The organism is Streptomyces sp. BL1 (assembly GCF_057628045.1).
This window is the reverse complement of record NZ_JBXYWZ010000002.1, coordinates 3,104,286-3,218,371: the sequence shown is the minus strand read 5'-3', so window position 1 is coordinate 3,218,371 and position 114,086 is coordinate 3,104,286. Positions and strand designations below refer to the sequence as shown.

The 114,086-nt window shown below is 71.1% G+C and carries 101 protein-coding genes and 1 pseudogene (1 of these 102 only partly in view); 63 read left to right on the top strand and 39 right to left on the bottom strand.

Going from position 1 to position 114,086, the window contains the following annotated elements:
• The 3 genes from hutH to AC3AGO_RS14105 all read right to left on the bottom strand — a co-directional run.
• Positions 1–76, bottom strand: the beginning of a protein-coding gene (gene hutH, locus AC3AGO_RS14115) for a histidine ammonia-lyase (protein ID WP_487820540.1). Its footprint begins 1,475 nt before the window's first position; only the first 76 of its 1,551 coding nucleotides appear in the window; it begins with the start codon at positions 74–76; the stop codon falls past the left edge of the window.
• A gap of 172 nt (positions 77–248) precedes the next feature.
• A complete protein-coding gene (locus AC3AGO_RS14110) occupies positions 249–1,475 on the bottom strand; it encodes a GGDEF domain-containing protein (protein WP_487820539.1) in 1,227 nt (408 codons plus the stop codon).
• 126 nt (positions 1,476–1,601) lie between these two features.
• The gene (locus tag AC3AGO_RS14105) at positions 1,602–1,925 is read right to left on the bottom strand and encodes an LPXTG cell wall anchor domain-containing protein (RefSeq protein WP_487820538.1); all 324 of its coding nucleotides are present in this window, start codon (positions 1,923–1,925) and stop codon (positions 1,602–1,604) included.
• A gap of 355 nt (positions 1,926–2,280) precedes the next feature.
• On the opposite strand from AC3AGO_RS14105, the gene AC3AGO_RS14100 reads away from it, so the two are divergent.
• The gene (locus AC3AGO_RS14100) at positions 2,281–3,525 is read left to right on the top strand and encodes a L,D-transpeptidase (protein ID WP_487820537.1); all 1,245 of its coding nucleotides are present in this window, start codon (positions 2,281–2,283) and stop codon (positions 3,523–3,525) included.
• A gap of 154 nt (positions 3,526–3,679) precedes the next feature.
• On the opposite strand, the gene AC3AGO_RS14095 is transcribed toward AC3AGO_RS14100, so the two are convergent.
• The gene (locus AC3AGO_RS14095) at positions 3,680–4,213 is read right to left on the bottom strand and encodes a type 1 glutamine amidotransferase domain-containing protein (RefSeq protein WP_487820536.1); all 534 of its coding nucleotides are present in this window, start codon (positions 4,211–4,213) and stop codon (positions 3,680–3,682) included.
• A gap of 216 nt (positions 4,214–4,429) precedes the next feature.
• On the opposite strand from AC3AGO_RS14095, the gene AC3AGO_RS14090 reads away from it, so the two are divergent.
• On the top strand, positions 4,430–4,780 hold the full coding sequence (locus AC3AGO_RS14090) for a DUF1330 domain-containing protein (protein WP_487820535.1): 351 nt from the start codon (positions 4,430–4,432) through the stop codon (positions 4,778–4,780).
• 63 nt (positions 4,781–4,843) lie between these two features.
• Here AC3AGO_RS14090 and AC3AGO_RS14085 read toward each other — a convergent pair whose 3' ends face one another.
• The 4 genes from AC3AGO_RS14085 to mca all read right to left on the bottom strand — a co-directional run bounded on the left by AC3AGO_RS14085 (position 4,844) and on the right by mca (position 7,364).
• A complete protein-coding gene (locus AC3AGO_RS14085; protein WP_487820534.1) occupies positions 4,844–5,245 on the bottom strand; it encodes a DUF4234 domain-containing protein in 402 nt (133 codons plus the stop codon).
• Between the two features lie 283 nt (positions 5,246–5,528).
• Positions 5,529–6,191: a peptide-methionine (S)-S-oxide reductase MsrA gene (gene msrA, locus AC3AGO_RS14080; protein ID WP_487820533.1), complete on the bottom strand. Its 663-nt coding sequence runs from the start codon at positions 6,189–6,191 to the stop codon at positions 5,529–5,531.
• 29 nt (positions 6,192–6,220) lie between these two features.
• On the bottom strand, positions 6,221–6,481 hold the full coding sequence (locus tag AC3AGO_RS14075) for a hypothetical protein (RefSeq protein ID WP_487820532.1): 261 nt from the start codon (positions 6,479–6,481) through the stop codon (positions 6,221–6,223).
• Between the two features lie 4 nt (positions 6,482–6,485).
• Positions 6,486–7,364, bottom strand: coding sequence for a mycothiol conjugate amidase Mca (gene mca / locus AC3AGO_RS14070; protein WP_487820531.1), 879 nt, complete (start codon positions 7,362–7,364; stop codon positions 6,486–6,488).
• A 143-nt stretch (positions 7,365–7,507) separates the two neighbouring features.
• Between mca and AC3AGO_RS14065 the strand changes: the two genes are divergently transcribed.
• Positions 7,508–7,918 (top strand): DUF4307 domain-containing protein, encoded by a 411-nt coding sequence (locus tag AC3AGO_RS14065; protein ID WP_487820530.1) that lies wholly within the window; start codon positions 7,508–7,510, stop codon positions 7,916–7,918.
• A gap of 241 nt (positions 7,919–8,159) precedes the next feature.
• The gene (gene greA, locus AC3AGO_RS14060; protein WP_487820529.1) at positions 8,160–8,657 is read left to right on the top strand and encodes a transcription elongation factor GreA; all 498 of its coding nucleotides are present in this window, start codon (positions 8,160–8,162) and stop codon (positions 8,655–8,657) included.
• Between the two features lie 133 nt (positions 8,658–8,790).
• On the opposite strand, the gene AC3AGO_RS14055 is transcribed toward greA, so the two are convergent.
• From AC3AGO_RS14055 to ilvA, 3 genes are all read right to left on the bottom strand, one after another.
• Positions 8,791–9,645: an ABC transporter permease gene (locus AC3AGO_RS14055; RefSeq protein WP_487820528.1), complete on the bottom strand. Its 855-nt coding sequence runs from the start codon at positions 9,643–9,645 to the stop codon at positions 8,791–8,793.
• A complete protein-coding gene (locus tag AC3AGO_RS14050; protein ID WP_487820527.1) occupies positions 9,642–10,703 on the bottom strand; it encodes an ATP-binding cassette domain-containing protein in 1,062 nt (353 codons plus the stop codon). The genes AC3AGO_RS14055 and AC3AGO_RS14050 overlap by 4 nt, the downstream gene beginning before the upstream one ends.
• A 316-nt stretch (positions 10,704–11,019) precedes the next feature.
• Positions 11,020–12,228: a threonine ammonia-lyase gene (gene ilvA, locus AC3AGO_RS14045; RefSeq protein WP_487820526.1), complete on the bottom strand. Its 1,209-nt coding sequence runs from the start codon at positions 12,226–12,228 to the stop codon at positions 11,020–11,022.
• A 175-nt stretch (positions 12,229–12,403) separates the two neighbouring features.
• Here ilvA and AC3AGO_RS14040 point away from each other — a divergent pair, with 175 nt between their 5' ends.
• The 4 genes from AC3AGO_RS14040 to AC3AGO_RS14025 all read left to right on the top strand — a co-directional run bounded on the left by AC3AGO_RS14040 (position 12,404) and on the right by AC3AGO_RS14025 (position 17,313).
• Positions 12,404–12,976: a MarR family winged helix-turn-helix transcriptional regulator gene (locus AC3AGO_RS14040; protein WP_487820525.1), complete on the top strand. Its 573-nt coding sequence runs from the start codon at positions 12,404–12,406 to the stop codon at positions 12,974–12,976.
• 46 nt (positions 12,977–13,022) lie between these two features.
• Positions 13,023–13,556, top strand: a complete 534-nt coding sequence (locus tag AC3AGO_RS14035; protein ID WP_487820524.1) for a sigma factor-like helix-turn-helix DNA-binding protein — start codon at positions 13,023–13,025, stop codon at positions 13,554–13,556.
• Positions 13,553–13,804, top strand: coding sequence for a hypothetical protein (locus AC3AGO_RS14030; RefSeq protein ID WP_487820523.1), 252 nt, complete (start codon positions 13,553–13,555; stop codon positions 13,802–13,804). The genes AC3AGO_RS14035 and AC3AGO_RS14030 overlap by 4 nt, the downstream gene beginning before the upstream one ends.
• 275 nt (positions 13,805–14,079) lie before the next feature.
• On the top strand, positions 14,080–17,313 hold the full coding sequence (locus AC3AGO_RS14025) for an amidohydrolase family protein (RefSeq protein ID WP_487820522.1): 3,234 nt from the start codon (positions 14,080–14,082) through the stop codon (positions 17,311–17,313).
• Between the two features lie 394 nt (positions 17,314–17,707).
• Here the strand turns inward: AC3AGO_RS14025 and AC3AGO_RS14020 are convergent, their stop codons facing one another.
• Complete coding sequence (locus AC3AGO_RS14020) at positions 17,708–18,892, bottom strand: cystathionine gamma-synthase (RefSeq protein ID WP_487820521.1); 1,185 nt, start codon at positions 18,890–18,892, stop codon at positions 17,708–17,710.
• Positions 18,893–19,016: 124 nt separating this feature from the next.
• Between AC3AGO_RS14020 and AC3AGO_RS14015 the strand changes: the two genes are divergently transcribed.
• The 4 genes from AC3AGO_RS14015 (at position 19,017) to AC3AGO_RS14000 (ending at position 26,625) form a co-directional block, all read left to right on the top strand.
• Positions 19,017–20,207 carry a hypothetical protein gene (locus AC3AGO_RS14015; protein ID WP_487820520.1) on the top strand — a complete coding sequence of 397 codons (1,191 nt, stop codon included), beginning with the start codon at positions 19,017–19,019 and terminating at the stop codon, positions 20,205–20,207.
• Between the two features lie 614 nt (positions 20,208–20,821).
• Complete coding sequence (locus AC3AGO_RS14010) at positions 20,822–21,454, top strand: hypothetical protein (protein ID WP_487820519.1); 633 nt, start codon at positions 20,822–20,824, stop codon at positions 21,452–21,454.
• A 149-nt stretch (positions 21,455–21,603) separates the two neighbouring features.
• Positions 21,604–21,930: a hypothetical protein gene (locus AC3AGO_RS14005; RefSeq protein ID WP_487820518.1), complete on the top strand. Its 327-nt coding sequence runs from the start codon at positions 21,604–21,606 to the stop codon at positions 21,928–21,930.
• A 120-nt stretch (positions 21,931–22,050) separates the two neighbouring features.
• A complete protein-coding gene (locus AC3AGO_RS14000; protein ID WP_487820517.1) occupies positions 22,051–26,625 on the top strand; it encodes a DUF6531 domain-containing protein in 4,575 nt (1,524 codons plus the stop codon).
• A 1,223-nt stretch (positions 26,626–27,848) separates the two neighbouring features.
• Here AC3AGO_RS14000 and AC3AGO_RS13995 read toward each other — a convergent pair.
• On the bottom strand, positions 27,849–28,154 hold the full coding sequence (locus tag AC3AGO_RS13995; RefSeq protein ID WP_487820516.1) for a hypothetical protein: 306 nt from the start codon (positions 28,152–28,154) through the stop codon (positions 27,849–27,851).
• A gap of 181 nt (positions 28,155–28,335) precedes the next feature.
• Here AC3AGO_RS13995 and AC3AGO_RS13990 point away from each other — a divergent pair, with 181 nt between their 5' ends.
• Entirely contained in the window at positions 28,336–29,178 is an 843-nt protein-coding gene (locus AC3AGO_RS13990) for a helix-turn-helix domain-containing protein (RefSeq protein ID WP_487820515.1), read from the top strand.
• The gene (locus AC3AGO_RS13985; RefSeq protein WP_487820514.1) at positions 29,160–29,438 is read left to right on the top strand and encodes a DUF397 domain-containing protein; all 279 of its coding nucleotides are present in this window, start codon (positions 29,160–29,162) and stop codon (positions 29,436–29,438) included. The genes AC3AGO_RS13990 and AC3AGO_RS13985 overlap by 19 nt, the downstream gene beginning before the upstream one ends.
• Before the next feature lie 94 nt (positions 29,439–29,532).
• On the opposite strand, the gene AC3AGO_RS13980 is transcribed toward AC3AGO_RS13985, so the two are convergent.
• From AC3AGO_RS13980 to AC3AGO_RS13970, 3 genes are all read right to left on the bottom strand, one after another.
• Entirely contained in the window at positions 29,533–29,946 is a 414-nt protein-coding gene (locus tag AC3AGO_RS13980; protein ID WP_487820513.1) for a PIN domain-containing protein, read from the bottom strand.
• Positions 29,943–30,191: a type II toxin-antitoxin system VapB family antitoxin gene (locus AC3AGO_RS13975; RefSeq protein WP_487820512.1), complete on the bottom strand. Its 249-nt coding sequence runs from the start codon at positions 30,189–30,191 to the stop codon at positions 29,943–29,945. The genes AC3AGO_RS13980 and AC3AGO_RS13975 overlap by 4 nt, the downstream gene beginning before the upstream one ends.
• 112 nt (positions 30,192–30,303) lie before the next feature.
• Entirely contained in the window at positions 30,304–31,248 is a 945-nt protein-coding gene (locus AC3AGO_RS13970; RefSeq protein ID WP_487820511.1) for a helix-turn-helix domain-containing protein, read from the bottom strand.
• A gap of 167 nt (positions 31,249–31,415) precedes the next feature.
• Between AC3AGO_RS13970 and AC3AGO_RS13965 the strand changes: the two genes are divergently transcribed.
• From AC3AGO_RS13965 to AC3AGO_RS13950, 4 genes are all read left to right on the top strand, one after another.
• Positions 31,416–32,825, top strand: a complete 1,410-nt coding sequence (locus tag AC3AGO_RS13965) for an amidase (protein ID WP_487820510.1) — start codon at positions 31,416–31,418, stop codon at positions 32,823–32,825.
• Positions 32,826–32,918: 93 nt separating this feature from the next.
• On the top strand, positions 32,919–34,955 hold the full coding sequence (locus AC3AGO_RS13960) for a thioredoxin domain-containing protein (RefSeq protein WP_487820509.1): 2,037 nt from the start codon (positions 32,919–32,921) through the stop codon (positions 34,953–34,955).
• Between the two features lie 93 nt (positions 34,956–35,048).
• Positions 35,049–36,260 (top strand): pyridoxal phosphate-dependent aminotransferase, encoded by a 1,212-nt coding sequence (locus AC3AGO_RS13955; protein ID WP_487820508.1) that lies wholly within the window; start codon positions 35,049–35,051, stop codon positions 36,258–36,260.
• A 101-nt stretch (positions 36,261–36,361) separates the two neighbouring features.
• Entirely contained in the window at positions 36,362–36,814 is a 453-nt protein-coding gene (locus tag AC3AGO_RS13950; protein WP_487820507.1) for an SCO4983 family protein, read from the top strand.
• A gap of 135 nt (positions 36,815–36,949) precedes the next feature.
• Here the strand turns inward: AC3AGO_RS13950 and AC3AGO_RS13945 are convergent, their stop codons facing one another.
• Positions 36,950–38,788 (bottom strand): phosphoenolpyruvate carboxykinase (GTP), encoded by a 1,839-nt coding sequence (locus AC3AGO_RS13945; protein ID WP_487820506.1) that lies wholly within the window; start codon positions 38,786–38,788, stop codon positions 36,950–36,952.
• 304 nt (positions 38,789–39,092) lie between these two features.
• On the opposite strand from AC3AGO_RS13945, the gene trhA reads away from it, so the two are divergent.
• Positions 39,093–39,830, top strand: coding sequence for a PAQR family membrane homeostasis protein TrhA (gene trhA, locus AC3AGO_RS13940; protein WP_487820505.1), 738 nt, complete (start codon positions 39,093–39,095; stop codon positions 39,828–39,830).
• A gap of 80 nt (positions 39,831–39,910) precedes the next feature.
• Here trhA and AC3AGO_RS13935 read toward each other — a convergent pair whose 3' ends face one another.
• Complete coding sequence (locus AC3AGO_RS13935; RefSeq protein ID WP_487820504.1) at positions 39,911–41,629, bottom strand: N-acyl-D-amino-acid deacylase family protein; 1,719 nt, start codon at positions 41,627–41,629, stop codon at positions 39,911–39,913.
• A gap of 87 nt (positions 41,630–41,716) precedes the next feature.
• Positions 41,717–43,003, bottom strand: coding sequence for an amino acid deaminase (locus tag AC3AGO_RS13930; RefSeq protein WP_487820503.1), 1,287 nt, complete (start codon positions 43,001–43,003; stop codon positions 41,717–41,719).
• 173 nt (positions 43,004–43,176) lie between these two features.
• Here AC3AGO_RS13930 and AC3AGO_RS13925 point away from each other — a divergent pair, with 173 nt between their 5' ends.
• The 5 genes from AC3AGO_RS13925 (at position 43,177) to AC3AGO_RS13905 (ending at position 48,089) form a co-directional block, all read left to right on the top strand.
• On the top strand, positions 43,177–44,214 hold the full coding sequence (locus tag AC3AGO_RS13925; RefSeq protein ID WP_487824654.1) for a sugar kinase: 1,038 nt from the start codon (positions 43,177–43,179) through the stop codon (positions 44,212–44,214).
• Complete coding sequence (locus AC3AGO_RS13920) at positions 44,211–44,987, top strand: IclR family transcriptional regulator (RefSeq protein ID WP_487820502.1); 777 nt, start codon at positions 44,211–44,213, stop codon at positions 44,985–44,987. The genes AC3AGO_RS13925 and AC3AGO_RS13920 overlap by 4 nt, the downstream gene beginning before the upstream one ends.
• Positions 44,988–44,996: 9 nt before the next feature.
• A complete protein-coding gene (locus AC3AGO_RS13915) occupies positions 44,997–45,410 on the top strand; it encodes a RidA family protein (RefSeq protein ID WP_487820501.1) in 414 nt (137 codons plus the stop codon).
• Between the two features lie 189 nt (positions 45,411–45,599).
• Complete coding sequence (locus AC3AGO_RS13910) at positions 45,600–47,072, top strand: GntP family permease (protein WP_487820500.1); 1,473 nt, start codon at positions 45,600–45,602, stop codon at positions 47,070–47,072.
• Between the two features lie 171 nt (positions 47,073–47,243).
• Positions 47,244–48,089, top strand: a complete 846-nt coding sequence (locus AC3AGO_RS13905; protein WP_487820499.1) for a S1 family peptidase — start codon at positions 47,244–47,246, stop codon at positions 48,087–48,089.
• 96 nt (positions 48,090–48,185) lie between these two features.
• Here the strand turns inward: AC3AGO_RS13905 and AC3AGO_RS13900 are convergent, their stop codons facing one another.
• From AC3AGO_RS13900 to AC3AGO_RS13890, 3 genes are all read right to left on the bottom strand, one after another.
• Positions 48,186–49,232: a chitinase gene (locus tag AC3AGO_RS13900; RefSeq protein WP_487820498.1), complete on the bottom strand. Its 1,047-nt coding sequence runs from the start codon at positions 49,230–49,232 to the stop codon at positions 48,186–48,188.
• 158 nt (positions 49,233–49,390) lie between these two features.
• Positions 49,391–50,497 (bottom strand): hypothetical protein, encoded by a 1,107-nt coding sequence (locus AC3AGO_RS13895; protein WP_487820497.1) that lies wholly within the window; start codon positions 50,495–50,497, stop codon positions 49,391–49,393.
• Complete coding sequence (locus AC3AGO_RS13890; RefSeq protein ID WP_487820496.1) at positions 50,494–51,609, bottom strand: hypothetical protein; 1,116 nt, start codon at positions 51,607–51,609, stop codon at positions 50,494–50,496. Before AC3AGO_RS13890 ends, AC3AGO_RS13895 begins: the two co-directional genes overlap by 4 nt.
• A gap of 324 nt (positions 51,610–51,933) precedes the next feature.
• Here AC3AGO_RS13890 and AC3AGO_RS13885 point away from each other — a divergent pair, with 324 nt between their 5' ends.
• The 15 genes and pseudogenes from AC3AGO_RS13885 to AC3AGO_RS13815 all read left to right on the top strand — a co-directional run bounded on the left by AC3AGO_RS13885 (position 51,934) and on the right by AC3AGO_RS13815 (position 65,342).
• Positions 51,934–53,256 (top strand): Nramp family divalent metal transporter, encoded by a 1,323-nt coding sequence (locus AC3AGO_RS13885; protein ID WP_487820495.1) that lies wholly within the window; start codon positions 51,934–51,936, stop codon positions 53,254–53,256.
• A 214-nt stretch (positions 53,257–53,470) separates the two neighbouring features.
• Entirely contained in the window at positions 53,471–54,436 is a 966-nt protein-coding gene (locus tag AC3AGO_RS13880; RefSeq protein ID WP_487820494.1) for a hypothetical protein, read from the top strand.
• Complete coding sequence (cpaB, locus tag AC3AGO_RS13875; protein WP_487820493.1) at positions 54,437–55,177, top strand: Flp pilus assembly protein CpaB; 741 nt, start codon at positions 54,437–54,439, stop codon at positions 55,175–55,177.
• 35 nt (positions 55,178–55,212) lie between these two features.
• Positions 55,213–56,885: pseudogene (locus AC3AGO_RS13870) on the top strand (CpaE/TadZ family protein); the annotation flags it as partial.
• A gap of 302 nt (positions 56,886–57,187) precedes the next feature.
• Positions 57,188–57,520, top strand: coding sequence for a TadE/TadG family type IV pilus assembly protein (locus AC3AGO_RS13865; RefSeq protein ID WP_487820492.1), 333 nt, complete (start codon positions 57,188–57,190; stop codon positions 57,518–57,520).
• Between the two features lie 59 nt (positions 57,521–57,579).
• Positions 57,580–58,956, top strand: coding sequence for a TadA family conjugal transfer-associated ATPase (locus AC3AGO_RS13860; RefSeq protein WP_487820491.1), 1,377 nt, complete (start codon positions 57,580–57,582; stop codon positions 58,954–58,956).
• Between the two features lie 418 nt (positions 58,957–59,374).
• Positions 59,375–60,319: a type II secretion system F family protein gene (locus AC3AGO_RS13855; RefSeq protein WP_487820490.1), complete on the top strand. Its 945-nt coding sequence runs from the start codon at positions 59,375–59,377 to the stop codon at positions 60,317–60,319.
• A gap of 1 nt (position 60,320) precedes the next feature.
• A complete protein-coding gene (locus tag AC3AGO_RS13850) occupies positions 60,321–61,229 on the top strand; it encodes a DUF5936 domain-containing protein (RefSeq protein WP_487820489.1) in 909 nt (302 codons plus the stop codon).
• 11 nt (positions 61,230–61,240) lie between these two features.
• Positions 61,241–61,957: a response regulator transcription factor gene (locus AC3AGO_RS13845; protein ID WP_487820488.1), complete on the top strand. Its 717-nt coding sequence runs from the start codon at positions 61,241–61,243 to the stop codon at positions 61,955–61,957.
• 194 nt (positions 61,958–62,151) lie between these two features.
• Positions 62,152–62,346: a hypothetical protein gene (locus tag AC3AGO_RS13840; RefSeq protein WP_487820487.1), complete on the top strand. Its 195-nt coding sequence runs from the start codon at positions 62,152–62,154 to the stop codon at positions 62,344–62,346.
• Positions 62,343–62,933, top strand: a complete 591-nt coding sequence (locus AC3AGO_RS13835) for a pilus assembly protein TadG-related protein (RefSeq protein WP_487820486.1) — start codon at positions 62,343–62,345, stop codon at positions 62,931–62,933. The genes AC3AGO_RS13840 and AC3AGO_RS13835 overlap by 4 nt, the downstream gene beginning before the upstream one ends.
• A gap of 32 nt (positions 62,934–62,965) precedes the next feature.
• On the top strand, positions 62,966–63,550 hold the full coding sequence (locus tag AC3AGO_RS13830) for a hypothetical protein (RefSeq protein ID WP_487820485.1): 585 nt from the start codon (positions 62,966–62,968) through the stop codon (positions 63,548–63,550).
• A 4-nt stretch (positions 63,551–63,554) separates the two neighbouring features.
• Entirely contained in the window at positions 63,555–64,304 is a 750-nt protein-coding gene (locus AC3AGO_RS13825) for an OmpA family protein (RefSeq protein WP_487820484.1), read from the top strand.
• A 64-nt stretch (positions 64,305–64,368) separates the two neighbouring features.
• Entirely contained in the window at positions 64,369–64,824 is a 456-nt protein-coding gene (locus AC3AGO_RS13820) for a hypothetical protein (RefSeq protein WP_487820483.1), read from the top strand.
• Positions 64,821–65,342: a hypothetical protein gene (locus tag AC3AGO_RS13815; protein WP_487820482.1), complete on the top strand. Its 522-nt coding sequence runs from the start codon at positions 64,821–64,823 to the stop codon at positions 65,340–65,342. Before AC3AGO_RS13820 ends, AC3AGO_RS13815 begins: the two co-directional genes overlap by 4 nt.
• Before the next feature lie 6 nt (positions 65,343–65,348).
• Here AC3AGO_RS13815 and AC3AGO_RS13810 read toward each other — a convergent pair whose 3' ends face one another.
• The gene (locus AC3AGO_RS13810; RefSeq protein ID WP_487820481.1) at positions 65,349–66,311 is read right to left on the bottom strand and encodes a hypothetical protein; all 963 of its coding nucleotides are present in this window, start codon (positions 66,309–66,311) and stop codon (positions 65,349–65,351) included.
• Positions 66,312–66,657: 346 nt separating this feature from the next.
• On the opposite strand from AC3AGO_RS13810, the gene AC3AGO_RS13805 reads away from it, so the two are divergent.
• The gene (locus AC3AGO_RS13805) at positions 66,658–67,632 is read left to right on the top strand and encodes a GlxA family transcriptional regulator (RefSeq protein ID WP_487824653.1); all 975 of its coding nucleotides are present in this window, start codon (positions 66,658–66,660) and stop codon (positions 67,630–67,632) included.
• A 33-nt stretch (positions 67,633–67,665) separates the two neighbouring features.
• Positions 67,666–68,391 carry a prepilin peptidase gene (locus AC3AGO_RS13800; protein ID WP_487824652.1) on the top strand — a complete coding sequence of 242 codons (726 nt, stop codon included), beginning with the start codon at positions 67,666–67,668 and terminating at the stop codon, positions 68,389–68,391.
• 333 nt (positions 68,392–68,724) lie between these two features.
• Here AC3AGO_RS13800 and mgrA read toward each other — a convergent pair whose 3' ends face one another.
• Positions 68,725–69,807: an L-glyceraldehyde 3-phosphate reductase gene (gene mgrA, locus AC3AGO_RS13795; protein WP_487820480.1), complete on the bottom strand. Its 1,083-nt coding sequence runs from the start codon at positions 69,805–69,807 to the stop codon at positions 68,725–68,727.
• Positions 69,808–69,954: 147 nt separating this feature from the next.
• Between mgrA and AC3AGO_RS13790 the strand changes: the two genes are divergently transcribed.
• The 4 genes from AC3AGO_RS13790 to AC3AGO_RS13775 all read left to right on the top strand — a co-directional run bounded on the left by AC3AGO_RS13790 (position 69,955) and on the right by AC3AGO_RS13775 (position 75,309).
• Positions 69,955–70,716 (top strand): isoprenyl transferase, encoded by a 762-nt coding sequence (locus AC3AGO_RS13790; protein WP_487820479.1) that lies wholly within the window; start codon positions 69,955–69,957, stop codon positions 70,714–70,716.
• 311 nt (positions 70,717–71,027) lie between these two features.
• Positions 71,028–72,350, top strand: a complete 1,323-nt coding sequence (gene phoH2, locus AC3AGO_RS13785) for an RNA 5'-3' helicase PhoH2 (protein ID WP_487820478.1) — start codon at positions 71,028–71,030, stop codon at positions 72,348–72,350.
• Positions 72,351–72,904: 554 nt separating this feature from the next.
• Entirely contained in the window at positions 72,905–73,624 is a 720-nt protein-coding gene (locus AC3AGO_RS13780) for an aggregation-promoting factor C-terminal-like domain-containing protein (protein ID WP_487820477.1), read from the top strand.
• 218 nt (positions 73,625–73,842) lie between these two features.
• A complete protein-coding gene (locus tag AC3AGO_RS13775; RefSeq protein WP_487820476.1) occupies positions 73,843–75,309 on the top strand; it encodes an AI-2E family transporter in 1,467 nt (488 codons plus the stop codon).
• 25 nt (positions 75,310–75,334) lie between these two features.
• On the opposite strand, the gene AC3AGO_RS13770 is transcribed toward AC3AGO_RS13775, so the two are convergent.
• Complete coding sequence (locus AC3AGO_RS13770; RefSeq protein WP_487820475.1) at positions 75,335–77,014, bottom strand: alpha/beta hydrolase; 1,680 nt, start codon at positions 77,012–77,014, stop codon at positions 75,335–75,337.
• A 221-nt stretch (positions 77,015–77,235) separates the two neighbouring features.
• On the opposite strand from AC3AGO_RS13770, the gene AC3AGO_RS13765 reads away from it, so the two are divergent.
• The 6 genes from AC3AGO_RS13765 (at position 77,236) to AC3AGO_RS13740 (ending at position 83,826) form a co-directional block, all read left to right on the top strand.
• Positions 77,236–78,681 carry a catalase gene (locus AC3AGO_RS13765; RefSeq protein ID WP_487820474.1) on the top strand — a complete coding sequence of 482 codons (1,446 nt, stop codon included), beginning with the start codon at positions 77,236–77,238 and terminating at the stop codon, positions 78,679–78,681.
• A gap of 158 nt (positions 78,682–78,839) precedes the next feature.
• On the top strand, positions 78,840–79,367 hold the full coding sequence (locus tag AC3AGO_RS13760; protein ID WP_487820473.1) for a PadR family transcriptional regulator: 528 nt from the start codon (positions 78,840–78,842) through the stop codon (positions 79,365–79,367).
• Positions 79,364–80,074 carry an ABC transporter ATP-binding protein gene (locus tag AC3AGO_RS13755; RefSeq protein WP_487820472.1) on the top strand — a complete coding sequence of 237 codons (711 nt, stop codon included), beginning with the start codon at positions 79,364–79,366 and terminating at the stop codon, positions 80,072–80,074. The genes AC3AGO_RS13760 and AC3AGO_RS13755 overlap by 4 nt, the downstream gene beginning before the upstream one ends.
• A complete protein-coding gene (locus AC3AGO_RS13750) occupies positions 80,071–82,380 on the top strand; it encodes an FtsX-like permease family protein (protein ID WP_487820471.1) in 2,310 nt (769 codons plus the stop codon). Before AC3AGO_RS13755 ends, AC3AGO_RS13750 begins: the two co-directional genes overlap by 4 nt.
• A 169-nt stretch (positions 82,381–82,549) precedes the next feature.
• Entirely contained in the window at positions 82,550–83,497 is a 948-nt protein-coding gene (locus tag AC3AGO_RS13745) for an SPFH domain-containing protein (RefSeq protein ID WP_487820470.1), read from the top strand.
• On the top strand, positions 83,443–83,826 hold the full coding sequence (locus AC3AGO_RS13740) for a type II toxin-antitoxin system antitoxin (RefSeq protein WP_487824651.1): 384 nt from the start codon (positions 83,443–83,445) through the stop codon (positions 83,824–83,826). Before AC3AGO_RS13745 ends, AC3AGO_RS13740 begins: the two co-directional genes overlap by 55 nt.
• Here AC3AGO_RS13740 and AC3AGO_RS13735 read toward each other — a convergent pair.
• Entirely contained in the window at positions 83,800–84,723 is a 924-nt protein-coding gene (locus tag AC3AGO_RS13735) for a hydrogen peroxide-inducible genes activator (RefSeq protein ID WP_487824650.1), read from the bottom strand. The genes AC3AGO_RS13740 and AC3AGO_RS13735 overlap by 27 nt on opposite strands.
• A gap of 220 nt (positions 84,724–84,943) precedes the next feature.
• Between AC3AGO_RS13735 and AC3AGO_RS13730 the strand changes: the two genes are divergently transcribed.
• On the top strand, positions 84,944–85,498 hold the full coding sequence (locus AC3AGO_RS13730; protein WP_487820469.1) for a peroxiredoxin: 555 nt from the start codon (positions 84,944–84,946) through the stop codon (positions 85,496–85,498).
• A gap of 5 nt (positions 85,499–85,503) precedes the next feature.
• Complete coding sequence (locus AC3AGO_RS13725) at positions 85,504–86,037, top strand: alkyl hydroperoxide reductase (protein ID WP_487820468.1); 534 nt, start codon at positions 85,504–85,506, stop codon at positions 86,035–86,037.
• A gap of 248 nt (positions 86,038–86,285) precedes the next feature.
• On the opposite strand, the gene AC3AGO_RS13720 is transcribed toward AC3AGO_RS13725, so the two are convergent.
• The 5 genes from AC3AGO_RS13720 to AC3AGO_RS13700 form a co-directional block, all read right to left on the bottom strand.
• Entirely contained in the window at positions 86,286–88,418 is a 2,133-nt protein-coding gene (locus AC3AGO_RS13720; RefSeq protein WP_487820467.1) for a SpoIIE family protein phosphatase, read from the bottom strand.
• A 42-nt stretch (positions 88,419–88,460) separates the two neighbouring features.
• Positions 88,461–89,138, bottom strand: coding sequence for a class I SAM-dependent methyltransferase (locus tag AC3AGO_RS13715; protein WP_487820466.1), 678 nt, complete (start codon positions 89,136–89,138; stop codon positions 88,461–88,463).
• Positions 89,139–89,393: 255 nt separating this feature from the next.
• Positions 89,394–90,080 carry a cytidylyl-2-hydroxypropylphosphonate hydrolase gene (gene fomD / locus AC3AGO_RS13710; RefSeq protein WP_487820465.1) on the bottom strand — a complete coding sequence of 229 codons (687 nt, stop codon included), beginning with the start codon at positions 90,078–90,080 and terminating at the stop codon, positions 89,394–89,396.
• 109 nt (positions 90,081–90,189) lie between these two features.
• Complete coding sequence (locus AC3AGO_RS13705) at positions 90,190–91,635, bottom strand: class II fumarate hydratase (RefSeq protein WP_487820464.1); 1,446 nt, start codon at positions 91,633–91,635, stop codon at positions 90,190–90,192.
• Between the two features lie 45 nt (positions 91,636–91,680).
• The gene (locus tag AC3AGO_RS13700; RefSeq protein ID WP_487820463.1) at positions 91,681–93,408 is read right to left on the bottom strand and encodes a PucR family transcriptional regulator; all 1,728 of its coding nucleotides are present in this window, start codon (positions 93,406–93,408) and stop codon (positions 91,681–91,683) included.
• Between the two features lie 346 nt (positions 93,409–93,754).
• On the opposite strand from AC3AGO_RS13700, the gene AC3AGO_RS13695 reads away from it, so the two are divergent.
• Positions 93,755–95,059 (top strand): aspartate aminotransferase family protein, encoded by a 1,305-nt coding sequence (locus AC3AGO_RS13695; RefSeq protein WP_487820462.1) that lies wholly within the window; start codon positions 93,755–93,757, stop codon positions 95,057–95,059.
• Complete coding sequence (locus AC3AGO_RS13690; RefSeq protein ID WP_487820461.1) at positions 95,056–96,561, top strand: CoA-acylating methylmalonate-semialdehyde dehydrogenase; 1,506 nt, start codon at positions 95,056–95,058, stop codon at positions 96,559–96,561. Before AC3AGO_RS13695 ends, AC3AGO_RS13690 begins: the two co-directional genes overlap by 4 nt.
• 159 nt (positions 96,562–96,720) lie before the next feature.
• Here AC3AGO_RS13690 and AC3AGO_RS13685 read toward each other — a convergent pair whose 3' ends face one another.
• A complete protein-coding gene (locus tag AC3AGO_RS13685) occupies positions 96,721–98,421 on the bottom strand; it encodes a fumarate hydratase (RefSeq protein WP_487820460.1) in 1,701 nt (566 codons plus the stop codon).
• Between the two features lie 303 nt (positions 98,422–98,724).
• Here AC3AGO_RS13685 and gdhA point away from each other — a divergent pair, with 303 nt between their 5' ends.
• The 5 genes from gdhA (at position 98,725) to AC3AGO_RS13660 (ending at position 104,165) form a co-directional block, all read left to right on the top strand.
• Positions 98,725–100,101 (top strand): NADP-specific glutamate dehydrogenase, encoded by a 1,377-nt coding sequence (gdhA, locus tag AC3AGO_RS13680; RefSeq protein ID WP_487820459.1) that lies wholly within the window; start codon positions 98,725–98,727, stop codon positions 100,099–100,101.
• Between the two features lie 166 nt (positions 100,102–100,267).
• Complete coding sequence (locus tag AC3AGO_RS13675) at positions 100,268–100,963, top strand: DUF1707 SHOCT-like domain-containing protein (protein WP_487820458.1); 696 nt, start codon at positions 100,268–100,270, stop codon at positions 100,961–100,963.
• A 237-nt stretch (positions 100,964–101,200) separates the two neighbouring features.
• Positions 101,201–101,566: a WhiB family transcriptional regulator gene (locus AC3AGO_RS13670; RefSeq protein WP_487820457.1), complete on the top strand. Its 366-nt coding sequence runs from the start codon at positions 101,201–101,203 to the stop codon at positions 101,564–101,566.
• A 95-nt stretch (positions 101,567–101,661) separates the two neighbouring features.
• Positions 101,662–102,132 carry an effector-associated constant component EACC1 gene (locus AC3AGO_RS13665; protein ID WP_487820456.1) on the top strand — a complete coding sequence of 157 codons (471 nt, stop codon included), beginning with the start codon at positions 101,662–101,664 and terminating at the stop codon, positions 102,130–102,132.
• Positions 102,129–104,165, top strand: a complete 2,037-nt coding sequence (locus AC3AGO_RS13660; RefSeq protein WP_487820455.1) for a caspase, EACC1-associated type — start codon at positions 102,129–102,131, stop codon at positions 104,163–104,165. Before AC3AGO_RS13665 ends, AC3AGO_RS13660 begins: the two co-directional genes overlap by 4 nt.
• Positions 104,166–104,239: 74 nt before the next feature.
• On the opposite strand, the gene glpX is transcribed toward AC3AGO_RS13660, so the two are convergent.
• The gene (gene glpX / locus AC3AGO_RS13655) at positions 104,240–105,274 is read right to left on the bottom strand and encodes a class II fructose-bisphosphatase (protein ID WP_487820454.1); all 1,035 of its coding nucleotides are present in this window, start codon (positions 105,272–105,274) and stop codon (positions 104,240–104,242) included.
• Positions 105,275–105,434: 160 nt separating this feature from the next.
• Between glpX and AC3AGO_RS13650 the strand changes: the two genes are divergently transcribed.
• Positions 105,435–106,046 (top strand): DUF4245 domain-containing protein, encoded by a 612-nt coding sequence (locus AC3AGO_RS13650; protein ID WP_487820453.1) that lies wholly within the window; start codon positions 105,435–105,437, stop codon positions 106,044–106,046.
• A 91-nt stretch (positions 106,047–106,137) separates the two neighbouring features.
• Here AC3AGO_RS13650 and AC3AGO_RS13645 read toward each other — a convergent pair whose 3' ends face one another.
• The 4 genes from AC3AGO_RS13645 to AC3AGO_RS13630 all read right to left on the bottom strand — a co-directional run bounded on the left by AC3AGO_RS13645 (position 106,138) and on the right by AC3AGO_RS13630 (position 109,946).
• The gene (locus tag AC3AGO_RS13645) at positions 106,138–106,731 is read right to left on the bottom strand and encodes a malonic semialdehyde reductase (RefSeq protein ID WP_487820452.1); all 594 of its coding nucleotides are present in this window, start codon (positions 106,729–106,731) and stop codon (positions 106,138–106,140) included.
• Positions 106,732–106,888: 157 nt separating this feature from the next.
• Positions 106,889–107,248: an exodeoxyribonuclease VII small subunit gene (locus tag AC3AGO_RS13640; RefSeq protein WP_487820451.1), complete on the bottom strand. Its 360-nt coding sequence runs from the start codon at positions 107,246–107,248 to the stop codon at positions 106,889–106,891.
• Between the two features lie 10 nt (positions 107,249–107,258).
• Positions 107,259–108,473: an exodeoxyribonuclease VII large subunit gene (gene xseA / locus AC3AGO_RS13635; protein ID WP_487820450.1), complete on the bottom strand. Its 1,215-nt coding sequence runs from the start codon at positions 108,471–108,473 to the stop codon at positions 107,259–107,261.
• 9 nt (positions 108,474–108,482) lie between these two features.
• Complete coding sequence (locus AC3AGO_RS13630) at positions 108,483–109,946, bottom strand: APC family permease (protein WP_487820449.1); 1,464 nt, start codon at positions 109,944–109,946, stop codon at positions 108,483–108,485.
• 66 nt (positions 109,947–110,012) lie between these two features.
• Between AC3AGO_RS13630 and AC3AGO_RS13625 the strand changes: the two genes are divergently transcribed.
• Positions 110,013–111,029 (top strand): 4-hydroxy-3-methylbut-2-enyl diphosphate reductase, encoded by a 1,017-nt coding sequence (locus AC3AGO_RS13625; protein WP_487820448.1) that lies wholly within the window; start codon positions 110,013–110,015, stop codon positions 111,027–111,029.
• Between the two features lie 171 nt (positions 111,030–111,200).
• Here the strand turns inward: AC3AGO_RS13625 and AC3AGO_RS13620 are convergent, their stop codons facing one another.
• The gene (locus AC3AGO_RS13620) at positions 111,201–111,767 is read right to left on the bottom strand and encodes a DUF6542 domain-containing protein (protein ID WP_487820447.1); all 567 of its coding nucleotides are present in this window, start codon (positions 111,765–111,767) and stop codon (positions 111,201–111,203) included.
• Between the two features lie 170 nt (positions 111,768–111,937).
• Here AC3AGO_RS13620 and ychF point away from each other — a divergent pair, with 170 nt between their 5' ends.
• A complete protein-coding gene (ychF, locus tag AC3AGO_RS13615; protein ID WP_487820446.1) occupies positions 111,938–113,026 on the top strand; it encodes a redox-regulated ATPase YchF in 1,089 nt (362 codons plus the stop codon).
• A 137-nt stretch (positions 113,027–113,163) separates the two neighbouring features.
• Here the strand turns inward: ychF and AC3AGO_RS13610 are convergent, their stop codons facing one another.
• A complete protein-coding gene (locus AC3AGO_RS13610) occupies positions 113,164–114,045 on the bottom strand; it encodes a thermonuclease family protein (protein ID WP_487820445.1) in 882 nt (293 codons plus the stop codon).
• Between the last annotated feature and the right edge of the window lie 41 nt (positions 114,046–114,086).

Below are 114,086 nucleotides of genomic sequence, written 5' to 3'. Positions count from 1 at the left end.
CGCCGTCACGGGCGACGGCGAGTACGTCCTCGGGGGTGACGTCCGAGGGACCCAACTGCACAGTTTGCATAACCATATTCACGAACCCTAGAGACTGAATGCCCACCTGTCACGGCCGGGACGCACCCCGGCTCCTTACGGGCCCGGGTGCCCGGGCACCGTCGGGGCTGTCGTCGGGGGCGTTGTCAGGGGCGTCATCAGGGCCGTCGTCCGGGGCCGTTGTCGGGGCTGTGGTGAGGGGCCGCCCGTCAGGCCCGTCCGCGGAAGTGCCGCCGCTCCCCGTCGGGCGGCGCCTCCTGCGCCGCCGCGTCCGCGAGCCGTACGACGGGATCGTCCGCACCTCCGGAGCGCCCCGCCACCACGGGCCGTACGGCGCGCGCCGCCTTCGCCCGGTACTGCGCCGCGTCCGCCAGCCGGAACAGTCTGCGCGCCGACACGTCGGGCCCGATCGGGTCGCCCGTCGACGCGACCCCGCAGGCGACGCCGTTCCCCTGCTCCAGCTCCGCGGCCCTGCGGCACAACTCGCCCGCGACCCGCACCACCTCGTCCGCCTCGGGGCCCACCGCGAGCAGGCAGAACTCGTCCCCGCCCAGCCGCGCCGCGAGCGCCCCCGGCAGCATCGCCGCGCACAGCGAGAGCAGCGCGGCGAACCGTTCCAGCAGCCGGTCGCCCGCCTCGTGCCCGTGTACGTCGTTGACCCGCTTCAGCCCGTTGACGTCGCAGACCACGAGGCTCACGACGGGCCGGTCCGCGGACTCCGTACGGTGCTGCTCCAGCGCCTCGTCCAGCCGGAAGTCCACGGCACGGCGGTTGGCGAGCCCGGTCAGCGGGTCGGTGAAGGCGAGCTTCCGCACCTCCTCCAGCCGTTCGTCCTGTGCGACGCCCGCCGCCACGACCGCCGCCAGTACGGTCGCGAAGTCCGCGTCCGCGCGCCCGAACGCCGGCTCGCCGACGCCCCGAGCGACGTACAGCTCGCCCCAGGCCCGGCCGTGCAGCACCAGCGGCGCGACGACGCACGAGCCGCGGCCCCGGCGGCGCAGCGCGGCCACCCGCTGATGGCAGTACGAACCGGGGGCGTCCTCGGTGTCCTCCCGGCATTCGGGGTCGTCCCGGCGCTCCACCCAGGCGTGCGGCTCGTCGCCGCCCTCGGCCCAGCGCTCGTGCAGGAACTCGGTGATCTCCGGGAAGTCGTGCACCGGGTACGACTCGTCCTCGGGGAACTCCTCCTCGCCCTCGGCCAGCTCGCCCACGTTGACCAGCACCCGCAGCCGGCCGCGTACCCGGTCCCACTGGGAGACGGCGGCGAAGGAGCCGTCCAGCGCGTCGCGCGCGCCGAGCGCGGCGGCGCGGGCCATCCTGCGGTGCGGCGGTTCGCGGTGCGAGGCGGCGGGCGGTCCGGGGGCCGGGGACGTCTGGGCCGCCGCCATCGCCTGCGCCAACGTCACAACGGCCCGGAGCCGCGCGTCCTCTCCCATCCGCCCAGGCTATGAGCGTCCGCCCCGCCCCGCCGCGCAAGCGCCGCTCACCGCAGGGACCGCGGGACGGCGGGGGCTGCGGGACGGCGGGGCCGCGAGGGCCGGCCGGGGGTGTGCGGCGCGGGGTTACGCGCCGCGCAGGGAGCGCGTCACCAGGACGCCGCCGGCGCCGAGGAAGCCGAGGCCGCCCACCATGTACGGCGCGGTGTCGAAGCTTCCCGTGTCGGCGAGCCGGTCCGGCTGCGGGACGGTGGCGTGCCCGGCGCTCCGCGCGGCGTCCCTGGCCGCGCTGTGGGTACTGGCCGCGGTCGCGTTGTGGCGCGGACCGGCATCAGGCGTCGCCTTCGCAGTAGGGACGAAAAAGAGCGCGATCAGTACCGCCCCCGCAGCGGCGGCCGTGGCCAGTGATCGACGGTGTGCGGACATGGCTGACTGCGCGGCTGCGGCCACGAAGTGCCCCTTCCGGGTGGGTTGTTCTTGCGAACGAGCGGTGAACTTGCGGAGTGTTCACCGATGTTACTGATACCCGTACCCCCGACGGAAGCTGTGGTCACCCCGTTGGCGGCCCCCTGTCAGGGCCCCACCGTCACCAGGGGCGACGCTGCGGGGGAGTGACAACGGGCGGCCGGCGGGGCGCATACTGGTGCTGGACTGGGACTGGTGTTCTAGCCCACAGTTTCGCCAAGTGTGGAACCGGTCATAGCGCTCTTCACGTTCTCTTGCGTAGAGCTGTGCTGCGCATGTCCGGTATTCACCGGTAGGGGGCGTACGCAGCAAATCGGGGAGATGTGGGGTTCGTAAGGTAATGGAGAAGCCAGTGACGACGCCGGGTCGGCACCGCAAGACCATCGCGGCGACCGCCGTCCTGCTCGGTGGTGTCCTGACGCTGAGCGGCTGTGGCATGTTCGGCGGCGACAGCGGGGACGGTGCCGGCAAATCCAAGTCGGAGATGACCGGCAAGGATGAGTCGGCCGCGCGAATAAAGATCGCGTCCAAGGACGGCTCGGACGGCGCCAGCATCAACACCGGCGGTGCTGTCACCGTCAGCAAGGGCAAGCTCACCGACGTCACCATGAAGACCGCTCAGGAGGGCACGCCCGTCGAGGGCACCCTCTCCGGTGACGGCAAGAGCTGGAAGCCCAAGGAGCAGCTGGAGCGCGCCACCCAGTACAAGATCACGGCGACGGCCAAGGACGGCGACGGACGGAAGGCCGTGGAGAACTCCGCGTTCACCACCGTCTCGCCGGACAACAGCTTCATCGGCACCTACGCGGGCGAGGACGGCCAGACCGTCGGCGTCGGCATGCCGGTCTCGATCACCTTCGACAAGGCGATCACCGACAAGAAGGCCGTACAGTCCGCGATCAAGGTGAAGTCGTCCAGCGGCCAGGAGGTCGTCGGGCACTGGTTCGACGGCCAGCGCCTGGACTTCCGGCCCGAGGACTACTGGAAGGCCGGCTCCAAGGTCACCCTCGACCTCGATCTGGACGGGGTGAAGGGCGGCCCGAACCTGACCGGTGTCCAGGACAAGCAGGTCACGTTCAACGTCGGCCGCTCGCAGGTCAGCACCGTGGACGCCAAGACGCACCAGATGACCGTGGTGCGCGACGGCAAGAAGCTGAAGACCATCCCGATCTCCGCGGGCGACACCAAGAACCCGACGTACAACGGCAAGATGGTGATCTCCGAGAAGCACAAGGAGACCCGGATGGACGGCCAGACCGTCGGCTTCGGGCGCAAGGGCGAAGAGGGCTACGACATCAAGGACGTGCCGCACGCCATGCGGCTGTCGCAGTCCGGCACCTTCATCCACGGCAACTACTGGGGCGCGCCGTTCGGCTCCGGCAACACCAGCCACGGCTGCGTCGGCCTGAAGGACGACCGCGGCGCGGGCTCGAAGACCACCGACGGCGGCTGGTTCTACGAGAACTCGCTGGTCGGCGACATCGTCGACGTCAAGGGCTCGCCCGACAAGACGGTCCAGCCGAACAACGGCCTGAACGGCTGGAACATGGACTGGAAGCAGTGGAAGGCGGGCTCGGCGGTCTGATCCGCCACGGCGCCGCGCGCCGGCCCACCGACCGACGAAGGCGGGGTACGGGATCTCTCCCGTACCCCGCCTCTCGTGTGTGCGGCGCGCGGTGTGCGGCGCTGCGTGTGCGGCGCTGCGGGTGCGCGGCTCGGCGGTGCGCTGCCGTGCGCGGTTACTTCGCGAACTCGGTGAGCAGCGCCTCGTCGAACGCCTTCAGGTCGTCCGGCCGACGGCTGGTGACCAGGGTGTTCGGGCCGCCGCCGCAGACGACGACCTGCTCGTCGACCCAGTTGCCGCCGGCGTTCCTGATGTCGGTGCGCAGGCTCGGGTACGACGTGAGCGTCCGGTCCCGTACGACGTCCGCCTCCACCAGCACCCACGGCGCGTGGCAGATCGCGGCGACCGGCTTGCCCGCGTCGAAGAACGCCTTCACGAAGCCGACCGCCCCGTCGTCCGTCCGCAGCGCGTCCGGATTGGCCACACCGCCGGGCAGCACCAGCCCGTCGTACTCGGCAGCCGACGCCTCGTCCACGGTCTGGTCGACCTCGAAACTGTCGCCCTTGTCGAGGTGGTGGAACGCCTGCGCGCGGCCCGGCACCGTCGACACCAGCCGTGCGGTGCCGCCGGCCTCCGTCACCGCCTGCCACGGGTCCGTCAGCTCGATCTGTTCGGCACCCGCGGGTGCCACGAGAAACGCGACGCGCATGGTCGCCGCCTCCTTCCGGTCCGGCTCGGCCCGGGCTGCCCGGGCCCGCCGCACGGGTCCCCGCCGCGTACGGGCTCATACCTGCGCTCCGGCCCTCGCCGGTCCTCGCCGCGCCGGTCCTTACCTCGCGGGTAATCGTGCGCGGCGCCGAAGCCGGACACCATGAGGCGGAGCGGTCCGGACGGCCGGGCCGCACCCCTTCCGAGGAGGACCGCCATGCCCGCCTACGGTCTCGCCCACTTCCGCGACTCCGCTCCGCACCCGGAGCTCATCACCTACGTGGAACGCATCCAGGGGACCCTCGACCCGTACGGGGGCCGCTTCCTCGTGCACGGGGGCGCCATGGACGTGGTGGAGGGGAGCTGGGCGGGGAGCGTCGTCCTCATCGAGTTCCCCGACGTGGACACGGCCCACGCCTGGTACGCCTCGCCCGCCTACCAGGAGCTGATCCCCCTGCGGACGCGGCACATCGAGGGGGACATCGTGCTCGTACGGGGTGTCCCGGACGACTACGACCCCGCCGCGAAGGCGGCCGTGTTCCGGGCCGCGCTCGACAGCGGGGTCTGAGCCGGCGGCCCGTCCGGTCCTGAGCCGCCGGACCGGACGGGCCGCAGCCGTCTGACGGAGATGTCAGGCGGCGAGGGTCAGCTGGGTGCCCTCCTCCGGGGTCCCGTAGTGCTCCCAGACCTTGTTGAGCTCGGCCTGGTAGTAGAGCGAGTGCAGGGCGAAGAAGAAGCTCAGAATGAGCCCGATCACCGGGCTGCACGAGGGCTGGATCCCGGCCGCGCGCTGCATCTGCGCGATGCGGCTGCCCGTCTTCCACACGGAGACGAAGGGCGGCACGATGATGATCGCGCCGAACGTGATGGCGATGAGCGACACCAGCGGGTTCGACTCGGTGCGCGAATCGAAGTCCCGCGCCTCACGGTTGACCTTGTAGTACCAGACCAGGGCGTAGATCCCCAGTGTGATCAGCGGCCACACCAGCCACACGAGCACAATGTTCCGCCGCTTCCCGGCTGTACCGTTCATACCCCGTCCTACCGTTCCTGTTGAACTGTCACGTCAGCGTGCGGGAAGCCTCGACACTGAAGTCCCGTACGGCGGGCCACAGTTCACCACAGGCACCCCACCCCCAGCACACTGACGCCCCCTCACCTCCCGGCACTCCGCCCCAACACCCCACCCCCACCCCGCACTTCACCCCCACCCGGCCCCACGCGAACAGCTCCCCCCGCCCGGGCTACGGGCAGGAGGAGCTGCGTTGACGACACCCGCCGGACCGGCGGGAAGAGGACGGACCTCGGCGGCGGGACTACTCGGCGGGGGTGATGCCGGTGGGGCAGGAGACTCCTGTGCCGGCGATGCCGCAGTAGCCGGCGGGGTTCTTGTCCAGGTACTGCTGGTGGTAGGGCTCGGCCGGGTAGAACGGGTTGTCCTCGGCGGGGAGGATCTCCGTGGTGATCGTGCCCAGGCCGGAGGAGGCGAGGCGCTGCTGGTACGCCTCGCGCGACGCCTCCGCCGTGGCCTGCTGCTCGGGGCCGTGCGTGTAGACCGCCGAACGGTACTGGGTGCCCACGTCGTTGCCCTGGCGGAAGCCCTGCGTCGGATCGTGGTTCTCCCAGAAGATCTTCAGCAGCTCCGCGTAGGTGATCTTCGCGGGGTCGTACACGACGCGGACGGCCTCGGTGTGCCCCGTCAGGCCCGAACAGGTCTCCTCGTACGAGGGGTTGGGAGTGGTCCCGCCCTGGTAGCCGACCAGGGTGGTCCACACGCCCCCGGCGCGCCAGAAGACCCGCTCGGCGCCCCAGAAACAGCCCAGGCCGAAGTCGGCCGTCTCCAGGCCCTCCGGGTACGGGCCGAGCAGCGGGTTGCCGAGGACGGTGTGCCGCTCCGGAACCGTGAACTCCGGCTCCGCGCGGCCCTTGAGCGCTTCCTCGGGTGTGGGCAGGGCGTTCTTGTGGCGGCCGAACAGCATCGGCGGGCTCCCTTGAATACGTACGCGCTTCAGGCGTCCGACGTGGAGGCCGGGGACTGCGCGCCCTGCGACGGCTTGCCGCCGTCGGCCGGGGCGCTCTCCGGCTCTTCCTCGAAGTCGACCTTCTTCATGTGCCGGTTCATCGACTTCATCAGGAACCACACCGCGGCGCCGATCACCGCGAAGACGATGAAGCCGAGGACACCTGGCGTGACCTTGTTCTCGTCCAGCTCCTTGGCCAGGGGGAGGAGCTGGGCCGTTGCCGAGTAGACCGTCTGCGTCGCGCTCATACCGTCAATTGTCGCGGATGCCCGCGAAGAGGTCGTCCTCGGGGAGCGTGGTGTCCACGAGGGACTTCGCCAGCTCGTACTCCTCGGTGGGCCAGACCTCGCGCTGGATGTCCAGCGGCACCCGGAACCAGCCGCCGTCCGGATCGATCTGCGTCGCGTGCGCGATCAGCGCCTTGTCGCGGATCTCGAAGAAGTCGCCGCACGGCACGTGCGTGGTGATGTTGCGGTCCGGGCGCTTCCAGGTCTTCCAGCGCTCCAGCCACTCCTCGTACGGCGAGTCCATGCCGCGCTCCAGCAGCGCGCTGTGCAGCGCCTCGGTGCGGGCGCGGTTGAAGCCCTGGTTGTAGTAGAGCTTCTGCGGCTGCCAGGCCGGGCCGAACTCCGCCTCCGGATATTTCTCGGTGTCCGCCGCGTGATCGAAGGCGACCGCGGAGATCTTGTACGTCATGATGTGGTCGGGGTGCGGATAGCCGCCGTTCTCGTCGTACGTCGTCACGACCTGCGGCTTGAACTCCCGGATCAGGCGCACCAGCCGGCCCGCGGCCTCGTCGACGTCCTGCAGCGCGAAGCAGCCCTCGGGCAGCGGCGGCAGCGGGTCGCCCTCGGGCAGCCCCGAGTCGACGAAGCCCAGCCAGGACTGCTTGACGCCGAGGATCTCCCGGGCCTCGTCCATCTCCTTGCGGCGCACCTCGTGGATGTTCGCCTCGATGTAGGGGTCGCCCTGAAGCTTGGGGTTGAGGATCGATCCCGCCTCGCCCCCCGTGCAGGTCGCCACGAGTACGTCCACTCCCTCGGACACGTACTTCGCCATGGTCGCCGCGCCCTTGCTCGACTCGTCGTCGGGGTGCGCGTGCACGGCCATCAGTCGCAGCTGCTCAGTCAACTCTCGATCCTCGTCAGTTCGGTCGGCACCGGCGCGAGCTGCCCCGGTACCCGTGGCCACAACGGGCGGCTTCTATAGTGACGGAATCGCCGACGCGATGTATTCCCCGTCCACGACCACCGCCCCGCCGAGAGGACCGGCCCATGGCTGACGTGCGCACCCCGCCCGAAGGGCGCTACGGGGGCGGCCGTTCCGGGGGAGACGACGCCCGCACCGACCGCCGGCTGAAGATCGTCGGCTCGGTGCTGGGAGCCCTGGCCGTGGCGGTCATCGTGTGGTTCGGCGTCTCGTACGTCTCCGGCAAGGGCGTCAGCGGCGAGTTGATCAAATTCGATGTGGTCTCGGCGAAGAAGGTCGAGGCGCATCTGGAGATCCGCAAGGACGCCGGCGCGCAGGGCGTGTGCACGCTGCGCGCGCAGGCGGAGAGCAGCGCCGAGGTCGCCCGCAAGGATGTGGACGTACCCAAGGGGAAGACGCGGATCGACACCGTCGTGACGCTGCGGACGACGGGGAAGGCGACCAGCGCCTCGCTCGTCGGCTGTACGACCGGCTGACGCGACGGCCGTCCCGTACGAAGGGGGCGGCGGCCTCGGCGGAGCCGCGGTGTGAGCTCTGTCGCACGGTCCCGGACAGGCTTCCGAAACGGCTCCTGTACGCCGTCGACCAGCCACTCTCTCTCAGACCTTCTTCCCTTTTCCCCCGGAATTGTTAGGCTCGTAGTTTCCGCCCGCCCATCAAGGCGCAGCCTCATGGGCAGGGCGTTGCTTATATCCCGAGTACCGACGAGGAGCACCTGTGACCCAGACCAGCGACAACGTCACCTGGCTGACCCAGGAGGCGTACGACCAGCTCAGGGCCGAGCTGGAGTACCTGTCGGGTCCTGCACGCACCGAGATCTCCAAGAAGATCGAGGCGGCTCGCGAGGAGGGTGACCTCCGCGAGAACGGCGGGTACCACGCGGCCAAGGAGGAGCAGGGTAAGCAGGAGCTGCGCGTACGTCAGCTTCAGCAGCTGCTGGAGACGGCCAAGGTCGGCGAGGCCCCGGCGGACACCGGCGTGGTGGCCCCCGGCATGGTCGTGACGATCGCGTTCGACGGCGACGAGGACGACACGCTGACGTTCCTCCTCGCCTCGCGCGAGTACGCGAGCGCCGACGTGGAGACGTACTCGCCGCAGTCCCCGCTGGGTGACGGCGTGAACGGCAAGAAGGTCGGCTCGGAGGCCGAATACGAGCTTCCGAACGGCAAGATGGCGATGGTGAAGATCGTTGACGCCAAGCCCTACCGGGGCTGAGGCAGCGCGACGACACACCCCGGAAGCAACAGCGAGAGCCCCGGCCGGACGGCCGGGGCTCTCGCTGTACGGGACGGTCGCGGGCTGTACGGGACGGTCGCGTTCTGTGCGGGGCGGTCGCGCGCGAACGGGCTTACGCCGCCGCCGACTTGTACTTGCGGACCGCCAGGGTGCGGAAGACCGCGATGATGATGACGGACCAGATCAGCGACGCCCACACCGGGTGGTCCATGGGCCAGGCGCCGGTGACGGAGCCGCTGCCCGCGGGATTGCCGAACAGCTCCCGCGCCGCCTGCACCGTCGCGCTGAACGGATTCCACTCGGCGACGTGCTGGAGGAATGCCGGCATGCCGGCGATCGGCACGAACGCGTTGGAGATGAACGTCAGCGGGAAGAGCCAGATCAGCCCGCCCGAGGTGGCCGCCTCCGGGGTGCGCACCGACAGGCCGATGAGCGCGCCGATCCAGGTGAAGGCGTAGCCGAGCAGGAGCAGCAGGCCGAATCCGCCGAGGACTTCGAGGATGCTCGTCTCTGTGCGCCAGCCCACCAGCAGGGCGACGACCGCGAGCACCACGAGCGTGAGCGCCGTCTGCACGAGGTCGGCGAGCGTACGTCCGGTGAGCACCGCGCCGCGCGTCATGGGCAGCGAACGGAAGCGGTCGATGAGGCCCTTGTGCATGTCCTCGGCGATGCCCGCGCCCGCGCCCGCCACGGCGAACGTGACGGTCTGCGCGAAGATGCCCGCCATCAGGTACTTGCGGTACGCCTCGGGGTCCGTGCCGACGCCGGGCAGATTGATCGACCCGCCGAAGACGTACGTGAACAGCACCACGAACATGATCGGCTGGATCAGGCCGAAGATGACGACCTCGGGGATGCGCAGCATCCTGATGAGGTTCCGCTTGGCGATGACCAGCGAGTCCCTGACGGACTGGCCCACGCCTCCGCTCTGCGCTGCCGCGGGTGCGGCCTGGGTCACCGCGGTCATTTCGCGGCCTCCTTCTTCTGCTTCGTCGCGCCCTTGCCGCCCTTGCCGCTCTTGCCGTCCGTGCCTGCGGCGGCGTCCGCCGCCTCCTCCGCGGCGTCGCGCTCCTCGGCGGCGTGGCCGGTGAGCGAGATGAACACGTCGTCGAGGGTGGGGCGGCGGAGGCCGATGTCGTCGATCTCGACGCCCCGCGCGTCCAGTTCGCGGATGACCTCGGCGAGCAGCTTGGCGCCGCCGGTGACCGGGACGGTCAGCCGGCGGGTGTGGCTCTCGACCGAAACGCCGCCCTTGCCGGGGCCGTTGAGGCTGTGCCGGTCGAGGACGGACTCCACGGTGGGGATGTCCTCGCGCAGATGCGCCACGACCTCGACGCGCTCGCCGCCGGTCTGCGCCTTGAGCTGGTCGGAGGTGCCGCGCGCGATGACCTTGCCGTGGTCGACGACCGCGATGTCGTGCGCGAGCCGGTCGGCCTCCTCCAGATACTGCGTGGTGAGCAGCAGCGTGGTGCCGCCGGCCACCAGCTCCTCGATGACCTCCCACAGGCCCTGCCTGTTGCGCGGGTCGAGCCCGGTGGTCGGCTCGTCCATGAACATCACGGGCGGGCTGACGACGAGGGCCGCGGCGAGGTCGAGCCTGCGCCGCATACCGCCGGAGTACGTCTTCGCCGTACGGTCGGCGGCGTCCGCGAGGTTGAACCGGTCCAGCAGCTCGGACGCGCGCTTCTTCGCGTCGCGCGCGGACATCTGGTAGAGCTGCCCGACCATCTGGAGGTTCTCCCGGCCCGTCAAATACTCGTCGACGGCGGCGAATTGGCCGGACAGGCCGATGGAGCGGCGCACCTCGTTGGGGTGCTTGAGCACGTCGATCCCGGCGACGAAGGCCTTTCCGCTGTCGGGCTGGAGCAGCGTCGTGAGCACGCGCACCGCCGTGGTCTTGCCGGCGCCGTTCGGCCCGAGGAGGCCCAGCACGGTGCCTTCGGGGACGTCGAGATCGACGCCGTCCAGTGCCCTTACGTCGCCGAAGGTCTTCACAAGACCCTCGGCGTAAATGGCGCCTGGCATATCGGCTCCCAAGGTGTGGAGTGAGTTGCGAAGAGTCTAGATTCGCCGGATATGTCCGGCACATGGTGCGCTGAGGCACCCGCGAAGGCGGCTAGCGGACAGCAGTATGGGGGACGCGCTATATCGCGTCAACGGAAACACGACAGTCGCGAGTGGCCCGGCAGTTGGCGGAAGGAACGGCGGCCGCGGAGCCCGTACGGGACGCGTCCGGTCGCCCGGGGCGGACGGTCGCTCGGGACGGACCGCCACTCAGGACGGACGGTTGGTCGCCACGGTCAGCTGACCGGGACGGACCGCGGCCCCTCCGGTCACCGGCTCAGCTGGTCACCGTGTATCCCGCGGCGCGCAGCGAGGAGGCGACGTCGACGCAGTGCTCCGGCCCCTTTGTCTCCAGATGCAGTTCCACCTCCGCCTCGTCGAGCCCGAGCCGCGGGTCGGTCCGGACATGGCTCACGTCCAGGACGTTAGCGTCCACCACTGACAACTCGCCCAGGAGCGCGGCCAATGCGCCCGGACGGTCCGTCAGCCGCAGCCGCAGCGACAGATAGCGGCCCGCGGCCGCCATGCCGTGCCGCAGCGTCCGCTGCAGCACCAGCGGGTCGACGTTGCCCCCCGACAGCACCGCCACCACCGGACCCTCGAACACCCCCGGCTCCGACAGCAGCGCCGCCACCGGGCTCGCGCCCGCCGGCTCGACGACCATCTTCGCCCGCTCCAGGCACAGCAACAGCCCGCGGGACAGGGCGTCTTCGGACACCGTACGGACGTCGTCGACAAGGTCGCCAACGATTTTGAACGGCACGTCACCGGGCCGCCCCACCTTGATCCCGTCGGCCATCGTGGACACCGACTCCAGCGCCACGGGGTGTCCCGCGGCAAGCGAGGGCGGGTACGCCGCCGCGCCGCCCGCCTGCACGCCGACCACCTTCACGTCCGGGCGCAGGGACTTGACCGCCACCGCGATACCGGCCGCGAGCCCGCCGCCGCCCATGCCGACCACGATGGTCCGCACCTCGGGGCACTGCTCCAGGATCTCCAGGCCGAGCGTGCCCTGGCCGGCCACCACGTCGGGATGGTCGAAGGGGTGGATGAACACGGCGCCCGTACGGTCCGCGTACTCCTGCGCGGCGCGCAGGGTTTCGTCGACGACCGCACCGTGCAGCTCGACGCGTGCCCCGTAGTCGCGGGTGGCCGCGACCTTCGGCAGCGGGGCGCCCTGCGGCATGAACACCGTCGAGGAGACGCCGAGCAGCGAGGCCGCGAGGGCCACGCCCTGCGCGTGGTTGCCGGCGCTCGCCGCGACCACGCCCCGCGCACGCTCCTGCGCAGAGAGTCCCGCGATCCGCACGTACGCGCCGCGCAGTTTGAAGGAGCCGGTGCGTTGCAGGTTCTCGCACTTGAGGTGGACGGGGGAGCCGACCAGGGAGGAGAGGTGGCGGCTCCCCTCCAGCGCGGTCATCCGCGCGACGCCCGAGAGCGTCTTCTGGGCGGTGCGTACGTCGTCGAGCGAGACGGTGGTGGCCATATGGCCAGTCTCGCAGGGCGTGCCGGACGATTCGGGCGAGGGACGGCAGTCCATGCCGGTTCGTGCAGCGGTGGTACGTGGCGGGGTCCGGCCGCGTACTCTGTGCCCCACGGCTAAACCAACTGTTTACGTGACCTTGGAAATTCCCAAAGCCAAAGAAGTGAGCACCCCGGCCATGCCCACGCCCCCGGACATGACGCAAGACATCACACAGGACGGCCGCGACAGCGGCCCCGACGGTGCCTCCGGCGCTCCCGTCGAGGAGATCACCGAGGCTGCCGTGCTGGACGCGATGCAGCACCAGGTGGCCATCTTCGCGCGGCGCGCGGAACAGACCCGGCTCGGCGGAGTGGGCCAGGCCCGCAACTCCATGGACCGCGCCGCGTACCTGCTGCTCAACAGGCTCGACCAGGAAGGCCCGATGGGCGTCAAGGCCCTCGCGGCCGGCATGGGCATCGACTCCTCGACGGTCACCCGTCAGGTCGCCCCGCTGGTCGACTCCGGCCTGGTCAAGCGGACTTCGCACCCGGAGGACGGCCGCGCCGTCGTGCTCCAGCTGTCGCCGCGCGGCGCCTCGCGGCTGGCGCAGGTGCGCTCCTCGCGGCGCGACCTGATGGCGCTGGTGACGGAGGACTGGAGCGAGGACGAACGGGAATCGTTCTGCACGCTCCTCACCCGTTTCAACCGGGCGCTGCTCGGCACCAGCCCGGCCACGGGTCCGGAAGCGCAGGAGCCGCCCGCCTCTTGATTTGATCTGCGCGGCTGCCGTCCCATGGCGACGGGAGGCACGCACAGTGCGAGAGCGGCGGGTACGACAGGAGCGCCGCCGGGCCCGGGAGTTCGAGGCATTCGTCGCGGGCGCGGCAGGCCGGCTCCTGCATGCGGCCGCGCTGCTCACCGCCGAACGGCCCGGCGCCGCACCGGAGGCGGAGCGGCTGCTGGTGGCGGCCCTCGCCAGGACGTACGCGGACTGGGGCCGGCTGCACGGCCTGCGCGGCGAGGACCCGTACGAGCGCACCCGGCACGAACTGGCGACCCGCTTCGCGCACGCCGCGTGGCACCACCGGCGTGACCGGGGCGGCCTGCTCGGGGCGCTGACACCGCAGGAACGGCTGGTCGTCGTGCTGCGGCTGCACGAGGGCGTCGCGGAGGAACAGGTCGCCGCCGCACTGGCGTTGCCGGTCGCGCGGGTACGGGTGCTGTGCACGCGCGCGATGGCGGCGCTGCTGTCCGCCGGGACGCAGCCCGGCACCGGGCCCGGGGCGCCCGACGCACCGGGCACGCAGCGGAACGGCGCGGAGCCCGCACCCCCGGTGGGGGCCCGATGAGGCTGCCCGACCGCAAAGAGGCCGAGGTCCGCAGGCTGCTCGACGCCGGGCCGCCGGCACCCGTACCGCCCGACCTCGCGCAACGGGCCCTGGTCCGCGGCGTACGGCTGGCGCACCGGCGGCGTGTGCTGCTCATGCTGCTGTACGTGACGCTGCTGGCGGTCCTCGGCGCACTGGCCCTCTGGACCACCCTCACCGACCCGTTCACCCCACCCCCTTCAGGCACAACCCCACCACTGGGCTGGTAAACCCGGTGTGGGCAGCTGGTCCGCCCGAGGGGGCGGAGGGGGCACCTCCCAGCGGTAGCTGGGGGAGGGTGGGCACACCGGACCGGCACCCGCCAGCTCTGTCCCCACGCACCCAACGCACGCGCCAGCGTCACGCACGGGACGCACGGGGTGTCAACTACCGCGTGAGGTAATTAAGTTCAGGTAACAACAAGCAACCGACGGGTGCCGCTCCGTGGCGGCACACCTCTAGCCTTCCCGGGTCTCGATCTTGGGCACTGGGAGGTGCACGGACGGTGGGCACATCGCGCATGTCGCGCAGGAACCTCTTCCGACGCAGCGGACAGGCGGCCGCCGGAGCCGGAGCGGTCTGGCTCGGCGGACGGACGCTCGGACTCGACGGGGCGGGCGAGCAGGCGTACGCGGCCACGGCCGCGGGCGGGGAGGCCGCCGGCACCCGGAAGGTCACCGTCACCGAGGCGACCAACGCCTCCGCGGCGCCCTCGCCCGACGGCACGACCGTCGTCCTCGACCTGCTCAACCTCCTCTGGGCGGTCCCCGCCGAGGGCGGCACCGCGACCCGGCTCACCGGCCTCGAACTGGAGGCCACCGAGCCCGACTTCTCGCCCGACGGACGGCAACTCGTCTTCCAGGCGTACACGGACGGCAACTTCCACCTGTGGTCGGCCCGTTCCGACGGCAGCCGGCTGCGGCAGCTCACCTCCGGCAGCGCCGACCACCGCGAACCGCGCTGGTCGCCCGACGGCAGGCACATCGCGTACGCGGCCGAACGGGACGGCCGGTACGCCGTGTACGTGCTCGACCCCGCCACCGGGGTGTCCCGGCCGTGGGCGGAGAAGGACGGCAAGGGGCAGGAGGCGCAGCCCGTGTGGCGTCCCGACGGCCAGGCGATCGCCTTCACCCACGGCGGGGACGAGAAGCCGCGCAGCATCGTCGAAGTCGCCCGGGACGGCACCCGGAAGACCCTCGTCACCGTCGACAGCGGACGTGTCGCCGGGCCCTCGTACTCGCCGGACGGCAGACGCCTCGCACACGTGCACCTGACGACCGGCGGCACCGCGCTCGTCGTGGACGGCAGGACGGTGTCCGACGACGGCGAGGACGTCTTCCCGTTCGCCGCGCGCTGGCTGTCCGACGAGGAGTTCCTCTACACGGGCGACGGGGCCGTACGGCGCAGGACTGTCGGCGGAAAGGCGCACGACGTGCCCTTCCGCGCGGAGGTCACCGTGCCCGCCGTCCAGGAACGGCCCGCACGGCGGGACTTCGACTCCACGACGGAGCGGCAGGTGAAGGGCATCCTCAGCCCCTCACTCTCGCCGGACGGCCGCACTGTCGCCTTCGCCGCGCTTGGCGACATATGGACCGTGCGGCGCGGCGGCGGACGCCCCCGCGCAGTGGTGTCCGACGGGCGCGCCAACACGGACCCCGCCTGGTCGCCGGACGGCCGCACGCTGGCGTACGCGGGAGAGCACGGGCGGCATGTCGAACTGTTCGTCGTCGACGTGAAGTCGGGAACCTCGCGCAGGCTGACGCGACTTCAGGACACCGTCGCCGGGCCGTCGTTCAGCCGCGACGGCAAGCACATCGCGTTCACGCTGAACGGTGCCGGAACCGTGCACACGGTGTCCGCCGACGGCGGCTCCGTACGGAAGGTCGCCGGCCCTCTCAACGCGCCCGGCAGGCCCGCCTTCTCCGCCGACGGCAGCCGCATATCGCTCGCCGCCCTCGCACCGTTCACCCCGCGCTTCCGCGAAGGCGTCAACAAGGTGCTCACCGTCGAACTGACCGGCGGCGAAGCGCACTACGACGAACCCGTACGCGGCGCCTCCCTCGTCAACAGGCTGGACGCCGGGCCCGTCCCCTCACCGGACGGCAGCCACATGGCGTGCGTCATCGGCGGAACGGTGCACATCAGCGCGCTCGGCCCGGACGGCCGGCCCACGGGCGAGGCGCGGAAACTCAACAACGAGTCCGCCGACACGCCCAGTTGGAGCGCCGACTCCCGCTCCCTGCTCTATCTGTCCGACGGCACGCTCCGGCTCGCCGACGCGACGACAGGCGCCGCCCGTACGGTGCCCGTACCCCTGCGTACGCGCCGGTCCCTGCCGAAGGGACGCACCGTCATCCGGGCGGGCGCCCTGTGGGACGGCAGCAGTGAACAGCTGCGGCACGACGTGGACATCGTGCTCGACGGCAACCGCATCAAGGAGGTCGCAGACCGGGGCACCGTCCGCACACGGACCGGCGACCGTACGGTCGACGCACGCCACCTCACCGTCATGCCGGGACTCGTCGCCGTCCACGAACACGGGCCCTGGCACAGCGACACCCTGCGCCTGTGGCTGTCGTTCGGTGTGACGTCCCTGCGCTCGCCGGGCAGCGGGCACTACGCGTCCGCCGAGGCGCGGGAGGCCACCGCCTCCGGACGGCGCACCGGACCGCGCGTCTTCGCCGCCGGCGAACTCATCGACGGGCCGCGCGTCTACTACAGCTCCGGACATCCCGTACGCGACGAGACCGAGCTCCGGCGGGAGATCGCGAAGGCGCGGGCGCTGGACCACGACATGGTGAAGACGTACGTACGGCTGCCGTACGACCTCCAGCGGTCCGCGATCCGCGCCGGGCACGAACTCGGCCTGCGCGCCTCCTCGCACTACCTCTTCGGGCCGCTCGGCATGGGCGCCGACGGCGTCGAACACCTCGGCGGCACCAGCCGCTACGGGCGGCGCCAGAAGGAGACCCACCTCGGCCACGGCTACCAGGACGTGACCGGCCCGCTCACCGCCTCCGGCATGTCCTTCACCCCCACCTTCGGACTGTCAGGGCTCGACCTCGACAGCACGCGCGCCGCGCTCTACCGGTACGCCCGGTGGGCCGTCGGTGACGAACGGCTCACCGCGCTGCTGCCGGAGGCGGAGTACGCGGAGTTCCGCGAGGGCGTCGAGAAGGCGGAGGCCGAAAAGCCCGTCGCGGAGCTGGACTTCGAGGCGCGGCACGGGGAGACGGTGCGGCGCCTCGTCGACGGCGGCGCGCACGTCGCCGTCGGCACGGACAGCCCGCTCGTACCGCCCGGCCTTTACTACCACCTGAACCTCCAGCACATGGTCCGGCACGGAGTGACCCCCCGTCAGGCACTGCGCGCGGCCACGGGAGAGGGCGCGCGGACCCTCGGCCTCAGCGGCGAACTCGGCGTCGTACGGCCCGGCGCGCTCGCGGACCTCGCCCTCGTCGAGGGCAACCCCCTGGAGGACGTCCGCGCGGCGGCCGCGGTACGGGGGGTGGTCTCCGACGGGCGCGTGCGGTCGGTGCGGGAGCTGGTGGAGGGCGTTGAGCCCGTGGCCTCGGGGGCCGGTGACGGTTCCGGGGTGCGGCCGGCGTCTGCCTCGGGGGCCGGCTCCGATCCCGGCCCCGGCGCGGGGCCGGCCGTCGCGGACGAGGTCCCGCAGACCCCGGCCCGCGAAGCGTTCTGGTGGCACGCGGACCACCACGTGCGCCGCTCCTGCTGCTGACGCGCTGCGCCGAGGTGCGGGCCGGCGCCCCGCCGAGGTGTGGGCGGCGGTCCGCCCAGAGGGCGGGACGGGCGGGCACACCGGACCGCCAGCCGCGAGGCCTGTCCCGCCCGCACCCAACGCACGCGCCGCGGTGAGGGGTTGGCCCCGGACCCGCCCCTACCCGTTTCTTCCGGGGCTGCCGCCCCGGCCCCACGCGCTGCGCGCGGGCTCGGGGCTCTGCCCCGGGTCCCGCCGCTGGGGCGCATGCGTTGGGTGCGGGGTGCGGAACCCTGCGCGGGTGCGGTCCGGTGTGCCCACCCGTTCCGCCCCTTGGCGGACCGCGTGCCCACACCTCGGTGGGCGCCGGGCCCCACACCCGGGGTGTGGGGCCCTCGCGCGGGAGCGCGGATCGTCAGGACAGTGCCTGTTGCAGGTCCGTGAGGAGGTCCTCGGCGGATTCGAGGCCGACCGAGAGGCGGACGAGGTCCGAGGGGACCTCCAGCGCGGAGCCCGCCGCCGAGGCGTGCGTCATGCGTCCCGGGTGTTCGATGAGGGACTCGACGCCGCCCAGCGACTCGCCGAGCGTGAAGAGCTGCGCCCGCTCGCAGACCCGGACCGCCGCCTCCTCGCCGCCCGTCACGCGGAAGGACACCATGCCGCCGAAGGCCCGCATCTGCTTGGCCGCGGTCTCGTGGCCGGGGTGCGAGGGCAGCCCCGGGTAGTAGACCTGCGTGACCCGCGGATGCGCCGTCAGCATTTCCGTGACGCGGGTGGCGTTCGCACTGTGCCGGTCCATCCGTACGGCCAGCGTCTTCGCGCCGCGCAGCACCAGCCACGCGTCGAAGGGCCCGGCGACGGCGCCCATCGCGTTCTGGTGGAAGCCGATCCGCTCGGCCAGTTCGTCGTCGCCGACGACGAGCGCGCCGCCCACGACGTCGGAGTGCCCGCCCATGTACTTGGTCGTCGAGTGCACGACGACGTCCGCGCCGAGCGCGAGGGGCTGCTGCAGGTAGGGGCTGGCGAACGTGTTGTCGACCACCAGCCGTACGCCCGCGGCCCGCGCCACGTCCGCCACCGCGGCGATGTCGGTGATGCCGAGCAGCGGGTTGGAGGGGGTCTCCACCCAGATCGCCTTCGTACGGTCGCGCAGCGCGGCCCGTACCGCCGCCGGGTCGGCGGTGTCGGCGACCGACCATTCGACGCCCCAGCGTTCGGCGACCTTCGAGAAGAGCCGGAACGTGCCGCCGTACGCGTCATTGGGAATGACGACGTGATCGCCGGGCGTGAGCAGCGTACGCAGCAGGCAGTCCTCGGCGGCCATGCCGGACGCGAAGGCGAAGCCGTGCCGGCCGCCCTCGAGCGCGGCGAGGTTCTCCTGCAGGGCGGTACGCGTGGGGTTCGCGGAACGGCTGTACTCGTAGCCGCCGCGCAGGCCGCCGACGCCGTCCTGTTTGTACGTGGAGACCTGGTGGATGGGCGGGACGACCGCGCCCGTCGCCGGATCGGCCGTCTGTCCGGCGTGGATCGCGAGCGTCTCGAAACTGGTGAAGGCCGGCTGGGCGGCGCTCTGGTGGTCGCTGTCGCGGTGGTCGCTCATGGGCCCGAGACTAATGCGCCGTACGGTGGAGTCGGGCGCGCAGTGCGCAGAGCGCCCCTCGAAATGGTGTCCGTCCGCCTTGCCGCCGTGCTCGTGCCGCTGTCCCACGGGGAGAACCACCGCCATGGAAGCCCTCATCCTGCTGATCGTCCTCGTCGTCGTGGCCAGCGTGCTGGTCGTTCCCGCGCTGCGCCGCAGGCGGCTGCAGAAGGAGGGGACGCGCGGCATGCTGACGGCCGAGGACCCCACGGCGCAGTACGGGTTCGTACCCGCGCAGGACCTGGACGTACGGCTGCCGGGCCCGGACCGGGAACTGGTCGAGGCGCTGGAGGAGACGCAGCGTACGCAGGACTACGGGCCCGTCGCGCGGATGCTGGCGCTGACCGGCGACGAGTGGGAACTGCGGTGGCAGCGCGTGCAGTCGCTGGCCGGCGCCGCCGCGATGGAGCTCGCGCAGGCGCACGCGGAGCAGGGCGCGCAGCAGGACGGCGGCGGAGACGCCGGGGCCGGCGGCCCGTCGGGCGCCTCGTCGGGCGTCTCGTTCAGCAAGGAGCCCGTACGGCAGGACGCGCGCTGGCTGCGCGAGTGGCGGTCGCAGGAGCCGCGGGACGCGGGCGGCGCCGAGGTGTACGCGCAGTTCCTCGTCTGGCAGGCGCTGGCCGACCCGGCGGCGGCCGAGCACCGGATCATCCTGGAGGAGGCGCGGAACGTCGCGCACGAGGCGGCCAAGCTCGCCACCGCCGACCCCACACCGCACATCACCGAACTGTTCATCGCCCGCCATCTCAGCTACCGGCAGGCCGACTTCGAGTCCCTCTGGTCGACCGTACGGAGGCTCGCGCCGCACCACATGGGCGCGCACCTCGCCGCACTGCCGTACTGGTCGGAGCGGTGGAGCGGCTCGAAGGCCGAGGCCGACGCCTTCGCACAGACCGCGGCGGCGAGCGCCCCGGAGGGCACGCTGATGCCCGCGCTGCCGCTGTTCGCCCTGTACGAGCACCTGCCCGAGGTCAACATGGTGCGCGGTCTCTACCAGAGCGCCGACGTCGAACGGGCCATCGAGGCCGCCGAGTTCGCCGTCGACCAGGTCGAGGACGACCACCCCGTACGCCCGCACGTACTGCACCTGCTGGTGTGCTTCCTCGTCCGCGCCGAACGCTACCCCGAGGCGATGGACGCCCTGCACGCCGTCGACGGCTACGTGGGCGCCCTCCCCTGGGCCGACACCGGCAACCCCGCCGGCCAGTACGCCGCATACCGCGCGCTCGCCGTGGCCGGCTGGGAGTCGGCGGGCGGCGCGCGGGAGCGTGCGTAGCGCACGCTCAGGACGAAGGAGGACGACCATGAGCGGCTACACGCGATGGCAGGACATCCGCGCTGAGCACGTCGCCCGTGCGGGCGGGGAGGAAGCCGTATGGGAGGGCAAGGAGGCGCTCCTCGCGGAGGCAACAGGGCTCCGGCCGGCGGAACCCCGTTCTGCTCCCAACGCGGGGCCTGGGGCGCAGCCCCCGTTTCCGCGCCTCACGCCCTGAGGTCCGGGGCAGAGCCCCGAGCCAGCGCGCAGTTCGGCGGGGTGCGGGGGCGAAGCCCCGCCGGGGTTAGGGGCGGAGCCCGAGCCAGTGCACAGCGCGGCGGGGTGCAGGGGCGAAGCCCCGCCGGGGGCCGGGGCGGAGCCCCGTAGCCGCGCGCACCGAGGCGGTGGGGACCGGGGCGGCAGCCCCGGAAGAAACGGGTAGGGGCGGGGCCGGGGCCAATCCCTCGCGGCGGCGCGGGCGTTGGGTGTGCGGAGGACAGCGCCCGCAGGTGTGGCCGGAGAGGCGCCTGGCGTGCGCAGCTACCACGTTTGGCAGGATGGCTGCCGACTGCGGAATGCCGTCGGCCGGTCGTCTGACCGGCCAAGAACGGTCACAGGGGAGAGGGATTCGGGGCATGTCGGGCGATATCCATACGGTCGAGCGCAAGGGATTCCGGATATCCGTTCCGGACAGCTGGTGGGAGTTCGACATCCATCCGCAGTCGCGGGACGACAACATCCGGCGGCTGGTCGACGCACGGGTCCGCGCCTTCCCCGAACTGGCGGACAGCCGCGACGACTTGATGCACTTCCTGCGGAACGCCTCCGCCGACGCGTGGAACTCCGGTGCGCTGTACTGCGGTTGCATGGCGGAGACCTTCGGCGGCGAACTGACCGTCACCGGATCCGTCACCGTGTCGGTCGTGGGCGCACAGACGCGCGGTGGTGAGGCACTGTCCACCGACCCCCTGCAGATCGCCGCACAGCTGAAGCAGCAGGAGGCGCGCCGCGAGGGCGACCCGTGGCGGAAGTCGACCACGGTCGAGATCCCGGACGTGGGCACCGTAGCCCGTACGTACGGCGTGGAGGACATCGAACTGCCGGGCGAGCACCGGAGCGTACGGGCGGTACTGATGCAGACCTTCGTGCCGGTCCCGGACAGCGACGACCAGGTGGCCCTGGTCGCGGGCAGCAGCCAGCAGGTCGAACTGGCGGACTCCTTCTTCGACATCTTCGACGCGGTCACCTCCACGCTGCGCTTCGACTGAGGCGCTCCGCTTCGGCTCAGGGGGCGACCGCCTTCGCGGGCGACCCCTCGTGACCAGGGGTCCAGTCGTCCCAGGGGCCACTTGAGACGCTCCCGACTCTTTGCCACACTCACGGGAACTGGCGTTTGTACGGGGGAGGTTGACCAGCGATGGGTGCGAGCGGTCACGATCGGCTGGCGGTGCCGCTGAGCGAGCTGGAGGGGTTCGGGTCGCGGCTGCGGTCGATCCAGTCGCGAATGAACGGCACACACAAGCTGCTGGACTCCTACCGGGAGGACATCGGCGACGGCGGCGTGTGCGAGCGGCTGGACGATTTCGAGTCCAACTGGGAGGACGGCCGCGAGGACATCTCGAAGCAGCTCGAAGGGCTGGCGAAGATGACCGATGCGGTCGTCCGCGAGATCGACAAGGCCGACACGAAGCTGAAGCAGGAGCTGGAGCGCGGCACGCAGAAGAAGTCGCACGAACGCGGATGACTCAGCGGCGCGGATGACGTCGCACTAGCGCGACGGCCGGGCGCCGGTGAGGGGCGTCGGCGTGGGTGCAGGGGATGGTGCGGGCTGCGAGCCCGCGGGAACAATGAGGGGGAGCGGGGCGTGGCTGGTCGGCCGTCGGATTGGAGTCCACTGGATCTGGAGGCGGATCCGGTTCCGGGCGATCCGGAGCGGGTGAAGCAACTGGCCCGCAAATTCCACGAGTTCTCCGAGGATGTGGGCGAGGCGCTGCGCTCGGTCAACTCCATGTCCCGCGAGGATTCGCTGGCCACCTGGGTCGGCAAGTCCGCGGATTTGTTCCGGGAGGGCTTCGACGGTGTCCCGGGCAACCTGACGAAGCTGCGGGATTCCTACGGTCTGGCCGGGGACGCGTTGACCTGGTACTGGCCGGAGTTGGAGAAGGCCCAGTCCCAGTCGCTGCGGGCTTTGCGCAAGGCGCAGGAGGCGCAGAAGGACCTCTCGCACGCCAACTCCCAGCTCTCGACGGCCAATGCGTGGGTGGACCGGGCCGGCCGGGAGGCGGACAAGCACCAAAACGAGGGCAAGGGGAACGCGCCGTCTCCGGATGAGGGCAAGGTGCGGGCCGCGGTGCGTAACGCGAAGGATGCGAAGTCCTCGCAGGCGTCGGCCCAGTCGGCGGTCAATGACGCGCAGTCGGCGCTGGATGCGGCGAAGAAGATGGCCGAGGACGCGCGGAAGCTGCGTGAGGAGGCGGCCGAGGACTGCAAGCGGAAACTGGATGAGGCCTCCGACGCGGGCATCCAGAACCGCAACATGTTCGAGGACGCCGCCAAGTGGGTCGGTGACCACTGGGACGACATCGTCTCGGTCTGCAAGGTCGTGGTCGCCGTCCTCGGCATCGTCGTCATGATCATCGGCGGCCCGATCCTGGCCGCGATCGTCGTCGTCGCGGCGCTGGTGGTCCTCGCGGACACATTGAACAAGTACCGCAAGGGCCAAGCGGGTTTGATGGATGTGGGCCTGGCGGCGCTGGACTGCATCCCCGGCGCGAAGGGCCTCACCAGCGCCGCGAAACTCGCCGCGGGCGCGAAGGGGCTGGCGACTGCGGCGAAGGGCCTGCGCGGGGCGGGCGGTGTGCGGCGGATGCTGTCCGGGGCGGGGAAGCGGATGTTCACCCGCGGCGATGATGCGGTGGCCCGGGGCTGTTCGGACCCGGTGGACATGGCCACCGGCATCATGTTCCTCCCCCAGACGGATGTCGCCCTGCCCGGCACGCTGCCGCTGACCTTCGTACGCCGTCATGCGTCGAACTACCGGGCGGGGCGCTGGTTCGGTCCGACCTGGACCTCCACTCTCGATCAGCATCTGGAGGTGGATGAGGACGGCATCGTCTTCGCCACCGAGGACGGCCTGCTGCTCGAGTACCCGCTCCCGGCCGGAGGTGAACCGGACGACAGCGAAGGGGAGTTGGCGGCAAGCGAGGCCCGGGGGCTTGGCGAGTTGTCTCCGGTGTTCCCGTCCGAGGGCGGTCCGCGCTGGCCCCTGCTCCCGGCCCCTGGAGGCGGGTTCAGCGTCACCGACCCGGGGTCGGGTCACATCCGCCGCTTCGCCGCGCCGGATGCGGCGGGGCGGTGCCGGATCGAGGAGATCGCCGACCGGCATGACAACCGCATCACCTTCACCTACGACGCCGGCCGCCCCGCCGGCCTGGTCCACTCCGGCGGCTACCAGGTCCGCGTGCAGACCGGGTCGGGACGGGTCACCGCCCTCGACCTCGCCCACGCGGCCCCGGACGGCAGCGACCAGCGCCTCCTCACGTACGGCTACAGCGGCGGGCATCTGAGCGAGGTGGCCAACTCCACCGGCATCCCCACCCGCTTCAGCTACGACGACGCGGGCCGGATGACCGGGTGGACGGACACCAACGACCGTTCCTACGCCTACCGTTACGACGAGCACGACCGCTGCACCTCCCAGGGCGGAGAGGCCGGCCACATCACCTTGACCTTCGGCTACGACGAGACGGCGCCGAACGGCAACCGGCTGACCACCGTCACCGAACCGGACGGGCACACCACCCGCTACGAGATCAACGAACTGCTCCAAGTCGTCGCCGAGACCGACCCCCTGGGCAACACCACCCGCACCATGTGGGACGACGCCGACCGCATCCTGGCCCGCACCAACCCCCTGGGCCACACCACCACCTACACCTACGACTCCGACGGCCGCCTCATCCGCACCACCCGCCCCGACAGTGCCACCACCCGCATCGTCTACGACGAGGCCGGCCATCCCGTACGCCTCACTGCGCCAGATGGAGCCGTCTGGCAGCAGAGCTTCGATGCGGTGGGTAATCGCACTGCGGTTACCGATCCAGCCGGTTCTACCACCGAATACACATATTCACCCCAGGGCCATCTGACCGCGGTCACTGACGCGTTGGGGCGTACCAGCACGGTGATCGTCGATGCAGCCGGATTGCCGGTGGAGGTCACCGACCCGCTGGGCGCGACCACCCGCTACCAGCGCGACACCTTCGGTAATCCGATCAAGGTCACGGACCCGCTTGGCGAAGTCACTGCTCTGACCTGGACTGTCGAGGGGAAGCTGACCTCCGGTACCAACCCTGACGGGTCTCGTGAGACCTGGCTGTGGGACGGCGAAGGAAACTGCACTCACCACACCGCCGCCCACGGTGCAGTCACCTCCTACGAGTACGGCCACTTCGACCTGCTCACCGCACGGACCGACCAGGACGGGGTACGGCACGAGTTCACCCACGACGCTCAGCTGCGCCTCACCCAAGTCACCAATCCGCAGGGCCTGACCTGGAACTACATCTATGACCCAGCCGGACGGCTGATTGCCGAGTCCGACTTCGACGACCGCACGGTGCGCTACCAGCACGACGCCGCAGGCCAGCTCTGCGCCCGAACCACACCGCTGGGCGAGACCATCGGCTTCGAGTACGACACCCTGGGCCAGATCCTCCGCAAGGACGCGGCCGGCAAGGTCACGCACTACGCCTACGACCCGGTCGGACGCCTGCTGTCCGCCTGCGGCCCCGATGCCGAAGTGGTCTATCAGCGCGACGAGCTGGGCCGTATCCAGGGCGAACTGGTCAACGGCCGCGCCCTCACGCACAGCTACGACGCCCTGGGCCGCCCCATACGCCGCGAGACCCCGACCGGCGCGGTCACCACCTACGCCTACGACGCGACCGGCAACCGCACCACTCTCACCGCTTCGGGCCGCACCGTCGACTTCACCCATGACGCGGTCGGCCATGAGACGGGCCGCCGCATCGGCGCCTCAGGCCTGGAACTGGCCCACCTGTGGGACCCGGCAGGTCGGTTGTCCGCTCAGACCGTGACAGCGCCTGACGACGCAACGCTCCAGCACCGCGCCTACACGTACCGCCCCGACGGCAACCTCGTCGGCATCGACGACCAGTTGAACGGCAACCGTCGCTTCGATCTCGACCCGGTCGGCCGTGTCACTGCGGTCCATGCTCTCAACTGGACCGAGACCTACGCCTACGACACCGTCGGCAACCAGACCGAGGCCATGTGGCCGGAGCGGCACGCGTCGCCGGAGGCGAGAGGCGAGCGGGCCTATGAGGGCACCCGCATCCGCCGCGCAGGGGCCGTCCGGTACGAACACGACGCCGCCGGCCGCATGGTCCTGCGCCAGAAGACCCGGCTGTCGAAGAAGCCCGACACCTGGCGCTACACCTGGGACGCCGAAGACCGCCTGGTTGCCTGCACCACACCGGACGGCACGGTGTGGCGCTACCGCTACGACCCCTTCGGCCGCCGCATCTCGAAGCAACGCCTGGCCGGAGACGGCGAATCGGTTCTGGAACAGGTGGACTTCACCTGGGACGGCCCCACCCTTGTCGAACAAACCACGCGCGGCGCTGACTTGGCGTCCTCGGTGGCCCTCACCTGGGACCACAACGGGCTCCAACCCATCGCCCAAACCGAACGCCGCGTCGATGGAGCTACCCAACGCGAGATCGACTCCCGCTTCTTCGCCATCGTCACCGACCTGGTCGGTACACCCACCGAACTCGTCGATGAAACAGGTGACATCGCCTGGCGCACCCGCGCCACCCTCTGGGGCACAACGGCCTGGTCGGCCGACGCTACCGCCTACACCCCCCTCCGGTTCCCCGGCCAATACCACGACCCCGAAACAGGTCTCCACTACAACCACCACCGCCACTACGACCCCGAAACGGCCCGCTACACCTCACCGGACCCCCTCGGCTTGGCGCCGGCCCCCAACCCGGTGACGTACGTGGACAACCCGCACGCCGCGACCGATCCACTCGGACTGATGGCGTGTAAGAGGGGAGCGCCTGAGGCCCCCAATATCCCTGCCGACAATTATCGGGGCCGGTTCAAGGCATACTTGCACCGCGAGGGATACGCTAAGCTTCCCGACGACTGGGATGCCCACCACGCCATCCCACAGGAGTACCGAAACCACCCAGAATTCACGGATTTCGACTTCGACGCACCGGATAATATGCGCGGCATTCCGGGGAGCAGGATGAAATCGCCTGGGGCAAATGTTCACCAGCACATAACAAACCAGTGGAAGTGGTTCAGGGATCTCAATCCCAATGCCACTCGCACACAGATCGAAGATTTTGCGCAACAAATCGACAGGGGGTACGGAGATTACTACTGGCGAGAACCCAAGTGATTGGCGCGCGCAAGCGTCACAAGCCGCTACGGAGTTTGAGCGCGAGTTTCATGGGAGGTTCGGATACCCGCCCGACGAACATGTAATCCTACCCGCAGAGGATGTGCTTCCGTCCGAGACTGTCGACACTCTTAATTCTTGGGATTCCTCGGGAGAGCTGACCCGTTTCTACTCCGAGGTATCCGAAGTCAAGCTGCCCGACCTGGGGCCCGGGTACTTCATTCACGCCGTGGATGTGGTGGTCGAGGGGCCTGTGACCGGAGGCATGCCGAGTAAATTGGTCGGCGCGGCTGAAGGTGACATCGTCGTTTTCGGTTCCGATGGGGGAGGATCATTGTTTGCCATGCACTCCCCGCAGGGACCCGTCATCCGACTTAGTGGAGGAGCGCTTGTCGGGAACACCTACGACGTGGATGAATCAGGGTATGTGGCCGTAGCGTCACAGTTTTCTGGTTTTCTCGATTTGCTCCTGGATGCACTGCGTCGCGAGTAATGCAGCGCGCCTGACGTGCCAAACTCATCAGGAACTTGATGTAGCCGTGGTCGATCGCGGTCGCTCGAGTGGGCGTCACCGTCGAATCCGACGGTGGGTCGGGGTTCATCGATCAGGTGAAGCACCGCGCGTGGTGGGACGAGTGCACCAGCCCAGGCAGGGGACTGGCTGCACGTCGTCGTCCTCGACGCAAGCCGGGAACCGTCCCGGCTCAGTGCGCTGCGACGTGATATCGACATCGCTCGACGCTTGCGAGCCCCCGGCACATAAAGGAGGGCGCTGCCGCACGGGACGGTGAGCCCTGGACGGGGAGGCTGAAGGACCTGACCGGACACCGGACCTGTGTCGGCCCGTCAGGGGCGGCCGGTGCGGCTGCGGGCGTTTGTTTCGGCTACGCGGGCGCTCAATAGTTCCAGGTGGCTGAGGAGTTGGACTGTGTTCGGGTCGGCGTCCCATTCGCGGCCGCCGGTGAGCGGGCGGAGCTGTAGGCGGGAGTCTTCGCGGGCCATGACCAGGCCGATCCGGTCGCGGGCGGGGTCGCGCACTGCGGAGCCGACGACCGGCTCCGGGGGCGTTGGTCGGGGAGGCGTCGTGCCCGGAGGTGCCGGGGCCGAAGGCGCCGGGTCCGGAGGCGCCGGGATCGAAGGTGCCGGGGTCGGGAGCGCTGCGTCCGGGACGGGGGCGTCGTCGGGGAACGTCGTGTCCGGGCCGGGAGTTGGGCCGCCGTCCGTCATCGGCCGGCTCCCTTGACGATCACTGCGGCCAGCGCGAACGCCACGGACGCCGAGCAGACGCCGAGGTGGATGAGCGCGTAGCGGGCCGCCGAACCGGTGCCGCAGCCATAGTCGTTGCTGCTCTCGTCCAGTACCTCGCGCCAGGGGGTACGTACGTCCATGGCGGGGAGCTGGATGCCCGCGCCCGTGAGCGCGGCGGCGAGGGCGTCCCTGGCCGCTACCGCCTCCCGGATCTTCGCCGTGCGGTCGTCGTCCGCCGGCGTCATGCCGGTGGGGTGGTCCGGGCGTCGCTGAGGGGTCATGGCGTACTCCTTCGGGGGTTCGTCTGTACGGATTCGCCGTCCAGGCCGCACGGGCTGAACTACCGTGCGTGAGGGGCGCATTACGAGAATGCGTCCGGTGAGGGCCGGGGCACGCCGATGACCGGGTGTGCTTCCCCGCAGGGCACAGCACGTTCCACACCTTCTACGGGGGGCAGCCACCATGCCGACGAGACGAGTGGTGACGGGCCGGAGTCGCGAACCACGCGCCCGGTTCGCCGAAGAACTGCGGTCGTTGCGGACACAGCGCGGCGACAGCCTCCGGCAGCTCGGTGCGCGGCTGGGCTGGGACTGGTCCCTGTTCGGCAAGATGGAGCACGGCGAGACGCTCGGCGGCCCCGAGGTCGTCGAGGCACTCGACCACCACTACGAAACGCCGGGCCTGCTGCTGGCGTTGTGGGAGCTGGCCGTCAGCGACCAGACCCAATTCCGGGAGCGCTACCGGAAGTACATGGCGCTGGAGGCCGAGGCCACGAGCCTCTGGCACTTCGCCGTGAGCGTGCTGCCCGGCCTGCTCCAGACCCCCGGGTACGCGCGTGAAGTGCTGGCCGCGGGCGGCCTCAAGGGCGAGGAGCTGGAACAGCAGGTCGAGGCGCGGATGAGCCGCCGGGAGCTGCTGGAGGGCGACGGCGCGCCCCCGTTCCGGACGATCCTCTCCGAGGCGGTACTGCGTACGCCGCTGCGCGACGCGGGGGAGTGGCGGGCGCAGTTGGAGCACGTGGGGGAGATGGCGGAACGGGCGAACGTGACCGTTCACGTGTTGCCGTTCAGCGCGGGGCTGCATGGCCTGACGAACGCTGACGTGATGTATCTGCGCGTCCCGGACGGCCGTACCGTGGCTTACGTGGAGAACGGCTACTACGGCGAACTTGTCGAAGAAACACCGCCAGTTGAGCGGTTGCAGCTCACGTACGATGCCGTGCGCGACCTGGCGTTGTCCCCGGCCGAGTCGCGGAAGTTCGTCCTGCGCATTCTGGAGGAAGTACCGTGCGACCCCTCGATCTGAGCACCATCACGTGGCGCAAGAGCTCCTACAGCAATCAGGATGGCGGGCAGTGCGTCGAGGTCTCTGACGACTTCGCCTCATGGCGCAAGAGCTCCTACAGCAACTCGGACGGCGGCGCGTGCGTCGAGGTCTCCGACGACTTCGCCCCCGTGGTCCCCGTGCGGGACAGCAAGAGCCCGCACGGCCCCGTACTCACCTTCGCGGCGGACGGCTGGTCGTCGTTCGTCGCAGCGGTGAAGGAAGACGGCCTGCGCGCCTGACGCAGGCCCACGCTGCCCCAACGAGTCGGTCCCCGCGGCCGGTTGCAGGTACGCGGGGGCCGTCGGAGTGCTGGGCCCGGACAGTGGGCCCGCTCTACGGCCGGGAGTTGTCCGCAAGTATCAGTGTGGGCTGTCCGCTGTGCCGGGCGACGGCCTCGAAGTCGCGGTCGCAGTGCAGCAAGATGAGGCCTGACAGTTCGGCGACCGCCGCGACGAGAAGGTCGACCGGTCCGGCGCTGCGGTGCTCGCCGTGATCGACAAGTGTCTGCTGGACCTGCAGAGCTCGTGGGAAGGCGCCGTCCGGGATCGTCACCCAGGCGTAGAACCCGCTCAGGTACTGCTGCATCTGCTTGTGGTGTGCGGAGGACCGTGCGGAGCGCAGGACCTCCATCTCCGTGATCTCGCACATGCCGACCAGCCCGGAGTCCAGCGCTTCGCCCCAGCCCCAGGCGTCCGCGCCGTGCTGCAGGAAGCGTGCCACTGCCGAGGTGTCGGCCAGGTATTTCACGCAGCCTGGTCCTGGTCGTCGCCGACGGTGGGGTCGAGGCGGTAGGCGGCCTTGTCCGTCAGCGCTTCGAGGTCCAGGGCCTCGGCGGCGATGTGTTCCGCTGCCATGCGTGCCTCGTGGCGCTTGACCCGGTCGCTGACCTCGCGCAGAGCACGATTGACGGTGTCCTTCTTCGTCTTGGTGCCGAACGCGTCCTGCGCCACCGCCAGCGCTTCTTCGTCGATCTCGATCAGTGTCTTGCTCATGCAGGACCCCCTTCGCGTATATCCAAAATCTAGCACGGATATATGAAGTGGCGGATGCGCGCCGGCGGCCTCAGGGGCCGGCAGCGTTGAGCGCTTCGTGCGCCTCGCGGTGTCATTCTCCGGCGGTGCCGGGATGCGACCGCTTGCGGAACTCCCGCGGGGTTTCGGCGAATGCCGCCTTGAAGACTCTGCCGAAGTAACTCGGGTCCGTGATGCCCCAGCGGGCCGCCACCGCGTAGGCCGGAAGGTGGGCAAGGCCGGGATCGGCCAGGTCCTGGCGGATGTGGTCCAGGCGCCGTCGCCGGATGTGGTCGCCGAGTGTCTCGCCGCGCTCCCGGAACAGGGCGTGCAGCGAGCGGACCGAGATGTGGTGGGCGGCGGCGACCCGGGCGGGCGGGAGTTCCTCGGCCAGGTGCCGGTCGATGTGTTCCAGCACGCGCTGCAGCCGGTGTGCCTGGACCGGGGGCGTGTGCCGGCCGGCGTGCTCGCGGACGAGGGTGCGGACGATGCCGGCCACGTGCTCGCCCATCTCCCCTTTCGACAGCGGTCCGAGGCGATGACCGTGGTGGGCCAGTTCGACGAGTGTCGAGGAGAGGATCCGGCCGCCGGGGGAGCGGGCGAGCTCCTGGGCGAGCAGGGCGTCGGGGGCGTGCTGCAGGAGCGAGCTCGTGCCCGGGTCGAGTCGCATCAGGAACCAGCGGTAGTCGCGGCCGAGGTCGAGGCGGAACGGCCGTCCTCCGCCGTAGAGGACGAAATCGCCCGGGGACAGGGCGCATTGGCGGCCGCTCTGTTCGACCGTCACCCCTCCGGCCAGGAGCACTCCCAGCAGGGGATCGAGTCCCTCGGTTGCGACCGACGCGTGCGGCACGACCTGCGTCCGCTGCTCGCCGGTGATGTCGCACGCGGTGATCTCGCCGAACTGCTCCGCGCGCATCTCGGCGGCGTAGGGCGTCGCCGTTCTGACCAGTACGGCGTCGAACGCCTTGGCGCGGTCCGAGAACGCGGTGTCCAGGTAGCCGAAGACGAGCGTGCCGTCCATCCGGGTTTCGCGGGGCATCGGCTCCTCCTCTGCGCTCCAGCACCAGAAGCCTGCGCTCAGGTGACAACGTCACGGCCGGAATTGGCCGATAGTCCCACTTCAAGCGATGTCCGCGGAAGCGGGGAGGCCATCGCGTGGGCGTGAACCTCGCGTCCGCTGACTCGACTTCAGATTGGAGCCCTCCCATGGACCCGTTCGACTCCGCCGTGCGTCTGGCAGAGGCTGTGCGCGGGCGTGAGCTGAGCCCCGTCGAGATCGTCGACACCTTTCTGGAACGCATCGACCGTTTCGATCCCGCGATCGCCGCGTTCGTCTGGCGCAACGACGAGGAGGTGCGCAAGGCCGCGCTGAGTGCGGAGCGGGCCGTCATGGAGGGTGGGGAACTGCCCGCCTTCCACGGGGTGCCCCTCCCCATCAAGGACCTGAACCAAGTTGCCGGGCAGCCCGCCACGTTCGGCAGCCTCGCGTGCGACGACACGCCCCGCACGGTCACCGACCCCGTCGTGCACAGGTTTCTGGACGCCGGATTCCTGCTGATGGGCAGGACCAGCACCCCGGACATGGGCATGCTGCCCGCCGCGGAGAGCTCCCGCTACGGGATCACCCGCAACCCCTGGAACACCGCGTACTCGCCGGGTGGTTCGAGCGGCGGCGCCGCGGCCGCCGTCGCCGCGGGGCTCGTACCCGTCGCCCACGCCAACGACGGCGGCGGCTCGATCCGGATGCCCGCGTCGTGCTGCGGACTCGTCGGGCTCAAGCCCAGCCGCGGACGGGTTCCCCAGTACCAGGCGGGCTGGGAACACGCCGCGGTCGAGGGCGCGATCACCCGGACGGTCCGGGACGCGGCCGCGCTGCTGGACGTCATGAGCGTGCCCGACCGCCTCGTCATGTACGGCGCACCCGCGCCGGAGCGGCCGTTCTCCGAGGAGGCGGGACGGGAGTGTGCGCCACTGCGGGTGGGCCTCCTGCTCCAGGCACCCACCGGGCTGTCGGTGGACCCGGTGTGCGTGGCGGCGGCCGAGGAGACCGGAAGGCTGCTGGAGTCGCTCGGCCACACGGTCTTCCCGGTGTCGCCGCGCTTCTTCACCGAGGAGACGGCCCTCGGGTACGCGCAGACCGTCCTGGACGCGGCACTGTGGACCGCGCCCTACGACCGCCCGGAGCTGGCCGAGCCTCACCTGCGGCACCGGAGGGAGCGCGCCAGGACGCGCCACTCGGGGGAGTACACGCGGACGGCCGCCGCGTTGCAGCAGGAGTCCGTGGAGGTCCGGGCCCAGTGGGGCCGCGACTTCGACGTGCTGCTCACCCCGACCCTCGCCTGCCCGCCTCCGCCGGCCGGAGACTGCCTGGCCGAAGCCACAGCCGATCCGGGCGGGTTCCGGATGACCGAGAACCGGATGATCTCGTTCACCGCCTTCTGCAACATCACCGGTCTGCCCGCGATCTCCCTGCCGCTCCACACCTCGCCCGACGGGCTGCCCATCGGAAGCCAACTGGTCGGCGGACCCTGGGACGAGGCGACCCTGCTGAGGCTGGCTTGCGCCCTCGAAGGGCTGAGCGATTGGACCGTGCGTCGTCCTGCGCGCTTCGGGTGACCTCCGGCGGGGCCGGGGCAGTACGGCACCCCGCCCCCGGAACGCGCCCCGCCGCGCTTGGGCGGTGCGGAGCGCCTCTGCGACGATGCCGGTATGAATCGTCTTGCCGACTCTCAGTCGCCGTATCTGCTCCAGCACGCCGACAATCCGGTGGACTGGTGGCCTTGGGGGCAGGCGGCGTTCGACGAGGCGGAGCGGCGCGATGTGCCCGTGCTGTTGTCGGTCGGTTATGCCGCGTGCCACTGGTGTCACGTCATGGCGCACGAGAGCTTCGAGGACGAGGCGACCGCCGCCTATCTGAACGAGCACTTTGTGACGGTGAAGGTCGACAGGGAAGAGCGGCCCGACGTCGACTCCGTCTACATGGAGGCCGTGCAGGCGGCGACGGGGCAGGGCGGCTGGCCGATGACGGTGTTCCTCACCCCCGGTGCCGAACCGTTCTACTTCGGCACCTACTTCCCGCCCGAGCCGCGGCACGGCATGCCCTCCTTCCCGCAGGTACTGGAGGGTGTCACGACCGCGTGGGCGGACCGCAGGGACGAGGTCGCGGACGTCGCGGCGAGGATCACGCGGGATCTGGCGGGCCGCGGCATCCGCTACGACGCGCCGCAGGTGCCGGGCGAGGAGGACATGGGGGAGGCGCTGCTGGGGCTGACCCGCGAATTCGACGCCGTACGGGGCGGGTTCGGCGGCTCGCCGAAGTTCCCGCCGGCCATGGCGCTGGAGTTCCTGCTGCGGCACCACGCGCGTACGGGGTCCGACGGCGCCCTGGAGATGGTGACGTCCACGTGTGAGGCGATGGCCCGCGGCGGCATCTACGACCAGCTCGCCGGCGGTTTCGCCCGCTACTCGGTGGACGCCGAGTGGGTCGTGCCGCACTTCGAGAAGATGCTGTACGACAACGCGCTGCTGTGCCGGCTGTACGCACACCAGTGGCGCGCCACCGGTTCGGCGTTCGCCCGCCGCGTCGCCCTGGAGACCGCGGACTTCATGGTCCGTGAACTGGGCACCGCGCAGGGCGGGTTCGCGTCCGCGCTGGACGCCGACAGCGACGACGGCAGCGGCCACAAGCACGAGGGCGCCTACTACGTGTGGACGCCGGAGCAGCTCACCGAGGTGCTCGGCGCGGACGACGCCGAGTTCGCCGCGGCGTACTTCGGCGTCACCGAGGAGGGCACCTTCGAGCAGGGCGCCTCCGTGCTCCAGCTGCCCGACCTGGAGGGCGCGGAACGGCTCGGCGACGCCTCGCGGGTGGCGTCCGTACGGGAGCGGCTGCTCGCGGCGCGCGGGGAGCGGATCCGGCCCGAGCGGGACGACAAGGTCGTCGCCGCGTGGAACGGGCTGGCCATCGCCGCCCTCGCGGAGACCGGCGCCTACTTCGAGCGCCCCGACCTGACCGAGGCCGCCACCACGGCGGCCGGGCTGCTGGACGAGCTGCACACCGACGCCCGCGGCCGGCTGCTGCGCACCTCGCGGGACGGCAAGGCGGGCCCGAGCGCCGGCGTGCTGGAGGACTACGGCGACGTCGCCGAGGGCTATCTGGCGCTGTACTCCGTGACGGGCGAGGCGCGTTGGCTGCACCGGGCCGGAACCCTGCTGGAGGTGGTGCTCACGCACTTCGCCGCGGCCGACGGCACGCTGTACGACACGGCGGACGACGCCGAGCAGCTCATCCGCCGCCCGCAGGACCCCACCGACAACGCCACCCCCTCGGGCTGGACGGCGGCGGCGCAGGCGCTGCTGTCGTACGCCGCGTACACCGGCAGCAGCCGGCACCGGGAGGAGGCGGAACGCGCCCTCGGCATCGTGCGGGCCCTCGCCGGCCGCGCGCCCCGGTTCATCGGCTGGGGCCTGGCGGCGGCGGAGGCCGTGCTGGACGGGCCGCGCGAGGTGGCCGTCGTCGGCCCGCAGGACGATCCGGCGACCGCGGCGCTGCACCGTACGGCCCTGCTGTCGACGGCGCCGGGTGCCGTCGTGGCATGCGGCGAGGTGGACGCGGACACGGACGTGCCCCTCCTGGAGCACCGCACGTTGCTGGACAGCCGTCCGGCCGCCTACGTGTGCCGCGGATTCACGTGCGACGCGCCGACGGCGGACCCGGCGATCCTCCAGCAGGAGCTGCGCAGTTGACCCCTCGACCCGGTCCTGCTGCGGTTTCCGCAGCCGGGCCGGGGTGAGGCAAAACACGAGGCGTGCCGCTCAAGGCGCCCGTAAGGTGGCCGCATGCAGGTGATCCAATCGACCAAGCTCGCCAACGTCTGTTACGAAATCCGGGGTCCGGTGCTCGAGGAGGCGATGCGGCTTGAAGCAGCGGGTCACCGCATCCTCAAGCTCAACACCGGGAACCCGGCGGCCTTCGGATTCGAGTGCCCGCCGGAGATCCTGGAGGACATGCTCCGCAACGTCGGCACGGCGCACGGCTACGGCGACGCGAAGGGGCTGCTCGCGGCGCGCCGCGCGGTGATGCAGCACTACCAGACCCAGGGCATCGACCTCTCCGTCGAGGACATCTACCTGGGCAACGGCGCGTCCGAGCTGATCCAGATGTCGATGCAGGCACTGCTGGACGACGGCGACGAGGTCCTGGTGCCCGCGCCGGACTACCCGCTGTGGACGGCGGCGACGTCGCTGGCCGGCGGCACCGCCGTGCACTACCGCTGCGACGAGCAGTCGGACTGGATGCCGGACCTCGCGGACATCGAGCGGAAGGTCACCGACCGCACCAAGGCGCTCGTGATCATCAACCCGAACAACCCCACGGGTGCGGTCTACGACGAGGAGATGCTGCGCGGCCTCACGGACATCGCGCGCCGGCACAACCTGATCGTCTGCTCCGACGAGATCTACGACAAGATCCTCTACGACGGCGCGACGCACACGCCGACCGCCGTCATCGCGCCCGACCTGCTGGTGCTCACCTTCAACGGACTCTCCAAGTCGTACCGGGTCGCCGGTTACCGCAGCGGCTGGATGGCCGTGTGCGGTCCGAAGGCGCACGCCTCCAGCTACATCGAGGGCCTGACGATCCTCGCCAACATGCGGCTGTGCGCCAACATGCCCGCGCAGCACGCCGTGGCCACGGCGCTGGGCGGCCGGCAGTCGATCCAGGATCTGGTGCTTCCGGGCGGCCGGCTCCTGGAGCAGCGCGATACGGCGTACGAGCTGCTCACGCAGATTCCCGGCGTGACGTGCGTGAAGCCGAAGGGGGCCATCTACGCCTTCCCGCGGCTCGACCCGAAGGTCTACAAGATCAAGGACGACCGGGAGATGGTGCTCGATCTGCTCCGCCAGGAGCAGATCATGATCGTGCACGGTACGGGCTTCAACTGGCCCGAGCCGGACCACTTCCGCATCGTGAACCTGCCGCCCGCGGACGAGCTGGCGGACGCGGTCACGCGGATCGGGCAGTTCCTGGACGGCTACAGCCAGTTCTGAGGCCGCGGCCACCGCGCATCGCTTGTTGCTTGAAGCGGGACAACTTTAGATCGAGTCTAAGTTAGGATGGGATCCTGCACGTGAAGGCAGGAGGCCATCCCATGTACGAACCGATCCGCACCAAGTCGGTCCACACCATGGCCGACCCCCGCCCCGACGAGCCGCTGCCGCAGCGGAGCCGCGAGGAAGAGCTCGACATCCGGCTCGCCGGACATCTGACCGCGCTGCTGACCGTTACGGACGAGCTGCGGGCGCTGGAGTCCGGTCCCGGACCGGAGTCCGGGCCGGTGTCCGGTCCCGGGCTGGACGAGGCCGCCGCGCGGCTTGCCGAGCGCGCGGCCGAACTCGGGGGTGGGCGGCGGCCGTTGAGGGCCGAGCCGTCTGTACGGAGTTCTGCGCCGGCGCATGTTGCTGCGCTGCATCAGCGGGCGCACATGCTTGCTGGGAGTGCGCTTTATGTGGCTACGGCGCGGGGGGATGTGGCGACGGCTGAGCTCATGGAGGCGCGGCTTGCTGCTCATGCCGCGGCGTTGGGGCTTTCGCCTGTGGCGTGACGTTCGGGGCTGCGCCCCGGCGCCTGCGTTGGGGGCGGGGTGCGTTGCCTGCGCGGCTTGCGGTCCGGTGTGCCCACCCGTTCCGCCCCTTGGGCGGACCAGCTGCCCACACCTTGTGGTGTGGGCAGCTTGGTTTTAGCCCAGGCGGTTTACCAGGGCGTGGTATTCGTCCCAGAGTTCCTTTGGGGTGTGGTCGCCGAAGGTGTTGAGGTGGGCGGGGACGAGTGACGCCTCGTCGCGCCAGACGTCCTTGTCGACCTCGAGGATGAAGTCGAGCTCGGCGTCGGTGAGCGTCAGGCCCTCCGTGTCGAGGGCCTCCTTCGGCGGGACGATGCCGATGGGCGTCTCGACGCCCTCGGACTCGCCGTTCAGACGGCCGACGATCCACTTCAGGACGCGGCTGTTCTCGCCGAAGCCGGGCCACACGAACTTGCCGGCGTCGTTCTTCTTGAACCAGTTGACGTAGTAGATCTTCGGCAGCTTCGACTGGTCCGCGTTCTTGCCGATGTTGACCCAGTGGGCGAAGTAGTCGCCCATGTTGTAGCCGCAGAACGGCAGCATCGCGAACGGGTCGCGGCGCAGCTCGCCGACCTTGCCCTCGGCCGCCGCGGTCTTCTCGCTGGCGACGTTGGCGCCGAGGAAGACGCCGTGCTGCCAGTCGAAGGACTCGGTGACCAGCGGGACGGCGGAGGCGCGGCGGCCGCCGAAGAGGATCGCGGAGATCGGGACGCCGCGCGGGTCCTCCCACTCGGGGGCGATGATCGGGCACTGCCCGGCCGGCACGGTGAAGCGCGCGTTGGGGTGGGCGGCGGGGACGTCGGAGTCCGGCGTCCAGTCGTTGCCCTTCCAGTCCGTGAGGTGGGCGGGCTTCTCCTCCGTCATGCCCTCCCACCAGACGTCGTTGTCGTCGGTGAGGGCGACGTTGGTGAAGACCGAGTTGCCCCACAGGGTCTTCATGGCGTTGGCGTTGGTGTCCTCGCCGGTGCCCGGGGCGACGCCGAAGAAGCCGGCCTCCGGGTTGATGGCGTACAGCCGGCCGTCCTCGCCGAAGCGCATCCACGCGATGTCGTCACCGACGGTCTCGACCGTCCAGCCCGGCACGGTCGGCTCCAGCATGGCGAGGTTGGTCTTGCCGCAGGCCGAAGGGAACGCCGCGGCAACGTACTTGGACTCTCCGCGCGGGGGCGTCAGCTTCAGGATGAGCATGTGCTCGGCGAGCCAGCCCTCGTCGCGCGCCATCACGGAGGCGATGCGCAGCGCGTAGCACTTCTTGCCGAGCAGGGCGTTGCCGCCGTAGCCGGAGCCGAACGACCAGATCTCGCGGGTCTCCGGGAAGTGCGAGATGTACTTGGTGCTGTTGCACGGCCACGGCACGTCCTTCTCGCCCTCGGCGAGCGGGGCGCCGACGCTGTGCACGGCCTTCACGAAGAAGCCGTCCTCGCCGAGCTGGTCGAGCACGTCCTGGCCCATGCGCGTCATGGTGCGCATCGCGACGGCCACGTACGCGGAGTCGGTGATCTCCACGCCCAGCGCCGAGAGCGGCGAGCCGAGCGGGCCCATGCAGAACGGGACGACGTACATGGTGCGGCCGCGCATCGCGCCGCGGAAGATGCCGCCCTCACCGCCGGAGCCCTTGAAGAGCTCCTTCATCTCCGCCGGAGCCTTCCAGTGGTTGGTCGGCCCCGCGTCCTCCTCCTTCTCGGAGCAGATGAAGGTGCGGTCCTCGACGCGGGCGACGTCGCTCGGGTCGGAGGCCGCGTAGTACGAGTTGGGGCGTTTGACCGGATCGAGTTTCCTGAACGTGCCCTGGGCGACGAGCTCCTCGCACAGCCGCTCGTACTCCGCCTCCGAACCGTCGCACCAGACGATGCGCGCGGGCTCGGTCAGGGCGGCGATCTCGTTCACCCAGGAGACCAGCTCCTGGTGGTTGGTCGGGGCGGGGGTGAGGGTGGTGGGAGCCGCTGTACGCGCCACGATCGCTCCAGTCGGTTGTGTTTTTCGGCGGATACCTGCACATGTATCCGCTTTTCTTTTCGGCCACTCAGCCTGTTGGCCACTCGGTCTGTCGGTCGCTCAGCACGCCCCTTGGGGGCAGCGACCCGGATGCGTTCGTGGGACGGTGTCTGCTCATCCGGTGTCGCGGTTGCTCATTTGATCATCCGACCCTAGAGGACTCGTGTCCAGATGGGAATGGTGTGTCCCACGCCACTCGCACCTGTGTGCTGTAGGGGTCTCGGAGGGTCCCGTAACCTACGCGCGCGTAGGTACGATGGCGCCCATGACTCCCGCCGATCCCGCTCAGCAGGAGCAGTACATTCCCAACTCCCGTGCGGCGCCCGACGATCACGGGGCCGATGACGCCTCTCCGTCGATTCCGCAGCTGATCAAGCCGCGGCTGCGCGGGTGGCTGCACGCCGGGATGTTCCCTGCTGTCCTGGTCTCCGGAATTTTCCTGACGGCGCTCGCCGGCAGCACTCGCGGGCGGGTGGCCTGCGCGGTCTTCACGCTGTCCGCATGTCTGCTGTTCGGCATCAGCGCCCTCTACCACCGGGGGAACTGGAGCCCACGCGTGAACGCCGTCTTCCGGCGGCTCGACCACGCCAACATCTTCCTGATCATCGCGGGCACGTACACCCCGCTGACCATCCTGCTGCTCCCGGGCGGCAAGGGTGACCTGCTGCTCTGGGGCATCTGGGCGGCCGCCGTGCTGGGCATCGCCTTCCGGGTGTTCTGGGTCGGGGCGCCGCGCTGGCTCTACACGCCCTGCTATCTCGCGATGGGCTGGGCCGCCGTCTTCTTCCTGCCGGACTTCATGCAGAAGGGCGGCGTCGCCGTACTGGTCTGCGTGATCGTCGGCGGGCTGCTCTACAGCGCGGGCGGCGTCATCTACGGGATCAAGCGGCCCAACCCCTCGCCGCGCTGGTTCGGCTTCCACGAGGTGTTCCACTCGTTCACGCTGGCCGCGTTCATCGTGCACTACGTGGCGATCTCGATGGTGGCGTACCAGCACCACTGACCTGCGAGAACGTACGGAAACACGAGAAGGGGCGCCCCCGGCGGGGCGCCCCTTCCGCTGTGCGGGTCAGGCTGTGGTGGTCAGGCCGCGCGGCGTACCGAGCGGCCGGCCAGTACGTCCGTCCGCTTGCCGTCCTCGATGACAGGACGGCCGTCGATCAGGACGTGCGGGATGCCCGTCGGCAGCGCGCGCGGGACCTCGAAGGTGGAGCCGGCCGCGACCGTGTCCGGATCGAAGAGCACCAGGTCGGCGCGGTACCCCTCGCGCACCAGACCGCGGTCCGGCAGCCGCAGCCGCGCGGCCGCGCGCGAGGTCAGATGGGCGACGCACTCCTCCAGGGAGAGCACGCCCAACTCCCGTACGTAATGGCCCAGATAGTGCGGGAACGTCCCGTACGCGCGGGGGTGCGGCTTGGCGCCCTGGAGGATGCCGTCGCTGCCGCCGGTGTGCACGGGGTGGCGCATGATCTGCCGGACGTTCTCCTCGTGGCCCACGTGCTGCAGGATCGTCGGACCCAGACGGTCCTCGACGAGCAGCCGGTGCGCGGTGGTGAACGGCTCCTCGCCACGCTCGGCGGCGGACTGCGCGACCGTCTTTCCGACGTAGGAGTCCAGGTCCGGGTTGCTGACGCCGGAGATCTCGATGGCGTCCCACTCGATCGGTACGCCGTGGCAGCCGTCGGCGCCCTCGACCTCCATGACGTGCCGGATGCGGGCAGTGGTCTCCGGGTCGGCCAGCCGGCCGAGGATCGCCTCGGGGCCGCCCTCGCTCGCCCAGCTCGGCAGCATCGCGACGAGCGTCGTACAGCCCGGGGTGTACGGATACGTGTCGAGCGTGATGTCGGCGCCGTCCCCGATCGCACGGTCCAGCAGGGTGAGCAGCTCGGGCGCCTTGCCCTTGTTCACGCCGAAGTTCATGGTGGCGTGCGCGAGATGGAGCGGGCAGCCCGCCTCCCGCGTCAGCGCGACCATCTCCTCGTACGCCTGGAGCGCACCGGCGCCGTAGGAGCGGTGGTGCGGGCAGTAGTAGCCGTCGTATGCGGCAACGGTGCGGCACAGCTCGGCGAGTTCGGAGTCCGATGCGTACATGCCCGGCGTATAGGTGAGCCCCGAGGACATGCCGACGGCGCCCTGCTCCATGCCCTCGGCGACCAACTGCCGCATGTGCCGCACCTCGTCGGGCGTGGCGGGGCGGTCGTCCCAGCCGACGGCGAGCATCCGGACGGTGCCCTGCGGGATGAGGTACGCGGCGTTGACGGCCGTGCCGTGGCCGCCGTGGGCGGTGTCGAGCCTTTGCAGGAATTCGCCCACCGAGCGCCAGTTGAAGTCGATGTCGTCGCCGTGGCCGTTCCAGCCGGTGATCGCCGAGCGGACCGCGGCGAGCGTGCGGTCGTCGACCGGCGCGTACGACAGGCCGTCCTGGCCGATGACTTCGAGCGTCACGCCCTGTGCGGCCTTCGCGGAGTGGTCCGGGTCGCGGAGGAGGGCGAGGTCGCTGTGGGCGTGCATGTCGATGAAGCCGGGGGAGAGGGTGAGGCCTTCGGCCTCGATTGTGCGGTTCCCCTTGGGGCGCTTGCCCTCGCCCTCGCGGTGAATCTCCGTGATGTGGCCGTCCCTGACGGCCACGTCCGCGCGGTAGGCGGGGGTGCCTGTGCCGTCCACGACGTGGGCGTTCCTGATGACCAGGTCCATGCGTGTTGCCTTTCTGTGCCGCCGCGTCTTTGCGGGGCGCGCGCCTTGCGGGGCGCCTGCGTGGGTGCGGGGTGCGTTCCCTGCGCGGGTGCGGTCCGGTGTGCCCACCCGTTCCGCCCCTTGGGCGGACCAGCTGCCCACACCGTGTGGCGGCCGGGTGCCCACACCTTGTGACGGACGGCGCCCGCACTTCTTCTAGAAGAAGGTGCGGATGTAGTCGGTTACTGTGCCGTCTTCCTCGACCTGGGGGATGAGGTGCCACTTGTCGAAGATGGTGCAGGGGTGGGACATGCCCAGGCCGACCCAGTCGCCGGCCTCCAGGTCGGTGCCCTCGTCCGTGCGGACCCACGTGTGCTGGTCGGAGAGGCCCGTCACGTGGACGCCCTCCGCGCCGCGGACCGAGCCGTCGCGGGCCGAGCGGATCAGCCGGGCGGTCGGCAGGTGCAGGTCGTACGCGGCGTCGCGCTTGCCCGCGTTGAGGAACGCCTGGCCGGCGTTGGGGCGGGACACGACCTGCGCCCACACGGTGAACGCGGACTGGAGCGCGCCCTCTTCGGGGACGCGGTTGAAGGGCGTCACCTTCTGGTACTGGCCCTCGTCGTGCGAGACGTACGCACCGGAGCGGAGCAGCTTGAGGGAGGGGCGGGACAGCTCCGGCAGCTCGCCGAAGACCTCGGCGACCGCGTCGAACCACGCGCTGCCGCCCGCGCTGACCACGATCTGCTCGTCCTCGCCGAGGCCGGCGAACCGCTTCGCGCCGTCGAAGTCCACGGCGAGCGCGGTCAGTCGGCGCAGGAACGCCCTGACGTTGTCCGGGTCGGCCTGCGGCACCTCGCCCTCGTAGGCGGCGACGCCGACCAGGCGCAGCGTGTCCGTGTCCGCGACGGCGTCGGCCAGCGCGCGGCACTCCTTCTCGTTGCGCACGCCGGTACGGGCCTCGTCGCCCGCGCCGAGCTCGACCACCACGTCCACGGGGCGGCCGGCGCCCGCGGCGCGCAGTGCCTCGTCCATCAGCGCGACGCCGCGCACGGAGTCGACGTAGCAGACGAAGCGGAAGTCCGGGTCGGCGTCGAGCTCGCGGGCGAGCCAGCGGAGCGCGGCCGCGTCCACGAGCTCGTTCGCCAGGAAGATCCGCGGCACGCCGAACGCGCGGGCCACGCGCACCTGGTGGGGCACGGCGAGGGTGATGCCCCAGGCGCCGCGCTCCAGTTGGCGGGCGAAGAGCTGCGGGGCCATGGAGGTCTTGCCGTGCGGGGCGAAGGCCAGGCCGTGCCGCTCGGTGTAGGTCTCCATGAGCGCGAGGTTGTGCTCCAGCCGCTCGGCGGAGAGGGCGAGCACGGGGGTGGTGAAGCCGCCGGTGAAGAGGTTGCGGCCCTCGGCCGCGAGCTCCCGGACCGTCAGACCGTCCGCGTCCGGGGGGAGGCCCTTGAAGCGGTGGTCGACGGTGTCGTCGGCGAGACGGTCGAGGCGGGCGGCGGCCATGGAGACTCCGTAGAAAAATCATGTTGCATTCTCTGCAGCGCCCATTGCGTATGACGCTTACTGCTGTCTAGCATCCGAGCGAACACCCGGTCAATGGACAAGGAGCGGTACCGATCGTGACCAGCACCCGCACCCCGTACTTCGACGTCGATGTCGTCTGCCTCGGGGAGTCCATGGTCACGTTCCTGCCCTCACGGCCGGGACGGCTCGCCGACGTACCCGCCTTCGAACGGGCCATCGGCGGCGCCGAGTCCAACGTCGCCTGCACCCTGGCGCGCGCCGGGCACACGGCCCGCTGGGTCAGCCGCGTCGGCACCGACGGCTTCGGCGACCACCTCGTCGAGGCCATCGCCGCGCGCGGCGTGGACGTCACCGCCGTGGGCCGCGACGCCGCACGGCCGACCGGCATCTACTTCCGTACGTCGGGGGAGCGGGCCACCACCCTCGGCGAGGACGAGGGGAGCACAGCGGACCCGGAGGACGGGCCGGTCGCCGAAGTGGTCTACTACCGCGCCGGTTCCGCCGCGTCCGCCATGTCGCCGACGACGGTGCACCCCGACCACGCCGACTCCGGCCGGGTGCTGCACCTGACCGGCATCACGCCCGCGCTGTCCGCCGAGTGCCTCGCCCTGACGCGGAAGCTCGCGGCTCCGCGCCCCGACCGGCCGCTCGTCTCCTTCGACGTGAACTACCGCGTGGGGCTGTGGAGTTCGGCGCCCGAGGGCCCCGACGTGCTGCGTGATCTCGCCCGCGGCGCCGACCTCGTGTTCGTCGGCGAGGACGAGGCGGAGGCCGCCTGGGGCGTGACCGGCGGGCCCGCCGCGGTCCGCGCCGCGCTGCCGGAGCCCGCCGTGCTCGTCGTCAAGCAGGGCAGCGAGGGCGTCACGGCGTTCGCGCGCCGCGGCGGCGGGGAGGACGAGGTGACCTTCGTGCCCGCCCTCACCGTGGACGTGGTCGCGTCCGTCGGCGCGGGCGACGCGTTCGCCGCGGGCTTCCTCTCCGCGACGCTGCGCGGCCTGCCCGTACGGGAGCGGCTGCGGCACGGGCACCTCACCGCGGCCGCCGCGCTCACCGTCGCCGGGGACGTCGCCGAGCCGCCCGCGCGGGACCGGGCCGACGAGCTGGCCGCGCTCGGTGATCAGGAGTGGGGCACACTGCGTCTCGGCCCTGGTTGGACGACCGAGAGCGTACAGAAGGTGAGCGCCCCATGAGCCAGACCGTCGACCGCGCACTGAGCATCCTGCCCCTCCTCGCCGAGGGACCGGCGAACCTGGAGCAGGTCGCCCAGCGGCTCGGCGTGCACAAGTCCACCGCGCTGCGCCTGCTGCGCACGCTGCACGAGCACGGCATCGTCTTCCGCCAGCCCGACCAGCGCTACCGGCTCGGCGCGCGGCTGTTCGCGCTCGCGCAGGAGGCCGTCGAGAATCTCGACGTGCGCGAGATCGCCCACCCGTACCTCAGCGAACTCAACGACAGGACGGGCCACACCGTTCACCTCGCCGTGTACGAGGAGAACGAGGTGCTCTACATCGACAAGGTCGAGAGCCGCTACCCGGTGCGGATGTACTCCCGCATCGGCAAGCCCGTCGCCATCACCGTCGCCGCCGTGGCCAAGCTGCTGCTGGCCGACCTCCCCGAGCCGGAGCGGCGCGCCGTCGCCGAACGGCTCGACTACCCCCATTACACGGCCCGTTCGACCCCCAACGCCTCCGCCTTCCTCTCCGAGCTGGCGAAGGTGCGCGAACAGGGCTGGGCCACCGACCTCGGTGGCCACGAGGAGTCCATCAACTGCATCGCCGCCCCCATCCGGGGCACCGACGGGCGTGCCGTCGCCGCGATGTCCGTCTCCGCGCCGAACGTCGTCGTCAGCGCGGAGGAACTCCTCGCACTCGTCCCGCAGGTACGTCGCACCGCCGACGCCATCAGCGCCGAGTACGCGGGAACCGCCCCGCAGTCCCCCTCCAAGGACCCGAAAGAACAGTAGGTGCACCCCATGAGCGACAAGCTGGCCAAGACCGCCCTCACCCCGTCGACCCACACGACGCCGCCGGCGAAGTTCTCGCACGGCGTGAAGAAGGGCAACATCCTCCAGGTCGCGGGCCAGGTCGGTTTCGGCAAGGCCGTCGAGGGCCAGGCCCCGACTCCGGTCGGCCCGACCCTGCGCGAGCAGACGCTGCAGACCTTCGCCAACGTCAAGGCGATCCTCGAAGAGGGCGGCGCGAGCTGGGACGACGTGATGATGGTGCGCGTCTTCCTCACCGACACCTCGCACTTCGCCGAGTTCAACGAGATCTACAACGAGTACTTCGCCGACCTGAAGGAAGCCCCCTCCGCGCGGACGACCGTGTACGTCGGTCTCCCCGCCGGCCTGCTCGTCGAGGTCGACGCGCTCGCCGTCCTCGGCTGACGGAACGGCACCGGCCGTGAGCCGGACCGTCGTCCCCCAGCCGTCAACAACGGAAGGTCCGGCTCACCGGGTTGATCCCCCACCAGCCCTCCGCCGCACTCCGCGGCACGGCGCCGCTCCGCACGGCGCCGTGCCGCGGTCCCCCCTGCACGAAATCTCCCCCAGCACGGAAACAATGAGGTTCCCCCCATGCTGCTCGCCGCTCCGGCGCCAGAGAAGGCGCCACCGCACACAGGCGGACTGCTCGCCCTGATACCCGGCACCGCGGGCCTGCTGACGGTCGCCGCCCTGGGCATCCTGCTGCTCCTCTTCCTCATCATCAAGGTGCGGCTGCAGCCCTTCGTCGCGCTGCTCACCGTGTCCATCGTGGTCGGCCTGGGCGCCGGCCTGTCCGTGACCGAACTCTTCGGCACCGTCCAGAAGTCCGAAGCCGTCTCGATGATCGAAGACGGCATGGGCGGCATCCTCGGCCATGTCGCCATCATCATCGGCCTGGGCACGATGCTCGGCGCGATCCTCGAAGTGTCCGGCGGCGCCGAGGCGTTGTCGGCGCGGCTGCTCAACCTCTTCGGTGAGAAGCGCGCCCCGCTCGCCATGGGCCTCACCGGCCTGATCTTCGGTATCCCGGTCTTCTTCGACGTCGGCATCTTCGTCCTCGCGCCGATCGTCTACGCCGCGGCCAAGCGTTCCGGCAAGTCCCTGCTGCTGTACGCGTTGCCGCTGCTGGCCGGCCTCTCCATGACGCACGCCTTCCTGCCGCCGCACCCCGGCCCCGTCGCCGCGGCCGGACTGCTCCACGTCGACCTGGGCTGGGTCATCCTCATGGGCATCATCTGCGGCGTCCCCGCCGTCATCGCCGCCTGGGTGTTCTCGGCGTGGATCGGCAAGCGCATCTTCGTCGACGTGCCGCAGGACATGGTCGAGGCCGCCGAGGAGGCCAAGGCAGCCGTCGCCGCCGAACAGCGGGCCGCCGGCAGCACGCCCACCGAGAAGCCCGTACCGCTGGGCGCCGTGCTCGCCATCATCGGCACCCCGCTGGTGCTGATCCTGCTGGCGACGTTCTCGTCCATCGCGCTGGACCCCTCCACGGTCCGCTCGGTCATCGAGTTCTTCGGCCACCCCTTCGTCGCGCTCACCCTCGCCCTGCTGCTGGCGTACTGGCTGCTCGGCATCCGGCGCGGCTGGTCCCGCCAGTCCCTGGAGACCGTGTCCACCGCGTCGTTGAAGCCCATCGGCAACATCCTGCTGGTGGTCGGCGCGGGCGGGATCTTCGGCGCGGTGCTGGAGGGCAGCGGCGTCGCCGACGAGATCGCCGCCACCTTCAAGGACTTCGGGCTGCCCGTCATCGTGCTGGCCTACCTGCTGTCCCTGGTGCTGCGCGTCGCGCAGGGCTCGGCGACCGTCGCCATCGTGGCCACCGCGGGCATCGTCGCCCCGATGCTGCAGGGCGGCGAGTTCTCGCAGGCCGGAACGGCCCTGGTCATCATGGCCATTTCGGCCGGTTCCATCTTCGCCTCGCACGTGAACGACGGCGGGTTCTGGATGGTCTCCAAGTACTTCGGGATCTCCGAACGGGACACCCTGAAGTCCTGGACGGTGCTGGAGTCGGTGCTGTCCGTCGCCGGCTTCGTCGTGGCGGCCCTCGTCAGCCTCGTCGTCTGACCCCGGCGCTCCCCGCGCGTACCCCGGCCGGTCCGCTCCGGCCGGGGTACGCGTGCGCCGGTACGGGAGGGCCGACATCCGCTTTGTGCGGCGCTCTTGTGGGGGTGTGGCCCCGGGACCAAGAATGCCCGGGGCCACACCGGCCACTCCTTCCCGTAGGAGAGGAAACCCATGAAGAGACCTCTCGCCGGCTCGGCCGCGGCGTTATGCGCCGCGGCCATCGCCTTCGCGGGCCTGACCGCGTCACCCGCGGCGGCCCTCGACAAGAAGCCCGCGGCCACGCCGGGCTTCGAGGGCACCGTCGCGCTCAGCAACTGCTCCGGCTCGCTGGTGAAGATGCCGGACTCCGCACCCGACGACCCCGGACTCGTGCTGTCCAACGGGCACTGCCTGCAGGAGGGCATGCCGGGACCCGGTGAGGTCGTCGTCGACAAGCCCTCGGCCCGCTCCTTCACGCTGCTGAACGACGACGGCAGCGACGCGGGCAAGGTCACCGCCACCAAGATCAGCTACGCGACGATGACGGACACCGACGTCTCGCTGTACGAACTCGGCTCCACGTACGAGCAGATCGAGGACAAGTACGGGATCGAGCCGCTGACCGTACAGGCGAAGCACCCGGTCAAGCGCAAGGCGATCACCGTGGTCTCCGGCTACTGGAAGGAGACCTTCTCCTGCGGCCTCGACGGCTTCGTGTACAAGATGCGCGAGCACCACTGGACGTGGAAGGACTCGCTGCGCTACACGTCCGCCTGCAAGACCAAGGGCGGTACGTCGGGCTCCCCGGTCATCGACGACGCGACCGGCAAGATCCTCGGGATCAACAACACCCGTAACGAGAGCGGCGAGCGCTGCACGCTCGACAACCCCTGCGAGGTTGACAAGCAGGGCCGGGTGACGGTCCGGCACGGCATCGCGTACGGCCAGCAGACGTACACGCTGACGCAGTGCGTGGGCACCGGCAACAAGGTCGATCTCGACCGCCCCGGCTGCGTGCTCCCGAAGCCGAAGTCCTAGCGGCAGAGCGGTGGTTCAGGGCAGTGAGGTGCCCCCGGACGAGAGTCCGGGGGCACCGTGCGTACGGGGCGGTGGGGGCACCCCGTACGGGACCGGTCAGCCCAGCGCGTCGACGTGCGGACCGACCGTCTTGGACCAGGCGTTGCCGTTGGCGGCGTCCCAGTTGGTCGACCAGGCCATGGCGCCGCGGATGCCCGGGTACGTCTTGGAGGGCTTGAAGCTGCCGCATCCCGTGCCCTTGGCGAGACAGTCCAGCGCGTCGGTGACGACCTTCGGCTCGACGTAGCCGGAGCCCGCCGCCTTGCTCGACGACGGGGCGCCGATGCCGACCTGGGACGCGTCGAGGCCGCCCTCCAGCTGGACGCAGGCGAGCGAGGTCAGGAAGTCGACGCTGCCCTGGGAGTACGTCTTGCCGTCGCAGCCGTTCATCGAACCGCTGTTGTAGTACTGCATGTTGACGACGGTGAGGAAGTCCTTCACGGCGAGGGCCGTCTTGAAGTACTCGTTCTGCGGCGACTGCATGTCCACGGTCTGCGGCGCCATGGTCACCACGACGTCGCTCTTCGCGCTGTGGATGCTCTTGAGCGCCTGCGTCATGTACGTCGAGTGCAGCCCGTTCTCCAGGTCGATGTCGACACCGTCGAAGCCGTACTCGTCCATGAGCCCGGTGATGCTCTTCGCGAAGGTGCCGGCCGACGCCGAGTCGCCGACGCTCACCGCGCCCTTCTCGCCGCCGACCGAGACGATCACCGATCTGCCCTGCTCGTGCAGGGACTTGATGTCCGCCTTGAACTCGTCCTCCGAGCCGTAGCCCGTCGCCGGGTCCAGCTTGAAGTCGACCTGGCCGGGGGAGCCGGTGGCGTCCGCGAAGGCGACGGCAACGATGTCGTAGTCCTTGGGGACGTCCGTGAGCTTCTGCTTGGTGGCGCCGTTGTCGAAGTTCTGCCAGTAGCCGGTGACGGCGTGCTTCGGCACCGCCGAGGCGCCGACGCCCGTACCGCGCGGTGCCGTCTCGCCGGCGTCGGCCGTGCCGGCGGCGAACAGCCCGGTGGCCGTGAGGGCCGCGGCGGCGAGGGCCGCGACGACGCGCGGGCGTCCGACGAGGGGGGCGCGGGAGTGTCCAGGGGAAGATGCGCGTGCCACAACTGCCTCCGATGTGGGGGGACATGAGGGGAGGGGCGGTGCTGTGTGCGTCGCGTGGGGCCCCAGCGCGTGTCGTACAACGTGGTCCAGACCAATGGACTTGTCAAGGGATGTGACGGAAGCCCGCCGTCCTCAAGCCCTCTGCGGCGGGCCGCCGTTCAGGCGGGCGGCAGCTTCAGGTCGATGCGTCCGCAGGCCAGCCGCTCGCTCTCCTCGGCGACGTAGTCACGGAACACCTCCGGGAGTCGGGTCCGTTCCGTGGACGGCAGTTCGCCGGAGAAGATCACGGTGCCGTCCAGGCAGTGTGCCTGGAAGACGGCCCGGTCCGAGCGGACGAAGCCGTATCCGGCGTCGGTCTCGACGCGGTTGCCCTCGTACAGCGCGGCCTTCCCGAAGACCGCCGCCAGCCGCGGGTCGGTGACGGTCATCAGCCGCAGACGCGACGAACTGCCGCTCTCCTCGCAGGTCCGGACGGGGCCGCCCGGGCGGGAGACGCGCAGGGGTACGGAGTACCCGTCCTCTCCCTCGTCCGCCTGCTCGTCCCCGTCGCGCCGCGCGCCCGGCGCGGGCGGCATCCGCAGGCCGTCGATGCCGCACAGCTCCGCCGTCCCGCCGTCCCGCAGGAGCTCCGGCTCGTACGAGGCGCGCGGTGCCGGGTCCGGGACGCTCCGCGGGCAACCCTCGTGCTTCTGCGCCGCGTTGACCAGCCGTGCGGCGACCCGGGCGAGGGCCTGTCTGTCGTCCGCGCGCACCCGGTCCTCCGGCTCCGACGTCCGCGTCGACACATCGACAACTGTGGGGCCCTTCTGCTCGTCCCGCCGGCCGAGGCAGCCGTCCGGGACGGCCAGCCAGGCGCGGGTGTCCGACGCCATGCCGAGCATGCCGCCGCCCAGCGGCGTCAGCCGCGCCGAGAGGAACTCGTCCGCCCATGTGCCGTCGTCGTCGCCGTCGGAGCCCAACTGGTGCAGACGGGCGCGCACTCCCGTACCGCCGGTGTCGAACTCGCAGATGCCGCGCAGCCCTTCGCCCAGGGGCGTCCGCAGCGGGAGCTCCGCGTGCCGCAGGTCCTCCTCGGCGTCGTCCCACGTACCGAGTGCCTGCCGGGCCTCGCTCTCGCCCAACGCGCCCCAGCAGAGCCGCTGTTCGCCCAGGGGGAGCGCGCCGGTCTGCCAGGCGGTCACACCCGTGGCGACCAGCGCGGCCGCGAGCGCGGCGGCCAGCGCGGTGCGGAGCCGGCCGCGTCCTCCGGACGGTTCGTCCGTCATCGTGCGTTCTCCCCCTCGCCGTTCCCGCCGCCCCTGCCCGAGCTCCCGCCGCCGGGTGCGATGGCCGGGCAACCGAGGCGCTGGGCCACGGCGTTGGCGTACAGCTGCCAGTGCCTGCCGGCCTCGGTGTCGCCGTCCCGGGTGAGCAGGAAGTGCACCGGCCGGCCCGCGCACGGTGCGCTGACGGCCGCGTAGTCCGTGCCGGCGGCGTCCGTGCCCCGCGCGCCCGTACCGCGCCAGCCGCGACCGAGCGGACTGTCGCCGGTGAGCCCGTCGAAGAGCCGGCCGAGCCGTTTGTCGGTGACGGCGAGCAGCCCCAGGACGACGGTCTCGTCGCTCAGCTCCTGATGCTCGAAGACGCGGCAGGAGCGCATGAGCGGGCTCGCGACGCCGAGCACCGCGTTCCGCGCCAGCCGCTCCTCCCGGGTGCGGTCCAGACGGATGCCGCGCACGTTGCAGTCGGTATCCTGCCCGACGGAGCGGGTGTCGGGCAGCGCGTACACCGGGCCCCCGGCGGGCAGCGGCCGCGACCCCGCGCAACCCGCCCGCGCCATACCGGTGTTGACGGCCTGCACCAGCAGCTTCGCCATGCCGCCCGCGCCGCCGAAGTCGGCCGCGCCGTACGTGTTGCGCTCCTCGCTCTCCAGCGTCGCCACCGTCGGCTTCCCCCGGACGTCGCACCGCTCGGGCAGCACCAGCAGCGCGCGGCGGCCGTCGACGAGGCCGGGCAGCCCGTCGGGGAAGGGTGCGCTGTCGGTGGTCAGGAAACGCCCGATCAGCTCGGCGCGGTCCCGCGCGGCGGCGGGCAGCTGCCGGTAGGAGACGGTGAGGCTCTGGCCGGTCGGCTCGGTCTCCCCGTTGTACGTGTCGCTTCCGGTCACCTCGACCTTGCAACTCCCCTGCGGGCGCGACCCGTCCGGCGGCGTACCCGACGAGGTGCGCCCGGACGACGAGTCGGCGTGCAGCGGGTCGTCACCGAAGAACCCCGGGCCGCTGTCCTCCTCCCAGGAACCCCAGCAGTACCGCTCCTTCGCCAGCGGCCCCGCGCCCGCCGCACCCGCGATCCCGAGGCCGCCTGCCGTGAGCGCCGCGGCCAGGACGGCGGCGAGCACACCGCGTCCGCGCCGGGACCGCGGCAGCCATCGCCGTACGCGCCCCGAGTACTGCTGTTCCGTTCCGTCCCCGCCCACCCGTACGCCCCCGCCGTCCCCGCCGGTGCCGGCTCCGCAGGCCGGCCCCGAGTCCTCAGAGGAGGCACATTAGCCACTCCTGTCCCGGGCTCCCGGGCAGGCCGCCCGCATTCGCACAACATCGTGAGCAGCCCGTGACCCGAGCCCGGGGGCTCGCCGCACGCGCTCTTGTGCGGAACGTGATCGACCTGTTTGATGCGCCCACGTGACCGGTGTCACGACGGCGACCGACGCGGAGGCAGCGAGATGGCGACGGAAGACAGCGCGGCGGCGGTGAACGACGACACGGGTACGCCGCCCGTACGCAAGCCCAGCTGGAGAATGATCGGGCCCGGCATCGTGGTCGCGGCGACGGGCGTCGGCGCGGGCGATCTGGTCGCCACCTTGATCGCCGGCAGCAAGTTCGGCTACACGCTGCTGTGGGCGGCCGTCATCGGCTGCATCGTGAAGATCGCGCTCGCCGAGGCCACGGGGCGCTGGCATCTCGCCACCGGGCGCACCATGTTCGACGGCTGGCGCTCCCTCGGCCCGTGGACCACCGTCTACTTCGCGATCTACGTGGTCATCTGGGGCTTCATGTACGGCGCCACGGCGATGTCGTCGTCGGCCCTGCCGCTCGCCGCGCTGTTCCCCGGCCTCCTCGACCTCAAGGTGTGGGGCGTGCTGTGCGGGCTCGTCGGGCTCGTCTTCGTCTGGTTCAACCGGTACGCCGTCTTCGAGAAGGCCATGACGGTGCTGGTCGGCGTGATGTTCGTGATCGTCGTCTATCTGGCGATCCGGGTCACCCCGCACCTCGGCGACGCGCTGGCCGGTCTCGTGCCCGTACTGCCGAAGGGCTCGATGCTCTACACCCTCGGCCTGATCGGCGGCGTCGGCGGGACGATCACGATGGCCGCGTACGGCTACTGGGTCAACTCCAAGGGCTGGACCGACAGCAGCTGGATGAAGATGATGCGGCTCGACAACCGCGTCGCCTATGTCACCACCGGCATCTTCGTCGTCGCCATGCTGTTCGTCGGCGCGGAACTGCTGCACGCCTCCAACATCGCGCTGTCCGACAAGGACAACGGCAAGGGCCTCGTCGACCTCGGCGGCATCCTGGAGAAGCAGTACGGCACTGCCACCGCGAACCTCTTCCTCGTCGGCTTCTTCGCCACGTCCTTCAGTTCGCTGATCGGCGTGTGGCAAGGAGTGAGCCTGATGTTCGCCGACTTCGTCGCACGGTTCCGGTCGGCACGGGCGAGCGCCGGCGGCGCCGGCGAGGACGTGGTGGCGGAGCTGGCCGCGGGCGAGCGCGAACGCTCCGTACCGTTCCGCGCTTTCCTGCTCTGGCTGACCTTCCCGCCGATCTCCCTGCTCTTCCTCGACAAGCCGTTCGCCCTGGTCATCGGCTACGGCGTGCTGGGCGCGTTCTTCATGCCGTTCCTGGCCGGCACCCTGCTGTGGCTGCTCAACTCCTCGCGCACCCCGCGGGAATGGCGCAACGGCATCCTCAGCAACGTGCTGCTCGCCGCGTCCGGCGTGCTGTTCGTCGTGGTCTGCGTGCAGCAGCTCCGCGAGACCTTCTGATCACCGTCCCCTCAACGCGGCAGCCCCGGCGGTCTGTTCGGCGTAGACATACCGCGCGAGCCTTCCCGTACGGGCCGCATAGCGCCGCCCCCTGTGCGGGTATGGGTGTGCGCGGAGATCTGTTCTCTGGCGTACGCCCCGGCTATAGGGTGTGATGTCGTCAGATCACTGACAAGATCGGGTACTTGGGACCCGGAGCGTTCAGGGGGCGGGGATGTCCACTGCGGTGGTGGTGACCAGCGGCGACCACATGCTGCCCGCTTCCGGCCCGGACACGCCGCGGGCGCATGTGCTCAAGCCGCCCGAGGAGCAGCCCCTCGACGCGGCGCTCGAGGAGACGTACGCGCTCGTCGAGCACCACGGCTATCTCGTCGTCGTGCACCCGGACACGCTGCCGACCCCCTCCCTGCACCGGCTGCACGCCATCCGGTCCGTCCTGGAGAGCGACCGCATCGCGATCGTCCCGACCGCGCTGCCGCCGCTCGGCGCGGCCGTCCTCGTACGCCAGCTGCGGCAGCTCTCCGCCTGCGACTTCAGCCCCGGCGTGCTCGCCGCGTCCGCGCGGCTGCTCACGCACTACATCTACGCCGGAGCCCTGCTGAACTCCGTGACGAAACTCGACCGTGTGCATGTACCGCTGGCCGCGCACGCCAAGTCGTGGATGCCCGGCGCCCAGTTCGCCGTCCTCGCGGCACCCGCGCCCCAGCTCGTACGGGTCGGCAGCCAGGCTGACAGCGGCACCCTCGCCGGGCCGCGGTTCGCCACGGCCCTCACCGTCGCCCGCGGACAGCTCGCCTCCGACTGGGTGACCGCCACCCTCGCCCCGGAGTGGCGGGCCAGGGCCGTGGAGGAGACCCGGCTCGCGGGGGAGTCGCCGCGCTGGTGGGGGACGGGGAAGCTGATCGAGTTCGCCGCGGCCATCCCCGACGTGTCGGTGCTGTCGCAGCTCGTCGCCTCCGTACGGCGGGACGGCTGCCGCTGGTGCGGGCTCGAACTCATCGGCGACCGCTGCGCGTTCTGCGCCGCGCCCGCCCTGCCGCCGCAGTCCGCACCCGCGCGCACACCGGCAGCGGGACGCACGCCCGCCGGGCACCTCACGGACGCCGCTCCCGCGACACCGCCCCCACAGCCCGCCCACCACGGCAACGCCGTCGTCGCCGATCCCAGAGGTCTCCAGTAAATGAACTCACGCCAGCGCCGCGGCGTCATACTCATCATCGTCTCCGTGCTGTGCGCCCTCGCGGCGTTCGCCGGCGTGCTCGCACTGGTCAGGGACGTCCAGGCGAAGGTCGGCCCGGAGACGACCGCGTACGAGCTGAAGCAGGACGTGCCCGCGTACAAGGCGCTGCGCGCCGGCCAGTTCCGCAAGGTCAGCATGCCGGAGCGGTGGCTGTCGTCGACCGCCGTCACCGACCTCCGCGACGTGCAGGGGAAGATCGCCACAAACGCGCTGCGCGAGGGCTCGCTCCTGCAGTCCGACATGATGGCCGACCGGCCCGAACTGAAGCCGGGGCAGCAGGAGATCGCCATCATGATCGACGCGGAGACCGGGGTCGCCGGGAAGATCAACCCCGGCAGCCGCGTCAACATCTACGCCACCTTCGAGGGCGAGCAGCAGGCCGGCGCCAAGACGGCGGCACCCTCCCAGTCCAAGGTGATCGTGACCGGCGCCCAGGTCATCGACGTCGGCAAGCTCACCCCGTTCAAGGACGGCGGCGGCAGCGGCGACGACGCGCAGCGCTCCCGCGAGCGTGAACGCGACGGCGTGCCCATCACGTTCGCCCTCTCCACCCTCGACGCCCAGCGCGTCGCGTACGCCGAATCGTTCGCCGAGCACGTACGGCTCGCCCTCGTCGCCCCCGGCGACGACGCGCAGATCCCCGACAGCGAGCGCAGTTACACCCTTCCCGGGGACAAGTGAGCAGCCCCGGCAGCAGGACAGGACGGAGTCAGCCGATGGTCACCCGCATCCAGCCCGCTGTCAGCGACGCCGACGCCGCGCGCAACGTCGTCAACCTGCTCAGCCAGCTGCCGGACACCGAACCGGCGGCCCCGGCAGCCGACTCGACGCAGCTCCTCGACCTGCTCGACCGGTGTGCCGCCGCGTCGGTGACGGAGCTGCCCGAGGTCGTCCTCGTCCACGAACTCATCGGCCCCCTCCCGGCGCTGGAGCTCATCCGCGAGATCGGCCTGCGCTTCCCCGGCGTCGGCGTCATCCTCGCCACGCACGACACCAGCCCGGCGCTGTACTCCGCCGCCATGGACTCCGGGGCGCGCGGCGTGGTCGGCCTGCCGCTCACCTACGACGAACTCGCCGCACGCGTCGGCCCGGCCGCCGCCTGGGCCGCCGGCGTACGGCGACACCTCACGGGCGGCGGCGCGGGCACCGCGGAGGGCGAGGACGGTACGGCGGGCGGCACGGTCGTCGCCGTCACCGGCTCCAAGGGCGGCGTGGGCACCACCCTCGCCGCCACCCAACTGGCGCTCGCGGCAAAGGCGTCGGGCCGTACCGCAGCGCTCGTCGACATGGACCTCCAGTCCGGCGACGTGGCCTCCTACCTGGACGTACAGTTCCGCCGCTCCGTCGTCGACCTCGCCGGGATCCGCGACATCTCCTCGCGGGTGCTGCAGGACGCCGTGTTCCTCCACGAGTCCGGGCTCGGCCTGCTGCTCGCCCCGGGCGAGGGCGAGCGCGGCGAGGAGGTCGACGACCGGGCGGCACGGCAGATCATCGGCGCGGTGCGGGACCGGTACGACGTGGTGGTCGTCGACTGCGGTACGCAGCTCGCCGCCGGCAACGCCGCCGTGGTCGAAATGGCCGACCTGGCGCTGCTGTTGACGACCCCCGACGTGGTGTCCGTACGGGCGGCCAAGCGGATGGTGCGGCTCTGGGACCGGCTCCAGATCCGCAAGGCCGAGGAGACCGTCACGGTCGTGAACCGCGCCTCGCGCGGCACGGAGATCCAGCCCCCGCTGATCACGCGCATCGTCGGCACACCCGTCGCCCGTACGACGGTGCCCGCGCACTTCAAGGAGCTGCAGACGGCCGTGGACGCGGGCCGCGTACAGGACCTGGACCCCAGGGGCCAGGTACGGCAGGCCCTGTGGGCGCTGGCCGGTGAACTCGGCCTCGTGGACGGCACGCAGGAGACCGGCACCGGCTCGGGCGGCGGACTGCTGCGGAAACGCGGGCGCGGCGGGAAGCGGCGTACCGAGTCGCCGCGCGCGGAGTCCGGCACGGCGGGACCGCAGGAGCTCGCGCCGGGCAGCGCGCCGGGCGGGGCGGCCGGCCGTCAGGCGCTGCCGCCGGGACGCCAACCGTGACGGCCCTGACGGGGCGCGGGCAACGGCGCAAAAATCAGGGGCGCGAGGAACTGCGCAAAGATCAGGGGCGCGGGGAACTGCGCGAACCCGGCCAGAGCGCAAGCCGCACGCGCATACGCTCCCACCCACAGCGCGCATCCCGCGGCCCGGGCCGCGACCGCGGCGCCGTGCTGGTCGAGTTCGCCGGGATGGCGCCGATCGTGCTGACGGTCCTCGCCCTCATGTGGCAGTGCGTCCTGATCGGCTACACCTTCACGCTGGCCGGCAACGCGGCCGACGAGGCGGCCCGCGCCGCCGCCTCCGCAGCGGAGTACGGCGATCCCGGAGGCGCCTGCCAGTCCGCCGCGACGGAGCACCTGCCCTCGCAGTGGTCGTCCGGCGCGGCGGTCTCCTGCGCCAGGGCGGGCGACCTGTGGAAGGCGGACGTACGGCTGCGGACGCCCGTGCTGTTCCCGGGCGCGGTGTCCCTCCCGTTCACGGTGTCCGGCGAGGCGGGCGCCGCCGCGGAGGGGGGCGGGGAATGACCGGACGGACGCGGCACGGCCGCCGCCTGCTGTGTGCGAGGCACCGGCTGTGCGCGAGGCTCCGGCGGGCCGGTGACCGCGGTGTGAGCTCCCTCGAACTGGCCGGGATGCTCCCGCTGTTGCTGCTCGTCGCCTGTGCGGCGATCCAGCTCGGAATCGTCGGCTACGCGGTGCAGCAGGCCGGTACGGGTGCCCGCGCCGCTGCCCGTACCGCGAGCCAGGAGGACCTCGCGGACAGCGCGACCGCCGTCGGCCGCTCCGCCATGTCCGGCTGGACGGCGAGCCGCAGCAGCTTCAGCGTCGCCGGGTGCGGCGAGGAGGCCACCGTCACCACGACCGTCACCATCCCGTCCCTCGTGCCGGGCATCGGCAGCTTCGGCGGCGCGTCCCGCTCCGCCACCATGCCCTGCGACTGACCCGTACACCGACCGCCCCCGTACACAGCAGGACCTGCGGAGGAGAGAGGAGCCGAGGCATGAGCCTGCGCGCCCGCCTGACACCGCCCGACGGCGGCACCCAGCACGGCGGCCACGGCGCCCCCGCGCCCGCCGACGCCACCGGACATCTCGTACCGGCCTACCGGGCGAAGCTCCTGGAGGAGATCGACCTCGCCGAGATGTCCGCGCTCGCCCCGCACGAGCGCCGGGAGCGCCTGGAGCGGGTGCTCGGCCACATCATCAGCCGCGAGGGCCCGGTCCTCGCCACCAACGACCGGGCGCTGCTGATCCGCCGCGTCGTCGACGAGGCGCTGGGCCTCGGCGTCCTCGAACCGCTCCTGGAGGACCCCTCCATCACGGAGATCATGGTGAACGGCCCGGATCAGGTCTTCGTCGAACGGGCGGGCCGCGTCGAGCAGGTGCCGGTCCGCTTCGCCTCCGACGAGCAGCTGATGCAGACCATCGAGCGCATCGTCTCCACGGTCAACAGGCGGGTGGACGAGTCGAATCCGATGGTCGACGCCCGGCTGCCCAGCGGCGAACGCGTCAACGTCATCATCCCGCCACTTGCCCTCACAGGCCCCACGCTCACCATCCGCCGCTTCCCCCGCGTCTACACGCTGCACGAGCTGATCGCGCTCGGCTCCCTCGACGAGCACATCGTCTCGCTGCTGTCGTCCTTCATCCGCGCCCGCTTCAACCTGATCGTCAGCGGCGGTACGGGCAGCGGCAAGACGACCCTGCTCAACGCGCTGTCCGGGCTCATCCCGGAGACGGAACGCATCATCACCGTCGAGGACGCCGCCGAACTCCAGCTCCAGCAGCGGCACGTGATCCGGCTGGAGACCCGCCCCGAGAACGTCGAGGGCCGCGGCCAGATCACCGTCCGGGACCTCGTACGCAACTCGCTGCGCATGCGGCCCGACCGCATCATCGTCGGCGAGGTGCGCGGCGGCGAGACCCTCGACATGCTCCAGGCGATGTCCACCGGGCACGACGGCTCCCTGGCGACCGTGCACGCCAACTCGTCCGAGGACGCGCTGATGCGCCTCCAGACCCTCGCCTCCATGTCGGAGGTCGAGATCCCGTTCCCCGCTCTCCAGGACCAGATCAACTCGGCGGTGGACGTCATCATCCAGCTGGCCCGGCTCTCGGACGGCTCCCGCAAGATCGTGGAGATCTCGCTGCTGGCGTCGCACGGACGGGAGAACTTCTCGCTCGTGCCGCTCTCCCGCTTCTCGGCCGAGCCGCTGTCGGCGGACGGCAAGGTGCACGGCACGTTCAGCCACCTGCCGCTGCCGCCGCGCACCGCGGACCGCCTCTTCATGACGGGTGAGCCTGTGCCTCCGGTCTTCGGCGTCGCCCGGGACGAGGGCGGCGGCGCGGCACCGCCGGAACACGGGGGGCGCGGATGAGGCCCGCGACGCTCCCACCTCAACGGTTGCGTGACCCCTCAGCGGGGGCCCTGTGCGGGGCAACCCCTCATCGGGGCGCGTGCGTTGGGCGCGGGAGACGTTCCCTGCGCGGGTGCGGTCCGGCGTGCCCACCCGTTCCGCCCCCAGGGCGGACCAGCTGCCCACACCGAGGTCTCACCCCCTCCCACCCCCACCCCCGCACACCGGCAAACCGCCCCAACACAACGCATCCCGCACAGCGCAAGCGTTCACGCATGAACCTGCCGCCGTCCGGGGTATGGCGAGGGTGCGCGGACTGTGGGCTGTTCTCCCGGGGGCTTCACGGCTATAGGGTGTGATGTCGTCAGATCACTGACAAGATCGGGTAGTTGGTGCGCACTCGGCGCGTGGCCCGTTGCTGGGGAGGGACACCCGAACCATGAGCACCACCGCACAACTCGCCCTCGGCGGCACGCTGCTGGCGCTGGCCCTCGCCGTCGCCGGGGTGGTGACGTACGCGGCCGGCCGCGCCCAGCGGCAGGTCCTGCTCGACCGGCTCACCACCGCGGAGTCCGGCATCGAGCTCCCGCCGGGCCGCCGCCGGCACTTCACGGCCGTCGACCGCAGGCTGCGCCGTACGAAGCTGGGCCACCGCATCCAGCGGAAACTCGCCATGACCGGGCTGGACGTGACGCCCGGCGAGTTCCTCGTCTACGTGCTGGCCGTCGTCGTGGCCCTGTGGCTGCTGGCCTCGTCCGTGCTGGCGCCCTTCTTCGGCCCGCTCGCAGGCCTGCTCGGCGTGCTCGCGGCGAACGCGTTCCTCACGTACCAACGCCGCCGCCGTACCGATCAGTTCATCAACCAGCTGCCCGAGCTCTCCCGCATCCTCGCCAACGCCACCTCCGCGGGGCTCGCCCTGCGTACGGCCCTCGGCATCGCGGCGGAGGAGCTGGAGGCCCCGGCGGGCGACGAACTGGCCCTCGTCACCAATCAGCTGGCCGTCGGCCGCTCCATCGACGACGCGCTCAACGAGCTCGCCGAACGGCTGCCCTCCCGTGAACTCGTCGTCCTCGTCACGACGCTCGTTCTCGCGAACCGCGCGGGCGGCACCATCGTCGGCTCCCTGCGCAACCTCACCACCACTCTGGAGGAGCGCAAGGAGACCCGCCGCGAGGTCCGCACCATGCTCGCCGAGGTCAACGCGACCGCTTTCACCGTTCCCGTTCTCGGGCTCGGCGCCATGCTGATGATGAACTCGATGATGCCGGGCGCCCTGGAGAAGGTCACCGGATCGCCTTTCGGGCAGCTCGCGATGCTCGTCGCCGTCGGCCTGTTCGCCGCGGGCTTCCTCGTCATCCGCCGGCTCGGCAGAATCGAGGTCTGAGATGACGCCGACGTCCTCGCTGCTCGCGGTGGCCCTCGCCGCCGTCGTCGGCCTCGCCGTGTACGGGGTCTGCGCGGGCATCGCCATGTTCCGCGCGGAGACCCGCCTGCCCGCCGACCTGGCGGTGGCGCTGGAGGTCGGCGCCACCCGCACGAAGACCCGCGAGGCCGCCGTCGACCGGCTCGGCGTCCGCTTCGCACCGCTCGTGCTCCGGCTGATGGGCCCGCGGCAGGTCGCCGCGAAACGCCGGAAGATCGACCAGGCGGGCAACCCCGGCGGCCTCACCATCCAGCGCTACGCCGCCCGCCGCGCCGCGTACGGGATGTTCGGCGGCGTGACGGCCCTCATCGGCATCGGCGCCGGCAGCCTCTGGTTCACGGTGCTGGTGCTGGCCTTCGGCTGGTTCGCGGCGGACGTCGCCATCTGGGAGGCGATACGCACCCGCAAGCGCGTCATCGAACGTACCCTCCCCGACTTCCTCGACGTCCTCGCCGTCGTCGTCTCCTCCGGCCTCGGCTTCCGCCAGGCGCTGGAACGCGTCGCCGAACGCTACAAGGGCCCGTGGGCGGACGAAATCCACATCACGCTGCGCCAGATGGACATGGGCGTCAGCCGCCGCGAAGCCTTCGACGCACTGCGCAAGCGCAACGCCAGCGAACAGGTCGACCAGTTCGTCATCGCCCTCCAGCAGGGCGAGGAACTCGGCGCGCCCATCGCCGAGACGCTCATCCAGATCTCCACGGACATGCGCCGCACCGACGCCCAGAACGCCCGCCGCGCCGCGGCGAAGAACGTCCCCAAGGCCACGATGACCACCATCGGCTTCCTGCTGCCCGGTGCGCTCATCCTCATCGTCGCCACGTTCTGGCTCGGCTCCGACACCGACTTCGGGTCGGTGCTGAACGGGTGACGGCGTCACGGATGAATGCGGTACGGATCCTCGTCGCGGGCGACAACCCGGTCGTACGGGCCGGTCTGACAGTGCTGCTCGGACGGCGCGACGACCTGCGCATCGTGGCCGAATCCGGAGGCGGACGGGGCGCGTTGGAGGCGGCCCGGCTGCACCGCCCGGACGCCGTGATCCTCGACGTACGGCAGCGGGACCCGGCACTGGAGAGCGCGCTGCGGTCCCGCGGCCGGCTGCTGCTCCTGACGTACGAACGGCACGCCGGGGCGGGAGCCGCCGCGGACGGAACGTTCGTCCACGGGGAGTTCACCATCGAGGAACTCGCCGCGTGCGTACGGGCACCCGTCCCCGAAGGTGTGCCGGAGGCCGTGCCGGCGGGCGCGGGCGCGGTCGTTGCCCCCGCTGGCTTGTCGTACTTGCCCCCGCCGCGGGGCGGGGCTGTGGCACAGTCGGGCTCGATACGACGGTGGGCCACGGGAGCCTGCACGCCCCGCCACGGCCTCAGCGGCAGAGAGGTGGAGGTGATGGGAATGATCGCCTCCGGCATGACCAACTCCCGCATCGCCGCGACCTGTTGCATCAGCGAGAAGACGGTCAAGAACCACATCAACCGCATCTTCACCAAACTCGACGCCCGCAGCCGCAGCGAGGCCATCGCCCTGTGGCTCGGCACGGCGACCCGCGGCCCGGTCGGCGGCGCGACCGCCGGAAGCGGGGCCGGCGATGGCTGAGCGCGAGGTGCGGACGGGCCCCGAGGGGCCCGCGGCGCACAGAAGTTGGGCCCTGGGGCCCATGCGCCGGGTGCGCCCGGCCGCATACGGTCCCGGTGCCGCCCCTGCGGGCGGCGGCACGGGGAGACGGCCACCTGGGAACGGTCCGTCGGCTGCGTCAGCGACCATCGGAGGGGATCAGGATGTCGAAGTCCATGCGGAGCTGGCGTCACCGCCTGTACGCGCACATGACGGGCCGCGCGTCGGACCGCGGCGTGAGCGCGCTCGAATACGTCGGCATGGTCATCATCGTCGCGGCGATCATCATCGCCATACGGCAGCTGAACCTCGACGGGGTCATATCCGCCGCGATCTCCAACGCGGTGCAGAAGGTCGTCGGCGGTGGATGATCCGGACCGCGCCGGGCAGTGACGAGGGAGCGACCGTCATCCTGTACGGCGCTGTGATCGCGGGCCTGCTGTTCATGGCCTTCGCCTTCTTCGCGGTCGCCCAGGCGAGCACCGTGCGCAACGGGGGACAGTCGGCCGCCGACGCCGCCGCGCTGGCCGCCGCACAGGACGACCGCGACCAGCTCTTCGACGGGTTCCTCGACTCCCTCGGGGACGGGGACTCCTGGCAGGACTGGCTCGGCGGGCTGGGGGACATCGCCGCCGACGGCTGCGGACGCGCGGGGGAACTGGCGGAGCGGAACCGGTCCGACCTCACGAGCTGTGACCCGGTCACCCGCGGCGCGGACAACGGATACACCGTGAAGATCCGCACGCAGTTCGACACGGGCGACACCGTCGTACCCGGCGCGGACAACAAGAAGGCGACGGCGACGGCGACGGCGGTCATCAAGCCGCGCTGCGACATCGAAGGTGACGCGAAGGACATCGAATTCAGCTGCGACGGCGAGGACTTCACCCTCGACCCCGAGGCGAAAGACCTCGACGTGGAGCCGTCGGACCTCTTCTCGGTGGTGCTGGTCGACTGATGAGCGAAGAACTGACAGGGGACGAACGAGTCATGAGGAATCGGCGTGCCATGAAGGTCCGCAGGGGGATGACGGCTGCGGCACTCGCGGCGGGACTGGTGGTCACGGCCGCCGGATGCGGCGGAAGCGACGACGGTGGCGGGGACGCCAAGAAGCCCTCGGCGTCCGAGAAGCCGGCCGACAAGGACAGCGGCCGGTCCGCCGGCGAGGGGGAACCGCTGGCGGAGGTCAAGGGCGGGAAGGACATCACGCTGACGGTCAAGTCGGCGAAGCGTGACGAGGGCGGGTTCGTCACTGTCACCGGAACCGTGCGCAACGGCAGCAGTGAGATCTGGAGCGCCCCCGGCTGGCAGGGCGACGAGAACGAGCTGAGCCAGCGGAACGGCGCCTCCATGGCAGGCGCGGGCCTGCTCGACAAGGCGGGCAAGAAGCGCTACTTCATCCTCCGCGACACGGAAGGGCGCTGTCTGTGCACGACGTTCAAACCGGCCCTCAGCCCCGGTGACGAGAAGTCCTGGTACGCCCAGTTCCCCGCCCCTCCCTCCGGGAACGACAAGGTGGACTTCCAGATCGCGGACATGCCGCCCGCCAACATCCGCCTCTCGGGGGGTGAGTGACCGCATGCGTCCGTCGCGTACGGAGGTCGCCCGCGCAGCGGTCTGTACGTCTGCCTCCCTCCTGCTGTTCACCGGTATCGGGGCCGCTCCCGCGCAGGCGGAGGATCCGTCTCCGTCGCCCGCCCCCTCCACCCTTCCCGGGGCCGGCGACCCCACGTCCATCCCGACCGAGGGGGGCGCGCCGTCGTTGCCGGGGGAGGAGGCCGGCGGGGCCGGGAGTGCGCCGAAGTACAGCGAACCGCCGGACAACATCGGGGACTCGAAGGCGCCGGTGGAGGTGGACCCGCAGGCCGCGGGGCTCAGACTCGCGGACGGGGCGAAGCTGGCGCCGCCCAAGGTGCTGGACATCAAGTTCGTGACGGAGGACCTGGGCGGGGAGGAGCGGCGTGAGGACAGTACGGCGAAGACGAAGTTCACGCTGCAGGCCGAGGTGCTGTTCCCGAAGGACAGTCCGAAGCTGAACAGCAGCGGACTTTCGCGGATCAAGGACATCGCCGCGGAGGTCGGCAAGCAGAAGGCGACCGAAGTGAACGTCTTCGGTTTCACGGACGACCTCGGCTCGTACGAACACGGCCGTACACTCTCCAAGAACCGTGCGAGCACGGTGCAGAAGGAGCTGTCCAAGGAGCTCGGCGCGAACGTGTCGTTCAACGTCCGCGGCTACAGCGAGGATTATCCGGTGGCCGACAACAAGACGGAGGACGGCCGCAAGAAGAACCGCCGGGTCGAGGTCTCGTTCCCCCGCCAGGACTGACCACCCGAGCGGGCCGGACCGACGGGCGGCGGTTCACGGGGGCGCACGACTGGGGGATCTCTTTATGCTGCCGCACTACCGCGTTCCGGGCCGTTTGGTGATCGAGCTGCGCGAGATCGTGGACATCGCCAACGACCTGTCCACCGAGGAGGAACTGCGCCGTCTGATCGAGCCGTACGCCGCGGAGACCGCGAACGGCGCGCGCCCCGGCGGGCGGGACTCCGCCGGGCAGGGCTCCGCTGCGCAGGACTTCGACGTACAGGACCCCGAGGCGCAGGCTCCCGGCGGTGTCGTGGTCGTCGACGTGCACGCCTCGCTCATCACCGCGGCGGGGCTCCGGGTCCTGCAGCGGGCGCGGCAGTCGGCGCTGAACGGCGGTGCGGGCTTCCGGGTCGTGGCCCGGCGGCCGCTGGCGTACAAGGCGGTACGGGTCACCGAACTGCACAAGGCGTTCGGTCTCACCGATGTGCTGCCGGGGCCCGCGCCGGGGCCCGTGTCCGACCCGGCGTCACAGTCGTGAGCCGGACCGCGCGTGCTCCGCGCCGGGCCGCGGTGCACGCGGCACCGCGGCGCCGGGCGGGACGGGCGCGGGGCTGGACCGCCGGCTGGGTCACGGGCGCGGCGCACAGCGCCGGGGTGGCGCTGCTGGCCGTCACGGAGCTGGTGAGGCAGGACGTCGGCCCGCACGGGCTGCGCGGTCCGGCGGGTGAAGTCCCCTCCTACGCGGGTGAGTTCGCGCGGATCGCGGACGCGCTGGCCGGGCAGGGGTGGTTCACGGCCGTGTCCCGCGTCTGGGAGGCGATGGCGTTCGGGGAGCCCCGCGCGTTTCTGTGGGCCGCCGTGTGCGCGGCGCTCGTGGTGCGGTTCAACAGGGACGGCCCGCCGGTGGTGCAGTGCGTCCTGTCCTGCGCCGCCGCCGTGTACTGCGTGCCGGCCGCGCTCGCCGGGCTTCCCCTGCTCGCTCTCGCCGGCTGGTACGTGCTGCCCTTCCTGCTCACCTTCGGCGCCGTCGTCACCGCGGTCGTCACGAGACGCTGACCCGCGTCACGGGGCGCCGGTCCGGGAGGGCAGGGTGCAGACGACCGTGTGGCCGGACGCCACCCGCCAAGTCCAGTACGTACGCCGGTCCCTGTGCTTCTCCCCGCCTTCGCGGTCCTCGGCGTCCCGCGCGCACAGCCCCGCCGGTGCGGGGTCCGGTGCGCCGGGGTGGACGCCCGTCACGGTCAGCACGCGGTCGTACGGGCGGGGCAGCCGGCGGGTGCCGCAGTCCGGCGCCGACATGAGGTCGGCCCGTACGTGCTGCCCCTGCGGGGAGGCGAACAGGCAGTCCCCGGCGCGGAACTGGCGGGTCAGGCAGAGCACCACGGACCCGCGCGCGGAACGGTGGGACCAGTGGTCGCGGTCGGATCCGCGGGGACAGTCGGCGGCGTCGGCCCGTACGGCGGTGACCCGCACATACGCGTCCCGCTCCGCGCAGCCGGTGCGGGCCGCGGCCGAAGGGGACGCGGCGCTCCACCCGTTGCCGTCCCGCGCGTCGCGGTGCACCGACAGGCACTGGCCCGCGCGCACCGAGCGGAACGCGTGGGCCACAGGGCCGGCGGCCGACGGGCCCTCGGAGGACGGCACCCCGGCCGACGGCTCATCGGGCGCATCAACAGACGGGCCCGCGGCCGGCGCCGAGGGGGAGGCCCCCGGGAAGCCGCCGTCGCGGGGCGCGCCCGAAGGTACGGGGGCGCCGGACGGCACCGGCGTACCGGTCGCCGTTCCGGCGCCCCCGTTCACCGTGGGTGCCGCCTTCGGGCCCGTCACCGAGGGCGCGGGCAGGCCCGCCGAGTCATCGGCAGAGCTGAGGACTCTCGGCAGGATCAGCGTCGCGAACAGCGTCCCTGCCACCACCAGCCGCCAACGCCCGCGCCGCGCCCGCGCTTCGGGGCTGTCCCTCTCGTCCTCCGGATACTCCTCCCACGTCTTGAGGAGATCCTGCTTCCTTCCGCGCCACCACCTCACCGGCCACCCCCGTCCCCGCCCCATGGTCGCCGAGCGGACGCCGCCGGGCGAGGGGGCGTACAGGATCCGGCGGCCCGGAACCGCGGCCGCGGGCCGGAGGCCGCCGCTCCGCCGCGCGCAGCCGGGCGTCGATCCGCCGCTCCCGCGCATCCCCGAGCAGCGCGGGCAGGGCGAGAAGTACCAGCAGGGCAACAACGCCCGCATAGTCGCCAATTGGGCTGATTGCGCTCAATGCGCTGTATACACCGTCCATATGTCCACTGTCCCGCTGTCGCCGCACGGACGGCAGTGGCAGGACTGTCCGCAACCATCGAATTACTGCCGCCGTTCTGCCATGCTCGACAGCATGCTGGGCAACGTGGCGACTGTGCTGATCCACGACGTCAACGCCTTCGAAATCGGCGTGCTCTGCGAGGTGTTCGGCATGGACCGCAGCGATCAGGGGCTGCCGGTCCAGGACTTCGCCCTCGTCGCCGCCGAACCTCCGCCGATCCGCACCAATCCCGGTTTCACCATCGACACCCCGCACCGCCTCGACCGGCTCGCCGAGGCCGACCTCATCGCCGTGCCCGCCGGGCAGGAGTACGCCGTGCGCGGCTTCCCGCCCGAGCTGCTCGACGCGCTGCGCGCCGCCGTCGACCGCGGCGCGTGGGTGCTCAGCGTGTGCTCGGGCGCCTTCGTCCTCGCCGCCGCCGGGCTGCTCGACGGCCGGCGCTGCACGACCCACTGGCGGCTCACGGACGATCTGGCCCGCCGCTATCCGAAGGCCCTGATCGAACCGGACGTGCTGTACGTCGAGGACGGGCCCGTCATCACCTCGGCCGGCACCGCCGCCGGCATCGACGCCAGCCTGCATCTCGTACGGCGCGAACAGGGCAGCGCCGTCGCCAACGCCATCGCCCGCCGCATGGTCGTCCCGCCCCACCGGGACGGCGGGCAGGCGCAGTTCATCGAGCACCCGGTGCCGGCCGTACAGGACGACGACGCCATCGGCACGGCCCTCGCCTGGATGCACGCCCACCTGGAGCGGGACATCACCGTGGAGCACCTCGCCGCCCGCGCCCACCTCGCCCCGCGTACGTTCGCCCGCCGCTTCCACCGCGAGACGGGCACCACGCCGTACCAGTGGCTGCTGGGCCAGCGGCTGCTGCGGGCCCGGCAGTTGCTGGAGGACTCCGATCTGACCGTCGACGTCGTCGCCGCCCGCGCGGGCTTCGGCAACGCGGCGGCGCTCCGCCACCACTTCCTCCGCCGCCTCGCCACCACCCCGCATTCCTACCGGCGCGCCTTCCGCGGAGCCCCCGCCGGCGAGCCCGCGTAGGCTCACCGCGTGCTGTGGACAGTTGTGCTGGTCATGGGGGCCGCGGTGTACGGGGCCTGCGCCGGGATGCTGGTGCCGAGAGCGGCGTACCGGCTGGGGGTCGAGCCGGAGGAGGAGTGGCGCCGCGAGTGCCCCGAGGGCCATCCGCTGCGGGGCCCGGTGTACGGATGGCTGGGCCGCGCCCGGTGCGGGGGCTGTGTGCCGGGCACGCCGTCGTACGGGCCGGGGGCCCTCCGCTACGCCTGCGTCACCGCCGCGGCGTGCGCCCTGCTCGCCGCGGTCTGCGGCTGGCGGCCCGAACTGGCGGTCTGGCTGCTGTCCGTGCCGTTCGCCGTACTGCTCGCCGCGGTCGACTGGCGGGTGCAGCGGCTGCCGGACGTACTGACCCTGCCGCTCGCCGCCGGCGTGACCGTTCTGCTCGGCGTCGCCGCGCTGCTGCCCGGCGCCGGGGGCGGCTGGGCGCGTGCCCTGGTCGGTGGCGCGGTGCTCGGCGGCGCGTACTTCGTACTGTTCCTCATCAACCCGCGCGGTCTGGGCTTCGGGGACGTCAAGCTCGCGGTGGCTCTGGGGGTCGCTCTTGGGTGGTACGGCTGGCAGGTGCTCTTCGTCGCAGCGTTCCTGGGCTTCCTGCTGGCCGCGGGGTATGGCGTTGCACTGATGCTCGCCGGGCGGGCCGGGCGCGGTACGGCCATTCCGCTCGGCCCGTTCATGGTGCTCGGAGGGCTGGGCGGGGTGCTGCTGGGCGGTCTCACGGTGTGAGGCCGAAGGGCGGATCCGGCGCCCGGCGGCGCACAGGTTCTGCACGACCGGGGGGACAGAGTAGATGAATCTTTGATTAATTCGGACGGCGGAATGGGGCCCGCCGTTTAGTTGAGGGACGAAGCACCCCCGGACAGGGGCTAGGGTGGAAACCCCCCCTCGGGCCGGTCCGTATCCCCCCACGGACCGGCCCGCTTTTTTATGCCCCGCCCCCGCCCCCAGACAGGGGCGCGGGGAACTGCGCGAGATCAGGGGCGCGGGGAACTGCGCGAACAAGGGGCGCGGGGAACTGCGCATCTTTGCCCGTCAGGGTGCCCCGCGCGCCCCGCGCGCCTAGCTCTCGCTGCTGCGGGCCCAGATGTTCGTGCCGGGCTCCGACACCGCGTACTCGTCGATCTCCCGCAGCTCCTCCCCGCTCAGCGCGGGAGCGCTCAACGCGGCCACGTTCGACTCCAGCTGCCGCACGCTGCTCGCACCGATCAGCGCGGACGTCATCCGCGCGTCCCGCAGCACCCAGCTGAGCGCCAGCTGCGCGAGGGACTGCCCGCGCCGCTCCGCGACCGCGTTCAGTCCGCGCAGCCGCCGCACCACCTCGTCGGTCAGCAGCCCCGGGTTCAGGGACTTGCCCAGCGAGGCGCGCGAGCCGTCCGGCACCGAGCCGCCGAGGTACTTGTCCGTCAGCAGGCCCTGCGCCAGCGGCGCGAAGGAGATGCAGCCCATGCCCTCGCTCTCCAGCGTGTCGAGCAGACCGTCCTCCTCCGTCCACCGGTTGAGCATCGAGTACGAGGGCTGGTGGATGACCGCGGGCACGCCCATCTCCCGCAGCAGCGCCGCCGCTTCACGCGTGCGGCGCGCGTTGTAGGAGGAGACGCCGGCGTACAGCGCCTTGCCCTGCCGCACCGCCGAGGCGAGCGCGCCCATCGTCTCTTCCAGCGGAGTGTCCGGGTCGAAGCGGTGCGAGTAGAAGATGTCGACGTGGTCGAGGCCCATCCGGCGCAGCGAGTTGTCCAGCGAGGACAGCACGTACTTGCGCGAACCCCACTCGCCGTACGGGCCGGCCTGCATGCGGTAGCCCGCCTTGGTCGAGATGACCAGTTCGTCCCGGTACGTCCGGAAGTCCTGCGCGAAGAGCTTGCCGAAGTTGAGCTCCGCCGAACCGGGCGGCGGGCCGTAGTTGTTCGCCAGGTCGAAGTGTGTGATGCCGAGGTCGAACGCGCGGCGCAGGATGGCGCGCTGCGTGGTGAGCGGACGGTCGTCGCCGAAGTTGTGCCACAGACCGAGGGAGATGGCCGGCAGCTGGAGACCGGAGCGGCCTGTGCGCCGGTATGTCATGGATTCGTAACGGTCGTTCGCCGCCTGGTACGGGAACGGGATGTCCTCGGTGGAGGCGGGGAGGGGAGCGTCGTGCGTCGTCATGGGCCTGTCCTATCAAGACGGCGGCCGCGAGCCGTTCATGGCCCGGCCACAGCGCGGCCACAGCCTGCCGCCCGAGTTCGTCCGAGCGGGTGACTGGCGCTAGGGTTCTGGGATTCCGGACTCGGCATGGAGGGACTGGCAGATCCCATGAAGCTTCGCGACCTGGTGTACAAGCTCTATGCGCGCCGGGTGGAGGACCGTCTCGACTTCGACCGTGCGCCCAAGCACATCGGCGTGATCCTGGACGGGAACCGCCGCTGGGCGAAAGCATCGGGCGGTACGACGGAGCAGGGGCACAAGGCGGGCGCCACCAAGATCCAGGAGATGCTGGGCTGGTGCACCGAGACGGATGTCGAGGTCGTCACACTCTGGCTGCTCTCGACGGACAATCTGAACCGCTCCGAGGACGAGCTGCTGCCGCTGCTCGGCATCATCGAGGACACCGTGCGCGACCTCGCGGCCGACGGCCGCTGGCGGGTGCACCACGTCGGCCAGCTCGATCTGCTGCCCGCCCGCACCCAGCGGGTGCTGAAGGAGGCCGAGCAACAGGCGGGCGACGTCGACGGGATACTGGTGAACGTCGCCGTCGGCTACGGCGGCCGCCAGGAGATCACCGACGCGGTCCGCTCGCTGATGTCCGACCGCGCCTCGGACGGCGTCACCCTGGACGAGCTCGCCGAGAAGCTCACGGTCGAGGACATCTCCGAGCACCTGTACACGCGCGGCCAGCCCGATCCGGACCTCGTCATCCGTACGAGCGGTGAACAGCGTCTGTCGGGTTTCATGCTCTGGCAGAGCGCCCACTCCGAGTACTACTTCTGCGAAGTCTTCTGGCCCGCCTTCCGCAAGGTCGACTTCCTGCGTGCGCTGCGGAACTACGGCGAGCGGCACCGGAGATACGGCAACTGAGGGACCCTTCTGCCATCCCCCGTACGCATGCGCCCGGTTGACGCATGCGACGGGGGTTGCGTCATTGCATGGCTGGCCGCTGACGGGGAATATCCCTTCCGAGGCCGGGCCCGATCCATGGGTTCCGGCGCCGGGAGGCCCGATTTGCAGACCACGGACGACCGCGCCAGGCGCGCGGACGACGGGGAGGGCCGGTCCCCGGCCCGCACTGCGCGGGCACGGACCGGTCACTTCCACAGCGGCGGCGTCGCCGGCCCTGCCGGTGCCGTCGCCGTCGCTCCCCGACCTCTTCCGAGGGGGTTCGTCCACCCGTGGTGACCAGCAACAAGCGCAATGAGTCCGGCAGGCGCACCTATGTCATCGACACCAGTGTGCTGCTCGCCGACCCCACCGCCATGGACCGGTTCGACGAGCACGAGGTCGTGCTTCCGGTCGTCGTCGTCACCGAGTTGGAGGCCAAACGGCATCACCCAGAGCTGGGCTACTTCGCGCGCCAGGCGCTGCGCAGGCTGGACGAATACCGCGTCCGGTACGGCAGGCTGGATGCCCCCATCCCCATCGGCGAGTTGGGCGGCACCCTCCGGGTCGAGCTGAACCACTCGGACACGACGGTGCTGCCCGCCGGTTTCCGGCTGGGGGACAACGACTCGCGGATCCTCGCCGTGGCCCGCAATCTGCAGGCCGAGGGGCAGGACGTCACGGTCGTCTCCAAGGATCTGCCGATGCGCATCAAGGCCTCCTCGGTCGGACTGCTCGCCGAGGAGTACCGGGCCGAGCTGGCCATCACCGAGTCCGGCTGGACCGGGATGTCCGAACTCACCCTGCCGGGCCAGGACATCGACGAGCTCTTCGCGGCCGGCAGCGCCTACGTGCCGGAGGCGGCCGAACTGCCGGTGCACACCGGCCTGGTGCTCCAGTCGGAGAAGGGCAAGGCGCTCGGCAGGGTCACCCCCGACGGGCGGGTCAAGCTCGTCCGGGGCGACCGCGAGGCGTTCGGCATCAAGGGCCGCAGCGCCGAACAGCGCATCGCGCTCGACATGCTGCTCGATCCGGAGATCGGCATCATCTCGATGGGCGGCCGGGCCGGTACGGGCAAGAGCGCCCTCGCCCTGTGCGCGGGCCTGGAGTCGGTGCTGGAGAGGCGGCAGCACGAACGGGTCATGGTGTTCCGCCCGTTGTACGCGGTGGGCGGCCAGGACCTCGGCTATCTGCCGGGCACCGAGGCGGAGAAGATGAACCCGTGGGGGCAGGCGGTGTTCGACACCCTGTCGTCCGTCACCTCGCGCGAGGTCATCGAGGAGATCGTGCAGCGCAACATGCTGGAGGTGCTGCCCCTCACGCACATCCGCGGCCGGTCCCTGCACGACGCGTTCGTCATCGTCGACGAGGCCCAGTCGCTGGAGCGGAACGTCCTGCTGACCGTGCTCTCCCGGGTCGGCGCCAACTCCCGTGTGGTGCTCACGCATGACGTGGCACAACGGGACAATCTGCGCGTCGGCCGGTACGACGGAGTCGTCGCGGTGGTGGAGAAGCTGAAGGGGCATCCGCTCTTCTCACACATCACCCTGAACCGCTCGGAGCGTTCGCCGATCGCCGCGCTGGTGACCGAAATGCTGGAGGAGGGCCGCGTGTGAGGCAGTTGACCGGTTTTCCGGTGAGCTGACGGAACGTACGGAATGCCGGGTGCCACGCACATGTGGCGCCCGGCGTTCTCATGTGTGGTGGGTGTGTGGGGGAGTGTCCCGTACGTACCGGTTGACCTGCGGCGATGCCGACACGTCTGAACAGGCGTCAAAAATGGTGCACACGGCAGGAATCGAGGCAGGCAACCTACTCCCTTCACACCAGTCGCGCCCGCGTTTCCGGCCCCTCTGACCCCCAAACCCCCTGTGAGCTTTCCCACTCGGCATGGAATTGATTCGCCCCATCCGCTTCCGGCAGTGTGTGGGCTCGTCAGGCCCCGCATACGGCACATCGGTACCTCCAGGGGTGCCGGGACACAGAGCAGTACAGAACTGAACAGCAGTCACGTCGTATGCCGCCCGAAGCACCACGCGGGCTCCCCCGGGAAGTTGGGGGGATCCCACCGGGCCAGCGCCTCCGGTGACCGATCACCACGGGAGGCCAGTGCCAGGGGCACGAATGCGCCCGCGCGGTCACCCATGCGGGCACGTTGGAAGGAAACCGTGTGACTCGGATCTCGGTCCGGGGATTCGCCGTGGCGTCAGCCACCGCGGTCACCACCGTCGGCGCTGTCGTCGGTGTGGCCTCGGGAGCCCAGCAGGGCCAGCAGACGTCCAACGACGTCGAGGCGACTGCCGCCGACTCCACGCTCCTCGCGGACATACCGGCGGGTCAGCAGACCCAGACGCAGACAGCCTCCCTGTCGCAGCAGGCGGACACCGCGTCCTCCGTTGCCGAAGCCGAAGCCAAGAAGGCAGCGGAAGAGGCCGCCCGCAAGCAGGCGGCAGAGGACGCAGCAGCCAAGAGGGAGGCCGCCAAGAAGGCGGCCGCCGAGAAGGCGGAGAAGGAGCGTCAGGAAAAGCTCGCGGCGAGCCGTTCCGATGACCGCGGTGCCCTCGGGGACCTCGGCGATCTCGGCACGAAGGGCTCGTACTCGACAGCTGAGGTCAAGCAGATGGCCCAGCAGATCGTGGGCGGGGGCGACTTCCAGTGCTTCTCCAGCATCGTGGAGGACGAGTCCGGCTGGGACTACCAGGCGCAGAACCCGACCAGCGATGCCTACGGGCTCATGCAGGCACTGCCCGGCTCCAAGATGTCCTCGGCGGGCGCGGACTGGAAGACCAATCCGGCCACCCAGATCAAGTGGGGCCTGAACTACATGGACGAGCGGTACGGAAGTCCCTGCGAGGCTCTGGAATTCCGGCAGGCCAACGGCTGGTACTGAGGTACTGAGGTACCGGGCCACACACCTTCATAAGCAGTAACGCGGCGCAGCCGCACACGATGTCCCCGGACCGGGCTCCATTCGGTCCGGGGACATCGCGCGTCCGCCGGGTACGCAACCTTCCCCGCCGGTAACGTCGTCTCCCGGCGAGCAGGCCGCACGAATGGCGCAGACTGTACGCACGCGCGGTGACTCCAGGAGAGGGGCGAGGACGTCGGATGGCGAGCAGGTTCGACAAGATGCGGTCCGGCGTTCACAAGTGGGCCTCCACCATTGCCGAACGGCGCGCTGAGGACGCCGTCGGCGACGACGTGCCCCCCGGTACCGCCACCCAGGACCACCCGCGTCCCCCGCAGGGCCCGCCGCCCGAACCGCAGCGGGTGCCCGCGCCCCCGACGTACGCCCCCGAGATCAGTGCGGCCCGGCCGGAGCCGGCGGCCGTCGTGCCCTGGGGGATGCGCGTCGCCGCCGAGGCGGGCTGGCGGCTGCTGGTGCTGGCCGGCGTCGTCTGGGTGCTGATCCAGATCATCAGCTCCATCAGCCTGTTGGTGCTGGCGTTCTCCGCGGGCCTGCTCATCACCGCGCTGCTGCAGCCGACCGTCGCGCGGCTCAAGCGGCTCGGTCTCGGTCGCGGCATGGCGACGGCCATCACGTTCATCACCGGATTCGTGGTGATGGGTCTGATCGGCTGGTTCGTGGCCTGGCAGATCACCGAGAATCTGCCCACCCTCACCGACCGGGTGCAGGACGGCATCAAGGAGCTGAAGAGCTGGGCGGCCAACGGGCCGTTCCATGTCTCCGAGAGCCAGATCAACAACATCGCGACCAATGTCAGTGACTGGGTCGGGGACAACAGCAAGGAGGTCACCTCCGCCGGAATCGAGGGCGTGACGGTCCTCTTCGAGTTCCTGTCCGGCATGGTGCTGGCGATGTTCGTGACGCTGTTCCTGCTCTACGATGGCCGGCGCATCTGGAACTGGACGCTGCACTTCGTGCCCGGCGCGGCCCGCGAGGGCGTCGCCGGCGCGGGACCGCGGGCCTGGATCACGCTCACCGGCTATGTGCGCGGCACGGTGATAGTGGCCCTGATCGACGCGATCTTCATCGGCATCGGGATCTACTTCCTCGATGTGCCGATGGCGGTGCCGCTGGCCGTCTTCATCTTCGTGTTCGCCTTCATCCCGATCGTCGGTGCCGTGCTCTCCGGTGCGCTCGCGGTGGTGGTCGCGCTCGTCACCAACGGCATCTTCACCGCGCTGATGGTGGTGGTCGTGGTCCTCGCGGTGCAGCAGATCGAGAGCCATGTCCTGCAGCCGTTCATCCTCGGCCGGCTGGTGCGCGTCCATCCGCTCGCCGTGGTCCTCGCCGTCACGGGCGGCAGCCTCATCGCCGGCATTCCCGGCGCCGTGGTGTCGGTCCCGCTGGTCGCCGTCGTCAACACACTGGTCAGCTATCTCCGCGCGTACGCACACGAACAAGCCCTCAAACGCGTCCCGGCGAGGGCGGGCGCCGAAGCCGGCACGGGAGCGAGTCCCGGCGCCGGTGCGGCCACGGCGACGGACGCGGGACCGCCCGAGCGGTCCGCGGACCGTACGGAACAGCCGGCGGGTACGGAGCGGCCGGAGGGCGGCGCCGAAGGCGACGGGGACGAGGGCCCGGAACCGCGCATCTACGACGGAGAGTGACGGCCCGCCCGTCCAACAGGGCTTGTCAGTAGGGTGCTTCGCGCCGGTCCATGAAGTGCTGAAGCCGCTCGGTGTCCTTGTCCGTCCAGCCGCGGGGCGGTGCGACCGAGGCCCACGCCCGCACGGAGCCGGTCCCGTACCGGTGGCCGTGCGGCGCGTCCACGCTGTACGACACGGCCATGTCCACGGTCGTCTGCCAGAAGGTGACCAGCGGGAACCAGTCGACCTCCGTCGTCACGTCGGGGCCCAGCGGTTCGCGCGTCCACTCGGGGCGGGACAGCGCCAGGTCCCAGGTCCACCACGCGACCGCGTCCGAGGCGTTCTGCAGATACACCACGCGCGGGCGGCCCCATGTCCCGGCGGGCCGCCGCAGGTCCTTCTCCGGGAACTGCGCGAAGCGGATGTTCTGTCCGTACTCGAACTCCGGCCGCCAGACGGGGCTTCCCTCGTCCCGGTTCGCCGTGAGTTCACTGCGGATCGGTGAGAACTCCGGCGATCCCGCCAGCACGGCGCCGTCCACCGACGCCAGCATGTCGTCCACCCCGTCGAACGCGGCCTCGATGCCGTACGCGCCGAGGCTCTCCCCGAACACCACCAGCTTCGGGCGCTCTCCCGCCGGTTCCCGCAGCAGACGCTCGCGGACGGCGCCCACCAGCGCCCGGTTCGCGCGCCCCGCCTGTTCCTTGTCGACGAGGAACGACGCCCAACTGGGCAGGTACGAATACTGGGTGGCGACGATCGCGGTGTCCCCGCCGTACATGTACTCCAGCGGTTCCGCGTCCGTGGAGTTGACCCAGCCCATTCCGGTCGTGCCCGCGACGGCGAGCACTTCCCGGTCGAAGGCGCCGGTGCGCTCCAGTTCGCGTACGGCCAGCCGGGCGCGGGCCCGGAAGCCGTCCGCGCTGCGCCGGCCGACGTACACCCGCACCGGATCGCGCGCGGCGCTGCCCGTCACGGCGCGGATCTGCCGCGCGGGCAGCGCCGAACCGGTGAAGTTGCGGCCCTCGTAGCCCAGGTCGTCCCAGTCCAGCAGCGATCCCGGGCCGCCGGCGACGGAGCCGGACACGGGCTGCCGGATGCCCTCCTTGGTGTCCACGTCGGTGCGCTCGGCGACGCGCGAGACCACGTCGATGATGCCGCGCTCGAAGACCACGTCCCGGGTGCCGACGACGACAACGGCCGCGGTGAGCGCGACGCCGAGGGCGACGGCGACCGGGCCCGGCACGATCCGGCACAGCCCGCGCACCAGCGTGCGCGTGAACAGCCGCACCGAACGGGCGAGCGCCAGCAGAGCCGCGAAGAGCACCGCCGCGATCACCGCGATCATCAGGGAGTGCCAGGTGAGGGTCGGCGGCATGTTCTGCAGGGCCCGCAACTCCCGCTGCATGCGGGCGCTCTCCGCCAGCGCGTACGCCGTCACCGCGACCGCCGCCACGGCGCAGAGCAGCCAGGCGCGCCGCCGCCACCGCGCTCCCGGCCGCCACTGCGTCAGCCGCCGGGCCGCGGGCCGCAGCCCCCACAGCAGCAGGGCCCCGACGCCGTAGCCGATCGCGGCGGTGATGCCGCCGATCACGCCCTGGAGCAGCCAGGGGCGGGGCACCAGGGACGGCGTGAGGGAGAGCCAGAGGAAGACGGCCGCCACGCAGAGGGCGAGCAGATCCGGCCGCCGGCGCACCAGCCGTGAGGGGTCACGCCGATCCGGCACCGTCCGCCCGCCCTTCCTCTCAACCGCCATATTTCAGGCAGTACCAGCTGCCGGTAGAGCTGACGCGCCGGCGGTCCGGGAGGTTGCCCGGACGGCCCCCGGCGTCGACGCAGTTCAGTAGTGGACTTTGTCCACCCGGTTGCCGACAGACTGTCGGAGCGTTTTCCTGGGGAAGGCGATCGCGGATCCCGCTTCCACCCCCGTATCGGGAGGACGCAGTAATGACCGACTACACCACCAACAACGCCGGTATTCCGGTCGAGAGCGACGAGCATTCGCTCACGGTCGGTGCCGACGGACCGATCCTGCTCCAGGACCACTACGCCATCGAGAAGATGGCGCAGTTCAACCGGGAACGGGTCCCGGAGCGGGTCGTGCACGCCAAAGGGTCCGGCGCGTACGGCGTGTTCGAGGTAACCAACGACGTCAGCCAGTACACGAAGGCGGATCTCTTCCAGCCGGGGAAGCGGACGGAGATGCTGGCCCGGTTCTCCACCGTCGCGGGGGAGCAGGGCAGTCCGGACACCTGGCGGGACCCGCGGGGCTTCGCGCTGAAGTTCTATACCGAGCAGGGCAATTACGACCTGGTCGGCAACAACACCCCGGTGTTCTTCGTGCGGGACACCATCAAGTTCCAGGACTTCATCCGCAGCCAGAAGCGGCAGATCGGCAGCGGGCTGCGGGACAACGACATGCAGTGGGACTTCTGGACGCTCTCGCCGGAGTCCGCGCACCAGGTGACCTGGCTGATGGGGGACCGCGGCATCCCGAAGTCGTACCGGCACATGAACGGGTACGGCTCGCACACGTACATGTGGGTCAACGCCAACGGCGAGAAGTTCTGGGTCAAGTACCACTTCAAGACCGACCAGGGCATCGACTTCCTGACCCAGGACGACGCCGACCGGCTCGCCGGGGAGGACGCGGACTTCCACCGCCGCGACCTGTACGAGTCGATCAAGAAGGGCGAGCACCCGTCCTGGACGCTGAAGGTCCAGGTCATGCCGTTCGACGACGCTCCGGACTACCGCTTCAACCCCTTCGACCTCACCAAGGTGTGGCCGCACAGCGACTACCCGGAGATCGAGGTCGGGCGGATGACGCTCAACCGGAACCCCGAGGACTTCTTCATCCACATCGAGCAGGCCGCCTTCGAGCCCTCGAACCTGGTGCCGGGCATCGCCCCGTCGCCGGACAAGATGCTGCTCGGCCGGCTCTTCTCGTACCCGGACACCCACCGCTACCGGATCGGCCCCAACTACGCGCAGCTGCCGCCCAACCGGCCGCACGCGCCGGTGCACTCGTACGCGAAGGACGGCCCGATGCGGTACGTGACGCCGGACGTGTCGCGCCCGTACGCGCCCAACTCGTACGGCGGGCCCGCGGCGGACGCGGACCGGTTCCCGCCGGCGGGCTGGACCGTCGAGGAGGGCGAGATGGTGCGGCACGCGTACACGCTGCGCCGCGACGACGACGACTTCGGACAGCCGGGCACGATGGTCCGCCAGGTCCTGGACGACGCGGCCCGTGAGCGGCTGGTGAACAACATCTCCGGTCATCTGCTGGGCGGCGTCAGCAAGCCGGTGCTGGAGCGCGCGGTGCAGTACTGGCGGAACGTCGACAAGGCGCTCGGCGACCGCGTCGCCGCCAAGGTGAACGGCGGCTGACCTGCCCCAACCGCTGTGCCGGGAACGGCAGTCGACGGTGCCCCGGAGGTACGCCTCCGGGGCACCGTCGTGTGCGGGGCCGGGGGCTGTACGGGTCCGGCGGTCAGTCTCCGACTGGCTATACACGCGGTGTATACGCCTGATGTATAGTCCTCGGCATGTCCATCAGCCACACACTGCTCGGGCTCCTCGAAGAGGCCGGGCCCCGCCACGGGTACGACCTGAAGCGGGCCTTCGACGAACGCTTCGGACACGACCGCCCGCTGCACTACGGGCAGGTGTACTCGACCATGTCCCGGCTGCTGAAGAACGGCCTCGTGGAGGTCGACGGCATCGAGGCCGGCGGCGGGCCCGAGCGGAAGCGGTACGCCATCACCGACGCCGGGATCACCGACGTACGGGAGTGGCTCGCGCGGCCCGAGAAGCCCGAGCCGTATCTGCAGTCCACGCTCTACACGAAGGTCGTGCTCGCCCTGCTCACCGGCCGGGACGCGGACGAACTGCTCGACGTCCAGCGGGCCGAGCACCTGCGGCTCATGCGCGAACTGACCCGGCGCAAGAGCGAGGGCGACCTCGCCGACCAACTCATCTGCGACCACGCGCTGTTCCACCTGGAAGCCGATCTGCGCTGGCTGGAACTCACCTCCGCACGGCTCGGCAGGCTCGCGTCGGAGGTGCGCGGATGAGCCCGGCGACGGACGCGGAACCGCTGCTGACGGCCGGCGGGCTGCGCAAGGACTACGGGAGCACGCCCGCGCTAGACGGAGCGGACTTCTCCGTACACGCCGGGGAGGTCGTGGCCGTCATGGGCCCGTCCGGGTCCGGCAAGTCGACACTGCTGCACTGCCTCGCCGGCATCGTGCCGCCCGACACCGGCTCCGTCGTCTACCGGGGCGAGGACCTCACCACGCTGTCGGACGCCCGGCGCAGCGCGCTGCGCCGCACCGACTTCGGGTTCGTCTTCCAGTTCGGCCAGTTGGTGCCCGAGCTCAGCTGCCTGGAGAACGCGGCACTGCCGCTGCGGCTCACCGGAGTGCGCCGCAAGGAGGCGGAGCGGCGCGCCGCCGAGTGGCTGGACCGGCTGGAGGTGGCCGACGTGCGCAGGAAGCGGCCCGGCGAGGTGTCCGGCGGACAGAGCCAACGGGTCGCCGTGGCACGCGCGTTGGTGGGCGAGCCGCGTGTGGTGTTCGCGGACGAGCCGACCGGCGCGCTCGACTCGCTCAACGGGGAGCAGGTCATGGAGCTGCTGACCGGAACCGCGCGGAAGAGCGGGGCCGCGGTCGTGCTGGTCACCCACGAGACGCGGGTGGCCGCCTACTCCGACCGCGAGGTGGTGGTGCGGGACGGCCGCACGCGGGACATCGCCGGCGCGGGTCTGGCGGGTGCGGCATGACGGACGCGCGGACCTGGGCACGCGACCTGGGCATGGGGATGCGGTTCGCCGTGACGGGCGGACGGCGGAACGTGATCCGTACGGTGCTGACCGCGCTCGGCGTCGGGATCGGTGTGGCGGTGCTGCTGCTCGCCGCCTCGGTGCCGAACATGGCGGAGGGCCGTCAGTCACGTACCGAAGTGCTGCTCGGCGCCGAGCACGGAAAGGGCGGCCCCGCCCTGCTGTTGGGCAACGGCGGCACCGAGTTCCGCGAGCAGGAGATCAGCGGGTCGGTGATGCGGCCCGAGGGGAAGGGCGCGCCCGTCCCGCCCGGCGCGGACAAGGTGCCGGGCTCCGGCGAGATGCTGGTCTCGCCCGCGTTGAAGGAGCTGCTGGACTCCGAGCAGGGCAAGCAGCTGGCGGACCGCCTCGACGCGCGCGTCGTCGGCACCGTCGGACAGGACGGGCTGGAAGGCCCGGCGGAACTCGCCTACTACAAGGGCGACGCGCACCTGGACGCCGCCCGTGACGACGTCGAGCGCGTGACCGCGTTCAAGGCCCCCGCCGGTTCGGGCGGCGTCACGTTCGGCACCGGGTCCGAGAACGGCATGCTGACGCTGCTGACCGTACTGGGCTGCGTGGTGCTGGTGCTGCCGGTCGGCGTGTTCATCGGCGCCGCAGCGCGGTTCGGCGGCGAGGCACGGGACGCGCGGCTGGCCGCGCTCCGGCTGGTCGGCGCCGACGTGGCGACGGTACGGCGGGTGGCGGCCGGTGAGGCGCTGGCCGGTTCGCTGTGCGGACTGGCCGTCGGTGGCGCCCTGTTCACGCTGGTACGGGCGCTGGGGGAACGCGTCCGGGTCGGCGGGCTGAGCTGGTTCACCTCCGACATCACGCCCGTGCCGTGGCTGGCGGCGCTGATCGTCCTGGCCGTGCCGGTGACGGCGGTCGCCGCGACGCTCGTCGCGATGCGCGCTGTCACGGTCAACCCGTCCGGCGTGGTGCGGGAGACGGGACAGCCCCGGCGGCGTCTGTGGTGGCGGCTGCTGTTCCCGGCGCTGGGCGCGGTGGCGCTCGTCCTCCAGGGGGTGATGAACGGCGGGATGAGCACGCAGGTCGACATGCTGCCGGTCGTCGTCGGGATCGTCCTGGTGCTCATCGGCGTCGTGCTGCTGCTGCCCTGGGTGGTGGAGCTGGTGCTCGGACGGCTGCGGGGCGGCGGACCACTGTCCTGGCAACTGGCCGTACGGCGGCTCCAGTTGAGCAGCGGCACCGCGAGCCGCGCGGTCGCCGGCATCGCGGTCGCGGTGGCCGGGGCCGTCGCGCTCCAGATGTTCTTCGCCGGGACGAGCGCCCGCGAGGACGCGCAGGCCCAGGCGCGGGACCGTACCGTCCTCAGCGTCTTCGACATGAGCGGCAGGGCCACGGCGGAACAGACCGGCACCCTCCAGAAGCAGCTCCGCGGCATGGACGGCGTGCAGGACGCGGCCGTGTACCGGCACGTGGCAGCGCCGATCGGCAAGGGAGGCGAGAGCGCCGACGACGTGGCGATGCTCAACGTCGCCGACTGCCCGACGCTGCGGAAGCTCGCCCGGATCGACGACTGCCGCGACGGACAGACCTTCCGCGTCGGCAACTCCGACGTCGGGGCCGAGCCCCCGGGCACGCGCCTCGGCCTGGGCGGCGGCGCACACTGGACCGTGCCCGAGTCCGCCCGTACGGTCGACGCCCGCCCGGGCCCCTCGCACGACAAGGTGTCCGGAGTGCTGGCGACGCCGGGCGCGCTCGACGGTACGAAGGTGCGGAACGCGGACATGGCGGCCTGGATCCGCATGCCGGTGGACGACCCGGAGACGGTGGAACAGGTGCGCAGCGCCTTCTTCCAGGCCGACCCCGCGTACGACGTGACCCAGCAGCGGGCCTCGGTCGTCTCCCGGGAGTACCAGTCCATCCACTCGGCGCTGTTCGCCGGCGCGTGCGTGCTGCTGCTCCTCCTCGGGGCGAGCCTCGCCCTCAGTACGGTGGACCAACTCCGCGAGCGGAAGCGGCAGTTGGCTGTCGTCTCGGCGTGCGGTGCGAGCAGGGCGACGCTGGGGCTCTCGCTGCTGTGGCAGGCGGTCGTGCCGATGGCCCTCGGGCTCGCGCTGGCGTCGGCCTTCGGCGTCGGGCTCGGCTGGACCCTGCTGTGGGGGCTGGGCGCCCGCGTCGTGAACTGGCTGTCCTTCGCGCCGGTGGTCGTGGCGGGAGGGGGAGTGGCCCTGCTGGTCGCGCTGGTGACACTGCCCGCGCTGTGGCGCGCGACCCGGCCGGACGGTCTGCGCGCCGAATGACCCGGGCGTCCGCCCGGTGAGCGGCCCCGGCCACCGCAGGGGGGTGGCCGGGGCCGCTTCGTACCGTTAAACTGATATCACTTTGCTAGACAGCAACGCAGCAGCACTTTGCCAGACGGCGCCACGGACCACGGCGCCGACCGGGACGAGAGGAACGGGGACGCGCTCCATGAGTGACCATCAGGACCGCCAACAGACCACCGACGCACCGCGCATGCCGCGCGCCGACGTGCGGGAATCCGCCGCGAACAGCATCGCCGGCGGCCTCGCGCTGCTGCTCGGGCTGATCGGCTGCCTCATCGGCGTCGGCGGCGTCATCGCCGGCGCGACCCTCTCCAACGGCGGCTCCGGCGGCGTCGGCGTCGCGCTGATCGTCGTCGGCATCGTGCTGCTCGTCGGCTCGCTCTTCGCCATGGGCGGGCTGAACATGGTGGCGCCCGGCGAGGCCCGCGTCGTCCAGCTCTTCGGCCGCTACACCGGCACCATCCGCAAGGACGGGCTGCGCTGGGTCAATCCGCTCACCAGTCGCACCAAGATCTCCACCCGGGTGCGCAACCACGAGACGGCCGTACTCAAGGTCAACGACGCGTACGGCAACCCGATCGAACTCGCCGCGGTCGTCGTCTGGCAGGTCGAGGACACCGCCCAGGCGACGTTCTCCGTCGACGACTTCATCGAGTTCGTCTCCACCCAGACCGAGGCGGCCGTCCGGCACATCGCCATCGAGTACCCGTACGACGCGCACGACGTCGAGGGCCTCTCGCTGCGCGGCAACGCCGAGGAGATCACCGAGAAGCTCGCGGCCGAACTGACCGTCCGGGTACGGGCCGCCGGCGTCTCCATCGTCGAGTCCCGCTTCACACACCTCGCGTACGCACCGGAGATCGCCTCCGCGATGCTCCAGCGGCAGCAGGCCGGCGCCGTCGTCGCCGCCCGCAAGACCATCGTCGAGGGCGCCTGCGGCATGGTCGAGGACGCGCTCACCCGGATCACCGAGCAGGACTTCGTCGAACTCGACGAGGAGCGCAGGGCCACGATGGTGAGCAACCTGCTGGTCGTGCTCTGCGGCGACCGCTCGCCGCAGCCGGTGATGAACACGGGCTCGCTCTACCAGTGACCGGTCAACCCGCCGGTGCGGCCGGGGAGAACGAGGGCGCCGGCCGCCCGGCACGCCGGCCGCGGCAGCAGCGCAAACAGGTGCTGCTGCGGCTCGACCCGGCCATGCACGACGCGCTGGCGCGCTGGGCCGGCGACGAACTCCGGTCCACCAACGCGCAGATCGACTTCCTGCTGCGCAAGGCCCTCGCGGACGCCGGCCGGCTCCCGAAGACCGCGAAGCCCCACCCGCGCAGAGGCCGCCCGCCGGCCGACGAGCAGAACGAGCCGGGGGAGCCGAACGGGCCGGGGGAGCAGGGCAGTTCAGCCGGCGACGCGGACGGGGAGTGAACGCACCGCGTCCCGCAGCGACTCGGCGAACGTGTGGAACTCCGCCTCCCGCGCCGCTCCCGCGCGCATCGCGAAGGCGATCCGGCGGGACGGCGCGGGAGCGGCGAAGTACCCCGTGGACAGCGCGTCGTTGCGCGCCGTCTCCACTCGCAGCGCCGTGCGCGGCAGCAGCGTGACCCCCATGCCGCCGGCCACGAGCTGCACCAGCGTGGAGAGCCCGGCCGCGCTCGTCGTCACCGGCGTCGACCCCTCCTCGGGCCCGCCCGAGTCCGCCTCGCGGCAGATGTCCAGCGCCTGATCGCGCAGGCAGTGCCCCTCGTCGAGCAGCAGCAGATCCATCTCGCGCAGCGCCTCGCGCGGTACGTCGCCGCGCCCCGCGTACTGGTTGTCGCGCGGGGTGACCAGCACGAAGTCCTCGTCGAACAGCGGGATTTCGGTCACCCCCGGCGCGCCCAGCGGCACCGCGAGCAGCAGCAGGTCGAGCCGCCCCTGCGCGAGCCCGTCCAGCAGTGAGCCGGTCTGCTCCTCGTGCACCTGGAGGTCCAGGTCGGGGTAGTCCTCCCGGACGAGCCGCAGCACGGTCGGCAGCAGATACGGCGCGACGGTGGGGATCACGCCGAGCCGGAGTATCCCCGTGAACGGGGCACGGGCCGCCTCCGCCTCCTCCAGCAGATCGCCGACCGCGTCGAGTACGTGCCGCGCCCGTACGGCCACCCGTTCCCCCGCGGGCGAGAGCAGTACCTTGCGCGTTGTACGCTCCAGCAGCTGCACTCCCAGCGCCTCCTCCAGTGCCGACACCGCACCGGACAGCGCGGGCTGGCTCATGCCGATGGCGCTCGCGGCCTCCCTGAAGTGCAGATGCTCGGCGACGGCCGCGAAGGCGCGCAGCTGGGACAGGCTGGGCTGCCGGGAACGGGGCGGCTGCCGGGGCGGGCCGGGCTGATGGGACCGGGGTGACTGCCGGGCACGGTCGGGGACGCTCACTGATAACTCCTTCCGATCAACACCTGCAAGCCTAGCTATTTCCGCGATCAATGCTGCGTGTGGCAATGTGGAGTCCGTCCAACCACCAGGAAGCCCCCCAAAAGGGGCGGCTCCGCCCTGCAAGGAGTGCGTGTTGCTCACTGTCGGTGACAAGTTCCCCGAGTTCGATCTGACCGCCTGCGTTTCCCTGGAGAAGGGGCAGGAGTTCGAGCAGATCAACCACAAGACCTACGAGGGCAAGTGGAAGGTGGTCTTCGCCTGGCCGAAGGACTTCACCTTCGTCTGCCCGACCGAGATCGCGGCCTTCGGCAAGCTGAACGAGGAGTTCGCGGACCGTGACGCGCAGGTCCTGGGCTTCTCCGGCGACTCCGAGTTCGTGCACCACGCCTGGCGCAAGGACCACGACGACCTGCGTGACCTGCCCTTCCCGATGATGGCCGACTCGAAGCACGAGCTCATGCGTGACCTCGGCATCGAGGGCGAGGACGGCTTCGCGCAGCGCGCCGTGTTCATCGTGGACCAGAACAACGAGATCCAGTTCACGATGGTGACCGCCGGTTCCGTCGGCCGTAACCCCAAGGAGGTCCTGCGGGTCCTCGACGCGCTGCAGACCGACGAGCTGTGCCCCTGCAACTGGACCTCGGGCGAGGAGACCCTCGACCCGGTCGCGCTGCTGGCTGGTGAGTGAACAGCATGGCCCTCGATGACCTGAAGTCGGCGCTGCCCGACTACGCGAAGGACCTCAAGCTCAACCTCGGCTCCGTGATCGGCAACTCGGACCTCCCCAAGCAGCAGCTGTGGGGCACGGTCCTGGCCACCGCCATCGCGTCCCGCTCCGGCATCGTCCTCAAGGCCCTGGAGCCGGAGGCGAAGGCCGAGCTGAGCGAAGAGGCGTACACCGCCGCGAAGTCCGCCGCCGCGATCATGGCGATGAACAACGTCTACTACCGGACCCGGCACCTGCTGTCGGACCCGGAGTACGGCACGATGCGCGCCGGTCTGCGGATGAACGTCATCGGCAACCCCGGTGTCGAGAAGGTCGACTTCGAGCTGTGGTCGCTCGCCGTCTCCGCCATCAACGGCTGCGGCATGTGCCTGGACTCGCACGAGCAGGTGCTGCGCAAGGCGGGCGTCGACCGCGAGACGATCCAGGAGGCGTTCAAGGTCGCCTCCGTCGTCCAGGCGGTCGCCGCGACGCTCGACGCGGAGGCGCACCTGAACGCCTGACGGCGCGTCACCCCCATGAAAAGGGGCCCGGGACTTCATGTCCCGGGCCCCTTTCACGCCCGCTGTGGGCAGCTGGTCCGCCCAGGGGGCGGAACGGGTGGGCACGGCGGACCGCCGGCCGCGAGGCCAACTCGCCCCGTACGCAAAGCAGGCGCAGCCGTTGAGGGCGGGGTGCGGAACCCTGCGCGGGTGCGGTTCCGGTTGTGCCCACCCGTTCCGCCCCTGCGGAACGATTGCCCACAACCGGTTCAGAGGGGGAGTTCGAACCAGACGACCTTGCCTGTCGACAGGCGCGTCGCCCCCCAGTCGCGGGCCAGTTTGTTGACCAGGTAGAGCCCGCGCCCGCCCTCGTCCGTCGCGCGGGCCTGGCGGAGCCGGGGGAGCTGGGGCACGTCGTCGCCGACCTCGCACCGCAGTACGTCGGTCCGCAACAGCCGCAGCGTGATGGGACGTTCGGCGTACCGCACGGCGTTGGTGACGACCTCGCTGACCAGCAGTTCCACCTGGTCCGTCAGCTCTTCCAGGTCCCAGCGCGCCAGTGCCCTCCTGGCCAGCCTCCGTGCCTGGCCGGCGGTCTGGGCGCGCGGGTCGAGGAACCAGTACGCGACATCGCTCGGCGCGATGCCGTCGAACCGGGCGGCGAGCAGCGCGATGTCGTCGTCCCGGTCGCCGGGGCCCAGTATGTCCAGCACCTCGTCGCACAGCGGCTCCAGCGGGGCCGAGGCGTCGGGGCGGGTCAGCCGCGCCGTCTCCGTGAGCTTCTCGCGGAGGTGCTCGATGCCCGTCCACACGTCGCGGGCCCGGGACTCGACGAGTCCGTCCGTGTAGAGCAGCAGCGTCGCACCGGCGGGGGCGTCCAGTTCGACGGCTTCGAAGTCGACGCCGCCGACGCCGATGGGGGCGCCGGCCGGTATCCGCAGGACCTCGGCGCGGCCGCCGCGGTGCAGCATCACCGGTGGCGGATGGCCCGCGTTGGCGACGACTATCCGGTGCGCGACCGGGTCGTAGACGGCGTACAGGCAGGTGGCCATCCGGTCGCTGCCGAGCCGCTGGGCCTGCTCGTCCAGATGGTGCAGGACCTCCTGGGGCGGCAGGTCGAGACCGGCCAGCGTCTGCGCCGTCGTACGGAGTTGGCCCATGATGGCGGCGGATGTCATGGAATGTCCCATCACATCGCCGACCACCAGCGCCACTCTGCTGCCCGGCAGCGGAATCGCGTCGTACCAGTCGCCGCCGACCCGGGCCGTCTCCGCGGCCGGGAGGTAGCGGCTGGCGAGCTGGCAGCCCGTGGGCTGCGGCAGTTCGTCGGGCAGCATGGTGCGCTGCAGCTCGTCGGCGATGTACGCCTCGCGCCCGTACAGCACCGCCTTGTCCACGCCGAGTGCGGTATGCGTGGCCAGTTGGGCGGCGATCAGCAGATCGTCCGGTTCGAAGGCGGGGCGCTCGGGGCGGCGCAGGAAGACGGCGGCACCGATGACTCTTCGCCGGCCGCGCAGCGGGGCGAGGATGACGCGGTTCCCGGACGGCACCTCGCGGGGGCCGAGGAGTTCGGGCAGGGCCGCGCGTGCGGCGTCGGAGTCGGCGAACACGGGGCGTACGCCGCGCAGCACTTCGGCGAGCGGGCCGCCGGTCTGCACCTCCGCGTACTCGGTGGCCGCCGAGGCGTTGTCGGGCAGTGCCGTGAGCGCCGTGGTGCCCTCGGACTGCGGCTGTTCGTCGGGGATGCGGTCGCTGCGGCGCAGCCGCAACAGGACGGGCCCGGTGGGGCGTTCGTCGCCGACGGGCAGCGGGTCGCGGAGATAGACGAGGATCGCGTCCGCGTACGCGGGCACGCTGGCCCGGCACAGGCCGAGCACCGTCTCGTCCAGGTCCATGCCGCGCGCGATCCGGCGGGTGGCCGCGCCGACGAAGCGCAGCCGGTCACCGCCGCGCCGCTCGCGTTCGGCACTCTCGCGCGCCGCGCGCTCCTCCTGGCCCTCGCCGCCCTGGCCCGGTTCGGTCGGCTGCGGTGCGGCCCCGGCCCGTACCGGACGGTTCTTGCCGTGCTGTGCCGAGCCGCGCCGGGAGTCGCCGGCGTGCTGCTTGCCGGGCACGTCCCGGTCGTTGTCCTGCGTGTCCTGGTCGAGTTGCTCGCTCTGCTTGTCCTTCGCCATCGCGTGTCCGGGGGGCCGGTCCTCGGGTATCGCGGAGTGCTCGGCTCCGCCGCCGTGTTCGTCGGCGGCGGCTCGCGGCTCCGGAGGCAGCGGTGCGTCCCCGTCCGGCTTGGGTACGGCCGGTACGGGGGCGGCGGGGGGTCGGTTCGCGGCGGCGGAGGCGCGGCGGGCCCTGGGGGCTCCGCTCGCCGCCGGCGATTCATGCTCCGTCACGCGTTCGGTTTCCATCCATCCGGGGCCGCGCGTCGACGCGCGCCCAGCGCGGGGTGCCTAGGGGCGTCGGCAGTGCAGAAAGAGCTGTATCTCGGGCGGTATCTCAGTGCTCGCCGGAGCGTAGGCATAGGCGTCCTCCCCGGTGATCTCGAACCCCGCCTCACGCACGACCCGGCGCAAGTCGTCCCGTAGATAGCCGGATACCCGGATCGTGTGACCCAAGAACGGAATCGAGAAGTCGTTGACATCCGCTTCCACCATGGCGAGTGCGAGCGGTGCGCCGGGCAGCAGCCGGCCGTGCAGCATGCGCAGCGCATGTGGGATCTCCCTCCGCGGCAGCATGAGCAGGGAGAAGAAGGCGGCAGCACCGTCGAACGGGCCCAGCCCGTACGCCTCCACGTCGGCGATGTCCATCCGGTGGAACTCGCCGTCCGGCACGGTGTCCCGGCACAGCTTCAGCATCCCCGCGGACAGGTCGACGCCCGTCACCCGGTGCCCGGCCTCGCTCAGCAGGCGCGCCGTGGGCTCCCCCGTACCGCAGCCCAGGTCCAGGACCCGGGAGCCGGCGGGCAGTTGCTCCGCCAGCCATGTGGTGGAGGCGTGCTGGCTCTCCTTGTGCGGGAACGCGTCGTCGTAGCGGTCGCCGATGGCGTCGAAGGCTTCCGCCTGTCCGGCGCGGTCGATGCCGGACCGGTCGTACCCTTCGTACGCCCCATGACCGTCTGTGCTGCTCACGCCAGGGCTCCTCTCTGGCCGCGCGGCAAGTCCCCGGGAGGGGAGGGGAGTTGTACGACGGTGTGCTTACGGATGTTGATCCTACGTTTACGGTACGGGGGCACAGCAAGAGGTTCCGGAGGTGTGGCGCGCGAGTGTGTTGAAAGTGCGCGCCCTGCGTGCCGTTCCGGTGTGGTTTGAGGCGCGGTTTTCAGCCGCGTCCGCGCATGCCGTGCGGCCGGCCCCGGCTCTGCCGGAGGCTCCCGCGCCGCATGATCACGCCCGTGCCGCGGGTCCCGGGGTGCGGTCCCAGTCTCCCGGCAGGCGCGGAATCGGCCAATCCGGATCGGGACGCCAGTTCTCCCAGCCTTCCCCGAACGGAGATCCCCAGGCGCGTACTTGTGCGACCGCGGCCTCTCCCGCCGCGCGTACGCGTGCGGCCTGCGCCGGCGACATCAGCCCGACGCGCTGCGCCTCGGCGAACTCGTCCTCGTCCCGCCAGTACCAACTCCGGTCGGGATGAACGGAAATGTCCAGGAAGTGGTCTTCCGAGTCGATGCCGTCGGACCAGCGGTGCCGGGGCTCCTCGAGGTTGACGTAGAAGTTCTTGAACTCCCAGCCGCGCTCCCAGAACAGCCACACCGACCACGGCTCACCGGGCCGGGCCAGCTTCAGCACCCCTGTGCCGAACCAGCGCGACAGCACAGTCCTGCGCGGCTTCGTGTAGCGGGTCTCCAGCGGCTCCTGGTGCACCGGAGTGCCGTCGGCCAGCTCCGGCTTCACGCACACGGTGCCGGGCGCCATCCACACGGCGAGCTGCTCCGGGGTGTCCCGGACGACGGTGACGGGACGGCAGATGTGCGGATGCGCGGCCCCGTTGGCCCGGTACCGCCACAGGACCTGGGCGCCAGGGGGCCAGTGAGCGTGCGCCGCTGCCGCGCTGGTTGCCGTTTCCGCCGTCATGCACAGATCTTAGGGGCGCGTCCCGCCGTACGCCGTGACGTGCGCCGCACCCGCAGGGGCGCGGGCGGCCCGCACATCCGCGCAGGCCGCCCGCCGTACGACACGTGCGTTACGGGTGGGTCATGCGGAGCACGTCCAGCGCCTCGTCGAGCTGCTCCAGGGTGAGATCCCCGCGGTCCACATGGCCCGCGGCGAGCACCGCCTCGCGGATCGTCACCCGGTCCTTGAGGGCCTGCTTCGCGACCGCCGCCGCGGCCTCGTAGCCGATGTACTTGTTGAGCGGCGTGACCACGGAAGGGGACGACTCCGCGAAGGCGCGGGCCCGTTCCACGTTCGCGGTGACCCCGTCGACCGTGCGGTCGGCCAGCAGCCGCGAGGCGTTGGACAGCAGACGGACCGACTCCAGCAGGTTCTTCGCGATGACCGGCAGCATCACGTTCAGCTCGAAGTTGCCCGCGGCGCCGGCCGTCGCGACCGTCGCGTCGTTCCCCGTCACCTGCGCGGCGACCATCAGCACCGCCTCCGGGATCACCGGGTTCACCTTGCCCGGCATGATCGACGAGCCCGGCTGGAGGTCCGGCAGCGCGATCTCCGCGAGGCCCGTCATGGGGCCCGAGGCCATCCAGCGCAGATCGTTGGAGATCTTCGTCAGCCCCACGGCGATCGTCCGCAGCTGCCCCGAGGTCTCCACGAGCGCGTCCCGCGCGCCCTGCGCCTCGAAGTGGTCGCGGGCCTCCGTGAGCGGCAGCCCCGTCTCGCGCGCCACCTCCGCGATCACGGCGGGCGAGAAGCCGGGCGGTGTGTTGATGCCGGTGCCCACCGCGGTGCCGCCGAGCGGCAGTTCGGCCAGCCGCGGCAGCGCCGACCGCAGCCGCTCCACGCCGTACCGGACCTGTGCCGCGTACCCGCCGAACTCCTGGCCCAGCGTCACCGGCGTGGCGTCCATCAGATGCGTCCGGCCCGACTTCACGACCTCGGCGAACTCGTCCGACTTGCGGCTCAGCGCCTCCCCGAGGTGTTCCAGGGCCGGAATCAGATCGCGGTTCACGGCAGCCGTCGCCGCGATGTGGATCGAGGAGGGGAACACGTCGTTGGACGACTGGCTTGCGTTCACATGGTCGTTGGGGTGCACGGGCGAGCCGAGCCGCTCCGTCGCCAGTGTCGCCACGACCTCGTTCATGTTCATGTTCGACGAGGTGCCGGAACCGGTCTGGAAGACGTCCACCGGGAACTGGTCGTCCCAGCGGCCCCCCGCGACCTCCACCGCCGCGCCGCGCACCGCCTCCGCCAGATCCTTGTCCAGCACGCCCAGTTCGGCGTTGACGACGGCGGCCGCCGCCTTGATCCGGGCCAGCGCCTCGATGTGCGCGCGCTCCAGCCGCTGCCCGCTCACGGGGAAGTTCTGCACGGCACGCTGCGTCTGCGCCCGCCACTTGGCCTCGACGGGCACCCGCACCTCACCCATCGAGTCGTGCTCGATGCGGTACTCCGTGCTGTCCTGGCCTTCGCTGCTGCCAGTCGCGCCGTCCGTGCTGCCGGTCGTGCTCTCGGTCATGGTTGATGGCACCTCCTTTTCGGGACAGCGTCCGCCGGGCACCGCTCATTCCTGCTGTGCCGCGCCGGGCGCGTCGTACGCCAGCAGCGCCACATGCAGCGACAGCAGCGACCGCGGATCGTCCAGGGGGACGCCGAGGATCCGCTCCAGGCGTGCCAGCCGCTCGTAGTACGCCGTACGCGACAGGTGCGCCGCCGCGGCGCCCGCCGACTTGTTGCCGCCACTGTCGCAGTGCAGCCGCAGCAGGGCGAGCAGCTGCGGACCCTCCCGCTCGCCCTGCTCGACGCGCCGGAGCAGCGGGGCCAGTTCGCGCTGTACGAAGGCGGCCAGCCGCGGGTCGTCGCGCAGCAGGAGCAGCAGCCCCGTCAGCCGCGTGTCCGCCAGCCGGGCGCACCCGGACAGCGGCGCCCCCTCCGTACCCGAGGCGGCCGTGGCCTCGGCGACCTGCACGGCCTCGGCGAGCGTACGGCGCGCGGCCCCGGGCGTACGGGCCGGGCTGCCGCACGCCACGACCACCGGCAGCGGCGCCGGTTCACCGCCGGAAGCGGACCGCCGGATACGGTCCGCGAGCGCGTCGCAGACCCGGTCCGGGTCGGCGTCCGGATCGAGGGTGACAAGCGCCTGCACCGTCGTGTCGTCCAACGCGGCCACCAGCGCCGGGTGTCCGGCCCTGCGGGTAGCGGCGATCGTGGCCTCCGCCAGGTCCCGCAGCAGCTGCTGCGTCGCCAGCGCCGGCGCGTCGCCGACCCCCGTACAGGGGCGCACCGCGAGCCCGACGAGCGTGCCGCGCTCCAGATCGACGCCCAACGCCGAGGCCCGCGCGGTCAGTTCGGGCTGCTGTGCGTCCCGGCGCGGCGCCGGGCCCCCGTCGGGGCGGACCCCGCCGGGCTCCGGGCCCGCGCCGAGCTCGGTCAGCAGGGTGCGGTGCGCCTGGCGTTCGAGGGTGTCCCGGTCCCGGGACACGAGCCGCCCCACGGCCAGCGCGGAGGCGGCCCGTTCCGCCGTGACCACGTGCCGGTGGGCCGGCGGCTCCGGGGAGAGCAGCACCAGCCGCCCCCAGTCGTCGCCCCGCGCCCCCACGACGGTGACCAGCGCGCCCTGTTCCGGGTCCCAGCCCGTACGGCCGCCGTCCGGCACCCGCACCGCGCCGGACCGGGCCCGCCACCCGTCGAGCAGCTCCGCGGCGGGCCCGCCCGCCGTGTCGTACGCGAGCACGTCGTGCGCCAGGGTCTCCAGCACCACGGGCAGCCCGGCCGTCCGCACCACCTCGCGCAGCACCTCGGCGTGCCCGGCGCCCGCCACGGTCAGCTCCGTGAACACCTCGTGGATCTGCTCCGCCGCGCGGATCTCGGCCAGCTGCGCGTCCCGGATGAGACCGCTGACGGCCTCCGTCACGGCGGCGAACCGGATCTCGTCGCCCAGCACCACCAGCGGCAGCCCGTGCGCCTCCGCCGCCTCCACGAGCGCCGCGGGCGGCCCCTCCGTCCAGCGGCGGATCAGCTCGACGACGAGACCCGCAGCGCCCACCTCCGCCAGATCCCGTACGTACGCGGCGAGTCCGTCCGGATCGTCGGACAGCGCGATACCGGTCGTCAGCACGAGCTCCCCGCCGCTCAGCAGCTCCGCGATGTCCGCGATCTCGGCGACGTGCACCCAGCGCACGGTCCGGCCCAGCGCGGCCCGGCCCGTCAGCACGCGCGGGTTGCCGGCGCGCAGGTCCGGCAGCGCGAGGATGTCAGCGAGACTGGGCAGAGCGAGAACGTCGGTCGGCATGAATCTCTCCGAGGAGGTGTGGGCAGCTGGTCCGCCCAAGGGGCGGGACGGGTGGGCACACCGGACCGCACCCGCGCAGGGTTCGCACCCCGCACGCAACGCTCGCGCCCCGGTGAGGGGCTTGGCCCCGGACCCGCCCCTACCCGTTTCTTTCGGGGCTCCGCCCCGGGCCCCGTTCCGTGCGGGGTTGCGCGAGTGCCCGGGCCGCGCCCGGTCGTGCCCACCCGTTCCGCCCCCGAGGGCGGACCAGCTGCCCACGACCATGCGGACACTCTGTCCGGCCAAAGCCCGGAACCGCAACACACTGTCGGTGTGACCCCCCGCACCGCCCTGCAACGCTCGACGCATGACTGACGACGACCTCCTGACGAGGCACCGCGCCGTCCTCCCCGCGTGGCTCGCCACGTACTACGAGGAGCCGATCGAGATCGCGAGCGGCGAGGGCCGCCGCGTCACCGACGGCGAGGGCCGCAGCTACCTCGACTTCTTCGCCGGCATCCTCACCAACGCCATCGGCTACGACGTCGCGGAGATCTCCGACGCCGTCCGCCGCCAGGTGGACACCGGCATCCTGCACACCTCCACGCTCTATCTGATCCGGCAGCAGGTGGAGCTCGCCGAGCGGATCGCCAGGCTGTCCGGCATCCCGGACGCGAAGGTCTTCTTCACCAGCTCCGGTACCGAGGCCAACGAGACCGCGCTGCTGCTCGCCACCCAGCAGCGCCGCAGTCACCAGATCCTCGCGCTGCGGAACTCGTACCACGGGCGCGCCTTCGCCACGATGGGCATCACCGGCAACCGCGGCTGGTCCGCGTCCGCGCTCAGCCCGCTCAACACCAGCTATGTGCACGGCGGTTACCGCTACCGCAGCCCCTTCCGGGACCTCAGCGACCAGGCGTACATCGACGCCTGCGTCGCCGACCTCCGCGAGGTCATCGAGACGACCACCTCCGGCGACGTCGCCGCGATGATCGTCGAACCGGTGCAGGGCGTCGGCGGGTTCGCGCTGCCGCCGGACGGGCTGTTCGCCGCGTTCAAGGAAGTCCTCGACGAGTACGGCATCCTGCTGATCTCCGACGAGGTGCAGACCGGCTGGGGCCGTACCGGCGAGCACTTCTGGGGCATCGGCGCGCACGGCGTCACCCCGGACGCGATGACCTTCGCCAAGGGCCTCGGCAACGGCCTCGCCATCGGCGGCGTCGTCGCCCGCGGCGACCTGATGGACTGCCTCGGCGCCAACTCCATCTCCACCTTCGGCGGCAACCCGCTCTCCACAGCCGGCGCCACCGCAGCGCTCGACTATCTCCTCGACCACGACCTCCAGGGCAACGCGCAGGCCCGCGGTACCCGGCTGCTCGCCGGGCTGCGCGAGGCCGGCGAGCGGCACGCGATCGTCGGCGACGTCCGCGGCAAGGGCCTGATGGCCGCCGTCGAACTCGTCGTGCCGGGCAGCACCGAGCCCAGCCCCGCCGCCGCGACCGCCGTCCTGGAGGCGGCCAAGGAGCGCGGCCTGCTGATCGGCAAGGGCGGCCTGTACGGGAACGTGCTGCGGCTCGCCCCGCCCATGACCCTCACCGCAGACGAGACCGAAGAGGCGCTCGGCATCCTCGCCGACGTACTCGCCGACGTGGACAAGGAGTTCACCGCATGACCGCGCCCCACCGCATCACCCACCACATCGGCGGCAAGCCGTACGACGGCCCGGTGCCCGCCCGTACCGGCGACGTGTTCAACCCCGCCACCGGCGCCGTCACCGGACGGGTCGACCTCGGCGGCGCGGCCGAGATCGACGCCGCGGTCGCCGCGGCCCGTACGGCGCTGCGCGACTGGCGCCGCGCGTCCCTGTCCAAGCGCACCAACGTGCTGTTCGCCTTCCGTGAGCTGCTCAACTCCCGCAAGGACGAGCTGACCGAGATCGTCTCGCGCGAGCACGGCAAGGTGCTGTCGGACGCGGCGGGCGAGGTCCAGCGCGGCCTGGAGAACGTCGAGTTCGCGTGCGGCGTGCCGCAGCTGCTCAAGGGCGGCTTCTCCGCGAACGCCTCGACTGCCGTGGACGTGCACTCACTTCAGCAGCCGGTGGGCGTCGTCGGCGTCATCTCGCCGTTCAACTTCCCGGCCATGGTGCCGCTGTGGTTCGTGCCGAACGCCATCGCCTGCGGCAACACGGTCGTGCTGAAGCCGAGCGAGAAGGACCCGTCGGCCGCGAACTTCATGGCCGAACTGTGGGCCGAAGCGGGCCTGCCCGACGGCGTGTTCAACGTCGTGCACGGCGACAAGGAATCCGTCGACGCGCTGCTGGAGCACTCCGATGTGAAGGCCGTCTCCTTCGTCGGCTCGACGCCCATCGCCCGCTACGTGTACGAGACGGGCACCCGGCACGGCAAGCGCGTCCAGGCACTCGGCGGCGCCAAGAACCACATGGTCGTCCTCCCCGACGCCGACCTCGACCAGGCCGCCGACGCCGCCGTCTCCGCGGGCTTCGGCTCGGCCGGCGAACGCTGCATGGCGGTGTCCGCGCTGGTCGCCGTCGAGCCGGTGGCCGACGAGCTCGTCGCGAAGATCCGCGAGCGGATGTCCTCCCTCAAGGTCGGCGACGGCTCGCAGCCCGACAGCGAGATGGGCCCGCTGGTCACCGCCGCGCACCGGGACAAGGTCGCCTCGTACGTGGACGCGGGGATCGCCTCCGGTGCCGAACTGGCCGTGGACGGCCGCGACTTGAGCGTCGACGGTGGCCAGAACGGCTTCTGGCTCGGCCCGACCCTCTTCGACAACGTCACCACCGACATGTCGATCTACACGGACGAGATCTTCGGCCCGGTCCTCTCCGTCCTCCGCGTCCCCGACGCGCAGGCGGCGATCGACCTCGTCAACGCCAACCCGTACGGCAACGGCACGGCCGTCTTCACCCGCGACGGCGGCGCGGCCCGCACGTACACGGAAGAGGTCGAGGTCGGCATGGTGGGCGTCAACGTGCCCATCCCGGTGCCGGTTTCGTACTACTCCTTCGGCGGCTGGAAGGACTCCCTCTTCGGCGACACCCACGCCTACGGCCCGGAGGGCATCCACTTCTTCACCCGCACCAAGGCAGTCACCACCCGCTGGCCCAAGTCGGCCCAGCCCAGCAACGTGAACCTGTCGTTCCCGAGTAACTAAGAGAGGTGTGGGCGGCTGGTCCGCCCAAGGGGCGGAACGGGCGGGCACACCGGACCGCCGGCCGCGCAGGCGACGCACCCACGCACCCCACGCAGGCGCCCCCGGTACGGAGCACACACTCCGTACCGGGGGCGCCGTGTCACGCGCAGAGCCGCAGCGTCAGCTGCCCTGCCGCACAGGAATCGACGAAACGAACGTCTGCTCAGGCGCCGGATCGGCGAAGAAGTCGTTGCCCTTGTCGTCCATGACGATGAACGCCGGGAAGTCCTCGACCTCGATGCGCCAGACCGCCTCCATGCCCAGCTCCTCGTACTCCAGGACCTCCACCTTCTTGATGCAGTCCTGGGCGAGCCGCGCGGCCGGGCCGCCGATCGAGCCGAGGTAGAAGCCGCCGTGCGCGGCACACGCGTCGACGACCTGCTTGCTGCGGTTGCCCTTCGCGAGCATCACCTTGGAGCCGCCGGCCGCCTGGAACTGCTCGACGTACGCGTCCATCCGGCCGGCCGTGGTCGGGCCGAAGGAGCCGGAGGGGTAGCCGTCGGGGGTCTTGGCGGGGCCCGCGTAGTAGACCGGGTGGTCCTTCAGGTACTGCGGCATCTCCTCGCCCGCGTCCAGCCGCTCCTTGATCTTCGCGTGCGCGATGTCGCGCGCGACGACGAGCGTGCCGGTGAGCGAGAGCCGCGTCTTGACCGGGTGCCGGGACAGCTCCGCGAGGATCTCGTCCATCGGCCGGCCGAGGTCGATCTTCACGGCGTCCAGGTCGGCGCCCGCGCCCTCGGTCAGCTTCTCGTCGGTGGTCTCCGGGAGGAACCGCGCCGGGTCCTTCTCCAGCTGCTCCAGGAACACGCCCTCGGCGGTGATCTTCGCCTTGGCCTGCCGGTCCGCCGAGCAGGACACCGCGATGGCGACCGGGCAGGACGCGCCGTGCCGGGGGAGCCGCACCACGCGCACGTCGTGGCAGAAGTACTTGCCGCCGAACTGCGCGCCGATGCCGATCTTCTGGGTCAGCTCGAAGACCTGCTGCTCCAGCTCCGTGTCCCGGAAGCCGTGCCCGGAGGGGGAGCCCTCTGTGGGCAGCTCGTCCAGGTAGTGCGCGGAGGCGTACTTGGCGGTCTTCATCGCGTACTCGGCGCTCGTACCGCCGACGACGATCGCCAGGTGGTACGGCGGGCAGGCCGCCGTACCCAGCGAACGGATCTTCTCCTCCAGGAACTTCATCATCGAGCCCTCGTTGAGGACCGCCTTCGTCTCCTGGAAGAGGAAGGACTTGTTGGCGCTGCCGCCGCCCTTCGCCATGAAGAGGAACTTGTACGCCTCGCCGTCCGTCGCGTACAGCTCCACCTGCGCGGGCAGGTTGGTGCCGGTGTTCTTCTCGTCCCACATGGTCAGCGGGGCCATCTGCGAGTAGCGCAGATTGAGCTCCGTGTACGCGTCGTAGATGCCGCGCGACAGGGACTCCTCGTCACCGCCGGCCGTCAGCACCTGCTGCCCGCGCTTGCCCATCACGATCGCCGTACCGGTGTCCTGGCACATCGGCAGCACGCCGGCCGCCGCGATGTTGGCGTTCTTCAGCAGGTCCAGCGCCACGAACCGGTCGTTCGCGCTGGCCTCCGGGTCGTCCAGGATGCGCCGCAGCTGGGCGAGGTGCTCGGGGCGCAGGTAGTGCGAGATGTCGTGCATGGCCTCGGCGGCGAGCTTCCGCAGCGCCTCCGGGTCGACCTTCAGGAAGGTCCGGCCGTCCGCCTCGAAGGTGCTCACACCCTCGCTGGTCACGAGTCGGTACGGGGTGGGGTCGGCCCCCGTGGGGAGCAGATCCGTGTACTCGAACTCGGCGTGGGACGGGCGGCTTCCGGCAGACATGCGGGTCTCTTCCTCTCGCGTACGGCTCGCGCACAGGGCGTGTGCCTGACGGCGTTGCGTCGTTGACGGCGCTCGGCGATGAGCGCGACTCACAGCGTAGAACCCGCCGGGCCCCGTGGATCCGTGAGGTTGCCCTCAGCTCTCCGCACAGCCCCCTGCCCTGCCCGCCTGCCCGCCGCCGGGCCCGCTGTGACGCGCAGCACGCAGCCGCAAACGGAACGAGACGGTCACGTACGCTGCGGTCCTGCGGTGCCGCAGCGCCGGTCTCCGCAGAGTGTCGCGCACCCGAAGGAGAGTGTTCAGATGCCGTTCCCGGACCGCCGAGCCCCGCAGGAAGCCCACCACAACGCCCTCGGCCCGCTGTTCGACGAGGTGCTGCGGCGCAACCCGGGCGAGACCGAGTTCCACCAGGCGGTCCGTGAGGTGCTGGAGACCCTGTCGCCGGTGTTCGCTCGCCGTCCCGAGTTCATCGACGCCAAGGTCGTCACCCGTATATGCGAGCCGGAACGGCAGTTGATCTTCCGCGTCCCGTGGGTCGACGACTCCGGTGAGGTGCAGGTCAACCGGGGTTTCCGGGTGGAGTTCAACAGCGCGCTCGGCCCGTACAAGGGCGGCCTGCGCTTCCACCCCTCGGTGAACGTCGGCATCGTGAAGTTCCTCGGCTTCGAGCAGATCTTCAAGAACGCCCTCACCGGCATGCCCATCGGCGGCGGCAAGGGCGGCAGCGACTTCGACCCGAAGAACCGCTCGGACGCCGAGGTCATGCGGTTCTGCCAGTCCTTCATGACCGAGCTGTACCGGCACCTCGGCGAGTACACCGACGTGCCGGCCGGTGACATCGGCGTCGGCGGCCGCGAGATCGGCTACCTCTTCGGCCAGTACAAGCGGATCACCAACAGGTACGAGTCGGGCGTCCTCACCGGCAAGGGCCTGACCTGGGGCGGCGCCCAGGCCCGCACCGAGGCGACGGGGTACGGCTGCGTGCTGTTCGCCGGCGAGATGCTGCGTACCCGCGGCGAGAGCCTGGACGGGCAGCGGATCGCCGTGTCCGGCTCCGGCAATGTCGCCATCTACGCGGCCCAGAAGGCGCAGCAGCTCGGCGCGACCGTCGTCACCTGCTCCGACTCCGGCGGCTATGTGGTCGACGAGAAGGGCCTCGACGTCGAACTGCTCCAGCAGATCAAGGAGGTCGAGCGCGGCCGGATCAGCGAGTACGCCGAACGCCGCGGCAGCCACGTCCGGTTCGTCGAGGACGGCTCCGTCTGGGACGTGCCCTGCGATGTGGCGCTGCCCTGCGCGACGCAGAACGAGCTGAGCGAGGCCGACGCCCGCAGCCTGGTCGGCAACGGCGTCAAGGCGGTGGCCGAGGGCGCCAACATGCCCACCACCCCGGAGGGCGTACGGGTGTTCCGCGAGGCCGGGGTGGCCTTCGGGCCCGGCAAGGCCGCCAACGCGGGCGGCGTCGCGACCAGCGCGCTGGAGATGCAGCAGAACGCCTCGCGGGACTCGTGGACGTTCGAGCACACCGAGGAGCGGCTCGCGGAGATCATGCGGCACATCCACGACACCTGCCACGACACCGCCGAGCGCTACGGACGGCCGGGCGATTACGTGACCGGCGCGAACATCGCCGGCTTCGAGCTCGTCGCGGACGCGATGATCTCGCAGGGCGTCATCTGAGCAGCGCCGCACGGCTGTTGGAGCCGGCTCCCGGGACACCGGGGGCCGGCTCCTTCTCTGTGTGAACTCCCCGTGCGATCTCCCTGTGTGAACTCTCCGTGCGAACGGGCCTTCTTCCTCGTACGAACCCTCGTCGCGATCTATCGCGTCTGGGTACGCTGTCCACGTGACTGACTCCCCGCTGGAAAAGAAGCCCGCCGCGGACGTTCCCGCCGACGCTCGGAAGGCCCCGGCCGAGGCGTCCGTGCGCGCGTCCGACGCGGACCGCGACCGGGTCGCGGACATCCTCCGCGAGGCTCTGGCGGAGGGCAGGATCGATGCCGCCGAGCACTCGGAGCGGATCGACGGGGTCTACGCGGCGAAGACCGTCGGCGAACTCCAGCCGCTGGTGCGGGATCTGCCCGCGCCCACGGCCCCGGCGGCGGCCGTCCGGCGGGCCGCGCCGGCCCCGGTGCCCGCCGCGGGCGGCCCGAAGGAGAACCTCGTCGCGATCTTCAGCGGCTCGGTGCGCAGGGGCCGCTGGCGCGTACCGCGGAAGATCAACGCGACGGCGGTCTTCGGCGGAGTCGAGATCGACCTGTCCGAGGCGGTCTTCGAGCACCAGCACGTGCACATCAACGTGACGGCGGTCTTCGGCGGCGTGCACATCAGGGTCCCGGAGAACGTCACGCTGCAGCAGAAGGGCGCCGGGATCTTCGGCGGCTTCGACGTACGGACGACCGAGTCCGACGACCCGAACGCGCCGGTCGTGCTGGTGCAGGGCGCCGCGGTGTTCGGCGGCGTCGACGCCAAGCCGAAGAGCGGCAAGCTGCTCCGCGACCTGGGGAACGAGGTCCGCCACCGGCTCCGCAAGGAGCTGTGACCGGTACGGATCTCCGGACCCTCCGGGCGGACTTTCAGCGCGGTCGGGGCGAATCCCGGGCGGACCCCGGGGAGGAAGTTCACGCTGCGGTAACGGCGGTACGGGCCACGGTATGCATACCGGCACGCACAGCGGGTAGGGCTCGGTCATCGTCCCGTGTACGGCAGCTGCGCGAACTGCGGTGCGCAAAGGGGCGGTTGAACAGGTGAATCACCGTCGTCTCGTCAGGAGTGGACCGTGCTGCAACCGCCGCATCAGACCCTGCAGGCCGCCGCTGCCGTTCCCGCGCAGCGAAGGCCACCACGCGGCGAACACGCGGGTCCCTGGCACTCGGAGGCGGCGTGCCGCCGCGACGAGGCGGGACTCTTCTTCGCGCCCTCCAAGGAGCCCACCGCGGACCGTCTCTCCCGCGAACAGGCCGCGAAGCGGGTGTGTGCCGGCTGCCCCGTCATGGCCGAGTGCCGGGAGCACGCCCTGGTGATGCCCGAGCCGTACGGCGTGTGGGGCGGGCTGACGGCGGCCGAGCGCAGAGTGGTCTCCTCCCGCAGGCGCCGCAGGGAGGCGACGGCCGAGGCCGTGCGCCCGGAGACCCGCATCGCCTGACCCCGGACCGGACCCGGCCAGCCCGTGCCGGCCGGGTCCCCGCACGGGGTATTACCGGGAGAACTCCTCCGCCCCGCCGGTGGATTGTGTAGGAAGTGTCCGAGGAGACGCCCATCACATCCACGGGGGTGCGGATGAACTTCGAGATGTCCGTGAACGGGCCGCAGAGCGGTCTCGAACTGCGGTCGCTGCGCAGGTGGCTGCTCAGGAGACGGCCGGAACTCGCCGCCGCCGGTATCGCGGTGGACGAGACCGGACCCGCTCCCGGGGACGACGAGATGGGCGGCGTCTTCGAGATCGTCCAGTTCGCCGTCGGCACCTCGGCCGAACTGGCCGCGCTCGCCCTCGCTCTCGTCACCTGGCGCCAGGGCCACGGAGCGCGCTCCTCCGTGACGTTCGAGCGTGACGGCCTCCGGATCACCCTGACCGGCGCGGACCTCGACGACGAGCACACCGTACGGCGGGCCCTGGAAGCACTCCGCGCGAACGGCGAACCGCCTCCCGGGGACGGCGAACCGCTCCGCGAGGGCGGCGAACCGCTCCGCGAGGGCGGCGAGGCGTCATGACGGGGGAGGCCGCGTCGAAGGGGGAGGCCGCGTCCGCGGCGCAGGGGCGGCGGATGGATCCCGCCCGCTCGGCCTGCGTGCTGATCGGCGTCGACGACTACGAGGACCTGCCCCGGCTGCGGTCCGTACCGCGGAACCTCACGGCGCTGGAGGAGGCACTGGCCGACCCCGCTGTCTGGGGCGTGCCGGCGAAACACCAGTGGGTGGTGCGCAATCCGCGCCGCGGGCGCGACGTGGCCGACCCGATCCGGGCCGCCGCCCGGCGGGCCCAGGACACCCTCCTCGTCTACTACGCGGGCCACGGCCTGCTCGACTTCCACGACGACCAGCTCTATCTGACGTTCCCCGACTCGACGCCGGGGCACACCGATTCGGCGCTGCCGTACGAGACGCTGCGCCGCGTCCTCGGCGACGTCAGGGACTCCGTCAAGCGCCGGGTGCTGATCCTCGACTGCTGCTACAGCGGCCAGGTGCTGGAGCGGATGTCCGCCGGCGCGGCCCTCACCGCGAGCATGATCGGCATCGAGGGGTCGTACGTGATGACCTCGTCCGCGCAGGACAGACGGTCCGTGGCGCTGCGCGGGAAGGAATTCACCGCGTTCACCGGCGAGTTCGTCAAGGTCCTCACGGAGGGCGTGGCCGGCCGGGAGCAGCGCGGGCTGCTGACCCTGAATCAGGTTTTCGACGAGGTCAGAAGGGCCCTCGTGGCCCAGGGCAAGCCGGAGCCGCAGCGCCAGGACCAGAACGGCGTCGGCGACCTGCCGTTCGTACAGTGCGGCCCCGAGCCCGGCGCCGCCGGCCCCGGCAGCCCGCTGCCGTACTGGAACCGCCGCCGGCGGGCCGTCGCGGGAGCGGTGCTGGCGATGGTGGCCGCCGGTGCCGGGGCGGCCGGGGCGTGGTGGGAGCGGTCGGTACCCACCGGAGGGACGGCGTCCGTGGCGGACGACAAGCCACGGGAACGGTCGGCGGGACCCTGCGGAGGGAACGGGCGGGCCGCGCTGGTCGGCGTCTCCGAGCGGCTGGACGCCAACTCCACGGCGGTGAGCCAGATCCAGGAGCAGAGGACCGACCAGCTGTCCGGGCTCACCTTCGCCTCGAAGGGGCGGGCGCTGATGCTGCCGGACGACGAGCCGGCCAGGTTCTTCAAGGTGCCGTTGCGCAGCAGCACCGACCGTCTCTCGGTCGGCGAGCCGGAGCTGGTGTCGCTGAAGGACAAGGACGGCAGCGCGCTCGGCGGCGGCCTGGACGGCGAGGGCCTGACCGTCGTGGGCAAGGACACCGTGCTCATCGCCTCCGAAGACGGCCCTGTCATCCGCGCGTTCGGGATGGACGGAAAGGAACGCGACACCCCCGAGGTCCCGGTGCCGGACGAGTTCAAGGACGCGCCGACGCCGGAGGGGCACGGCCAGCAGGGGCGCACGCTGGAGTCGTTGACGGCGACGGAGGACGGCAAGACCCTCTTCGCGGGGATGGAGGCGCCCCTCGCGAGCGACGGGGACAGACAGGGCATGGGTCTCGTGCGCATCCAGCGCTACCGGGACGAAGGGCGGAACGGCTATGCCAAGGACGGCCAGTTCGCGTACCAGGCCGACGCGGGGCTGAACCTCGTGGAGCTCGTCGCGCTCGGCCGCGACCGGCTGCTCGCCCTGGAGCGCGGCTACATGGACGGCACGGGAAACGTCATCCGCGTCTACGAGTTGTCGTTGCGCGGGGCCCCGGACATCCAGGGGCGGGAAAGCCTCCACGACGAACTGCCGGACAGCTATGTGAAGGAGAAGCACAAGGCTGTCCGGCTGCTGGTCGATCTGGCGGACTGTCCCGCGGGCGGCCGGCGGTTCCCCGGCCAGCAGCAGGCGCTGAACCCGCTGCTGGACAACGTCGAGGGGATGGCGCTGGGCGAGGAGTTCACCGGGGGAGACCACCGGGGGCGGCGCCCGCTGTACCTGCTCTCCGACAACAACGCGAACCACCGCACCCAGCGCACGAGGGTGTACGCGCTCGACGTCCGGCTGGGCGAGCCGACGCCGCGGTGAGCCCGTACCGCGGTGCCGGTTCGGCGGTGGTCCCGGGTCGCGCGGCCGCGGCCCGGGCGTCAACAGGCGGTTTCTCAGCGGGCGTTGTCGAAGTCGATCGCGCTGTAGGCGCGGAGCTTGGACAGCCTGTGGGTCGACTCGATCTTGCGGATCGTGCCCGACTTCGACCGCATCACCAGTGATTCGGTGTAGGCGCGCTCGCCGCGGTAGTGCACACCGCGCAGCAGGTCGCCGTCGGTGATGCCGGTCGCGACGAAGAAGACGTTCTCGCCGCCGACGAGGTCCTCGGTCTGCAGCACGCGGTCCAGGTCGTGGCCCGCGTCGAGGGCCTGCTGCCGCTCCGCGTCGTCCTTCGGCCACAGCCGCCCCTGGATCGTGCCGCCGAGGCACTTTATGGCGCAGGCGGTGATGATGCCCTCGGGCGTGCCGCCGATGCCCAGCAGCATGTCGACGCCGGTGCCCTCGCGTACCGCCATGATCGCGCCGGCGACGTCGCCGTCCGCGATGAACTTGATGCGGGCGCCCGCCTCGCGCAGTTCCTTGGTGATGCCCTCGTGCCGCGGCCGGTCGAGCACCACGACGGTCACGTCGGCGGGCGCACAGCCCTTGGCCTTGGCGATACGGCGTACGTTCACCGCGGGCGGCGCCGTGATGTCCACGAACTCGGCCGCCTCCGGGCCGGTCACCAGCTTCTCCATGTAGAAGACGGCGCTCGGGTCGAACATCGCGCCGCGCTCGGCGACGGCCAGCACGGAGACCGCGTTGGACATGCCCTTGGCGGTCAGCGTGGTGCCGTCGATCGGGTCCACGGCGACATCGCACTCGGCGCCGGTGGCGTCGCCGACCCGCTCGCCGTTGTAGAGCATCGGCGCCTCGTCCTTCTCGCCCTCGCCGATGACGACGACGCCGTTCATCGAGACGGTCGAGACCAGCGTGCGCATCGCCTTCACCGCGGCACCGTCGGCGCCGTTCTTGTCGCCCCGGCCGACCCAGCGGCCGGAGGCCAGCGCGCCGGCCTCGGTGACCCGGACGAGCTCCAGGGCGAGGTTGCGGTCCGGTGCCTCGGGGGCGACCTCGAGCTGGGACGGGAGGTGGTGGTGTTCGGGCATCGGGAACGCACCTTTCTGCTGGCTCGGCTGCGGGCTCGGTGGCGGCCGGGCTACTGAGGGTGCCTTGAACTCTACCGAGTTACCGCAAGACTGAGCAGACCGCCCTACGGATGAGCACGTTCCGTTCGTTCCGGGACCCGTGGCCTGTACCTGCGCGGGCATGCGGGACCATGGTCCGGTGGCAGCAGACAAGCAGCGTGGCAAGCAGACGGTGCGGGACATGGTGATCTCGCTGGCGGTGATCCTCCTCGCCGCCTGGGTGATCTACCTGTTCGTGCCGCACGAGGGCAGTGCGGAACCGGCGGTGAAGCGCGTCTCCTACCGGGTGGAGCTGGACTCGGCCCGGCGCGCGGCGCCCTATCCGGTGGCCGCGCCGCAGGGGCTGTCCAAGGAATGGCGCGCGACGTCCGTGAAGTACGAGGGCGACGGCGAGAACGGCGCCGCCTGGCACCTGGGCTTCCTGGCACCGGGCGACCAGTACGCCTCCGTCGAGCAGACCGACCTGGGACGGCCGGACAAGTTCGTCGAGGACGTCACGCACGGCGCCGCGAAGACCTCCCGTACGCAGGACGTCGGGGGCGAGGAGTGGACCCGCTGGAAGGGCGCGAAGTACGACGCGCTCGTGCGCGAGGAGCCGCGGAAGAACGGCAAGGGGACCTACACCACCGTGGTCACCGGCACCGCCTCGTACGAGCGGCTCGGCGAGCTGGCCGGCGCGCTCACCGGGGACGGCGGGCAGCAGGAGGCCAACCGCGGCACGCACCAGCCGTAGGCCCCGCACAGACGCAGACGCACAACGCAGCCGAGCCGCGCACCCCGTACGGGATGCGCGGCTCGGCTGCGTATGTGGTGAGGGGCGCGGATCAGACCGTGCGGACCGCGTCCTCGAAGGCCAGCCGGGGGCTGCGCGGCTTGAAGGCGTCCTCGCCCGGCTTGCCGATGTTGATGACCATGAAGGCCTTCTGCTTGCCGTCGGCGAAGAACTCCTCGTTGATGCCGGCGAAGTCGAAGCCGGTCATCGGCCCGGCGGCCAGGCCCGCGGCGCGGACGCCGAGGATGAAGTAGCCGGCCTGCAGCGTGGCGTTCTGGGTGCCGGCGACCTCGCGGGACGCGGCCTCGGAGAAGAAGGCGTCCTTGATGCCCGGGGCGTGCGGGAACAGCTCCGGCAGCTTCTCGTGGAACTCCAGGTCCACGGAGAGCACCGCGGTCAGCGGGGCGGTCAGGGTCTTGTCGCCGTTGGCGCCCATCGCGAACTTCACGAGCCGCTTGCGCGCGTCTTCCGTGCGGACCAGCGTCACGCGGAGCGGCGACTGGTTGAACGCGGTCGGGGCGTACTTCACCAGGTCGTAGACGGCCTGGACCTGCTCGTCGGTCACCGGCTCGTCGGTGAACGTGTTGGCGGTCTGCGCCTGGCGGAACAGCAGGTCCTGGGCGGCGGAGTCGAGCGCGAGAGCCATGAAGGGGTGCCTAGCCTTTTCGAGCGGGGTTCACAGTGTCATGACAACCGTAAACCCCTCTTACTTAAAGGTTCAACCAAGAGCGACATGCCCGAAATGTCTTATCGGTCACTCTCTTCGGTCCCGCCGCACCGCCCGCCGATCCCGCGCTACCGGCCTACCGGTCCTCGGCGACGTCGTCGTCCACGTCCTCGTCGTCCGCGTCGTCGATCTCGTCCGCGTCCGGGTCGGGGTCCTCGAAGTCGTCCTCCTCGGGCGCCTCGTCGTCCTCGCCCTCCTCGGCCTCCAGCACCGCGTCGAGCCGGGCCCGCGCGCCCTCCAGCCACTCGCGGCACACCCGCGACAGCTGCTCGCCGCGCTCCCACAGCTCCAGGGACTCCTCCAGCGTGGAGCCGCCGGCCTCCAACCGCTGTACGACCTGGACCAGTTCGCCACGGGCCTGCTCGTAGCTCAGCGAGGACAGCGCGGCCTGCTGTGCGGCGCCCGCCCCGGTCTCCGTCTCCGTCGCCATCATCATGGCCCCCACACTAAGCGGACGGAGTGACAGTGACGCCGAACTCACCCTCCGCCACCCGCGCGTGCAGCTTGTCGCCCTCCGCGACCTCCTCCGCCTCCCGGATCACGGTGCCGTCCGCGCGGCGCAGCACCGCGTAACCACGGCGCAGCGTCGCCGCGGGGGACAGGGCCACTATCCGGGCGTGGGTGTGCCGCAGATCGTCCTCCGCGCGGTCCAGCCGGTGGCCCAGCACCCGGCGGGCCCGCTCCAGCAGGAAGTCCACGTCCTCCTCGCGGTCGGTGACCATGGCGTACGGATCGGCCAGCGCGGGACGGCTGCGGACGTCCTCCAGGCCGCGCTGCTCGCGGTCGAGATAGCCGTTGATCACCCGCCAGGCGCGGTGCCGCAGCTCGCTCACCCGCTCGTGCTCCTCGCCCACGTCCGGCACGGTGTCCTTCGCCGCGTGCGTGGGCGTACGGGAGCGGACGTCGGCGACCAGGTCCAGCAGCGGCGCGTCCGCCTCGTGCCCGATCGCGGAGACGACGGGCGTACTGCAGGCGGCGACCGTACGCACCAACTGCTCGTCGGAGAACGGCAGCAGGTCCTCCATGCTGCCGCCGCCCCGGGTCACGATGATCACGTCCACGTCCGCGCGGGCGTCCAGCTCGCGGACCGCCTCCGTCACCTGCGGCACGGCGTTCACACCCTGCACGGCGGTGTTCCGCACCTCGAAGCGGACAGCGGGCCAGCGCTCCCGCGCCGTGTGCAGCACGTCCCGCTCGGCGTCGGACGCGCGCCCGGTGACCAGCCCGATACGGCCCGGCAGGAACGGCAGCGGCCGCTTGCGGTCCGCCGCGAACAGTCCCTCGGCCGCCAGCTTCTTCTTCAACTGCTCCAGCCGCGCCAGCAGTTCACCCATGCCCACCGGGCGGATCTCCGCGGCGCGCAGCGACAGCGAGCCGTTCCGCTCGAACCAGACCGGCTTGGCGTGCACCACGACCCGCGAGCCCTCGCCCACCACGTCCTTCACCCGGTCGAAGACCTGCCGGAAGCAGGTGACGGTGACGGACACGTCCCGGGACGGGTCGCGCAGGGTGAGAAACGCCATGCCGGCGCCGGGCCGCGGCGACAGCTGGATGATCTGCCCCTCCACCCACACCGCGCCGAGCCGGTCGATCCAGCCGCCGATCAGCCGCGACACCTCGTGGACGGGGATCGGCGCTTCCGCGGTCGTCTGCAATGCCATACGGAGAGGCTAGACGCCGTCGCCGACAGAGCCGTCGCGCGGAGCGCCGCCGTTTCCGCGCCGGTACTGCACCGCCAGCGCGATCAGCCCCACGACCAGCCACAACAGACCGACGATGTGCGCCTCCTGATGAGCCGTCACGATCACCGCCACCGTGATCACGAGCCCCACGGCCGGCACCGCCCAGTCCCGCAGCACGCCCGTACCGTCGTCACCGAGCCGCCGTACGCCGTAGTAGCCGATCACCGACAGATGCAGCAGCGCGAACGCCGTCAGCGCCCCGATGTCCACCACCGACACCAGCCGGTCCAGGCCGGACTCCGCGCGCGCCGCCCACACCGCGGCGCACAGGGTGATCACCGCGGACAGCAGCACCGTACGGCGCGGCACCCCGCTGTCCGCGTTCACCTTCGCGAGCTTCCCCGGCAGCCGCCGGTCCCGCGCCATCGCGAACAGCAGCCGCCCGGCCGCCGCCTGGCCCGCCAGTGCCGCGAACGCGGCACCCACCGCCTTGCTCGCCGCGACCACCGTCTCCAGCCAGCCGCCCACCGCCGACTGCACCACGGTGTAGAACGCCGACCCCTGCGCCCCCGGGTCCGCCGCCAGCTGCCGCGACGAGTCCTCGGACAGCAGCGCCGCCAGATACGTCTGCGCGATGAACAGCACACCGGCCAGCACCAGGCACATCAGCAGCGCCCTCGACACCAGCGACGAACCGCCCTTGCGGCCGCCGACCGCCTCCTCCGCGAAGTTCGCGATCGCGTCGAACCCGAGGAACGACAGCACCGCGACGGACACCGCGCCCAGCACCGCCGCGAAGCCGAAGCTCCCGTCGCCCGTGAGCGGCGACAGCCAGTCCCGCTCGGGCCCGTGCCGGACCAGCACCACCACGGCCGCCACCACGAACAGCAGCAGCACGACGATCTCCATCACCAGTACCGCGAACCCGACGACCGCCGCCCTGCGTACGCCCGACAGATTCAGCGCGGTCGTCACCAGTACCGCGATCGCCGTCCAGATCCACTGGTCCACCGACGGCACCAGCTGGTTCATCGCGATGCCGGAGAACAGATAGCCCACCGCCGGGATGAGCAGATAGTCGAGCATCGCCATCCAGCCGGCGATGAAGCCCGCGCCCTTGCCGAGCCCGGCCCCGGCGTACGCGTACACCGAACCGGCCTGCGGCACGGCCCGCACCATCCGCGCGTACGACGACGCGGTGAACGCCATCGCCACCGTCGCGATCAGATAGACCAGCGGCACCGCGCCGCCGCTCTTCGCGTCCAGCGCCCCGAACACCCCGACGGGCGCCATCGGGGCGATGAACAGCAGCCCGTACACGACGAGATCGCGCATTCCGAGGGTGCGGCGCAGACCGCCGCCGCCCTCCTGCGAACTGCCGTGCGGGGCTGTGACGTCGGCGTGGCCGGCTTGCGGGTCGGGTGGCGGCTGGGGCGCGGATGCTCCGGACATGGACAACAGCTTGCCCCATGACGATCAACTCACGGAGGCGCCACTCACGGCCCGTACGATGGACGCATGTCTGCAACGCCCGACCGCTCGTCGGCCACCGAGACCGACACTCCTGACGGCCGCCGTGTCCTGCTCGCCGCTCCCCGCGGGTACTGCGCGGGTGTCGACCGCGCGGTCATCGCCGTGGAGAAGGCTCTGGAGCAGTACGGTGCTCCGATCTACGTCCGCCACGAGATCGTGCACAACAAATACGTGGTGAAGACCCTGGAGAAGAAGGGCGCCATCTTCGTCGAGGAGACGGAGGAGGTTCCCGAGGGGGAGATCGTCATCTTCTCCGCGCACGGCGTCGCGCCGACGGTGCACGACGAGGCCGAGCGCGGCAAGCTCGCCACCATCGACGCCACCTGCCCGCTGGTCACCAAGGTGCACAAGGAAGCCCAGCGGTACGCCAAGGAGGACTACGACATCCTCCTGATCGGACACGAGGGCCACGAAGAGGTCATCGGCACCTCCGGTGAGGCCCCCGAGCACATCACCCTGGTCGACGGCCCCGAGGACGTGAAGAACGTCGAGGTCCGCGACCCGGAGAAGGTCGTCTGGCTCTCCCAGACCACGCTGTCGGTCGACGAGACGATGGAGACGGTCGAAGCCATCCAGGGCAAGTACCCCAACCTCCTCTCGCCGCCCAGCGACGACATCTGCTACGCCACGCAGAACCGGCAGACCGCCATCAAGGAGGTCGCCAAGGGCTCCGACCTGGTGCTCGTCGTCGGCTCCAAGAACTCCTCCAACTCCGTCCGCCTGGTGGAGACCGCGCTCCAGCACGGAGCGAAGGCCGGTCACCTGGTCGACGGCGCCGACGAGATCGACGAGGCCTGGCTGGAAGGCGTCACCACGGTGGGCCTCTCCTCCGGCGCGTCCGTCCCCGACGTGCTCGTCGAGGGCGTCCTGGACTGGCTGGACGAGCGCGGCTTCGGCCACGTGGACATCGTGCAGCCCGTGGAGGAGCACATGCAGTTCTCCCTCCCGAAGGAACTCCGCCGCGACCTGCGTACGGAAGCGGGCGAGAAGACCGCCAACTGACCACACGAGCCGTGCCCCCGAGAGAGGGGGCACGGCTCACGTGCGTCAAGGGCGCGGGGAACTGCGCAGACAAGGGGCGCGGGGAACTGCGCAACGCAGCCCGCCCACAGCGGGTCGCAACGCAGAACGCACATCGCGGCACCGCATATCGCCGCACTCCCCGCGGAGCGGTCAGCGGCGCCGGGACGCCACGTACGAGACGCGCCGCACCAGCGTGATGACCACGGCGAACGCCGTCCCCGCGTACAGCCAGCCCGCCTCCATCGACAGCGTCGAGAAGAACCCCATCAGCGAGCCGTCGCTGATGCAGAACGCGCCCACCGCGAACGCGATCGGCATGGCCACCGGGCCCACGACCAGGTCCGCCTGCCGCACCCACCCCGCGCAGGCGATGCTCGCCAGCACGAAGAAGAAGCCGTACACCCCGGGCGAACCGCCGAACAGCAGCGCGTCGAGGCCGGCCACGGCCAGTATCGCCAGCGTCGTCAGCAGCCCCGCGCCCAGACCCGTCAGCCGTGCCCGCGGCAGCCGCGCGCGCAGCTCCGCCACCGACGCCAACGGGCCCGCGCCGCCCGCACTCCCGTCCCGGTACCCGGAGGCGCTCTCCGCGCCGCGCGTGCGCTCCGGGCCTCCGCTCCGCGCCGGCCGCGGCAGCGCTGCCGCTCCGTCCGCCGCCGCGGGCTTCCGCTCACGCTGCCCCGCCGTACGTCCGCTCACCCGCGCATCCCGCTGCTCCACTGATCCACCGTAGGCCTCCGTACACCTTTCAGGGCGTGACGAACACACCTTGACCGTAAGTTCGAGAATCCGATGCCCGTAGACTGGTGGATCGGCCCGGGCAAGCTCACGCGCGCCGGCCCGGATCCACGCCGTACGCACCACACCCACTCGCAACGGGAAGTCGCCACGTGTCGCTCACGATCGGAATCGTCGGCCTGCCGAACGTCGGCAAGTCGACCCTGTTCAACGCCCTGACCAAGAACGACGTGCTGGCGGCCAACTATCCGTTCGCCACCATCGAGCCGAACGTCGGCGTCGTCGGTGTCCCCGACCCGCGGCTCACCAAGCTCGCCGAGATCTTCCACTCGGAGCGCGTCCTGCCCGCGACCGTCGACTTCGTCGACATCGCCGGCATCGTCCGCGGCGCGAGCGAGGGCGAGGGCCTGGGCAACAAGTTCCTCGCCAACATCCGTGAGTCCGACGCGATCTGCCAGGTCATCCGCGCCTTCAAGGACGACAACGTCGTCCACGTCGACGGGAAGATCTCGCCCAAGAGCGACATCGCGACGATCGACACCGAGCTGATCCTCGCCGACCTGCAGACCATCGAGCGGGTGCTGCCGCGGCTGGAGAAGGAAGCCCGGGTCAAGAAGGACAAGCAGCCCGAGCTGAACGCCGTGAAGGAGGCGCAGGCCATCCTGGAGGACGGCCGCACCCTCTTCTCCGCCGGCGTCGCCCAGGGCACGGAGCAGGCCGAGGCCCTGCACGAGCTGCACCTGCTGACCACGAAGCCCTTCCTGTACGTCTTCAACGTCGACGAGGACGAGCTCGTCGACGAGGACTTCAAGGCCGAGCAGCGCGCCCTCGTCGCCCCCGCCGACGCGGTCTTCCTGAACGCCAAGCTGGAGTCGGACCTTGTCGAGCTCGACGAGGAGGAGGCCCTCGAACTCCTCTCCACCGTCGGCCAGGAGGAGCCCGGCCTCGCCACCCTCGCCCGCGCCGGCTTCCACACCCTCGGCCTGCAGACCTACCTCACGGCAGGCCCGAAGGAATCCCGCGCCTGGACCATCAAGAAGGCCGCGACGGCCCCCGAGGCGGCGGGCGTCATCCACACGGACTTCCAGAAGGGCTTCATCAAGGCCGAGGTCATCTCCTTCGACGACCTCGTCGAAGCCGGCTCCGTAGCCGAGGCCCGCTCCAAGGGCAAGGCCCGCATGGAAGGCAAGGACTACACGATGCGCGACGGCGACGTCGTAGAGTTCCGCTTCAACGTCTGACGAGCGCCTCGCGGCTTTGACGGGCCGCCGTACAGATGCGCGCTTCACCAGGGGCCGGGTCCTTCGGGGCCCGGCCCCTGGTGCCGCCCTGCCGAATACGTGCCGGGCGGCGGAGGTACCGCCGAGCCCAGCGCGTCTCAGTCGCAGCCGATGCCGTCGCCGTCGCGGTCGAGCCGGTGCGGGTCGTCCGGGCCCACCCGGACGGGGCCGGAGACGTCCGAGCAGTCGACGTCGGGCTCACCGGCGGACGGGCCCCGGGGAACGGAATCGTCGGGGGCGTCCTGCTTCGGCGTGCCCGGCTCGGGGTCGCTCGGCTCGGGAGTGTCCGACGGCGGTGACGGCGTGGTGTCCTCGGGGCAGCCCGACCAGAGTCCCGCGTCCGTTTGCCGGGCGTCGTCGTCGGCCTGCGAAATCGTCGCCCAGTATTTGTCGTTGGGTTCGTAGAGAACGCTCTTGGCGTATCCCGACTCCGCCAGGGAACGGTTCACGAACTCGTCCCGGTCGTTCCAGACGTACAGCAGGTAGCGGCCGTACGGATCCTTCAGGTCCTGGTCGCGTTCCACCCGCACCTCGGAGCCGACGGGAAGCAGTTCTTCGAGGCGGGTCGTCGCTTCCTGGCTGAAACAGTCACCCACTTCAGGGGCGTTGATCTCCAGTAGGCGGACCCGGACGGATGTGTCGTGGGGGAGGTATTCGGCGTTTCCCCGGAGTTCGAGCGTGTCGCCGTCGACGACACGCTCGACGACGCCAGACGTGCCTTTGCTCTCCGTTTCCGACGGAGCTTCGCCGGTCGTCTCCTCGTCGGTGGAATCCTGTCCGCTGTCTTCCGCGCTGTCCCGCGGTTCGGCGGGTTCGGCGGGTTCGGCGGGTTCGGCGGGTTCGCGCGATTCTTCCCTGGTGGGAGTCGGTGTGCTGCCGGTTTCGCTGTCGCCGTCACCGTTGCTGCTGCAGGACGTCAGTACGGCTCCCGAGGAGAGAGCCAGGGCGAAGACAGCGGCTGCTATCGGTCTGCGGTTCATGCTGTCTTCTTTCCTGCGAGCGGAGCAAAGCCCCTGTTCTG

Bases quoted from the DNA above. Each gene is read 5' to 3' on its own strand.
- AC3AGO_RS14110 (WP_487820539.1), bottom strand. From the start codon at position 1,475: ATGGGAGAGGACGCGCGGCTCCGGGCCGTTGTGACGTTGGCGCAGGCG.
- AC3AGO_RS13880 (WP_487820494.1), top strand. From the start codon at position 53,471: ATGTCCACTGCGGTGGTGGTGACCAGCGGCGACCACATGCTGCCCGCT.
- AC3AGO_RS13885 (WP_487820495.1), top strand. From the start codon at position 51,934: ATGGCGACGGAAGACAGCGCGGCGGCGGTGAACGACGACACGGGTACG.
- AC3AGO_RS13930 (WP_487820503.1), bottom strand. From the start codon at position 43,003: ATGGCCGCCGCCCGCCTCGACCGTCTCGCCGACGACACCGTCGACCAC.
- AC3AGO_RS13700 (WP_487820463.1), bottom strand. From the start codon at position 93,408: ATGCCGACCGACGTTCTCGCTCTGCCCAGTCTCGCTGACATCCTCGCG.
- AC3AGO_RS13995 (WP_487820516.1), bottom strand. From the start codon at position 28,154: ATGACCCCTCAGCGACGCCCGGACCACCCCACCGGCATGACGCCGGCG.
- AC3AGO_RS13975 (WP_487820512.1), bottom strand. From the start codon at position 30,191: ATGAGCAAGACACTGATCGAGATCGACGAAGAAGCGCTGGCGGTGGCG.
- AC3AGO_RS13760 (WP_487820473.1), top strand. From the start codon at position 78,840: ATGTCCATCAGCCACACACTGCTCGGGCTCCTCGAAGAGGCCGGGCCC.
- AC3AGO_RS13965 (WP_487820510.1), top strand. From the start codon at position 31,416: ATGGACCCGTTCGACTCCGCCGTGCGTCTGGCAGAGGCTGTGCGCGGG.
- AC3AGO_RS13625 (WP_487820448.1), top strand. From the start codon at position 110,013: ATGTCTGCAACGCCCGACCGCTCGTCGGCCACCGAGACCGACACTCCT.
- AC3AGO_RS14090 (WP_487820535.1), top strand. From the start codon at position 4,430: ATGCCCGCCTACGGTCTCGCCCACTTCCGCGACTCCGCTCCGCACCCG.
- AC3AGO_RS13960 (WP_487820509.1), top strand. From the start codon at position 32,919: ATGAATCGTCTTGCCGACTCTCAGTCGCCGTATCTGCTCCAGCACGCC.
- ilvA (WP_487820526.1), bottom strand. From the start codon at position 12,228: ATGGCCACCACCGTCTCGCTCGACGACGTACGCACCGCCCAGAAGACG.
- AC3AGO_RS13910 (WP_487820500.1), top strand. From the start codon at position 45,600: ATGCTGCTCGCCGCTCCGGCGCCAGAGAAGGCGCCACCGCACACAGGC.
- AC3AGO_RS13920 (WP_487820502.1), top strand. From the start codon at position 44,211: ATGAGCCAGACCGTCGACCGCGCACTGAGCATCCTGCCCCTCCTCGCC.
- AC3AGO_RS14030 (WP_487820523.1), top strand. From the start codon at position 13,553: ATGAGGCTGCCCGACCGCAAAGAGGCCGAGGTCCGCAGGCTGCTCGAC.
- AC3AGO_RS13750 (WP_487820471.1), top strand. From the start codon at position 80,071: ATGACGGACGCGCGGACCTGGGCACGCGACCTGGGCATGGGGATGCGG.
- AC3AGO_RS13845 (WP_487820488.1), top strand. From the start codon at position 61,241: ATGAATGCGGTACGGATCCTCGTCGCGGGCGACAACCCGGTCGTACGG.
- AC3AGO_RS13640 (WP_487820451.1), bottom strand. From the start codon at position 107,248: ATGATGATGGCGACGGAGACGGAGACCGGGGCGGGCGCCGCACAGCAG.
- AC3AGO_RS14100 (WP_487820537.1), top strand. From the start codon at position 2,281: ATGGAGAAGCCAGTGACGACGCCGGGTCGGCACCGCAAGACCATCGCG.
- AC3AGO_RS13610 (WP_487820445.1), bottom strand. From the start codon at position 114,045: ATGAACCGCAGACCGATAGCAGCCGCTGTCTTCGCCCTGGCTCTCTCC.
- AC3AGO_RS13630 (WP_487820449.1), bottom strand. From the start codon at position 109,946: ATGTCCGGAGCATCCGCGCCCCAGCCGCCACCCGACCCGCAAGCCGGC.
- AC3AGO_RS13775 (WP_487820476.1), top strand. From the start codon at position 73,843: ATGGCGAGCAGGTTCGACAAGATGCGGTCCGGCGTTCACAAGTGGGCC.
- AC3AGO_RS13645 (WP_487820452.1), bottom strand. From the start codon at position 106,731: ATGGCTCTCGCGCTCGACTCCGCCGCCCAGGACCTGCTGTTCCGCCAG.
- AC3AGO_RS13695 (WP_487820462.1), top strand. From the start codon at position 93,755: ATGACTGACGACGACCTCCTGACGAGGCACCGCGCCGTCCTCCCCGCG.
- glpX (WP_487820454.1), bottom strand. From the start codon at position 105,274: ATGCCCGAACACCACCACCTCCCGTCCCAGCTCGAGGTCGCCCCCGAG.
- AC3AGO_RS13860 (WP_487820491.1), top strand. From the start codon at position 57,580: ATGAGCCTGCGCGCCCGCCTGACACCGCCCGACGGCGGCACCCAGCAC.
- AC3AGO_RS14015 (WP_487820520.1), top strand. From the start codon at position 19,017: ATGGAAGCCCTCATCCTGCTGATCGTCCTCGTCGTCGTGGCCAGCGTG.
- AC3AGO_RS14020 (WP_487820521.1), bottom strand. From the start codon at position 18,892: ATGAGCGACCACCGCGACAGCGACCACCAGAGCGCCGCCCAGCCGGCC.
- AC3AGO_RS13790 (WP_487820479.1), top strand. From the start codon at position 69,955: ATGAAGCTTCGCGACCTGGTGTACAAGCTCTATGCGCGCCGGGTGGAG.
- AC3AGO_RS13755 (WP_487820472.1), top strand. From the start codon at position 79,364: ATGAGCCCGGCGACGGACGCGGAACCGCTGCTGACGGCCGGCGGGCTG.
- fomD (WP_487820465.1), bottom strand. From the start codon at position 90,080: ATGACGGCGGAAACGGCAACCAGCGCGGCAGCGGCGCACGCTCACTGG.
- AC3AGO_RS13720 (WP_487820467.1), bottom strand. From the start codon at position 88,418: ATGGAAACCGAACGCGTGACGGAGCATGAATCGCCGGCGGCGAGCGGA.
- AC3AGO_RS13725 (WP_487820468.1), top strand. From the start codon at position 85,504: ATGGCCCTCGATGACCTGAAGTCGGCGCTGCCCGACTACGCGAAGGAC.
- AC3AGO_RS13855 (WP_487820490.1), top strand. From the start codon at position 59,375: ATGAGCACCACCGCACAACTCGCCCTCGGCGGCACGCTGCTGGCGCTG.
- AC3AGO_RS13905 (WP_487820499.1), top strand. From the start codon at position 47,244: ATGAAGAGACCTCTCGCCGGCTCGGCCGCGGCGTTATGCGCCGCGGCC.
- AC3AGO_RS13745 (WP_487820470.1), top strand. From the start codon at position 82,550: ATGAGTGACCATCAGGACCGCCAACAGACCACCGACGCACCGCGCATG.
- AC3AGO_RS13970 (WP_487820511.1), bottom strand. From the start codon at position 31,248: ATGCCCCGCGAAACCCGGATGGACGGCACGCTCGTCTTCGGCTACCTG.
- AC3AGO_RS14040 (WP_487820525.1), top strand. From the start codon at position 12,404: ATGCCCACGCCCCCGGACATGACGCAAGACATCACACAGGACGGCCGC.
- AC3AGO_RS14050 (WP_487820527.1), bottom strand. From the start codon at position 10,703: ATGCCAGGCGCCATTTACGCCGAGGGTCTTGTGAAGACCTTCGGCGAC.
- AC3AGO_RS13650 (WP_487820453.1), top strand. From the start codon at position 105,435: ATGCGGGACCATGGTCCGGTGGCAGCAGACAAGCAGCGTGGCAAGCAG.
- AC3AGO_RS13990 (WP_487820515.1), top strand. From the start codon at position 28,336: ATGCCGACGAGACGAGTGGTGACGGGCCGGAGTCGCGAACCACGCGCC.
- AC3AGO_RS13950 (WP_487820507.1), top strand. From the start codon at position 36,362: ATGTACGAACCGATCCGCACCAAGTCGGTCCACACCATGGCCGACCCC.
- AC3AGO_RS13850 (WP_487820489.1), top strand. From the start codon at position 60,321: ATGACGCCGACGTCCTCGCTGCTCGCGGTGGCCCTCGCCGCCGTCGTC.
- AC3AGO_RS13660 (WP_487820455.1), top strand. From the start codon at position 102,129: ATGACGGGGGAGGCCGCGTCGAAGGGGGAGGCCGCGTCCGCGGCGCAG.
- cpaB (WP_487820493.1), top strand. From the start codon at position 54,437: ATGAACTCACGCCAGCGCCGCGGCGTCATACTCATCATCGTCTCCGTG.
- mgrA (WP_487820480.1), bottom strand. From the start codon at position 69,807: ATGACGACGCACGACGCTCCCCTCCCCGCCTCCACCGAGGACATCCCG.
- AC3AGO_RS13805 (WP_487824653.1), top strand. From the start codon at position 66,658: ATGCTGGGCAACGTGGCGACTGTGCTGATCCACGACGTCAACGCCTTC.
- xseA (WP_487820450.1), bottom strand. From the start codon at position 108,473: ATGGCATTGCAGACGACCGCGGAAGCGCCGATCCCCGTCCACGAGGTG.
- AC3AGO_RS14065 (WP_487820530.1), top strand. From the start codon at position 7,508: ATGGCTGACGTGCGCACCCCGCCCGAAGGGCGCTACGGGGGCGGCCGT.
- trhA (WP_487820505.1), top strand. From the start codon at position 39,093: ATGACTCCCGCCGATCCCGCTCAGCAGGAGCAGTACATTCCCAACTCC.
- AC3AGO_RS13705 (WP_487820464.1), bottom strand. From the start codon at position 91,635: ATGACCGAGAGCACGACCGGCAGCACGGACGGCGCGACTGGCAGCAGC.
- AC3AGO_RS13765 (WP_487820474.1), top strand. From the start codon at position 77,236: ATGACCGACTACACCACCAACAACGCCGGTATTCCGGTCGAGAGCGAC.
- AC3AGO_RS14085 (WP_487820534.1), bottom strand. From the start codon at position 5,245: ATGAACGGTACAGCCGGGAAGCGGCGGAACATTGTGCTCGTGTGGCTG.
- AC3AGO_RS13835 (WP_487820486.1), top strand. From the start codon at position 62,343: ATGATCCGGACCGCGCCGGGCAGTGACGAGGGAGCGACCGTCATCCTG.
- gdhA (WP_487820459.1), top strand. From the start codon at position 98,725: ATGCCGTTCCCGGACCGCCGAGCCCCGCAGGAAGCCCACCACAACGCC.
- AC3AGO_RS13830 (WP_487820485.1), top strand. From the start codon at position 62,966: ATGAGGAATCGGCGTGCCATGAAGGTCCGCAGGGGGATGACGGCTGCG.
- AC3AGO_RS14055 (WP_487820528.1), bottom strand. From the start codon at position 9,645: ATGACCGCGGTGACCCAGGCCGCACCCGCGGCAGCGCAGAGCGGAGGC.
- AC3AGO_RS13955 (WP_487820508.1), top strand. From the start codon at position 35,049: ATGCAGGTGATCCAATCGACCAAGCTCGCCAACGTCTGTTACGAAATC.
- AC3AGO_RS13820 (WP_487820483.1), top strand. From the start codon at position 64,369: ATGCTGCCGCACTACCGCGTTCCGGGCCGTTTGGTGATCGAGCTGCGC.
- AC3AGO_RS14075 (WP_487820532.1), bottom strand. From the start codon at position 6,481: ATGAGCGCGACGCAGACGGTCTACTCGGCAACGGCCCAGCTCCTCCCC.
- AC3AGO_RS14010 (WP_487820519.1), top strand. From the start codon at position 20,822: ATGTCGGGCGATATCCATACGGTCGAGCGCAAGGGATTCCGGATATCC.
- AC3AGO_RS13895 (WP_487820497.1), bottom strand. From the start codon at position 50,497: ATGACGGACGAACCGTCCGGAGGACGCGGCCGGCTCCGCACCGCGCTG.
- AC3AGO_RS13690 (WP_487820461.1), top strand. From the start codon at position 95,056: ATGACCGCGCCCCACCGCATCACCCACCACATCGGCGGCAAGCCGTAC.
- AC3AGO_RS13915 (WP_487820501.1), top strand. From the start codon at position 44,997: ATGAGCGACAAGCTGGCCAAGACCGCCCTCACCCCGTCGACCCACACG.
- AC3AGO_RS14095 (WP_487820536.1), bottom strand. From the start codon at position 4,213: ATGCGCGTCGCGTTTCTCGTGGCACCCGCGGGTGCCGAACAGATCGAG.
- AC3AGO_RS13800 (WP_487824652.1), top strand. From the start codon at position 67,666: ATGGGGGCCGCGGTGTACGGGGCCTGCGCCGGGATGCTGGTGCCGAGA.
- AC3AGO_RS13925 (WP_487824654.1), top strand. From the start codon at position 43,177: ATGGTCACGTTCCTGCCCTCACGGCCGGGACGGCTCGCCGACGTACCC.
- AC3AGO_RS13840 (WP_487820487.1), top strand. From the start codon at position 62,152: ATGCGGAGCTGGCGTCACCGCCTGTACGCGCACATGACGGGCCGCGCG.
- AC3AGO_RS13825 (WP_487820484.1), top strand. From the start codon at position 63,555: ATGCGTCCGTCGCGTACGGAGGTCGCCCGCGCAGCGGTCTGTACGTCT.
- msrA (WP_487820533.1), bottom strand. From the start codon at position 6,191: ATGCTGTTCGGCCGCCACAAGAACGCCCTGCCCACACCCGAGGAAGCG.
- AC3AGO_RS14005 (WP_487820518.1), top strand. From the start codon at position 21,604: ATGGGTGCGAGCGGTCACGATCGGCTGGCGGTGCCGCTGAGCGAGCTG.
- AC3AGO_RS13685 (WP_487820460.1), bottom strand. From the start codon at position 98,421: ATGTCTGCCGGAAGCCGCCCGTCCCACGCCGAGTTCGAGTACACGGAT.